109 protein-coding genes and 1 tRNA gene (2 of these 110 cut by a window edge) are annotated in these 111,988 nt (G+C 64.1%); 52 read left to right on the forward strand and 58 right to left on the reverse strand.

The window, feature by feature from the left end; translation table 11 throughout:
- Positions 1–55: the beginning of an aspartyl/asparaginyl beta-hydroxylase domain-containing protein gene (locus tag AC1DQQ_RS05775; RefSeq protein WP_478044546.1), read on the reverse strand. The gene continues 803 nt to the left of window position 1, outside the view; only the first 55 of its 858 coding nucleotides appear in the window; it begins with the start codon at positions 53–55; its stop codon lies off the left edge, out of view.
- Between the two features lie 216 nt (positions 56–271).
- On the opposite strand from AC1DQQ_RS05775, the gene AC1DQQ_RS05780 reads away from it, so the two are divergent.
- Together AC1DQQ_RS05780 and AC1DQQ_RS05785 are read left to right on the forward strand one after the other, a co-directional pair.
- On the forward strand, positions 272–3,190 hold the full coding sequence (locus AC1DQQ_RS05780) for a M16 family metallopeptidase (protein ID WP_478032657.1): 2,919 nt from the start codon (positions 272–274) through the stop codon (positions 3,188–3,190).
- Positions 3,191–3,679: 489 nt separating this feature from the next.
- Positions 3,680–4,330, forward strand: coding sequence for a DUF4893 domain-containing protein (locus AC1DQQ_RS05785; RefSeq protein ID WP_478032659.1), 651 nt, complete (start codon positions 3,680–3,682; stop codon positions 4,328–4,330).
- Positions 4,331–4,472: 142 nt separating this feature from the next.
- Here AC1DQQ_RS05785 and AC1DQQ_RS05790 read toward each other — a convergent pair whose 3' ends face one another.
- The 4 genes from AC1DQQ_RS05790 to AC1DQQ_RS05805 are packed head-to-tail and all read right to left on the reverse strand — an operon-like array spanning position 4,473 to position 9,316.
- Positions 4,473–6,254, reverse strand: coding sequence for an AMP-dependent synthetase/ligase (locus AC1DQQ_RS05790; RefSeq protein ID WP_478032660.1), 1,782 nt, complete (start codon positions 6,252–6,254; stop codon positions 4,473–4,475).
- A 52-nt stretch (positions 6,255–6,306) separates the two neighbouring features.
- Positions 6,307–8,073, reverse strand: a complete 1,767-nt coding sequence (gene ggt / locus AC1DQQ_RS05795) for a gamma-glutamyltransferase (protein ID WP_478032662.1) — start codon at positions 8,071–8,073, stop codon at positions 6,307–6,309.
- A gap of 55 nt (positions 8,074–8,128) precedes the next feature.
- The gene (locus AC1DQQ_RS05800) at positions 8,129–8,251 is read right to left on the reverse strand and encodes a hypothetical protein (RefSeq protein ID WP_478032663.1); all 123 of its coding nucleotides are present in this window, start codon (positions 8,249–8,251) and stop codon (positions 8,129–8,131) included.
- A 27-nt stretch (positions 8,252–8,278) separates the two neighbouring features.
- Positions 8,279–9,316: a quinone-dependent dihydroorotate dehydrogenase gene (locus tag AC1DQQ_RS05805; protein WP_478032664.1), complete on the reverse strand. Its 1,038-nt coding sequence runs from the start codon at positions 9,314–9,316 to the stop codon at positions 8,279–8,281.
- A 290-nt stretch (positions 9,317–9,606) separates the two neighbouring features.
- Here AC1DQQ_RS05805 and AC1DQQ_RS05810 point away from each other — a divergent pair, with 290 nt between their 5' ends.
- The 9 genes from AC1DQQ_RS05810 (at position 9,607) to AC1DQQ_RS05850 (ending at position 16,873) form a co-directional block, all read left to right on the forward strand.
- Complete coding sequence (locus AC1DQQ_RS05810) at positions 9,607–10,458, forward strand: helix-turn-helix domain-containing protein (protein WP_478032665.1); 852 nt, start codon at positions 9,607–9,609, stop codon at positions 10,456–10,458.
- Positions 10,459–10,660: 202 nt separating this feature from the next.
- Entirely contained in the window at positions 10,661–11,089 is a 429-nt protein-coding gene (locus AC1DQQ_RS05815; RefSeq protein WP_478042976.1) for an SUF system Fe-S cluster assembly regulator, read from the forward strand.
- A 124-nt stretch (positions 11,090–11,213) separates the two neighbouring features.
- Positions 11,214–12,677, forward strand: coding sequence for a Fe-S cluster assembly protein SufB (gene sufB / locus AC1DQQ_RS05820; protein WP_478032667.1), 1,464 nt, complete (start codon positions 11,214–11,216; stop codon positions 12,675–12,677).
- Positions 12,674–12,988 (forward strand): hypothetical protein, encoded by a 315-nt coding sequence (locus AC1DQQ_RS05825; protein ID WP_478044547.1) that lies wholly within the window; start codon positions 12,674–12,676, stop codon positions 12,986–12,988. The genes sufB and AC1DQQ_RS05825 overlap by 4 nt, the downstream gene beginning before the upstream one ends.
- Position 12,989: 1 nt before the next feature.
- Positions 12,990–13,733, forward strand: a complete 744-nt coding sequence (sufC, locus tag AC1DQQ_RS05830) for a Fe-S cluster assembly ATPase SufC (protein WP_478044548.1) — start codon at positions 12,990–12,992, stop codon at positions 13,731–13,733.
- A 109-nt stretch (positions 13,734–13,842) separates the two neighbouring features.
- Complete coding sequence (locus tag AC1DQQ_RS05835) at positions 13,843–14,667, forward strand: SufD family Fe-S cluster assembly protein (protein ID WP_478044549.1); 825 nt, start codon at positions 13,843–13,845, stop codon at positions 14,665–14,667.
- Between the two features lie 107 nt (positions 14,668–14,774).
- Complete coding sequence (locus tag AC1DQQ_RS05840; protein WP_478044811.1) at positions 14,775–15,932, forward strand: cysteine desulfurase; 1,158 nt, start codon at positions 14,775–14,777, stop codon at positions 15,930–15,932.
- A gap of 10 nt (positions 15,933–15,942) precedes the next feature.
- Complete coding sequence (locus AC1DQQ_RS05845) at positions 15,943–16,407, forward strand: SUF system Fe-S cluster assembly protein (RefSeq protein WP_478032674.1); 465 nt, start codon at positions 15,943–15,945, stop codon at positions 16,405–16,407.
- A gap of 112 nt (positions 16,408–16,519) precedes the next feature.
- Entirely contained in the window at positions 16,520–16,873 is a 354-nt protein-coding gene (locus AC1DQQ_RS05850) for a HesB/IscA family protein (protein WP_478044551.1), read from the forward strand.
- A gap of 10 nt (positions 16,874–16,883) precedes the next feature.
- Here AC1DQQ_RS05850 and AC1DQQ_RS05855 read toward each other — a convergent pair whose 3' ends face one another.
- The 3 genes from AC1DQQ_RS05855 to AC1DQQ_RS05865 are packed head-to-tail and all read right to left on the reverse strand — an operon-like array spanning position 16,884 to position 17,945.
- Complete coding sequence (locus AC1DQQ_RS05855) at positions 16,884–17,030, reverse strand: hypothetical protein (protein WP_478044552.1); 147 nt, start codon at positions 17,028–17,030, stop codon at positions 16,884–16,886.
- A 1-nt stretch (position 17,031) separates the two neighbouring features.
- A complete protein-coding gene (locus AC1DQQ_RS05860; RefSeq protein ID WP_478044554.1) occupies positions 17,032–17,484 on the reverse strand; it encodes a MaoC family dehydratase in 453 nt (150 codons plus the stop codon).
- Positions 17,484–17,945 (reverse strand): N-acetyltransferase family protein, encoded by a 462-nt coding sequence (locus AC1DQQ_RS05865; protein WP_478043665.1) that lies wholly within the window; start codon positions 17,943–17,945, stop codon positions 17,484–17,486. The genes AC1DQQ_RS05860 and AC1DQQ_RS05865 overlap by 1 nt, the downstream gene beginning before the upstream one ends.
- Before the next feature lie 152 nt (positions 17,946–18,097).
- Between AC1DQQ_RS05865 and AC1DQQ_RS05870 the strand changes: the two genes are divergently transcribed.
- The gene (locus tag AC1DQQ_RS05870; RefSeq protein ID WP_478041884.1) at positions 18,098–18,904 is read left to right on the forward strand and encodes a phytanoyl-CoA dioxygenase family protein; all 807 of its coding nucleotides are present in this window, start codon (positions 18,098–18,100) and stop codon (positions 18,902–18,904) included.
- On the forward strand, positions 18,901–20,457 hold the full coding sequence (locus AC1DQQ_RS05875) for an alpha-amylase family glycosyl hydrolase (protein WP_478041883.1): 1,557 nt from the start codon (positions 18,901–18,903) through the stop codon (positions 20,455–20,457). Before AC1DQQ_RS05870 ends, AC1DQQ_RS05875 begins: the two co-directional genes overlap by 4 nt.
- Before the next feature lie 22 nt (positions 20,458–20,479).
- Here the strand turns inward: AC1DQQ_RS05875 and AC1DQQ_RS05880 are convergent, their stop codons facing one another.
- From AC1DQQ_RS05880 to AC1DQQ_RS05900, 5 genes are all read right to left on the reverse strand, one after another.
- Entirely contained in the window at positions 20,480–24,052 is a 3,573-nt protein-coding gene (locus AC1DQQ_RS05880) for an error-prone DNA polymerase (RefSeq protein WP_478044555.1), read from the reverse strand.
- Positions 24,053–24,289: 237 nt separating this feature from the next.
- Positions 24,290–25,816, reverse strand: a complete 1,527-nt coding sequence (locus tag AC1DQQ_RS05885) for a Y-family DNA polymerase (protein WP_478032695.1) — start codon at positions 25,814–25,816, stop codon at positions 24,290–24,292.
- Entirely contained in the window at positions 25,770–26,525 is a 756-nt protein-coding gene (locus tag AC1DQQ_RS05890) for an ImuA family protein (protein ID WP_478044557.1), read from the reverse strand. The genes AC1DQQ_RS05885 and AC1DQQ_RS05890 overlap by 47 nt, the downstream gene beginning before the upstream one ends.
- A 121-nt stretch (positions 26,526–26,646) precedes the next feature.
- Complete coding sequence (locus AC1DQQ_RS05895; protein ID WP_478032687.1) at positions 26,647–26,985, reverse strand: hypothetical protein; 339 nt, start codon at positions 26,983–26,985, stop codon at positions 26,647–26,649.
- Positions 26,986–27,215: 230 nt separating this feature from the next.
- On the reverse strand, positions 27,216–29,300 hold the full coding sequence (locus AC1DQQ_RS05900) for a malate synthase G (protein ID WP_478044812.1): 2,085 nt from the start codon (positions 29,298–29,300) through the stop codon (positions 27,216–27,218).
- A gap of 147 nt (positions 29,301–29,447) precedes the next feature.
- On the opposite strand from AC1DQQ_RS05900, the gene AC1DQQ_RS05905 reads away from it, so the two are divergent.
- The 4 genes from AC1DQQ_RS05905 to AC1DQQ_RS05920 all read left to right on the forward strand — a co-directional run bounded on the left by AC1DQQ_RS05905 (position 29,448) and on the right by AC1DQQ_RS05920 (position 33,898).
- Complete coding sequence (locus tag AC1DQQ_RS05905) at positions 29,448–30,623, forward strand: acetyl-CoA C-acetyltransferase (protein WP_478044559.1); 1,176 nt, start codon at positions 29,448–29,450, stop codon at positions 30,621–30,623.
- 89 nt (positions 30,624–30,712) lie between these two features.
- Entirely contained in the window at positions 30,713–31,495 is a 783-nt protein-coding gene (locus tag AC1DQQ_RS05910; RefSeq protein ID WP_478041878.1) for an SDR family NAD(P)-dependent oxidoreductase, read from the forward strand.
- Between the two features lie 164 nt (positions 31,496–31,659).
- Positions 31,660–32,715, forward strand: coding sequence for a CaiB/BaiF CoA transferase family protein (locus AC1DQQ_RS05915; protein WP_478044561.1), 1,056 nt, complete (start codon positions 31,660–31,662; stop codon positions 32,713–32,715).
- Between the two features lie 22 nt (positions 32,716–32,737).
- Positions 32,738–33,898, forward strand: a complete 1,161-nt coding sequence (locus AC1DQQ_RS05920; RefSeq protein WP_478041876.1) for an alpha-hydroxy-acid oxidizing protein — start codon at positions 32,738–32,740, stop codon at positions 33,896–33,898.
- Between the two features lie 10 nt (positions 33,899–33,908).
- Here AC1DQQ_RS05920 and AC1DQQ_RS05925 read toward each other — a convergent pair whose 3' ends face one another.
- The 5 genes from AC1DQQ_RS05925 to AC1DQQ_RS05945 form a co-directional block, all read right to left on the reverse strand.
- The gene (locus AC1DQQ_RS05925) at positions 33,909–34,988 is read right to left on the reverse strand and encodes a PLP-dependent cysteine synthase family protein (protein ID WP_478029516.1); all 1,080 of its coding nucleotides are present in this window, start codon (positions 34,986–34,988) and stop codon (positions 33,909–33,911) included.
- Between the two features lie 50 nt (positions 34,989–35,038).
- A complete protein-coding gene (locus tag AC1DQQ_RS05930; RefSeq protein ID WP_478029515.1) occupies positions 35,039–35,260 on the reverse strand; it encodes a hypothetical protein in 222 nt (73 codons plus the stop codon).
- Between the two features lie 20 nt (positions 35,261–35,280).
- Complete coding sequence (locus tag AC1DQQ_RS05935; RefSeq protein ID WP_478041874.1) at positions 35,281–37,161, reverse strand: M1 family metallopeptidase; 1,881 nt, start codon at positions 37,159–37,161, stop codon at positions 35,281–35,283.
- Positions 37,162–37,240: 79 nt separating this feature from the next.
- Complete coding sequence (locus AC1DQQ_RS05940; protein ID WP_478041873.1) at positions 37,241–37,477, reverse strand: hypothetical protein; 237 nt, start codon at positions 37,475–37,477, stop codon at positions 37,241–37,243.
- 23 nt (positions 37,478–37,500) lie between these two features.
- Positions 37,501–37,577, reverse strand: a tRNA-Arg gene (locus AC1DQQ_RS05945).
- A gap of 88 nt (positions 37,578–37,665) precedes the next feature.
- Between AC1DQQ_RS05945 and AC1DQQ_RS05950 the strand changes: the two genes are divergently transcribed.
- Together AC1DQQ_RS05950 and AC1DQQ_RS05955 are read left to right on the forward strand one after the other, a co-directional pair.
- Complete coding sequence (locus AC1DQQ_RS05950; RefSeq protein WP_478041872.1) at positions 37,666–38,409, forward strand: queuosine precursor transporter; 744 nt, start codon at positions 37,666–37,668, stop codon at positions 38,407–38,409.
- A 140-nt stretch (positions 38,410–38,549) separates the two neighbouring features.
- Positions 38,550–39,314 carry a hypothetical protein gene (locus tag AC1DQQ_RS05955; protein WP_478041871.1) on the forward strand — a complete coding sequence of 255 codons (765 nt, stop codon included), beginning with the start codon at positions 38,550–38,552 and terminating at the stop codon, positions 39,312–39,314.
- 49 nt (positions 39,315–39,363) lie between these two features.
- Here the strand turns inward: AC1DQQ_RS05955 and purQ are convergent, their stop codons facing one another.
- Both purQ and purS read right to left on the reverse strand, forming a co-directional pair.
- On the reverse strand, positions 39,364–40,032 hold the full coding sequence (gene purQ, locus AC1DQQ_RS05960; protein ID WP_478029457.1) for a phosphoribosylformylglycinamidine synthase subunit PurQ: 669 nt from the start codon (positions 40,030–40,032) through the stop codon (positions 39,364–39,366).
- A complete protein-coding gene (gene purS, locus AC1DQQ_RS05965) occupies positions 40,029–40,256 on the reverse strand; it encodes a phosphoribosylformylglycinamidine synthase subunit PurS (RefSeq protein WP_478029456.1) in 228 nt (75 codons plus the stop codon). The genes purQ and purS overlap by 4 nt, the downstream gene beginning before the upstream one ends.
- Before the next feature lie 40 nt (positions 40,257–40,296).
- Here purS and AC1DQQ_RS05970 point away from each other — a divergent pair, with 40 nt between their 5' ends.
- Complete coding sequence (locus AC1DQQ_RS05970) at positions 40,297–40,563, forward strand: hypothetical protein (protein ID WP_478041870.1); 267 nt, start codon at positions 40,297–40,299, stop codon at positions 40,561–40,563.
- Between the two features lie 138 nt (positions 40,564–40,701).
- Here the strand turns inward: AC1DQQ_RS05970 and purC are convergent, their stop codons facing one another.
- From purC to AC1DQQ_RS05985, 3 genes are all read right to left on the reverse strand, one after another.
- On the reverse strand, positions 40,702–41,481 hold the full coding sequence (gene purC / locus AC1DQQ_RS05975; RefSeq protein WP_478029454.1) for a phosphoribosylaminoimidazolesuccinocarboxamide synthase: 780 nt from the start codon (positions 41,479–41,481) through the stop codon (positions 40,702–40,704).
- 99 nt (positions 41,482–41,580) lie between these two features.
- Positions 41,581–42,489, reverse strand: coding sequence for a DUF4349 domain-containing protein (locus AC1DQQ_RS05980; protein ID WP_478041869.1), 909 nt, complete (start codon positions 42,487–42,489; stop codon positions 41,581–41,583).
- Positions 42,490–42,683: 194 nt separating this feature from the next.
- Complete coding sequence (locus AC1DQQ_RS05985; protein WP_478044562.1) at positions 42,684–43,016, reverse strand: UrcA family protein; 333 nt, start codon at positions 43,014–43,016, stop codon at positions 42,684–42,686.
- 111 nt (positions 43,017–43,127) lie between these two features.
- Between AC1DQQ_RS05985 and AC1DQQ_RS05990 the strand changes: the two genes are divergently transcribed.
- Complete coding sequence (locus tag AC1DQQ_RS05990) at positions 43,128–44,051, forward strand: LysR substrate-binding domain-containing protein (RefSeq protein ID WP_478041867.1); 924 nt, start codon at positions 43,128–43,130, stop codon at positions 44,049–44,051.
- Here the strand turns inward: AC1DQQ_RS05990 and AC1DQQ_RS05995 are convergent.
- Both AC1DQQ_RS05995 and AC1DQQ_RS06000 read right to left on the reverse strand, forming a co-directional pair.
- Positions 44,048–44,893 (reverse strand): alpha/beta hydrolase, encoded by an 846-nt coding sequence (locus tag AC1DQQ_RS05995; protein WP_478044564.1) that lies wholly within the window; start codon positions 44,891–44,893, stop codon positions 44,048–44,050. The genes AC1DQQ_RS05990 and AC1DQQ_RS05995 overlap by 4 nt on opposite strands.
- A 142-nt stretch (positions 44,894–45,035) precedes the next feature.
- The gene (locus AC1DQQ_RS06000; RefSeq protein WP_478029447.1) at positions 45,036–45,221 is read right to left on the reverse strand and encodes a hypothetical protein; all 186 of its coding nucleotides are present in this window, start codon (positions 45,219–45,221) and stop codon (positions 45,036–45,038) included.
- Between the two features lie 115 nt (positions 45,222–45,336).
- Between AC1DQQ_RS06000 and gcvA the strand changes: the two genes are divergently transcribed.
- Positions 45,337–46,233, forward strand: a complete 897-nt coding sequence (gene gcvA / locus AC1DQQ_RS06005) for a transcriptional regulator GcvA (RefSeq protein WP_478029445.1) — start codon at positions 45,337–45,339, stop codon at positions 46,231–46,233.
- Positions 46,234–46,355: 122 nt separating this feature from the next.
- Positions 46,356–46,670, forward strand: coding sequence for a hypothetical protein (locus tag AC1DQQ_RS06010; protein WP_478029444.1), 315 nt, complete (start codon positions 46,356–46,358; stop codon positions 46,668–46,670).
- Positions 46,671–46,697: 27 nt separating this feature from the next.
- Here AC1DQQ_RS06010 and AC1DQQ_RS06015 read toward each other — a convergent pair whose 3' ends face one another.
- From AC1DQQ_RS06015 to AC1DQQ_RS06025, 3 genes are read right to left on the reverse strand one after another with little or no spacing between them, the layout of a single operon-like run.
- Complete coding sequence (locus tag AC1DQQ_RS06015) at positions 46,698–46,892, reverse strand: hypothetical protein (protein ID WP_478044566.1); 195 nt, start codon at positions 46,890–46,892, stop codon at positions 46,698–46,700.
- 6 nt (positions 46,893–46,898) lie between these two features.
- A complete protein-coding gene (locus tag AC1DQQ_RS06020; RefSeq protein ID WP_478029440.1) occupies positions 46,899–47,207 on the reverse strand; it encodes a hypothetical protein in 309 nt (102 codons plus the stop codon).
- A 58-nt stretch (positions 47,208–47,265) separates the two neighbouring features.
- Positions 47,266–47,676: a MarR family winged helix-turn-helix transcriptional regulator gene (locus tag AC1DQQ_RS06025; protein ID WP_478044567.1), complete on the reverse strand. Its 411-nt coding sequence runs from the start codon at positions 47,674–47,676 to the stop codon at positions 47,266–47,268.
- 74 nt (positions 47,677–47,750) lie between these two features.
- On the opposite strand from AC1DQQ_RS06025, the gene AC1DQQ_RS06030 reads away from it, so the two are divergent.
- From AC1DQQ_RS06030 to AC1DQQ_RS06040, 3 genes are all read left to right on the forward strand, one after another.
- On the forward strand, positions 47,751–49,517 hold the full coding sequence (locus AC1DQQ_RS06030) for a chloride channel protein (RefSeq protein WP_478044569.1): 1,767 nt from the start codon (positions 47,751–47,753) through the stop codon (positions 49,515–49,517).
- A 76-nt stretch (positions 49,518–49,593) separates the two neighbouring features.
- Positions 49,594–51,843 (forward strand): DNA topoisomerase IV subunit A, encoded by a 2,250-nt coding sequence (gene parC / locus AC1DQQ_RS06035; RefSeq protein WP_478044571.1) that lies wholly within the window; start codon positions 49,594–49,596, stop codon positions 51,841–51,843.
- 236 nt (positions 51,844–52,079) lie between these two features.
- Positions 52,080–53,789 (forward strand): putative bifunctional diguanylate cyclase/phosphodiesterase, encoded by a 1,710-nt coding sequence (locus AC1DQQ_RS06040; RefSeq protein WP_478029436.1) that lies wholly within the window; start codon positions 52,080–52,082, stop codon positions 53,787–53,789.
- A gap of 117 nt (positions 53,790–53,906) precedes the next feature.
- Here the strand turns inward: AC1DQQ_RS06040 and AC1DQQ_RS06045 are convergent, their stop codons facing one another.
- The 4 genes from AC1DQQ_RS06045 to AC1DQQ_RS06060 form a co-directional block, all read right to left on the reverse strand.
- Positions 53,907–55,097 carry a CCA tRNA nucleotidyltransferase gene (locus tag AC1DQQ_RS06045; RefSeq protein ID WP_478044573.1) on the reverse strand — a complete coding sequence of 397 codons (1,191 nt, stop codon included), beginning with the start codon at positions 55,095–55,097 and terminating at the stop codon, positions 53,907–53,909.
- Complete coding sequence (locus tag AC1DQQ_RS06050) at positions 55,094–55,681, reverse strand: CoA pyrophosphatase (protein ID WP_478029434.1); 588 nt, start codon at positions 55,679–55,681, stop codon at positions 55,094–55,096. The genes AC1DQQ_RS06045 and AC1DQQ_RS06050 overlap by 4 nt, the downstream gene beginning before the upstream one ends.
- On the reverse strand, positions 55,678–56,244 hold the full coding sequence (locus AC1DQQ_RS06055) for a DUF1285 domain-containing protein (protein ID WP_478044575.1): 567 nt from the start codon (positions 56,242–56,244) through the stop codon (positions 55,678–55,680). Before AC1DQQ_RS06055 ends, AC1DQQ_RS06050 begins: the two co-directional genes overlap by 4 nt.
- Before the next feature lie 218 nt (positions 56,245–56,462).
- Positions 56,463–56,975: a GNAT family N-acetyltransferase gene (locus AC1DQQ_RS06060; protein WP_478029431.1), complete on the reverse strand. Its 513-nt coding sequence runs from the start codon at positions 56,973–56,975 to the stop codon at positions 56,463–56,465.
- A 163-nt stretch (positions 56,976–57,138) separates the two neighbouring features.
- Here AC1DQQ_RS06060 and AC1DQQ_RS06065 point away from each other — a divergent pair, with 163 nt between their 5' ends.
- Positions 57,139–57,510: a dihydroneopterin aldolase gene (locus tag AC1DQQ_RS06065; protein WP_478029429.1), complete on the forward strand. Its 372-nt coding sequence runs from the start codon at positions 57,139–57,141 to the stop codon at positions 57,508–57,510.
- Positions 57,511–57,567: 57 nt separating this feature from the next.
- Here the strand turns inward: AC1DQQ_RS06065 and AC1DQQ_RS06070 are convergent, their stop codons facing one another.
- Entirely contained in the window at positions 57,568–58,401 is an 834-nt protein-coding gene (locus AC1DQQ_RS06070; RefSeq protein WP_478044577.1) for a hypothetical protein, read from the reverse strand.
- A 233-nt stretch (positions 58,402–58,634) separates the two neighbouring features.
- Between AC1DQQ_RS06070 and AC1DQQ_RS06075 the strand changes: the two genes are divergently transcribed.
- The 4 genes from AC1DQQ_RS06075 (at position 58,635) to AC1DQQ_RS06090 (ending at position 61,226) form a co-directional block, all read left to right on the forward strand.
- A complete protein-coding gene (locus AC1DQQ_RS06075; protein ID WP_478029425.1) occupies positions 58,635–59,315 on the forward strand; it encodes an energy transducer TonB in 681 nt (226 codons plus the stop codon).
- 80 nt (positions 59,316–59,395) lie between these two features.
- A complete protein-coding gene (locus AC1DQQ_RS06080) occupies positions 59,396–60,193 on the forward strand; it encodes a MotA/TolQ/ExbB proton channel family protein (protein ID WP_478029423.1) in 798 nt (265 codons plus the stop codon).
- An 89-nt stretch (positions 60,194–60,282) separates the two neighbouring features.
- Positions 60,283–60,768, forward strand: a complete 486-nt coding sequence (locus tag AC1DQQ_RS06085; protein WP_478044579.1) for an ExbD/TolR family protein — start codon at positions 60,283–60,285, stop codon at positions 60,766–60,768.
- A 29-nt stretch (positions 60,769–60,797) separates the two neighbouring features.
- Complete coding sequence (locus AC1DQQ_RS06090) at positions 60,798–61,226, forward strand: ExbD/TolR family protein (RefSeq protein ID WP_066806755.1); 429 nt, start codon at positions 60,798–60,800, stop codon at positions 61,224–61,226.
- A gap of 120 nt (positions 61,227–61,346) precedes the next feature.
- Here the strand turns inward: AC1DQQ_RS06090 and AC1DQQ_RS06095 are convergent, their stop codons facing one another.
- From AC1DQQ_RS06095 to dcd, 3 genes are all read right to left on the reverse strand, one after another.
- Positions 61,347–61,556 (reverse strand): hypothetical protein, encoded by a 210-nt coding sequence (locus AC1DQQ_RS06095; RefSeq protein WP_478044581.1) that lies wholly within the window; start codon positions 61,554–61,556, stop codon positions 61,347–61,349.
- Positions 61,557–61,627: 71 nt separating this feature from the next.
- Entirely contained in the window at positions 61,628–62,401 is a 774-nt protein-coding gene (locus AC1DQQ_RS06100; RefSeq protein WP_478044583.1) for a nuclear transport factor 2 family protein, read from the reverse strand.
- Positions 62,402–62,511: 110 nt separating this feature from the next.
- Positions 62,512–63,066, reverse strand: coding sequence for a dCTP deaminase (gene dcd / locus AC1DQQ_RS06105; protein WP_066824368.1), 555 nt, complete (start codon positions 63,064–63,066; stop codon positions 62,512–62,514).
- Positions 63,067–63,162: 96 nt separating this feature from the next.
- Here dcd and AC1DQQ_RS06110 point away from each other — a divergent pair, with 96 nt between their 5' ends.
- Positions 63,163–63,852, forward strand: a complete 690-nt coding sequence (locus tag AC1DQQ_RS06110) for a hypothetical protein (RefSeq protein WP_478044585.1) — start codon at positions 63,163–63,165, stop codon at positions 63,850–63,852.
- Between the two features lie 40 nt (positions 63,853–63,892).
- Here the strand turns inward: AC1DQQ_RS06110 and AC1DQQ_RS06115 are convergent, their stop codons facing one another.
- The 3 genes from AC1DQQ_RS06115 to AC1DQQ_RS06125 are packed head-to-tail and all read right to left on the reverse strand — an operon-like array spanning position 63,893 to position 65,486.
- Positions 63,893–64,336 carry a cytidine deaminase gene (locus AC1DQQ_RS06115; RefSeq protein WP_478041857.1) on the reverse strand — a complete coding sequence of 148 codons (444 nt, stop codon included), beginning with the start codon at positions 64,334–64,336 and terminating at the stop codon, positions 63,893–63,895.
- A complete protein-coding gene (locus tag AC1DQQ_RS06120) occupies positions 64,333–65,004 on the reverse strand; it encodes a GH25 family lysozyme (RefSeq protein WP_478041898.1) in 672 nt (223 codons plus the stop codon). The genes AC1DQQ_RS06115 and AC1DQQ_RS06120 overlap by 4 nt, the downstream gene beginning before the upstream one ends.
- Complete coding sequence (locus AC1DQQ_RS06125; protein WP_478029412.1) at positions 65,004–65,486, reverse strand: UPF0262 family protein; 483 nt, start codon at positions 65,484–65,486, stop codon at positions 65,004–65,006. The genes AC1DQQ_RS06120 and AC1DQQ_RS06125 overlap by 1 nt, the downstream gene beginning before the upstream one ends.
- An 83-nt stretch (positions 65,487–65,569) precedes the next feature.
- On the opposite strand from AC1DQQ_RS06125, the gene AC1DQQ_RS06130 reads away from it, so the two are divergent.
- The gene (locus tag AC1DQQ_RS06130; protein ID WP_478029410.1) at positions 65,570–67,078 is read left to right on the forward strand and encodes a replicative DNA helicase; all 1,509 of its coding nucleotides are present in this window, start codon (positions 65,570–65,572) and stop codon (positions 67,076–67,078) included.
- Positions 67,079–67,264: 186 nt separating this feature from the next.
- Here the strand turns inward: AC1DQQ_RS06130 and AC1DQQ_RS06135 are convergent, their stop codons facing one another.
- The 7 genes from AC1DQQ_RS06135 to AC1DQQ_RS06165 all read right to left on the reverse strand — a co-directional run bounded on the left by AC1DQQ_RS06135 (position 67,265) and on the right by AC1DQQ_RS06165 (position 72,010).
- Positions 67,265–68,023, reverse strand: coding sequence for a phosphoadenylyl-sulfate reductase (locus AC1DQQ_RS06135; RefSeq protein WP_478029409.1), 759 nt, complete (start codon positions 68,021–68,023; stop codon positions 67,265–67,267).
- Positions 68,016–68,447, reverse strand: a complete 432-nt coding sequence (locus tag AC1DQQ_RS06140) for a DUF934 domain-containing protein (RefSeq protein WP_478041856.1) — start codon at positions 68,445–68,447, stop codon at positions 68,016–68,018. Before AC1DQQ_RS06140 ends, AC1DQQ_RS06135 begins: the two co-directional genes overlap by 8 nt.
- Complete coding sequence (locus AC1DQQ_RS06145) at positions 68,440–70,071, reverse strand: nitrite/sulfite reductase (RefSeq protein ID WP_478044586.1); 1,632 nt, start codon at positions 70,069–70,071, stop codon at positions 68,440–68,442. Before AC1DQQ_RS06145 ends, AC1DQQ_RS06140 begins: the two co-directional genes overlap by 8 nt.
- Positions 70,071–70,367: a DUF2849 domain-containing protein gene (locus AC1DQQ_RS06150; protein WP_478029403.1), complete on the reverse strand. Its 297-nt coding sequence runs from the start codon at positions 70,365–70,367 to the stop codon at positions 70,071–70,073. The genes AC1DQQ_RS06145 and AC1DQQ_RS06150 overlap by 1 nt, the downstream gene beginning before the upstream one ends.
- The gene (gene cobA / locus AC1DQQ_RS06155; RefSeq protein WP_478041854.1) at positions 70,364–71,152 is read right to left on the reverse strand and encodes a uroporphyrinogen-III C-methyltransferase; all 789 of its coding nucleotides are present in this window, start codon (positions 71,150–71,152) and stop codon (positions 70,364–70,366) included. Before cobA ends, AC1DQQ_RS06150 begins: the two co-directional genes overlap by 4 nt.
- An 81-nt stretch (positions 71,153–71,233) precedes the next feature.
- Positions 71,234–71,422 carry a hypothetical protein gene (locus tag AC1DQQ_RS06160; protein ID WP_478041853.1) on the reverse strand — a complete coding sequence of 63 codons (189 nt, stop codon included), beginning with the start codon at positions 71,420–71,422 and terminating at the stop codon, positions 71,234–71,236.
- A gap of 54 nt (positions 71,423–71,476) precedes the next feature.
- On the reverse strand, positions 71,477–72,010 hold the full coding sequence (locus AC1DQQ_RS06165; protein WP_478044588.1) for an AAA family ATPase: 534 nt from the start codon (positions 72,008–72,010) through the stop codon (positions 71,477–71,479).
- 154 nt (positions 72,011–72,164) lie between these two features.
- Here AC1DQQ_RS06165 and AC1DQQ_RS06170 point away from each other — a divergent pair, with 154 nt between their 5' ends.
- The 3 genes from AC1DQQ_RS06170 (at position 72,165) to AC1DQQ_RS06180 (ending at position 77,773) form a co-directional block, all read left to right on the forward strand.
- Positions 72,165–72,392 (forward strand): hypothetical protein, encoded by a 228-nt coding sequence (locus tag AC1DQQ_RS06170; protein WP_478044589.1) that lies wholly within the window; start codon positions 72,165–72,167, stop codon positions 72,390–72,392.
- Positions 72,393–72,437: 45 nt separating this feature from the next.
- Positions 72,438–76,676, forward strand: coding sequence for an RHS repeat domain-containing protein (locus AC1DQQ_RS06175; RefSeq protein ID WP_478044590.1), 4,239 nt, complete (start codon positions 72,438–72,440; stop codon positions 76,674–76,676).
- Between the two features lie 425 nt (positions 76,677–77,101).
- On the forward strand, positions 77,102–77,773 hold the full coding sequence (locus AC1DQQ_RS06180) for an REP-associated tyrosine transposase (RefSeq protein ID WP_478044592.1): 672 nt from the start codon (positions 77,102–77,104) through the stop codon (positions 77,771–77,773).
- 91 nt (positions 77,774–77,864) lie between these two features.
- On the opposite strand, the gene AC1DQQ_RS06185 is transcribed toward AC1DQQ_RS06180, so the two are convergent.
- From AC1DQQ_RS06185 to AC1DQQ_RS06195, 3 genes are all read right to left on the reverse strand, one after another.
- Positions 77,865–78,509 (reverse strand): RHS repeat domain-containing protein, encoded by a 645-nt coding sequence (locus AC1DQQ_RS06185; protein WP_478044593.1) that lies wholly within the window; start codon positions 78,507–78,509, stop codon positions 77,865–77,867.
- Between the two features lie 143 nt (positions 78,510–78,652).
- Positions 78,653–80,065, reverse strand: a complete 1,413-nt coding sequence (astD, locus tag AC1DQQ_RS06190) for a succinylglutamate-semialdehyde dehydrogenase (RefSeq protein ID WP_478044594.1) — start codon at positions 80,063–80,065, stop codon at positions 78,653–78,655.
- 12 nt (positions 80,066–80,077) lie between these two features.
- Positions 80,078–81,475 (reverse strand): protein adenylyltransferase SelO, encoded by a 1,398-nt coding sequence (locus AC1DQQ_RS06195; RefSeq protein ID WP_478044595.1) that lies wholly within the window; start codon positions 81,473–81,475, stop codon positions 80,078–80,080.
- 8 nt (positions 81,476–81,483) lie between these two features.
- Between AC1DQQ_RS06195 and AC1DQQ_RS06200 the strand changes: the two genes are divergently transcribed.
- From AC1DQQ_RS06200 to AC1DQQ_RS06225, 6 genes are all read left to right on the forward strand, one after another.
- A complete protein-coding gene (locus AC1DQQ_RS06200) occupies positions 81,484–82,401 on the forward strand; it encodes an alpha/beta fold hydrolase (RefSeq protein ID WP_478044597.1) in 918 nt (305 codons plus the stop codon).
- 31 nt (positions 82,402–82,432) lie between these two features.
- Positions 82,433–83,224, forward strand: a complete 792-nt coding sequence (locus tag AC1DQQ_RS06205; protein WP_478029393.1) for an SDR family oxidoreductase — start codon at positions 82,433–82,435, stop codon at positions 83,222–83,224.
- Positions 83,221–84,363 carry a glycoside hydrolase family 130 protein gene (locus AC1DQQ_RS06210; protein ID WP_478044598.1) on the forward strand — a complete coding sequence of 381 codons (1,143 nt, stop codon included), beginning with the start codon at positions 83,221–83,223 and terminating at the stop codon, positions 84,361–84,363. Before AC1DQQ_RS06205 ends, AC1DQQ_RS06210 begins: the two co-directional genes overlap by 4 nt.
- Positions 84,364–84,478: 115 nt before the next feature.
- The gene (locus tag AC1DQQ_RS06215; RefSeq protein ID WP_478044600.1) at positions 84,479–85,615 is read left to right on the forward strand and encodes a glycosyltransferase family 4 protein; all 1,137 of its coding nucleotides are present in this window, start codon (positions 84,479–84,481) and stop codon (positions 85,613–85,615) included.
- Positions 85,616–85,682: 67 nt separating this feature from the next.
- Positions 85,683–87,086, forward strand: coding sequence for an NAD(P)H-dependent flavin oxidoreductase (locus AC1DQQ_RS06220; protein WP_478029390.1), 1,404 nt, complete (start codon positions 85,683–85,685; stop codon positions 87,084–87,086).
- A 75-nt stretch (positions 87,087–87,161) separates the two neighbouring features.
- Positions 87,162–87,860, forward strand: a complete 699-nt coding sequence (locus tag AC1DQQ_RS06225) for a glutamine amidotransferase (protein WP_478029389.1) — start codon at positions 87,162–87,164, stop codon at positions 87,858–87,860.
- A 212-nt stretch (positions 87,861–88,072) separates the two neighbouring features.
- On the opposite strand, the gene AC1DQQ_RS06230 is transcribed toward AC1DQQ_RS06225, so the two are convergent.
- Positions 88,073–89,065, reverse strand: a complete 993-nt coding sequence (locus AC1DQQ_RS06230) for a 2-hydroxyacid dehydrogenase (RefSeq protein ID WP_478029388.1) — start codon at positions 89,063–89,065, stop codon at positions 88,073–88,075.
- Between the two features lie 102 nt (positions 89,066–89,167).
- Between AC1DQQ_RS06230 and AC1DQQ_RS06235 the strand changes: the two genes are divergently transcribed.
- From AC1DQQ_RS06235 to AC1DQQ_RS06255, 5 genes are all read left to right on the forward strand, one after another.
- The gene (locus AC1DQQ_RS06235) at positions 89,168–89,668 is read left to right on the forward strand and encodes an SH3 domain-containing protein (protein WP_478029387.1); all 501 of its coding nucleotides are present in this window, start codon (positions 89,168–89,170) and stop codon (positions 89,666–89,668) included.
- Positions 89,668–90,123, forward strand: a complete 456-nt coding sequence (locus tag AC1DQQ_RS06240) for a GNAT family N-acetyltransferase (RefSeq protein ID WP_478044602.1) — start codon at positions 89,668–89,670, stop codon at positions 90,121–90,123. The genes AC1DQQ_RS06235 and AC1DQQ_RS06240 overlap by 1 nt, the downstream gene beginning before the upstream one ends.
- Before the next feature lie 333 nt (positions 90,124–90,456).
- The gene (locus AC1DQQ_RS06245) at positions 90,457–93,141 is read left to right on the forward strand and encodes a TonB-dependent receptor domain-containing protein (RefSeq protein ID WP_478044604.1); all 2,685 of its coding nucleotides are present in this window, start codon (positions 90,457–90,459) and stop codon (positions 93,139–93,141) included.
- A 63-nt stretch (positions 93,142–93,204) separates the two neighbouring features.
- The gene (locus AC1DQQ_RS06250; protein ID WP_478044605.1) at positions 93,205–95,247 is read left to right on the forward strand and encodes a glucosidase family protein; all 2,043 of its coding nucleotides are present in this window, start codon (positions 93,205–93,207) and stop codon (positions 95,245–95,247) included.
- Positions 95,248–95,268: 21 nt separating this feature from the next.
- The gene (locus AC1DQQ_RS06255; RefSeq protein ID WP_478044607.1) at positions 95,269–96,768 is read left to right on the forward strand and encodes a tryptophan halogenase family protein; all 1,500 of its coding nucleotides are present in this window, start codon (positions 95,269–95,271) and stop codon (positions 96,766–96,768) included.
- 42 nt (positions 96,769–96,810) lie between these two features.
- On the opposite strand, the gene AC1DQQ_RS06260 is transcribed toward AC1DQQ_RS06255, so the two are convergent.
- A complete protein-coding gene (locus tag AC1DQQ_RS06260) occupies positions 96,811–97,998 on the reverse strand; it encodes an acetyl-CoA C-acyltransferase (RefSeq protein ID WP_478044609.1) in 1,188 nt (395 codons plus the stop codon).
- A 115-nt stretch (positions 97,999–98,113) separates the two neighbouring features.
- Between AC1DQQ_RS06260 and AC1DQQ_RS06265 the strand changes: the two genes are divergently transcribed.
- The 4 genes from AC1DQQ_RS06265 (at position 98,114) to AC1DQQ_RS06280 (ending at position 101,811) form a co-directional block, all read left to right on the forward strand.
- Positions 98,114–98,368: a hypothetical protein gene (locus tag AC1DQQ_RS06265; RefSeq protein ID WP_478029382.1), complete on the forward strand. Its 255-nt coding sequence runs from the start codon at positions 98,114–98,116 to the stop codon at positions 98,366–98,368.
- Between the two features lie 50 nt (positions 98,369–98,418).
- Entirely contained in the window at positions 98,419–98,913 is a 495-nt protein-coding gene (locus tag AC1DQQ_RS06270) for a hypothetical protein (RefSeq protein WP_478029381.1), read from the forward strand.
- Between the two features lie 22 nt (positions 98,914–98,935).
- Positions 98,936–100,348, forward strand: a complete 1,413-nt coding sequence (locus tag AC1DQQ_RS06275) for a coniferyl aldehyde dehydrogenase (protein ID WP_478044611.1) — start codon at positions 98,936–98,938, stop codon at positions 100,346–100,348.
- Positions 100,349–100,782: 434 nt separating this feature from the next.
- Positions 100,783–101,811, forward strand: a complete 1,029-nt coding sequence (locus AC1DQQ_RS06280) for a hypothetical protein (protein WP_478044612.1) — start codon at positions 100,783–100,785, stop codon at positions 101,809–101,811.
- Positions 101,812–101,896: 85 nt separating this feature from the next.
- Here the strand turns inward: AC1DQQ_RS06280 and AC1DQQ_RS06285 are convergent, their stop codons facing one another.
- The 7 genes from AC1DQQ_RS06285 to AC1DQQ_RS06315 all read right to left on the reverse strand — a co-directional run bounded on the left by AC1DQQ_RS06285 (position 101,897) and on the right by AC1DQQ_RS06315 (position 111,849).
- Positions 101,897–104,416: a TonB-dependent receptor gene (locus tag AC1DQQ_RS06285; RefSeq protein WP_478044614.1), complete on the reverse strand. Its 2,520-nt coding sequence runs from the start codon at positions 104,414–104,416 to the stop codon at positions 101,897–101,899.
- Positions 104,417–104,626: 210 nt separating this feature from the next.
- Positions 104,627–106,630, reverse strand: a complete 2,004-nt coding sequence (locus AC1DQQ_RS06290) for a hybrid sensor histidine kinase/response regulator (protein ID WP_478041832.1) — start codon at positions 106,628–106,630, stop codon at positions 104,627–104,629.
- Between the two features lie 96 nt (positions 106,631–106,726).
- Positions 106,727–107,935, reverse strand: a complete 1,209-nt coding sequence (locus AC1DQQ_RS06295; RefSeq protein WP_478044615.1) for an RNA polymerase sigma factor — start codon at positions 107,933–107,935, stop codon at positions 106,727–106,729.
- Entirely contained in the window at positions 107,935–108,288 is a 354-nt protein-coding gene (locus AC1DQQ_RS06300; RefSeq protein ID WP_478029375.1) for a YciI family protein, read from the reverse strand. Before AC1DQQ_RS06300 ends, AC1DQQ_RS06295 begins: the two co-directional genes overlap by 1 nt.
- A gap of 98 nt (positions 108,289–108,386) precedes the next feature.
- Positions 108,387–110,141, reverse strand: a complete 1,755-nt coding sequence (locus tag AC1DQQ_RS06305; protein ID WP_478044617.1) for an aspartyl protease family protein — start codon at positions 110,139–110,141, stop codon at positions 108,387–108,389.
- A gap of 167 nt (positions 110,142–110,308) precedes the next feature.
- Positions 110,309–111,340 carry a hypothetical protein gene (locus tag AC1DQQ_RS06310; RefSeq protein WP_478029373.1) on the reverse strand — a complete coding sequence of 344 codons (1,032 nt, stop codon included), beginning with the start codon at positions 111,338–111,340 and terminating at the stop codon, positions 110,309–110,311.
- A 68-nt stretch (positions 111,341–111,408) separates the two neighbouring features.
- On the reverse strand, positions 111,409–111,849 hold the full coding sequence (locus AC1DQQ_RS06315; protein WP_478041828.1) for a nuclear transport factor 2 family protein: 441 nt from the start codon (positions 111,847–111,849) through the stop codon (positions 111,409–111,411).
- Between the two features lie 73 nt (positions 111,850–111,922).
- Here AC1DQQ_RS06315 and AC1DQQ_RS06320 point away from each other — a divergent pair, with 73 nt between their 5' ends.
- Positions 111,923–111,988, forward strand: partial view of a LysR family transcriptional regulator gene (locus AC1DQQ_RS06320; RefSeq protein WP_478041827.1) — the beginning only. Its footprint extends 828 nt past the window's final position; only the first 66 of its 894 coding nucleotides appear in the window; the start codon lies at positions 111,923–111,925; the stop codon falls past the right edge of the window.

The following is a 111,988-nucleotide window of genomic DNA, read 5'->3' on the forward strand; positions in this document are numbered from 1 at the left end:
CGTTGCCCGATTTCTGCCGCAATACTGGCGGCTCCAGCTGCTGATCGACGCTCACAAAGCCTCTTCATCGTCCAACGGGACCGGCACCAGATGTCGCAGAGGGCCGATCGAGCCAAAAAATGTCGAACACGCTACACCGATGCGGCAGCGCACAATTGCCGCTAGCCCCGATCTGGGTCGAAAAAGTGGCGACACAAGGGGCAGGATATGACCTTTTACTATTGAGGCGAGGGCGGTTGCCGCTCGCCGGACGACGCCCTACACAGGCGACATGGCCATTACGTTCCGCGTTCCGCGTCTCGCCGTCCTCGTCACCATTGCTCTCGGGATGTCGCTCCCGGCGATCGCCCAGCACACAGCTCCGACTGCGCCGGCGCCGCTTGCTGTCCGTCCGGAAGTCGATCGCTCGCCCTGGCTGTTCAAGGGCAGCGATATTACCCCGGATGCCGAATGGCATTTCGGGACCTTGCCCAACGGCTTGCGCTATGCGGTACGCAAGAATGGCGTGCCGCCCGGCCAGGTGTCGATCCGCGTACGCATCGATGCGGGCTCGCTGTACGAGGACGACAGCGAACAGGGCTATGCCCATTTCATGGAGCATCTGGTGTTCCGCGGCAGCCAATATGTCGCCGACAATGAGGCGAAGCGCACCTGGCAGCGGCTGGGCGCGACCTTCGGCAGCGACACCAATGCGCAGACCACGTTCACCCAGACGGTGTTCAAGCTCGATCTGCCGTCCGCCACGCCCGCCTCAGTCGACGAGAGCCTGAAGATCCTGTCGGGGATGATGGAAGCGCCGAGCTTCGACGACAAGGTGGTCAATTCGGAGCGGCCGGTAGTGATGGCAGAGCAGCGCGAGGCGCCGGGGCCGCAGGTTCGCTTCGGCGATGCCCAGCGCGCGACGATTTTCGCCGGGCAGCCGTTCGCGACGCGCTCGCCGATCGGCACCACCAAGACGCTGGAGGCGGCCACTGCCGCCAGCTTGCGGGCGTTCCACGACAAATGGTACCGGCCCGAGCGGGCCGTCGTGATCATCTCGGGCGATGTCGATCCGCTGGTGTTCGAGACTCTGGTCGACAAGAATTTCTCGAGCTGGAAGGGTAAGGGCCCGAATCCGGCCGACCCCGATTTCGGCACCCCGGCGACCAAGCAGCCGACCACCGGCACGCTGGTCGAGCCCGGCCTGCCGACCCTGGTGTCGATGGCGGTGCTGCGTCCCTGGCATTTCAACAACGACCTGATTCTGTTCAACCAGAAGCGCCTGGTCGACCTGATCGCGATTCAGATCATCAATCGCCGGCTGGAATCGCGCGCCCGCGCCGGGGGTAGCTTCCTCCAGGCGCAAGTCAGCCTCGACGACGTGTCGCGCTCGGTCAACGGCACGTTCGTCAACATCGTGCCGGTCGGCAACAACTGGGAACAGGCGCTGAAAGACGTGCGCGCGGTGATCGCCGATGCCCAGGCCAATCCACCGAGCCAGGCCGAACTCACTCGCGAACTCGCCGAATATGATGCCGCGATGAAGAATGGCGTCGATACCTCGCGGGTCGAGGCAGGGTCGGCGCAGGCCGACAATATGGTCCAGGCGCTCGACATCCGCGAGACGGTCGCGGCGCCCGACGTGTCGTACAAGATCCTGACCGACGCGCGCGCCAAGGGCATGTTCACGCCGGCATCGATCCTGGCGTCGACCAAGCGCGTGTTCCAGGGCGATGCGACCCGCGCCTTCATCACCACGCCGGCCGCCGATCCGGCAGCGGCAACCAAGCTGGCCGCCGCGCTCGACGCCGATGTGTCGAAGCTGGCGCCCAAGCGCACCGCGCTGGCCGCGATCGACTTCTCCAAGCTGCCGCCGCTGGGCGCGCCGGGCAAGGTCGTCAGCACCGAGAGCATCCCCGATCTCGAGATGCAGAAGGTCGTGTTCGCCAATGGCGTGCGCCTGCTGCTGTTCGTCAATTCGAGCGAGACCAACCGCGTCTATGTCCGCGTACGCTGGGGCGGCGGATATAACGCCATCCCGTCCGACCACCGCACGCCGGCCTGGGCAGGCGATATGGCGCTGGTGCCGAGCGGAATCGGCAAATTGGGCCAGGAACAACTCGACCAGTTGGCGACGGGCCGGCGGCTCGGCTTCGATTTCGGAATCGACGACGATGCCTTCACGCTCGCCGGCGTCACCTCGCCGCAGGATTACAAGGATCAGCTGCGGCTGTTCGCCGACAAATTGAGTACACCCGGCTGGGATCCCGCGCCGCTGGCACGCGCCAAGGCAGTGATGCTGGCGGGCTATCCGGGACTCGATTCCTCGCCCGACGGCGTGCTCAGCCGCGACCTCGAATGGTTCCTGCACGACAAGGATCCACGCTGGGGGATTCCGCCCGCGGCGACCGTATCGGCGTTGACCCCGGCGCAGTTCCGCACCTTCTGGCAGCCGATCCTGGCATCGGGCCCGATCGAGGTGGAAGTGTTCGGCGACGTCAAGGGCGACGAGGCGATCGCTGCCGTCGCGGCGACCTTCGGCGCCCTGAAGCCGCGCGCGGCACCCGCCGCCGCCGCGCCGCCGATCAAATTCCCCGAGCATAATGCGACGCCGATCGTGCGGACGCATTCGGGCCAGGAGAATCAGGCGGTCGCGCTGATCGCCTGGCCGACCGGCGGCGGTGTCGAGGGCGTTCCCGAAAGCCGCAAGCTCGACGTGCTGGCGCAGGTGTTCAGCGACCGGCTGTACGACCGGCTGCGCACCGAAGCGGGCGCGAGCTATTCGCCCAGCGTCGGGTCGAGTTGGCCCGACGGCGCCGCGAGCGGCGGGCGGATCATGGCGATAGGCCAGGTGCCGCCCGACAAGACCGACCTCTTCTTCCGCCTGTCGCGTGAGATCGCGACCGACCTGGTCAAGAACCCGATCAGCGACGACGAACTGCAGCGGGCGAAGACGCCGATGCAGCAATATGTCATGCGGGCCTCGACCGGGAATACCTTCTGGCTCAACCTGTTGTCGGGCGCGGCCTATGATCCGCGCAAGATCGCCTCGGCGCGCAGCATCCTGCTGGATTATCAGAACGTGACCGCCGCCGATCTCCAGGCAGTGGCGGCCAAGTATCTACGGCCGGACCGGGACTGGACGATGGAAGTGGTGCCCAAGGCGGTGGCGGCGAAGGCAGGGCTGAGCGTCGCGGGCGGGGCGCAATAGGAAGCTGCAAAAGGCGTTCGCGGACACCGGCCGGCCACTCACCGCCCAAGCGCGGCCGCGATCGCGGATCGGGGGCGATGAGTGCTGACGGAAGCTCGGCATACGCCTTCCTCATCGGTTGACGGCCTCATCCGGGACATTCCGCAATGACCAAGATCTCCTGTCCGGCCGAGTGCTCGCCGGACGGGAGAAGCGAATGAAGGCGCTGTCGCCACTGCTGCGCGAATAGCCAAGGGGCCCGAGTCCGGGCGCTTGCCGTCGGGCGCGCCGGCCCAAACCGTGCGTAGCGGATTAGGGTCGTTACTGGTGTCATCAAAAGTAACAAGGTGGTATGCTTGTAACAGGCATCGGCGGATCGTGCGCCGGGTGCGGTCAACCGCTTTGATGCCAGCGTTCCACCGCAGATTTTAACCTTTTGTTAACTATCTCCGGTCACCTTTAGGCAACATTCTGAAAACAAGTTATTTAGCCGAAGAGAAGGGGGCAGAGATGCGCTGGTTCTTGGTCGGAGTGGCGACGCTTGGCGTCGCCCTGGCCGGATGCACAACGGGCCCGAAGGCAGTGGTGACCGTCGCCGCCGGTGCCCCCGTCGAACAGCCGACCGGCTGGCGGGCGACCGCGACGGCCGACGATCAGGCGCGGATCGAGGGTCTGGGCGATCGCATGCAGCGCATGCTGGCGGCGGTGCCGGCGGGTGCCCGGGCGCGCGTCGCCGCGGAAAGGCCGTTGCTCGATCCAAAGTCGGCGCTCGACGCGCCCGCGCTCTCGCCAGGATCCTATCAGTGCAGGCTGGTAAGGATTGGCGGCCGGCGCGGTGTGGTCAGCTACAAGTCCGATTTCTGCTATATCGCCATGGTCGACGGAAAGCAGAGCTTCACCAAGCAGACCGGTACGCAATTACCCGGTGGCTGGTTGTTCGACGACGATAAGGACAAGCGCCTGATCTTCCTGGGCACGCTGCGTCCGCAGCAGGCGCCGTCGGCCCCGCCATATGGGCAAGTACGTCAACGCGACGTCGCCGCCGTAATCGAGCGCATCGCGCCGTTCCGCTGGCGGATGGCGCTCGTCAAGAATGACGGGCAGGGCGACCAGATGCTCGACATCTATGAGCTGATCCCGGTGGTGAACGGGTCGAGCTGAAGGCGCGTTCTGAAGAGTCGATAGACCCTTTGTCTTGACGGGACATGCCCTCCCCTAGCCCCGCGTGAGGTGAAGAGCGCCCCGCGCTCTTCAGGCCATGCCGGGGGCATGGCCGACCTCACGCGCGTAAACGGGAGGGGAATTACCCTTTGTAGAGCGCGTCCAATCGCGGGCCGTACACCTCCTTCAACACATGACGCCGGATCTTCAAGCTGGGCGTCATCTGCTGGTTCTCGATCGTGAACGGTTCGTCGGCCAGGATGAAGCGGCGGACGCGCTCGACCACCGACAAGTCCTTGTTGACCCGCTCGACCGCGGCGAGCAGCGCGGCGCGATAGTCGAGATCGTCTGCAAGCGCCTTCGAATTGCACGCGGCCCCGGTCCTGGCGCACCATTCCTGGGTCCATTCGGGATCGGGCACCAGTACCGCGACCATATAGGGCCGCCGGTCGCCGGCGATCATCGCCTGACCGATCTCGGGCTGCAGCGTCAACATGCCCTCGACCTTTTGCGGCGACACATTGTCACCCTTGTCGTTGATGATCAGGTCCTTCTTGCGGTCGGTGATCTTGATCCGGCCCTTGTCGTCGATCATCCCGATGTCGCCGGTATGCAGCCAGCCGTCCTTGAGCACGCGCGCGGTTTCTTCGGGATTGCGCCAATAACCGTGCATGACCAGTTCGCCGCGGACCAGGATCTCGCCATCCTCGGCGATCCGGACCTCGACCCCGTCGAGCGGCGGGCCGACCGTGTCCATCTTGAGGCCGGCGCGCGGGCGGTTGCACGAAATGACCGGCGCCGCCTCGGTCTGGCCATAGCCTTGCAGGAAGGTCAGGCCGAGCGATTGGAAGAAGATGCCGATTTCGGGATTGAGCGGCGCGCCGCCCGATACCATCGCCTTGATCCGCCCGCCAAAGCGCTTGGCGATCTTGGGCATCAATAGCGATTTCACGATCAGGTTCATCGGCTGGTCGTAGAACGGCACGCCGCCCGCGGCCTTCTTGCCGCCGATCGAGACCGCGCGGCTGAGCAGGTAATTGGACACGGCGCCCTGTTTCTCGACCGCCTTGGAGATGCGCGTCCGCAGCACCTCGAACAGGCGCGGCACCACAACCATGATCGTCGGACGAACTTCCTCGATATTGCTGGCGAGCTTGTCCAACCCTTCCGCATAGTAAATCTGCGCGCCGAGCCCGATCGGGAAATGCTGGCCGCCGGTATGCTCATAGGCATGGGAAAGGGGGAGGAAGGAGAGGAACACTTCGTCCTCCCAGCCGAAATCCTCGGCGATCAGCGTGCAGCACGCCTCGACATTGTGCAGGATCGCGCCGTGATGCTGCCGCACGCCGCGCGGCGCGCCGCCGGTGCCTGAGGTGTAGATGATGCAGGCGAGATCATCGCGGTTCGCGGTGATCGGCAAGTCGTCGAGTTGCGCCGGATGGTCGGCGATCAGCTTCGACCAATTATGATAGACCAGATCGGTCTGGCCGATGCGCAACTCCTCCAGCCCGATGACGATCTTGGCCTCGCTGGCGCGGGCGGCGGCGGGGAGCAGCGGGCGGGCGAGCTTGGCGGTCGAGACGATGATCGCACGCGCGCCCGAATTCTCGATGATATGGCTGTGGTCGCGTTCGGTATTGGTGATGTAGGTCGGCACCGTCACGCAGCCGGCGGCCATGATCGCCAGATCGCTGATACACCATTCGGGACGGTTCTCGCTGACCAGCATGACGCGGTCGCCGGGCTGCAGCCCGATCGCCTTCAGCGCTGTTGCCAGGCTGGCGACTTGCCGCGCCGTCTCCACCCAGCTGAGCGGGGTCCAGGAGTCGCCTTGCTTGTGCCACAGAAACGGCTGGTCGCCCCCGGCCCGGGCGCGGGTAAAGAACATCGCGACCAGGTTGGGGAATTTCTCGATCTGCCGCATCCGGTCTCTCCCTTACGACGCGCCGCTTTCGGCTGCGCCATTTAGGCCGACGTTATTCGGATGGGCGGTTGGGCGCCATCCCCATCCGCCTGATCACGGTGACCTTGCCGTCCTGTCCCATCGCGACACCTTCGCTGCGCGGATCGGCGGCACCGACCCATTTGCCGCCGACGCGCTCGATCGCATTGGCCTTGAGCCCGAGCGGAGAGACCATGATCTTCTCGCCCAGCGCGCGCAGTTGCGGCGCCATCGCCTCGGCCTGCGTGCCCGATTCGGCGACCGCCGTCTGGCCGGGTGCATAGACAAGCCCGAGGCCGATCGCGTCCTGCGCGCTCATCTTCCAGTCGACCACCGCGACGATCGCCTTCGCCACCTGGGCGATGATCGTCGATCCGCCGGCGGCGCCGATCGCCAGCCGAACCTTGCCGTCGGGGCCATAGACGATGGTCGGCGCCATCGAGCTGCGCGGGCGCTTGCCGGGGCCGACGCGGTTGGCGACGAGATAACCGTCCTTGTCGGGGACGATGTCGAAATCGGTCAGCTCGTTGTTGAGCATGATGCCGTCGACCGACAGCCCCGATCCCCACGGCCCCTCGATCGTCGTGGTGACTTCGACGACGTTGCCGGCCTTGTCGGTGACGACGAGGTCGGTGGTGCCGGGAGTCTCGCTCGGCGGCACTCGCTTGCGCGGCGGGGCGCCTGGTGGAGTGCCCGGTGCAACGTCGGCGATCGACTTGTCGGGAGAGATCAATGCCGAGCGCGAGGTGATGTAATTGCGGCTCAGCAGGCCGGCGAGCGGCACGCTGACGAAATCGGGATCGCCGACATACATGTCGCGGTCGGCGTAAGCGAGGCGCGAGCTTTCGGCGAACAGATGCCAGGCGACCGGCGAATCCTTGCCCAGCTTCGCCATGTCGAAGCGCTCGAGCTGCTTCAGGATCATCAGCACGGTGAACCCGCCCGACGACGGCGGGCCCATGCCGCAGATGCGGTAGACGCGATAGGTGCCGCACAACGGGGCGCGCGGCTTGGCGCGATAGCTGCCGATGTCGCTGACGGTCATCTTGGACGGATTGCGCTGGGCGTTATTGACCGTCGCGACCAGCCGTTGGGCGGTGCCGCCGGTATAGAAGGCGCTAGGCCCGAGGCGAGCGACGCGATCGAACAACTCGGCCTGTTTGGGGTTCTTGATGACCGTGCCCGCCGGCCACGGCTTGCCCGACGCATCCATGAAGATCGCGCGCGCGTTCGAATCCATGTGCGCGGCATATTGGGTCAGCGCGTTGGCGAGCCGCGGCGACGCCTGAAAGCCATCGCGCGCCAGTCGTATCGCTGGCTGGAACAGCCGCGCCCAGGGCAGCTTGCCCGATTGCGCATGCGCCAGTGCCATCACGCGAAGCTGGCCGGGCACGCCGACGCTGCGCCCGCCGGGGACTGCCGCGAAGTGAGACAGCGGCTTGCCGTTGGCGTCGAAGAACCACTTGCTGTCGGCGGCCATTGGCGCCGCCTCCCGCCCGTCGATCGTGTTGATCTTGCCGTTCGCCGCGTCATGGCGAACGAAGAACGTGCCGCCGCCCATCCCGGAGCTTTGCGGCTCGACGACGTTGAGCGCGAGCATGGTTGCGATCGCCGCGTCCGTCGCGCTGCCGCCAGCGTTGAGGATTTCGACTCCGGCTGCCGCAGCGCGTGGATCGGCAGCGCTGACCATGCCGGTCGCGGCGGGCTGGGCGACCTTGGCGACCCGCGCGGGCTGTCGGGCGGATCCCGATGCCGCCATGGTGGAGAGGACAATGGCGGCAGCGACGATCAGCTTCTTCATGGCGGGAGACCCTAACGGCATGGGAATGGGAGACAAGGCGTTGCGGTGGCGCGACCTATAGACGTCGGTTACGGCGCAGCGCGAAGATCAGCCCCAAGATGACTGCGATCGGCGCGAGCAGGATGACCGTGAAGATGAGCGCGAAGATGAGGAGGTGGATGATCGACAAGGTTGCCATGTGTTTCTCCGTTGTTGGCCGACGCCGTCAACTCGCTCCGATGGCTTCTGCGATCTGCACGAACCCATCGCGTCGCATCAGGGTGTCGAGATCCCGTACGATGCGTCTCGGCAGCGCCGGCCCGCCAAAGACGAGGCCGGTATAGAGCTGCACCAAGCTCGCCCCGGCGCGGATGCGCGCATAGGCTTCGGCGCCGCTGTCGATCCCGCCGACCGCGACGAGCGGCAGCGCGCCGCCGGTCGCCGCCCTAAAATCGCGCAGTCGTTGCGCGGCGAGCGTCGCGAGCGGCGCGCCCGAGAGCCCACCGCTTTCGTCCGCGGTGGGGGAGGACAATAAGGGGCGGCTGACGGTGGTGTTGCCGACGATCAGCGCGTCGATTCCGGCATGGATCGCGGCGCGGGCGATTTCGTCGATTTGCGCAGGTTCCTGATCGGGCGCGACCTTGAGGAACAGTGGCGTCGTCCCGCGCGCCGCGGCGGCGCGGGCAAGCAAGTCGGTCAGCGCGGGGCCGTGCTGCAGGTCGCGCAGGCCCGGCGTGTTGGGCGAGCTGATATTGATCGTGACATAATCGGCGATGGGCGCGGCGGCCGCCACCCCGTTCTCGTAATCGGCGATGCGATCGGCGGCGTCCTTGTTGGCGCCGACATTGATGCCGAGCATGCCGGTGCGCCTCGCGGATCGTGCACGCGGCAGCGCGGCGGCCAACCCGCCATTATTGAACCCCATTCGGTTGATCACCGCCCGATCAGGAACGAGACGAAACAGCCGCGGTTTGGGATTGCCCGCTTGCGGCAGCGGCGTCAGCGTACCAATCTCGACTGCGCCGAAGCCGAGGCCGAAAAAACCGGCGATCGCTCGCCCGTCCTTGTCGGCGCCGGCGGCTAGACCGAGCGGATTAGGAAAGGTCAGCCCAGCCACGGTGACCGGCAACGACGGCGGCCGCGCGGCGAGCGGTGTTCCGACCACTCCCCAAGCCGCGAGCATATCGATGGTCAGGCCATGCGCGCGTTCGGCATCGATCGCGAACAGCAATGGGCGAGCAAGAAAGGCCATGAGCGCGGCCATGGCAGGACACGCTGCGAGGGTCAAAGCCCCTTACGTTACGGAAACGGTCTAAATTCACCACACGGCGAATCCATCCAATACGACTCGGGAACGAAGGGCCTAGGACAAGCATGCGACCCGAAGGGCCCCTGGGAGGGGGTTCTTTCCCTTGACGGCCCGGTTTTCGAAAGAAAATCGGGCCGCTTTCTTATGTTAAGCCAAACCGACGATATACTCATTTTGGGTGGCGATTCCGTCCGGAATGATATAAAAAACGGGCTACGAAAGAAAAACACAGGGGCGCAACTTTCGTGTCGGATATCCAACTCGATTATCGGGTTCCTTCACCCGACCTCGCGGATCATGTAACATTATTCTATAATTTTCGCGCCGACATGCCGTGGTTCGAAGATATGGAGCGGGCTGACTATGCCCAATTCCGCTTTCGCCTGAGCCCTGGCTTCGCGTGTTATTATTTCCCGAGCGGGGAGAAATATGCCCATCCGATCCATGTCGTCGGCCCCACCAGCGGCGCGACCAAGTGCCGCGTAGAAGGGCCGGTGCGGCTATTCGGGTTCGGCATCACGCCGGCTGGGTGGGCTGCGATGCTCGGCGGCGACGCGTCGGACATGCTCGACGATGCAATGGAAGTCGGGCCAAACCTGCGCCCGCGTGCCGAAGCCGCGTTTCGGGCGATCGCGAATACCGAGAATATGGACGAACGCGTGCTGATCGCGGAGGCGCTGGTCCGCGAACTCACGTGCAGGGCGACACGGGAATCGGTCAGTTTCGCGCATCAGGTGGACGCATGGCTGGAAGGCAACACGTCCCCCGACATCGATGACCTGATCGCGGTCACCGGGCTGTCGCGCCGGCAGGTCGAACGCAAGTGCAATACACTTTACGGCGCGCCGCCGAAGTTGCTGGCGCGCAAATATCGTGCGCTACGCGCGGCGGTCGCAATGTGCCGCGGCGACATCAGCTTCGATGACGCGGTCGGCCGCGGTTTCTACGACCAGTCGCACTTGATCCGTGAAGTGAAGCAATTCACTGGCCTGACGCCGAAGCAAATCCGCGATCGCCCGACCGCGCTGGCGGAGATCACGGTGCAGCAGCGGCTGGCGATGTCGGGGCTGGTGAGGCCGCTGATCACGAGTACATAATCTCCCTCTCCCATCGGGAGTGGGAAGGGTGAGGGCAGGTAATGGACCTCCCAAACCTGCCCTCACCCTTCCGCGGCTTCGCCGCTCCCTCCCTCTCCCGACGGGAGAGGGATTTAGGGAATTTAGCAGGTTGACGCAGCCCCCTCTCACGCCCACATGGCAATCGGATCGATTTGGTCTGATTTGAGAGTCGTTCGCAACAATGCGTCTTTCCAGCCTGGCCGATTATGCCGTGGTGATGATGTCCGCCGCTGCGCGCCATTGCGGCGGGGTGGGGCGTCTCAACGCGACCTGCTTGGCCGAAGAAACTGGCTTGCCGCTGCCGACCGTACAGAAATTGGTGAGCAAGCTGTCGTCTGCCGGGCTTATCGAGAGCCAGCGTGGCACTGGCGGCGGGTTCCGCCTGTCGCGCCCGCCCGCGGCGATCAGTCTGGCGGACATCGTTGAGGCGATCGAGGGGCCGATCGCGATGACCGCGTGCGTCGAACATGGCGCGCACGATTGCTGTGTCGAGGAAAGCTGCCGCGTGAAGCCGCACTGGAATGCCGTCAATGGCGCCGTCCGCGGTGTGCTGGCCGGCGTGAGCCTCGCGAGCCTGTCCGCTGCTCCTGCGCTGGAGGTTCAGGCCTGATGCTGCGCGCGGCGAAAACACTCTTCCTTCGTGGCTTCGTGTCTCCGTGCGAGTCTATTTTTCTCGCACAAAGACACAAAGGCACAAAGATTCTAGATGGCCGCTGTGCGGCCGGGGATTTCTGATGGCGACGAAGAACGCAGAGGCGCTGGCCGCCGCGAACAAGAAATATGAGTGGGGCTTCGCCTCGGACGTCGAGCAGGAGTTCGCGCCCAAGGGGCTGAGCGAAGACACCGTCCGCTACATCTCGGCCAAGAAGAACGAGCCCGAATGGATGCTCGACTGGCGGCTGAAGGCGTTCCGGCTGTGGCAGACGATGGAAGCGCCCGACTGGGCCAAACTCGACATCGCGCCGATCGATTATCAGGACGCCTATTATTACGCCGAGCCCAAGGCGAAGAAGACGATCGCGAGCCTCGACGATCTCGATCCCGAGATTCGGCGGACCTATGAGAAGCTCGGCATTCCGATCGAGGAGCAGAAGGTGCTCGCCGGGGTCGAGGGCGCGCGCAAGATCGCGGTTGACGCAGTGTTCGACAGCGTCTCGGTCGCGACGACGTTCCGCGCGGAGCTGAAGGCGGCTGGTGTCATCTTCTTGTCGATCAGCGAGGCGATCCGCGAATATCCCGAGCTGGTGAAGAAGTGGCTGGGCAAGGTAGTGCCCCAACACGACAATTATTTCGCGACGCTCAATAGCGCGGTCTTTTCCGACGGCACCTTCGTCTACGTGCCCGAGGGCGTGCGCTGCCCGATGGAGCTGTCGACCTATTTTCGCATCAATGCCGAGAATACCGGCCAGTTCGAGCGCACCCTGATCGTCGCCGACAAGGGCGCGTACGTCTCGTATCTAGAGGGCTGCACCGCGCCGATGCGCGACGAGAACCAGCTCCACGCCGCGGTGGTCGAACTAGTCGCGCTCGACGATGCCGAGATCAAATATTCGACGGTCCAGAACTGGTATCCGGGCGACGAGAATGGCCTGGGCGGGATCTACAATTTCGTCACCAAGCGCGCGCTGTGCCAGGGCAAGAACAGCAAGGTGTCGTGGACCCAGGTCGAGACCGGGTCGGCGATCACCTGGAAATATCCCAGTTGCGTGCTGGCGGGCGAGAATTCGGTCGGCGAATTCTATTCGGTCGCGGTGACCAACAACCGCCAGCAGGCCGACACCGGCACCAAGATGATCCATCTCGGCAAGGGGTCGCGCTCGACCATCGTGTCGAAGGGGATCAGCGCCGGGCGGTCGAACAATACCTATCGCGGGCTGGTGCGCGTCGCTCCGACCGCGGAAGGCGTGCGCAACTTCACCCAGTGCGACAGCCTGCTGCTCGGCTCCGAATGCGGCGCTCATACCGTGCCCTATATCGAGGTGCGCAACCCCTCGGCGCAGATCGAGCATGAAGCGACGACCTCGAAGATTAGCGAGGACCAATTGTTCTACGCGATGCAACGCGGGCTCGACCAGGAAGCGGCGGTGGCGTTGATCGTCAACGGCTTCGCGCGCGAAGTGCTGCAGCAACTGCCGATGGAATTCGCGGTCGAGGCGCAGAAGCTGCTGGGGATTTCGTTGGAGGGGAGTGTCGGATGAGCGATAATCGCGAAGCTCTGACGAAACTCTGGCTGAGCATAGATGGGATTGCCGCCGATGTTGCGGAGGCGAGAGATCAGTTTCTCTCATTCCCCGGCTTAAACAAGGCTTATGGGCATCTCGACGGGACTTATCGTCATTTGAGGACTGTCGAAGACTCTCTTCATCAATATCTTGATTGGCAGCGGAATGCCGTCAGCCAACAGGAAATAAATGATCAAATTTTCTGGATGATTACTAACGCGGCAATCGAAAACGCGAAGTTGACCGTTTCTTTGGCTGTAGATCAACTCACTTCGCAGGTTGAATAAGATGCTTAGAATAAACAATCTCCATACCGAAATAGACGGCAAGCCGATCCTCAAGGGCCTTTCGCTTAGCGTGAACGCGGGCGAAGTGCATGCGATCATGGGGCCGAACGGTGCGGGCAAGTCGACGCTGGGTTATGTGCTCGGCGGGCGGCCCGGTTATGAGGTGACCGAGGGTTCGGTGACCTTCGACGGCGAGGATTTGCTCGAAATGGCGCCGCACGAGCGTGCCGCCGCCGGGCTGTTCCTCGGCTTCCAATATCCGGTCGAGATTCCCGGCGTGTCGAACGTCCAGTTCCTGCGCGAGGCACTCAACAGCCAGCGCCGCGCGCGTGGCGAGGGGCCGTTGTCGGGCGGCGATTTCCTCAAGCTGGCGCGTGCAGAGGCGGCGACGCTGTCGATGGACGCCGAGATGCTCAAGCGCCCGGTCAATGTCGGCTTTTCGGGCGGCGAGAAGAAGCGCAACGAGATGGTGCAGATGGGGATCATCGCGCCCAGGCTGGCGATCCTCGACGAAACCGACAGCGGGCTCGACATCGACGCGCTGCGCGTCGTCGGCGACGGCATCAACCGCATCATGCGCGCGCCCGATAAGGCAGTGGTGCTGATCACGCATTATCAGCGGCTGCTCGATTATGTGAAGCCCGACTTCGTCCACGTGCTTGAGGGCGGCCGGATCACGCGGACGGGCGGGGCTGAACTCGCACTTGAACTCGAGCGCGAAGGCTATGGGGCGGTGGCGGCATGACAAAGCTCCGCGGCGCAGGCGCCTCTACGTTTTTGATCGCACAAAGACACCAAGCCACGAAGAAGGTGAGTGCGCTTCGCGCCTTTGTGTCTTCGTGCGAGTCAAATTCATGACGTTGCTCGCTCTTCCCACCCGCCGCGATGAGGCATGGCGCTATAGCGACCTCGACGCGCTGGCCGAGGCATGGCCGCTCAATCCGCCCGAGGCGATCCGCGTCGCCGCCGGCGAGGAGATTGCGCGTGTCGTGGTGCAGGATTCGCCGCCCGGATCGGTGGCGATCAAGGAGATCGCGATCGTGCTCGAAAAGGGCGCGCGGGCGACCTTCCACGTGCTCAATATCGGCGGCAAGCTCGGGCGCGTATCGATCGACGTGACCTTGCACGACGGCGCACATTTCGAGCTCGGTGCGGCGATGCTCGGCGGTGGTGAGCAGACGCTGGAGATCGTCACCACACTCAACCATATCGAGCCCAACGCGACCTCGAACCAGGTCGTGCGCTCGGTACTCGGCGGCAAGGCGACCGGCAGCTATCTCGGCAAGGTCGCGGTCGCCCGCGATGCGCAGAAGACCGATGCCAGTCAGTCGGTGAAGGCGATGCTGCTCGCGCGGACCGCGACCGCCAACGCCAAGCCCGAGCTGGAGATTTTCGCCGACGACGTGAAGTGCGCGCATGGCGCGACGGTAGGCGAGTTGGACGGACAAGCGCTGTTCTATCTCGAAAGCCGCGGGATCGCGCCGGCCGATGCGAAGAAGCTGTTGTTGAGGGCATTCGTCGGCAGCGTGTTCGACGATATCGCCGACGAAGGCGAACGGATGCGGGTCGAAGCAGCGGCGCGGACTGCGCTGGAGCGGATGCTTGATAGCTCCCTCTCCCAGCGGGAGAGGGAAGGGGCCCGCTCGGCGCAGCCGAGTGGGAAGGGTGAGGGCAGGTGATGGACGCTCAGGCCTGCCCTCACCCTTCCGCGCCTTCGGCGCTCCCTCCCTCTCCCGACGGGAGAGGGAATCTAGCGCCCCTCGACGTCGTCGCGGACTTCCCTGCCATTCCGGCGGGCTGGCATTATCTCGACAGCGCCGTCTCAGCGCAGAAACCGCGCATGGTGATCGACGCGATCGAGCGCGGGTACGCCCAGGACTATGCCGCGGTGCATCGCGGCGTGTATCAGCGCTCGGCCGACATGACGCTCGCCTATGAAGCGGCGCGCAAGCGGGTCGCGGAGTTCATCAACGGCAAGCCCGAGGAAATCGTCTTCGTCCGCGGCGCGACCGAGGCGATCAATCTGGTCGCGCACAGCTGGGCGGGCGAGCAGCTCAAGGCGGGCGACCGCATCCTGTTGTCGGTGCTCGAACACCATTCCAACATCGTGCCGTGGCAGCTCGTCGCCGAGCGGATCGGGGTCGAGATCGACGCCGTGCCGCTGACCGCCGACGGCCGAATCGATCTCGAGGCGATGGCGGCGATGATCACGCCGGCGCACAAGCTGGTCGCGCTCGGGCATGTCTCGAACGTGCTGGGATCGGTGCTCGATGCCAAGCGCGCGACCGAGATTGCGCATTCGGTGGGCGCCAAGATTCTGCTCGACGGCTGCCAGGCAGTGCCGCGCATGCCGGTCGACGTTGCGGACATCGGCTGCGATTTCTACGTCTTTTCCGGCCACAAGCTCTACGGGCCGACCGGGATCGGCGTATTGTGGGGCCGCTATGATCTGCTCGACGCGATGCCGCCGTACCAAGGTGGCGGGTCGATGATCGATCGCGTCACCTTCGCCAAGACGACCTACGCCCCCGCACCAGGGCGGTTCGAGGCGGGGACGCCGCATATCGTCGGTGTGATCGGGCTGCACGCGGCGATCGATTATGTCGAGAGCGTTGGCCTCGAGCGCATCCATGCCCACGAAACAGCGCTGGTCGCGGCCGCGCGCGAGCGGTTGTCGCGGATCAATTCGGTACGGCTGTTCGGTCCGGAAGACTCCGCCGGCATCGTCAGTTTCGCGGTGGAGGGGGTGCATCCGCACGACGTCGCCACCATCTTGGACGAGAGCAAGGTGGCGATCCGTGCCGGGCATCATTGCGCGCAGCCGTTGATGGAGGCGCTGGGCGTGCCGGCGACGGCGCGGGCGAGCTTCGGCGTCTATTCGTCGGTGGCCGACGTCGAGGCGCTAGGCGAAGCAGTCGAACGTGTGACGCGGATTTTTGGGTAGGAATCTTCGGATGAACGAAGAACGGAAGATCGAAGTGGACGAAGTGACATCGGTGGAAGCGCCGCCCAAGGCGCGCGTCGAGGCGCCGGCCGAGACGTTCGAGCGGAAACGCGACTATCTCGCCGGGTTCCTGTCGCAAAAGCCCGAACCGCTGTCCGGCGGCGAGCCGGGTGGTGCGCTGTACGAGGCGGTGGTCGATGCGCTCAAGGAAATTTACGACCCGGAAATTCCGGTCAATATCTACGACCTCGGGCTGATCTATAATGTCGAAGTGACCAACGAGGGTCATGCCGCGGTCACGATGACCTTGACCACGCCGCATTGTCCGGTCGCGGAATCGATGCCGGCCGAAGTCGAACTGCGGGTCGGCAGCGTGCCGGGAGTCGCGGTCGCCGATGTCAATCTGGTCTGGGACCCGCCCTGGGATCCGCAAAAGATGTCCGACGACGCGAAATTGGAACTGGGAATGCTGTAATTATTCCCCTCCCGCTCGCGGGAGGGGCTAGGGGAGGGCATGTTGTCCTAGAGCGGTGACAAGCCCTCCCCCGACCCCTCCATGAACGGGAGGGGAGAGAAGGAGTGAAGACGTGGCGACGACCCTGAGGCAGCGCCCCGCTGCCGTGATACTGACCGAACGCGCCGAGGCGCGGGTGGCCGAGTTGATGTCGAAGGCGCCGGAGGGCGCGATCGGCGTGAAGCTGTCGACGCCGAAGCGTGGCTGTTCAGGGCTGGCCTATTCGGTCGACTATGTCACCACCGCCAACCCGATGGACGAGCGGATCGAAACGCCTGGCGGCACCTTCTTCGTCGATGGCGCGTCGGTGCTCTATCTGATCGGCTCGACGATGGACTGGGTCGAGGACGATTTCGCCGCCGGTTTCGTGTTCGAGAATCCGAATGCCAAGGGCGCTTGCGGGTGCGGGGAGAGCTTTACGGTTTGAGACCCGGCGTTTAGCGGGCCAGCAACCAAAAAGTCAGGGCGACGAGCCCGAGCAGACCAAAGATCGTCAGAAGCACGCGCAGCCAGCCCGCCTCGCGGTCATAGGGCGAGATCATCCAACTCAATAGTTCGGCTAAGCCCTCGCCGATCTCGTGCATCTCAGCTTCCCGAGCGCAACAACAACGCCGTCCGCAAGCACTCGCACACCACCTCGTCGCGCTGGTTGAGCATGCGGTGTTTCCACGTCACCAGGCCGGCGTTCGGCCGCGACTTGCTGTCGCGCAATTCGGTCACTTCGCTGGTCGCGTGCAGCGTGTCACCGATGAATACCGGCTTGGGCATGACCAATTTGTCGTAGCCCAGGTTTGCGACCAGCGTGCCCATCGTCGTCTCCGCGACGGTGATCCCGACCATCAGGCTGAACGTGAAAGTGCCGTTGACCAGGATGCGGCCGAACTCGCTCGCCTTGGCCGCCTCGGCGTCGAGATGAAGCGGCTGGGGGTTGTGGGTCATGGTCGACCACAGCAGATTGTCGGTCTCGGTCACCGTGCGGCGGAGCGGATGCTCGATCGTCTCGCCGATCTGCCATTCGTCGAAATATTTGCCCGGCATCAGTCGCCTTTCGTCAGCATGAGCTTGAACCCGCTATGGCTCTTTTTCCAGCCGAGCCGTTCGTAGAAACGATGCGCGGCGACGCGGTCGTTGTTCGACGTCAATTGCGCCATGAAGCAGCCGCGCTCGCGGAAGCGCTCGACCGCCCAGGTGATCATCGTCGCGCCGAGGCCCAGCGAGCGCTTGTCTTTAGCGATCCTCACCGCCTCGATCTGGCCGCGCCAGGCGCCGCGATTGATCAGGCCGGGAAGCCAGCTCAATTGCATCGTGCCGACAATGGCGCCGTCCAATTCGGCGACGATCAGGCGCTGGTTGGGATCGCGATCGATCGCCTCGAACGCGGCGAGATAGGCGGGATCGAGCGGCTCGGACGGGTCGTCGGCGCGGCCGCCGATCTGCTCCTCGGCAAGCATCGCGACGATCGTCGGCAGATCGGCGGGAGTTGCATCGCGAAACATCATGGCGCTCAGGCGTTACGCCATTCCAATCGACCGAGGCAGGGTGAAAATGCTGTCCGGGCGTCATGCTGCGCAGCATAGGCAAATGGTGGACGTCCTTCCGTTCGCTCGGCTAGAAAAGGATCGTTGTTCGATCCCAGGGACTTGATGAGCGTATGAGCGTGGATATCGACAGCCCCTATCCGGTCAGCGGCGACCAGGTCGCGCGGTTCGCCCGCGATGGCTTCATCCGGCTGAAGAACGTGTTCGATGCCGAGACGCTCGATCATTATGGGCGTGCGATCACCGGGCAGACCATTGCGCTCAACACCCAGACGCTGCCGCTCGAAGAACGCTCGACCTATGACAGAGCGTTCCTCCAGGTGATGAACCTGTGGGAGCAAGGCGGGCTGCCGCGCGAATTCGTGTTCGGCAGGCGGCTGGCGGGAATTGCTGCGGCATTGCTGCAGGTCGAGGGCGTCCGGCTCTATCACGACCAGTCGCTCTACAAGGAACCGGGCGGCGGCATCACGCCGGCGCATGCCGATCAATATTATTGGCCGGTGGCGAGTGATCGCACGATCACCGCTTGGGTACCGCTTCAGGCCGTGCCGCAGGACATGGGACCGCTCGCCTTCTTCTCGGGCAGCCAGCATGTCGAGTTCGGGCGCGACCTCGGCATTTCGGACGAGAGCGAGGCGAAGATCACCGCCGACATGGAGCATCACGGCTTCCCGATCGTCGACGGGCCGTTCGAGCTGGGCGAGGTCAGCTTTCATCTCGGCTGGACCTTTCACCGTGCCGGGCCGAACCGGTCACACAATCCGCGCTCGGTGATGACGGTGATCTACATGGACCGCGACATGGTGCTGAAGGCGCCCGAGAACATGCAGCAACAGGACGACTGGGATCGCTGGTGCCCGGGCGCAGCCGTGGGGCAGGTGATCGACACCCCGCTCAATCCCGTTCTGTTCGAGGCGTGATCCGCGCGATCGGCCTGGCGTTCGCGGCGCTACTGCTCGCGGCGCCGGCCAAGGCGGCACCGCCGGAAAAGACAACCTCGGCGGCGATGCGCGATGAGGTGATCTACCACATCTTCTTCCGCAGCTTTCGCGATTCGAACGGCGACCGGATCGGTGACCTCAAGGGCCTGACCGCAAGCCTCGGCGATCTCAAGGCGCTCGGCGTCACGTCGCTGCTGCTCACCCCGCTCCAGCCGTCGCCTTATTATCACAATTACTTCGCGACCGATTTCGAGGGCATCGACCCAGCTTATGGCACGATGGCCGACTATTTCGCCTTCATCCGCGCGGCGCATTCGCTCGGCCTGCGCGTCTATCTCGACGAGGAATTCCAGTACGTCGCGGAAGGACATCCGTGGCTGACCAGCTCGCGCGGTCGCCCGGGGGCGAAGTTCGGGCCTTACATCCTCTACGATCGGCCGAAGAGCAACGAAGAGCCCGAGCCGTTCCTCGGCGTGCCCGCCTGGCCAGGCTATGACGGGCGCTGGACCGGCATCTCGATGGTCAATCTGAAGTCGCCGACGGTGCGCGGCTATTTCACGCGGCTGCTGGTCCATTGGATCGATCCGCATGGCGACGGCTCGCTGCGCGATGGCGTCGACGGCTTCCGCATCGACCATATGATGGACGATCTCGACAACAAGCATCGCCTGACCAATTTGTTTGCCGATTTCTGGGAGCCGATCTTCACCGCGATCCGCGCGCGCAATCCGTCGGTGCGGATCATCGCCGAGCAGTCCGATTGGGGCGCGGGCGATGCCTGGCTGACCAAGGGCGGCACCGACATGGTGTTCGCCTTCCCGCTGCGCTTCGCGCTCGAGAAGATGGACAAGGTGGCGATCGTCAAGGCGCTGGGCGAGAGCGGGGAGGCGCCCGCGGGCAAGAGCCGCATCCTGTTTCTCGAGAATCATGACATGGACCGTTTCATGTCGGTGGTCGGCGGCGACCAGCGCAAGGCGCGGATCGGCGCGGCAATGACCTTGCTGATGCGCGGCACGCCGTCGATCTATTACGGCCAGGAACTGGGCATGCGCGGCCGGATCGATCCCAGGGTCAAGAGCGACGGCGCGCATATCGGCTTGCGCGAGGCCTATCGCTGGAGCGCCGACCTCGACGCGCCGGGGTCGGCGACCTGGTATCGCGGGAACGCTACCGCTTGGGGTAACCGCTTCAACCGCAGCAACGACGGTGTGTCGCTCGCCGAAGAGCGGGACAAGTCGGACTCGCTCTACACCTTCTACCGCACGCTGTTGGCATTGCGCGCGGCGCGGCCCGAACTGCGCCAGGGGGATCAGCGATTGCTGTGCGACGATGGTTCGGCCGCGGTGTGCGTGCTGCGCAGCATGGACGGTCGCAAGGTGCTTGTCCTGGCCAATAGCGGCGCGGCTGCGGTACGTCCGGCCTTGCCGGCGATGGGGCAGGGGTGGGTCGACTTGCTCGGCGGCAATCGTGCGGCCCATCCCGCGACGATCGAGCTGCCGCCCTACGGCTTGCGGGTGCTGGGCACGCGCTGACCGGGCAAGCCGCGGCTTCGCCTCAATGGAAATCGCGCGACTTGGGCAGGATGCGTACGTTGCGTGGATGGCGGCCATGCGCGTCGGCGGTATAGCGCGGGTCGGGGGACAGTTCGAAGTCCACGTGGGCGGTTGGCGGCGGCGCGACATGATCTTCGGACAATCGGGCGAGGTCGGCGGTACGATCGATCACGCGTGCGCCGATCAAATGGACGACGCTGCCCTCGCTTGGTGCGCTGCGCTGGACCTCGCCCTCGATCGTCATCAGCCGCGATCCCATCACTTGCAACCGCTGCGTTTCGAACACGCGCGCCCATAACAAAGCGTTGGTGATGCCGGTCTCGTCCTCCAGCGTGATGAAGATGGCATTGCCGGTCCCGGGGCGCTGGCGGACCAGCACGACGCCGGCGACGGTAGCGCGCGATCCGTTGCGTGCCTTGCTCACTTCCGCGCAGCTCAGCACGCCTTCCGACCTGAACATCGGCCGCAGGAATTGCATCGGATGGCCCTTGAGCGACAGGCGGGTGAGTTCGTAATCGGCGACGACTTCCTCGCTGAGCGGCATGGCCGGCAGCGCGGCATCCTCTTCCGTACCCAGTTCGCGTGCGCTGGCCGCGGCGAATAGCGGCAGTTCGTCCGACGGGGTGCGGCGCACTTCCCACAAGGCGTCGCGCCGACCCTGGCCGATCGATCCCCAGGCATCGGCGTCGGCCAATAGCCGCAAGGCGCGCGAGGGTAGGCGTGCGCGACGGGCGAGTTCCTCGATCGACGTGAAAGGTGCCGCGGCACGCGCCTCGACCAGCCGTTCGGCCCATTCCTCGCGGAAACCATCGACCTGGCGGAACCCCAATCGCAGCGCGAGATCCTGTCCGTCGCGCTCCAGGCTATTGTCCCAGCCGCTCGCATTGATGTCGATCGGCCGCACCGCGACACCATGCTTTTCCTGCACGTCGCGGACGATCTGCGCCGGCGCGTAAAATCCCATCGGCTGCGAGTTGAGCAGCGCGCAGGCGAATACCGCCGGGTGGAAGCATTTGAGCCAGGCCGAGACATAGACCAGGCGCGCGAACGCCAGCGCGTGGCTTTCGGGAAAGCCATAGCTGCCGAACCCCTTGATCTGATCATAGCAGCGCTGCGCGAAGTCGCGCTCGTAACCGCGCTTCACCATGCCTTCGACCATCTTGGTCTCGAAGTGATGGATCGTGCCGACATTGCGAAACGTCGCCATCGCGCGGCGCAGACGATTGGCGTCCTCCGGCGAGAATTTGGCGGCGACGATCGCCAGCTTCATCGCCTGTTCCTGGAACAGCGGCACGCCCATCGTCTTGCCGAGCACTTCTTCCAACTCGTCGGGGCGGCCGAAGCGCGGTGACGGGGCGGGGAAGTCGACTTTCTCCTTGCCCGACCGGCGGCGGAGATAGGGATGGACCATATTGCCCTGGATCGGCCCCGGTCGGACGATCGCGACCTGCACCACCAGATCGTAGAAGATGCGGGGCTTGAGACGCGGCAACATGCTCATCTGCGCGCGGCTTTCGACCTGGAACAGGCCCAGGCTATTGCCCTCGCACAGCATGTCATAGACTGCCGGCACCTCGCCCGGGATGGTATCGAGCGTGTGCCGCTCGCCGCCGGTCGCCTCGATCAGGTCGAACGCCTTCTTGATGCAGGTCAGCATGCCGAGCGCGAGCACGTCGACCTTCATCAATTGCAGCGCGTCGATATCGTCCTTGTCCCATTCGATGAAGGTGCGGTCCTCCATCGCTGCATTATGGATCGGCACCGTCTCGTCGAGCCGGTCCTGGGTCAGCACGAACCCGCCGACATGCTGCGACAGATGGCGGGGAAATTCGAGCAATTGGTCGACCAGCGACTTCAATCGCACGATATCGGGATTGGCCAGGTCGAACCCGGACTGCGACACGCGCTCTTCCTCGAAATGGCTCGAATAGCTGCCCCAGACGGTGCTCGCGAGGCGTGAGGTGACGTCCTCGGTCATGCCCAGCGCCTTGCCGACCTCGCGCACCGTGCTGCGCGATCGGTAATGGATCACCGTCGCGGCGATCGCGGCACGATGACGGCCGTAGCGACGATAGACATATTGCATCACTTCTTCGCGCCGCTCGTGCTCGAAATCGACATCGATATCGGGAGGCTCGTCGCGCTCGGCCGAGACGAAGCGCGAGAACAGCAGATCGTGCTGCATCGGATCGACCGAGGTCACGCCGAGCAGGAAGCACACCACCGAATTCGCCGCCGATCCGCGCCCCTGGCACAGGATCGGCGGGTCGCAGCTCCGCGCGAAATTGACGATGTCGTGAACGGTCAGGAAATAGGGGGCATAACCACGCTCGCGGATCAGCCAGAATTCCTCGTAGAGGAGCGCATAGAGCTTGTCGGGGACGCGATAGTCGTAGCGTTCGAGCGCGGTTTGCCAGACGAGGTGCTCGAGCCATTCCTGTGCGTCCCAGCCTGCGGGCACGGGCTCGTGGGGATAATCGTAGCTCAATTGATCGAGCGTGAAGCCGATGCGCGAGAGCAGGATGCCGGTTTCCGCCACCGCTTCGGGATAGTCGCGAAACAGCCGCGCCATTTCCTCCGGCGGCTTGAGATGACGTTCGGCATTGGCTTCGAGCAGCTTGCCCGCGGCCTTCACATGCGTGCCCTTGCGGATGCAGGTGACGACATCGTGCAGCGGGCGTTGCTTGAGGGTGGCGTAGAGCGCGTCGTTGGTTGCGAGCAGCGGGACGCGCGCGGCGCGGGCAATAGCGGCGAGCTTGGCGAGACGGCGCTTGTCGCGGCCGGCGCGAGGCATTGAGGCGCCGAGCCATAAACGGTCACCGACGACGCGTTTGAGACGGGAAAGCGTGCCCTCAAGCGACCCGTCACCCCGGCCTTGTGCCGGGGTCCACTCCACCACTTGGCCTGGGGTTTGCGGCTCTGTGGATGCCGGCACAAGGCCGGCATGACGAGGGAGGAAAGGGACGACATTGGTCGTTTCCACCTCATCCTCGCCTAGTCGCAGGAAACCACGATCCTGATCCTGGTCGATCCGCCTTTTTTCCGGCAGCGCCTCATTCTCCTCCTCGTCGAAGCTGCTCTCGGGCAGCACGATCAGCATCAGATCCTGATGATGCGCGATCAGGTCGCCGATCCCGATCAAACAGCCGCCCTTGGTCGCGCGGCGATTGCCGAGCGACAACAACCGGGTCAGCCGGCCCCAGCCATATCGCGTCGCGGGATAGGCGACGATGTCGGGCGTGCCGTCGGCAAAGACCAGCCGCGCTCCGACGATCAGGCGGAAATCGGGAGCGGGAGAGGGCAGATCGGGCAGGTCGGGAAAGTCTTCCCACGGCCGGTCGGCCTCATGCCGCGCCTTGGCTTTGGCCCAGGCGGGGTTCCATTGCTCGCGCGCTTGCCTCAGCGCAACATGCGCGCGGACCACGCCGGCGACCGTGTTGCGGTCGGCGATACCGATGGCGCGCATGCCCAGCGCAATCGCCTCGGCGACCATGTCGCTCGGGTGCGACGCGCCGCGCAGGAACGAGAAGTTGGTCGCGGCGACGAGCTCGGCGAAGTGGACAGGCTCAGCCATACCGGTCCGCCGGTCTGGAATTTTGCTCGCACGAAGACACGAAGGCGCGAAGAAGAAGGAATACGTTCGCGCAGAGGCGCAGAGGTCGCGGAGATAAAAATCGAGCCGCGGGAGCGGCTCCGTCGTCGCTAATGGCAAAGGGGAATGAAGGTCTCGCTGACGCGAGACTGGGGCAATGCTCTACGTCTCTGCACGAACAAAATTTCTTCGTGGCTTCGTGTCTTTGTGCGAGTCTCTTCATGCGAACAGCCCGTGAATGTACCAGCCGGGCTCGGCGACCTCGCCGTACAAGCCATGGCGGAAGATCCAGAAGCGGCGGCCGCGGCGGTCTTCGACGCGGTAATAATCGCGTGTCGGCGCCTGGCGGCTACCCCACCAGGGAGTCGCGATGCGCTCGGGTCCCTCGACCCGGGCGACGTCGTGCAGGACACGCCGCCAGCGGAATTGGCGCGGCGGGCCGTCGGGGACTTCGCTGGCTATCGAGTCGATCAATTGCGGTGGGTCGAACAAGTGGATTGGGCGCAACGGCGGCTCGCCGGTTTCGAGTTCGGGCCAGTCGCCCGGCGGAACCGGATCGGTGGCAGGCAGCATCAGTTCGGCCTGTTCGGGCAAATGGCGGTCGCGTGGCGCGAACCGGCGCACGCGTCCGCGCCCGACCCGGGTCGACAGCCGGTCGATCAATTGCGCCAGCTCGGCTTCGCCGACCGCACCCCCTTCGAGCCGCAACTGTGCCGCATCGAGCCGCTCCGCCACCGGCACGTCGAGCCGGATCAGATCGAAACCGAAGCCGGGATCGATCGGATCGGCCAGCGTCTCGATCCGTTCGCGGAACAGCCGCAATACCGCGGCCACGTCGCGGGTCGGCCGGCCTGTCTCGACCGCTATCCGCTGCACCAGCCCGTCGGTGCGGAAGAAGCGCGCCTCGAACCGGCGTCCGCCTTCATGCGTCTGATCGAGCCGGGCAGCCGCATCGGCGATCAATTCCCCCAATACGGTCAACGCGAATTCGGTGCGCGCGACGGGTTCGGCAAAGCGCCGCTCGACGACCAAAGGCTGAGCGACGATGCGCGGGGTCAACGGGCTATCCGCTTCGCCGATGATCCGTCGGACCTGGGTTGCGGCATCGCTGCCGAACCGCGCGGCGATCGCCGACAAGGGACGCGCCACGACGTCGCCGACGGTCTTGAGCCCGGCGCGTTTCAAAGCGGTCGTCGCTTCGTCTTCGAGCCCGAGTGCTACGACGGGCAAGCGTCGGACCGCTTCATCCTCATTGGCGCCGACGCTGCGCCATCGCGCCATCGCGCGGGCGGCGTCGGGATTGGCGGCAAAGGCGTGTTGCGCGGTGACGCCCAACCGGTCGAGTCTTGCCAGCGCATCGGTGGCGAGCGCCGTTTCGCTGCCGATGAGATGGGCGCAACCAGTCACATCGAGCACCAGCCCATCGGGCGCGTCGAGCATCACCCAGGGCGTATAGCGGGCGCAGCCATCGGCGAGCCGCTCGAGCCACAAATGATCGTCGTGCGGGACATGGTCGAACGCTTCGAGTTCGGGCAGCCGCGCGCGGGCATCCGCCAGGGTCATGCCGCGCTCGATCCCTAGCCGCGCGGCTTCCTGATCGATCGCATATACGCGCAGCGCGCCCTTGACCTTCTCGGTCAGCGCATAAGGCGCACCGGCACGACCCGCGAACAGATGCGGGCGCGTGATGCGGATGCGCTCAGCCGGCAGCCAGGGGAAGAACAGCGCCAGATAGCGCCTGCCCATCAAGGGGCTGGAAGGCACGTCGTTCACGATTCCACTCCACGCGCCAGCGACGTCCGGCGGGGCCGGCGCGACGGCGCAACAATTCGAGGTCGAAGGCGGGCGGCCCCGGCGCATCGGCGGCAAGCGCGATCGAGGGAGCAGGGGAGACCCGCCAGCGGGTATCGGCGACGCTGGGGCTTTCGCGCGCCTCGCCGCGAAGCAGCAGGACAGTCACGCCCGATGCCTCCGCCGCCAGCATCAGCCGGCGCGTCGCGGTCAAATCGAGCGGTTTGGACTCGCCCCAGCTCTCGACCACCAATGCGCCGAGCCCGGCACAGCGCGCGGCGTCGTTCGCGGCCTTGAGCAATGCCGCGTCGTTGCCGAGCAGTCCGAGGATGAGGTCACCGCCATGAAGGCCGATTTCACCCAGTCCGCTGGCGTAAAGCTTGCCCGCTCGCCGTTCCGCCGCCTCGGTCCTGAGCCATAATAAAGGTTTTCCTGCATCGATGCGCAGCGCCAGCATCGCGGCGAATCCCGACAGGCTGCCGGCATCCTCGCTGTCGTCCGCCATCACTTCGTGCAAGCGTCCGCGCGCGAGCCCGCCACCCAGCCAGGCATCGATCGCCGCATGCCCGGTGGCGAACCGCGCCGGGCCGCCCGATACACGCGCGCCTTCGATGCGTGCGACACGGCGGCGCAATCGACTCAGTGAAGCAGGCGACTCGGGCATAAGGTGTTCATGATATGTTCTCCTGATGAAATTGCAATTGAATCCGCCGAGCACGCACAAACGAAAGCGGCGGCGAACCCTGGTCCGCCGCCGCCGTCATTCCCCCTTCAATCGCGTCGCGTCAGGTCGCGTTGACGGTCTGGCCCTTGCAGACATTGATGTTGTCGAACTGCTGCGTGACCTCGTCCGAGAACTGGATCTTGATGTCGTAGAGGCAGACATCGCCCGTTCCGAGCGTGAAGTTGGACGAGCTTTTCGGCTTGATCGCATATTTCATGTCGACCTCATGCCAGGGGTCCTTCGACTCCCCGGAGCGGGCCGTCCAGACCCGCTGCACCGACACGTCGGCATTGCCATTATAAACGGTGAAATTGCGGCCCGCGTCCGCAATCGCCGGCGCCGCCACGATGCCAGCAATGAGCACGGCAATCGCCGTGCCAGCCTTGATTGCCTGTATCATCCCCGTAACCCCCAAACGTAGGTTGAACGCACCGGATGAATCCGGTGCGACCCACCTAATATAATTGGGACTATCTTGCACGTATTAAGTTATTTCCAGACAAGATCGGTCGCGGATCAAGCACTTGTCGCATTCTTGTCTGAGAAAAGCGCATCAAGTTTTGCGTAATGTCTCACGCGCAACGGTATGTATTGCAGTGTCTCTTTTGTACAATTTATAATAGTTCGATCTCACGACGCTTTTTTCTGCAATCTAAAACGATGAAGAAGGGGCTCGGTATAGCCGTTGGGCTGAACAGTTCCCTCGAACACCAGCGCGCGCGCCGCCTGGAAAGCCGCGCCGGCAGGATTGGCGACCAACGAACGATAGGCGGGATCGCCTGAGTTCTGCGTGTCGACCTTGGCCGCCATGCGCCCGAACGCCGCCTCGACCTCTTCAGGCGTGCACACGCCGTGGAGCAGCCAATTGGCCAGCGCCTGGCTCGAGATGCGCAAGGTGGCGCGGTCTTCCATCAGCCCGATATCGTGGATGTCGGGCACCTTGGAACAGCCGACGCCCTGATCGATCCAGCGCACGACATAGCCCAATATGCCCTGGGCATTGTTGTCGAGTTCGGCGCGAACTTCGTCGGGCGTCCAGTTGCGGCCGAGCGCGAGCGGCACCGAGAGCAAGTCGTTCAGGCTCGCGATCGGCTCCGCCGCGCGTTCCTTCTGGCGCGCGAACACGTCGACCTGATGGTAATGCGTCGCATGCAAGGTCGCCGCGGTGGGGGAGGGTACCCAGGCAGTGGTCGCGCCGGTCAGCGGATGGGCGATCTTCTGCTCGAGCATGTCGGCCATGCGGTCGGGCGCCGCCCACATCCCCTTGCCGATTTGCGCCTTGCCGCTGAGGCCGCAGGCGAGCCCGATCTGGACGTTGCGGTCCTCATAGGCCTTGATCCAGGCCGAGGTCTTCATCTCGCCCTTGGGCACCATCGGCCCGGCCTGCATGCTGGTGTGGATCTCGTCGCCGGTGCGATCGAGGAAGCCGGTGTTGATGAAGACGATGCGATCCTTCACCGCATGAATGCAGGCGGCGAGATTGGCCGAGGTACGGCGCTCTTCATCCATCACCCCGACTTTGATCGTGTGGCGAGGCAGGCCGAGCAGATCCTCGACCGCGTCGAACAGCCGGTTGGTGAAGGCGGCTTCGTCCGGCCCATGCATCTTGGGTTTGACGATATAGATCGACCCCGCCCGACTGTTGCGGAAGCGGCCCAGGCCTTTCACGTCATGCAGCCCGATCAGGCTGGTCATGATCGCGTCGAGAATACCTTCGGGTGCTTCGCCGCCGTCCGCCAGGATTACTGCCGGCGTGGTCATCAGATGGCCGACATTACGCACGAACAACAGACTGCGGCCGCGCAATATCAGCTCGCTGCCGTCGGGCGCGACGTAACGGCGATCGTCGTTGAGGCGGCGGGTCAGCGTCCGGCCGCCTTTTTCGAACGTATCCTCCAGGTCGCCGCGCATCAGGCCGAGCCAGTTGGTGTACGCCGCTACCTTGTCCTCGGCATCGACCGCGGCGATCGAATCCTCGAGGTCGACGATCGTCGTGATCGCGCTTTCCAGGATGACGTCGGCGATTCCGGCCGGGTCGGTCTTGCCGATCGGATGCTCGCGATCGATCACCACTTCGATGTGCAGGCCGTTGTGGCGGAACAGATAATTATCGCCGGCACGCCCGACGAGCAGCGCCGGGTCAGCCATGACCGGCTCGCCGGACAGATCAACCCAACTTCCGCTCGCCAGCGGCACCGCTTTGTCGAGGAACGCCTTCGCCCAGGCAATCACCTGACTCCCGCGTTCGGGATCATAGCCGCCCGGCCTGGCCGCGCCCGCGATCGCGTCGGTGCCGTAAAGCGCGTCGTACAAGCTGCCCCAGCGCGCATTGGCGGCGTTGAGCACGAAGCGCGCGTTGAGCACCGGCACGACCAATTGCGGGCCGGCCAGCGTCGCGACTTCGGCATCGACATTCTGCGTCGTCACCGCGAACGGCGCCGGCTCGTCGACCAGATAGCCGATCGATTTGAGGAACGGCTGATAGTCGGCTTGGTCGACCGGCTCGCCGGCGCGCTGGGCCAGCCAGCCGTCGATCTCTGCCTGGATCAGGTCGCGCTTTGTCAGCAGCGCCGCATTGACCGGGGCGAGATCCGCGAACATCGCCGCGACGCCTCTCCAGAAAGCATCGGCATCGATCCCCGTGCCCGGCAATGCGCGCGCCTCCACGAACTCGACGAGTTCGCTCGCGATCTTCAGGCCGTTGCGATCGATCATGGTGCCTCCGGGCATGTGCTGCTCCATCAAAATGATGAGGGGAGGAACGGTGCCAATACACGTAAGGGACATACCGTCCACACGAAAATGCGCTTGCCGCATGCGTAAACCAGTGGCTAACTGAAACGGATAATGAGGAGTGTGAGGATGGCGGAGGCATATATCGTGTCGGCGGCGCGGACCGCGGGCGGGCGGCGCGGCGGCAAGCTCAAGGACTGGCACCCGGCCGACCTCGCGGGCAAGGTGCTCGATGCAGTGGTCGAGCGCGCCGGTATCGATGGCGCCGCGGTCGAGGACGTCATCCTGGGCTGCGTCATGCAAGTGGGCGAGCAATCGGCGCATATCGGCCGCAGCGCGGTGATGGCCTCGTCGCTTCCCGACAGCGTTCCCGCCGTCTCGATCGACCGCCAATGTGGTTCCTCACAACAGGCGATCCAGTTCGCCGCGCAAGCGGTGATGTCGGGTACGCAGGACATCGTCCTTGCCGCCGGGGTCGAGAGCATGACGCGCGTGCCGATGGGCCTCGCCAGTTCGGCGCCTGCGCAGCTCGGCATCGGGATCGGGCCGTGGTCTCAGAAGATCAAGGACCGTTACGGCGTCCAGGGGTTCAGCCAGTTCATCGGCKCCGCGATGATCGCGCAGAAATACGGCTTCAGCCGCGACCAGCTCGACGCCTTCTCGCTCGAAAGCCACAGGCGTGCCGCTGCCGCCACGCAAGCGGGGGCGTTCGACGCCGAGATCGTGCCGATCGAGATCGTCGATGAGGAGGGGAACACCGTCCTCCACGTCCATGACGAGGGCATCCGCTACGACGCGACGGCCGAATCGATGGCGAGCGTGAAATTGCTCCAGGAAGGCGGCGTGCTGACCGCGGCCTCGGCCAGCCAGATCTGCGACGGCGCCTCGGGCGTGCTGATCGTCAGCGAGCGCGCACTCAAGGATCACGGCCTGACGCCGTTGGCGCGGATCCACAATTTGACCGTCACCGCCGGCGATCCGGTGATCATGCTCGAAGAACCGTTGCCCGCGACGCAGCGGGCGCTGGCCCGTGCTGGCATGAAGATCGAGGATATCGATCTGTACGAAGTCAATGAAGCGTTCGCGCCCGTGCCGCTCGCCTGGCTTCAGGTGATCGGCGCCGACCACCAACGGCTCAACGTCAATGGCGGCGCGATCGCGCTCGGCCATCCGTTGGGGGCGTCGGGCACCAAGCTGATGACGACGTTGCTCCATGCGCTGAAGGCGCGCGACAAGAAATGGGGGTTGCAGACGATGTGCGAGGGGGGCGGCATCGCCAATGTGACGATCGTCGAGCGATTGTAGTCCCGCGTCGCCCCGGCGAAGGCCGGGGCCGCCGGCGGCACTTTACAACATAGCGGCCCCGGCCTTCGCCGGGGCGACGGGAGAGAAGAATGAAGCTCGATAATTCGGTAGCCGCGGTCGTCACCGGCGGCGCCTCGGGGCTTGGCGCGGCGACCGCGCGGGCGCTCGCCGCAAAAGGCGTCAAGGTCGCGATCTTCGACCTGCAGGCGGAGAAAGGCGAAGCGCTCGCCAGTGAGATCGGCGGCGTGTTCTGCGAGGTCAATGTGACCAGCGACGACAGCGTCGACGCCGGCTTCGCCAAGGCACGTGCCGCCCATGGCCAGGAGCGCGTTTTGGTCTGCTGCGCGGGCACCGGCAATGCGGTCAAGACCGCCAGCCGATCGAAGGAAGACGGATCGATCAAGCATTTCCCGCTGGAAGCGTTCAACTGGCTCATCCAGATCAACCTGATCGGCACTTTCCGCTGCGTCGCCAAGTCGGCCGCGGGCATGCTGACGCTCGAGCCCGGTGTGGATGGCGAGCGCGGGGCGATGGTGATGACCGCGTCGGTGGCTGCCGAGGACGGCCAGATCGGCCAGGCGGCTTATTCGGCATCGAAGGGCGGGGTCGTCGGCATGACCCTTCCGATCGCGCGCGACCTGATGAACGAGGGCATCCGCATCAACACGATCCTGCCGGGCATTTTCGAGACGCCGCTGATGCAGGGCGCGCCGCAGAATGTGAAGGACGCGCTCGCCGCATCGGTGCCGTTCCCCAAGCGGCTGGGCAATCCGCCCGAATATGCGCAGCTCGCGCTGACGATGATCGAGAATTCGTACTTCAACGGCGAGGATGTTCGCCTCGACGGCGCCATCCGCATGGCGCCGCGGTGAGGTGATAAGGAGGACAGCCGAGCCTCACACTCAACCGTCACCCCGGCCTTGTGCCGGGGTCCAACGGGAGGCTGGGGGGAAGGGCTGGAGGCTCTTGTGCTGGACTCGCGGCACCTTGGACCCCGGCACAAGGCCGGGGTGACGTGTAAGAAGCAGGAGAACCCATGCCCGGTCCACTCGCTGGCATCCGCATCGTCGAACTCGCCGGGATCGGCCCCGGACCGTTCTGCGGCATGATGCTTGCTGACCACGGTGCGGAAGTGATCCGTATCGATCGGCCGGCGCCGGACGGCGACCCCCGCGGGCCGACCGCGCGCCATGGCGGTGATCCGCTGCTGCGGTCGCGGACAATCGAAACACTCGACCTCAAATCGCCTGACGACATCGCGACGCTCCGCGACTTGCTCAAGACCGCCGACGGGATGATCGAGGGATTCCGGCCCGGCGTGATCGAGCGGCTGGGGATCGGTCCCGATATCCTGCTCGCCGACAATCCCAAGCTGGTGATCGGCCGGATGACCGGCTGGGGCCAGGACGGACCCTATGCCGCGGCTGCCGGGCACGACATCAACTATATCGCCTTGTCAGGAGTTCTCGGCGCGCTCGGCCGCGCGGGGGAAAAGCCGACGCCGCCGATCAACCTGGTCGGTGATTTCGGCGGCGGAGCGATGATGCTCGCCTTCGGCATGGTCAGCGCGTTGCTGGCGGTGAAGAACGGCGCGCCCGGGCAAGTGATCGACTGCGCGATGACCGACGGGTCGGCGTTGCTCATGTCGATGATGTGGGGATTCCGCGCCCAGGGAATCTGGGGCGACACGCGCGGCACCAACCTGCTCGATACCGGAGCGCCGTTCTATGACACGTACGAGACCGCCGACGGCAAGTTCGTCGCGATCGGGTCGATCGAGGGGCAATTCTACGCGCTGCTCCGCGAGGCGCTCGGACTGGCCGGCGATCCGCTGTTCGATAGCCAATATGATCGCTCGCAATGGCCCGTGCAAAAGGCGCGGCTGGCCGAAATATTCCGGACGAAGACGCGTGACGAATGGTGCGCGTCGATGGAGGCGAGCGACATCTGCTTCGCACCGGTCCTCGCCTGGGACGAAGTGGCGGACCATCCCCACAACAAGGCGCGCGGAACGTTCGTCGAGGTCCACGGCGTGATGCAACCGGCGCCGGCGCCACGCTATTCGGCGACGCCATGCGATCCGCCGCGATAAGACGCTGAACGGGAGAAGGACGATGCCGCATTTCGGCGATTATCAGAACGAAATCTACGGCGCCGGCCTGCGCGGGGTGCTGCCGAAAGTGCCGGTCGATTATGCCACGCTCGTCCAGCGCGCGACCGCGGCGATGCCGCCGCACGTGCTCAATTATGTCCAGGGCGGCTGCGGCGACGAATGGACCCAGGACCAGAACGCCGCTGCGTTCCATCATTGGGGCATGGTGCCGCGGATGATGGTCGGCACGACCAGCCGCGATCTGTCGACCGAGATACTCGGCCACAATTATCACAGCCCGTTGTTTATGAGCCCGATCGGCGTGACCGGCATTTGCGGCCAGGACCAGCATGGCGATATCGCCGCCGCCAAAGCATCGGCGATGACCGGCGTGCCGATGACCGTCTCGACCTTGGGCAATGACACGCTGGAAGACGTGGCGACGCATCTCGGCGACACGCCGGGTTTCTTTCAACTCTACACGCCGCGCGACAGGGATCTGGCCGAGAGCCTGATCCGTCGGGCCGAAGCAGCGGGCTATCGCGCTTTGGTGGTGACGCTCGACACCTGGGTAACCGGTTGGCGCCCGCGCGACCTCAACGCCGGCAATTTCCCGCAACTGCGCGGCCATGTCCTAACCAACTATTTCGTCGATCCGGTCTTCCGCAAGCTGCTGGGCAAGGACCCCGCTCACGCGCTGCCTGAAGCCGTCATGCTATGGGGCTCGCTGTTCGCGCGGCCGCTCACCTGGGACGACATGGCCTGGTTCAAGTCGGTCACCAAGATGCCGATCGTGCTCAAGGGCATCTGCCATCCCGAGGATGCGCGCAAAGCCGTGGACATGGGCGCCGATGCGATCTTCTGTTCGAACCACGGCGGACGCCAGGCCAATGGCGGGATCGCCGCGATCGACATGTTGCCGGGTGTGGTCGGGGCAGCGGGGGAAGTGCCGGTGTGGTTCGATTCCGGCATCCGCTCGGGCAGTGACGTGATCAAGGCGCTGGCGATGGGGGCGCGCGCGGTCGGGGTAGGACGGCCGTTCATCTACGGCTTGGCGCTCGACGGCGCCGAAGGCGCGGCGCACGTCCTCAAATGCATCCTGGCCGAGGCCGATCTGATGATGGCGGTCAACGGCATGCCGACGCTCGACCATGTCCGCGCGGCTGGGGCGACGCGGCTGTAGACACTGCGGTTCAGCCGCCGTTCCAGCCCAGCCGGTCCGCGAGATCGCGCGCCTCGGGTTTCCAGTCGATCCCGCACTGGTCGAGCCACGCATCGTCGAAATAGGTCGACGCATAGCGATTGCCGTCGTCGCACAATATGGTGACGATCGATCCCTCGACACCCGCGGCCGCCATCTCCTCGGCCAAGGTCGCGCAGGCCCATAAATTGGTGCCCGTCGACCCGCCGCAGCGCCGTCCAAGCCGCTCGCTGAGCAACCGCGCCGCGGCGATGCTGCGCGCGTCGGACACGATCTCCATCCGATCGATCACCTCCGGCACGAACGACGGCTCGACATGCGCGCGGCCGATCCCCTCGATCCGGCTGGCGCAGCGATCGAGCTTGGCAACATTGCGGTCGGCCCAATGGCGGTGGAACACCGATCCTTCGGGATCGGCGACGCAGATCCGGGTCGCGAGCCGGCGGTAGCGGCCATAGCGGCCGATCGTCGCCGAGGTGCCGCCGGTGCCTGCGCCGCACACGATCCAGTGCGGGATCGGATGCTGTTCGAGTGCCATTTGGGCGAAGATCGATTCGGCGATATTGTTGTTGCCGCGCCAGTCGGTGGCGCGTTCGGCGAAGGTGAACTGATCCATGAACACGCCGCCCAGCTCGTTCGCGAGCCGCGCGGCCTCGCCGGCAGCCTCGACCGCCTGCTCGACGAAATGCGGCCGGCCGCCATAGAATTCGATCTCGGCGATCTTCTCCGCCGAGGTGGCGCGCGGCACCACTGCGATGAAATCGAGCCCGAGCATGCGGGCGAAATAGGCCTCCGACACCGCGGTCGATCCGCTCGACGCCTCGACGATCGTGGTGTCGGGGCCGACCCGGCCGTTGCACAAAGCATAAAGGAACAATGAGCGCGCCAGGCGATGCTTCAGGCTCCCCGTCGGATGACTCGATTCATCCTTCAGATAGAGCTGGACGCCCGGAAACCGCGGCAGCGGGATCGGGATGAGATGCGTGTCGGCCGAGCGATTATAGTCGGCCTCGATCAGCCGGACCGCTTCGTCGGCCCAGGCGCGGTCATGGGGAGCGTGATTGGACGTCATGCCCGCGCGATCGACGCATGGCGCGCCCGCGTCAACCGTTGGCGAGACGATCATACCCGCCTCACCACTTCGCTCGTGGCAATCACTTCCCAAACGCCGTCGCCCAGCGGCCGCACCGGTTCGCCGCTGGCGAGCGCCCATCGCCGCGCGCCCGGATAGCTGCGCTCGCCGCTATCGGTCTGGCGGCGTTCGACATGCTGATACTCGATCACGACCAGCGGCGACCCGTCGTCACCGACGCTGCGCGTACGGGAAATCTCTCGTTCCATCATCGGGATTCGTCGGAGAAGGGCTACGCTTTCGGGCCGAGCATCTTGTCGATCGCGGCGGCAATTGTCGGATGATATCCCTGGCGCGCGGTCGCATAGACTTTGCGCGCGATCGGCAACCCCCAGTCGCCCTGTGCCTTGAGCGCGGCATAGACCGGCAGGATCAGCAGGCCGCGCCCGACGCTGGGCAGATATTGTGCGATCGACGGGACCGCGGGCTCGTAGCGATTGCCGATCGCGAGCACGAGCCAGGCGGAGCGGATATAGGCATTGCTCGACGTCGAGAGTCCCAGCGAGCGATCGAGCTCGGCCAGTCGCTCCGCCGATTGCCGGCGCGGCAGGCCGTTCAAGAACCGCAGCCATTCCTGGGTCGACCAACGCGACGCATCGATCGAATGGATCGGCGCACCGGCCGCGACCGAGGCCAAGGTCTGGTCGATCCTGGCCAACGTCGCCGAGCGGACATGGACCGCATTGTCCGGCAGGCCGGTTCCGTACGCCCACTGGTCGAGCTGCAGCTTCGCCTCGAGCGCCTGATCGCCCTTGATCAGATTGGTGCGCAGGTCGGCGAGAAAGCCGGCGGTCGTCTGCGGCTGGAAGGCGTGGCGATCGAAATAGGACCGCAGATAGGCGTCCCAGTGCGCTCGGCCGACAGTATATTCGATCGTGCGCAGAAAGGTCGAACCCTTGGTGTAATCGAGCTCGCCGTACACGCCTTCGGGATCGCCATGCAGTCGCGTCGCCTTGGCGTCGGGCGCCGCCTTCAGGTCGCGCTGAAGGTCGTCCCATGACAAATCCGCCAAGGTCGCCGCGCGCTCCTTGCCGTATAGCGCTTCATCGATCCGGTTCTCGAAATAGGTCGTGAACCCCTCGTTGAGCCACGAATCCGACCAGGTCGCGTTGGTGACGAGATTGCCTGACCAGCTATGCGCCAGTTCGTGCGCGATGACGTCGACGTTCGACTTGTCGCCGGTGATGATCGTCGGCGTCGCGAAGGTGAGGGTGGGGTTCTCCATCCCGCCGAACGGGAAGGACGGCGGCAGCACCAGCACGTCGTAGCGGCCCCAGCGATATTTGCCGTAGAGGCTCTCGGCGGTGGTCACCATCTTGCCGGTGTCGGACAATTCGGCCGCGGCCTTCGCCAGCACACTTGGCTCGCTATAGATTCCGGAGCGCGCATCGATCGCCTGGAAGCGGAGGTCACCGACCGCCAGCGCGATCAGATAGGGCGGGACATTGTGGTCCATGCGGAAGCGATAGCTGCGCCAGCCGCGCGCGGCGGGAATGCCGGCTGGGGTCAGCCGCTCGGCGCTCATCGTCGCGACCAGGTCGGACGGGACGGTGATCTTGGCCGACCAGCTCTGGCGGATGCCGGGGCTGTCCTGGGTCGGGATCCAGCTGCGATTGTTGATGCTTTCGCCCTGGCTGAAGAGATAGGGCTTCTTTTTTCCCGCAGTCAGCGCCGGCGCCAGCCAGCCGAGCGCGCGTGCCTTGGGATCGGACCGATAGGTGATGACGATCCGCCGCGCGGTACCGATCTCGATCGTCAGCGGCGCGCCCTTGTAATCGTCGCTCGCGCCGACTGCCCATTTGAGCGGACGCCCGCGCGCGTCGGTGATCCGCGAGATGACCAGGTCCTTGTCGTCGAGGACGATCTCCCGCGCGTCGGGCCGGGCAAGGATGTCCAGCGTCGCGGTGCCGCGCATGATGTGCGTTTTGAAGTCGGCGGTCAGGTCGAGATCGACATGGGTGACGCGGGCGATCTCGGGCCGCGCATAGCTGAGCACGTCCTTCGCGTCTGGGCTGGTCAGGATCGGCGACGGCGCGTCGGGGGCGGCAGTCGCGGCGGGCGCGATCGCCGCCGAGGCGATCAACAAAGCGGAGGTGACGAAAGGGAGGCGCATCGCGGACTTTCCGGCATGGTGGATTATCCTGCGCTCTCCACCAATCAGCCTGCGGTTACAAGGCGAGCGGCGTCACCCTTCAGCCCATGATGAGCAGCAGCCGTTCGCACGCCGATTGGGGGAGCCGGGCGGACAAGGCGCGCGCACGGGAAAGGTGGCGTGCTCGGCGAGCCGGGTCGTCTTGCGTCGACGCTATATCGCGCTCATGCGCGATATAGCACCGCAAGCGGCGTTCGGGATCGAACAGAAAAGGCGCGTCGCCGCGATCGAGATCGGTCATGTCGAACACAACGCGCCGATCGCCGATCGGATGCATGTCGAGCGCCAGCGGTCGAGGAATGGCGCGCCCGGCAGGACTCGAACCTGCAACTCCAAGCTTAGAAGGCTCGTGCTCTATCCAGTTGAACTACGGGCGCCCGATTTCCGCCTAGGGCGTTTGCGCGCGAGCGGCAACGCCCTCGACGCGGATTGCGGGCGAACGCAAGCTTGATCATAACGGTCGCCATGACCGAGGGGGAATCGACCGCGCTGCGCGCCGTGACGGCCAACACTGTCCACCATTTCCGCTATTACGACTTCGTCATGGCGGCGTTCGTCGCGATCCTGTTGCTGTCCAACGTACTGGGCGCGGGCAAGGTCGCGCAGGTCTGGCTGCCGGGGGTCGGCTATTGGCCGTTCGGCGCCGGGATCCTGTTCTTCCCGATCTCCTATGTGATCGGCGACGTCCTGACCGAGGTCTATGGCTATGCGCGGGCTCGCCGCGTCATCTGGGCCGGCTTCGGCGCGGTGCTGTTCATGGCGTTCATGAGCTGGGTCGTGGTGGCGCTGCCGCCCGCGCCCGACTGGAAGAACCAGGCGGCGTACGAGACGATCTTCGGCCAGGTACCGCGCATCGTGCTGGCCAGCTGCGCCGCGTTCTGGGCGGGCGAGTTCGTCAATTCGTTCGTGCTCGCCAAGATGAAGATCATGACGCGCGGCAAGCATCTGTGGACGCGCACGATCGGCTCGACCATCGCGGGGGAGGGGATCGACAGCCTGATCTTCTACCCGCTCGCGTTCCTTGGGGCGGTGGGCTGGACGACCAACCTCGTCATCACCGTGTTGTTCACGCAATGGTTCCTGAAAGTGGCGTGGGAAGTGCTGCTGACGCCGGTCACCTATATCGTCGTCGGCGCGCTCAAACGTGCCGAGGGGGTCGATGTGTTCGACGAAGGCACCGACTTCTCGCCGTTCAAGGCGAAGGTTTAGGCGGCGGACGATCGATGGCGGATATGTTGGCGGACGTCGGACGCCTACGGATTGGTATATTCAAATTCGGCTAGAAGGCAGCGTACGCTCAGTAAACGAACCCCGTCCTCGCGATTTACCCGTCAAAACGGAGCCGTGTGGTGACGATAACCGAAGCCTACATCGACGAGAGCTACGACGACCGAGGACCGCCGATATTGTGCTTAGCGGGGTATGTCTTTCGCAAAATGCGAGCACGCCAATTCGCGAAAGAATGGAGCACCTACCTCAAGGCTAAGGGGCTGCCCTATTTCCACATGAGTGAATGCGCTCACAGAAGAGGTGTTTTCAAAGGACGAGCGGACACTATCGAGGTCGCGGCGAAGCTGATTGAGCTTACTCGTGAACTTTCCGCCTATGGCTTCGCCGTCACCATCAATGAGGAGGACTATAACCGTATCCTTCGTCCTTTGGGCATGCCTAGCGCTTACGGATTCGCGCTTCAATCATGCATCGGAATGGTTCGGGATTGGAAGGAGTCAAACCACGCGCAAGGACCAACGTCATTCTTTTTCGAGGAGGGGCATAAGCATTCAGGCGATGCACATAACTTTCTCACATGGATCTTTGGGACGCGCGAAGAGAGGAATAGATATGGCTACGCCGAGCATGCCTTCGTTCCCAAAGCGACGCCCGGGCTACATCCAGCGGATTTTTTGGCGTGGAATGAGGGACTGGAAGTAAGACGTCAGATTGATCCGAAGCGTAGGCCCCCGCGTGCGGACCTTTTGGCCATGGTGCGTCTGACCGATACCGTCCGCCATTATGTACAAGAAGATTTAGAGCAGCTTCGAAATGGTATAGAAAATATCAGCCGGTTGGAGTGGCCGGGCCACGGCGGTCGTCCCGCCCGCTATTTCGAGTAGCATATTCAAGATCGACAGTTTTACGTTTTGGTAGATGGCAATCTGACTGTCAGGCCGAGACTAGCTCCATCAGTCCTTCGAACAGCCGGCGACCGTCGTCGCCGCCATGCGCCGCTTCGATCTTGCGTTCGGGATGCGGCATCAGGCCGAGCACGTTGCCCGCGGCGTTGAGCACGCCGGCGATCTGGCGCGACGATCCGTTGACGTTACCGGTGTAGCGGAACGCGACCCGGCCTTCGCCTTCGAGCCGGTCGAGCGTCTCGGCATCGGCGGTGTAATTGCCGTCATGATGCGCGACGGGGATCAGGATCGTCTCGCCAGCGGCATAACGGCTGGTGAACGCCGATTGCGCATTCTCGACCGACAGTTCGACATCGCGGCAGACGAAATTGAGGCCGGCATTGCGCATCAGCGCACCGGGCAGCAGCCCCGCTTCGGTCAGCACCTGGAAGCCATTGCACACGCCGAGCACCGGCACGCCGCGCTCGGCGGCATCGACCACCGCGCGCATGACTGGCGACCGCGCTGCCATCGCGCCCGAGCGCAGATAATCACCGTACGAAAACCCGCCCGGCAACGCGATCAGGTCAGTCCCGGCGGGCAGGTCGGTCTCGCCATGCCACACCATGTTGGGCTTGCGCCCCATGATCGACTCGATCGCCACCGCGAGGTCGCGGTCGCAATTGGAGCCGGGAAAAACGACGACCGCGGCGGTCACCGCTCGATCCTGTAATTTTCGATCACGGTATTCGCGATCAACTTGCGGCACATCCCGTCGAGGTCTTCGTCGGTCACCGAGTCGGCGACGTCGAGCTCGATCACCTTGCCGGCGCGGATGTCGTTGATGCCACTAAAGCCTAGACCTTCGAGTGACTTGTGGATCGCCTTGCCTTGCGGGTCGAGCACTCCCGGCTTGAGGGTGACGACGATGCGAACCTTCATGGAGCGGCGCTTTCCTGGCTGAAACGGAGTCGGCGTCCCTATGGCCGCGCCGGCGGTTCGCCGCAAGTTTTACGCTTCGTTTACCCGCGAAGCGCAGCGTTTCGTCCAGCGGGCGACTCGCCAAGGGGTCGCGCTCGCCGGTTTAGGGGGTTCGGACATGGCCGGACTGGCAATGGTGATGTTCATCGCGCTGTTCACCTTTGGTGGACAGTATTTCGGCTGGACCGATGCCGGGGGCTGGATTCAGCTGTCGCTGGTGTCGTCGTTCATCTTCGGAATCATCTGCGGATTCCGGGTCAAGGACTGAGTCCTTTCCGTTTTCAGCCAAGCTGAAACGGTCGCGGCGCCGGCCCGCTCCCCCACCCGGCCTCCCAATCAGGATATTCTATGAGAGGCCGGGTGGGGGAGCGGGCTGGCGCCGTAACAGCGAAGCTGCAAAACGCGCTTATTTGCCCCGGTTCTGGCGATGCGTTTCGAGGTCGAGCACCGCACCATCGGCGCCTTCGGGCAACAGCCCCAGCCGCCGTGCGACTTCCTGATAGGCTTCGACTTCGCCGCCCAGGTCGCGGCGGAACCGGTCCTTATCGAGCTTCTCGTTGGTCACCATGTCCCACAGCCGGCAACCATCGGGGCTGATTTCGTCCGCCAGGATGATACGGCTGTAATCATTGTCCCAGATCCGCCCGAACTCCATCTTGAAGTCGACCAGGCGAATGCCGATCCCGGCGAACAGGCCGCACAGGAAATCGTTGGTGCGGATCGCCAGGTCGGCGATATCGTGCATCTCCTCCTGGCTGGCCCAGCCGAACGCCGCGATATGCTCGTCGGTGATCATCGGATCGCCGAGCGCGTCGTCCTTGTAATAATATTCGATGATCGTGCGCGGCAGCTGGACGCCTTCCTCGATCCCCAGCCGCTTCGACAGCGACCCAGCGGCGACGTTGCGCATCACTACCTCGATCGGCACGATCTCGACCTGGCGGATCAACTGTTCGCGCATGTTGAGGCGGCGGATGAAGTGCGTCGGTACTCCGATCATCCCGAGCAAAGTGAAAATGTGCTCGGAAATCCGGTTGTTGAGCACGCCCTTGCCGCTGATCGTGCCCTTTTTCTGCGCGTTGAACGCGGTCGCGTCGTCCTTGAAATACTGGATCAGCGTGCCTGGTTCGGGGCCCTCATAGAGGATCTTGGCTTTGCCTTCGTAGATCTGGCGGCGGCGTGCCATCTTCGGCGCTTACCTTTGTAAAATGAGCGCCCCGGCAACGCGGATAGCGCGCCGGGGCGGGAAGCAATGACCTATACCGGAACGACTGCTCGGGTGCAATCAGGCGGGGGGCGGGGTATCGTTGGATGGCAGCGGCTCGACGTCCGTCGCGGGGCCTCCCCAGCGCCGCCTTGCTACGCGAACGGTGAAGAAGATGCCGATCCCCACTGCCGCCCACGGCGCGAGGAAGATCGCCAAGCGCAAGATCGCATAGAGTGCGGCGCCGAAGAACCACCAGGATTGGCCGACCGTCTCGCCCAGCGGGCCTTGGTCGGCGGTGCCGACGACTGCGGCGGCATAGTCGATCTCTACATCGGACATAGCCACCCGGCCCTGCAATTGGGTCAGCCATGCCTTGGCCTGATCAAGTTCCTCTTGCGCGGCAGCCACACTGCGTTCGGCCTCGACCAATTCGCTCACCTTGCCGGTGCGCGACTGAAGAATCTGGGTCAGCCGTTGGACCAGCAGCTCACGCTGGCGGATTCGCGCGCTGGTGTCGGAAATCTCTTTCGATACGTCCTCGGCGCTGATCGACTGGTCCACCGCTCGCCCGCCGGCCCTGGCGACCGAATCGACCAGGGTCGCACTGAACCGCCGCGCGATGTCGCTGGCGACGCGGAGCTTTAACGAGGCGGCGCTGCCATTCCCGCTGCTACTTTCGGATGAGACCAGTTGGCATCGCGCCAGCCCCAGTTTGTCGCAAGCCGCGATATGCGCCTGCTGGGTCGACGCTACCCGATCGGCGGGGAGCCGAAAGCTGTACTTATAGTCATAGGCGATCTGAGGGAGCGTCACTGTCAGCGGCGTGGCCGCCGTCTCGTCACCCTTGCCTCCATTGGAGGCATCGCCCGGCGGCGCGGCTGGGGCGACATCATAGGCATTGAGCTTTTCGGCCGATTTGAGACTCGACACCTGGTTACATCCGGCGAGGACGAAACACAGAATGATCGACATCAGAACGATCCGCATAACGCTCTCTCCCGACAATCTTGATACACAATCTCATTGATCGGGTATTGCGTCAAGGCGTGTCAGAATAGCGATGAATTGGAGTGTGTGCCCAGATTGGAACGGCCACGAAGGGGTAGGGATTGCGCCTGATGGATGCCTGCCGGCGTAGGCAACCCATCAGATCGCTTAATTGGTCAAGTGCTGCGTCTGGGTCATTTGGCCATAGCAACTTCGACGCCCGCTTTGCGGGTCTTACCCGCGTCGACGGTGGCGAGCAGGACGTTGCGCTGACGCCGGGCAGAGGTCGCGGCGACCGACCGGCAGCGGTCGTTCGAGAGGATACCGGTACGCGGTGCGGCATCGGCGGCGGCGCATACCTGATCGATCGCTGCGCGCAGGCGGCGGTCGAGTGTCCGGCGGCCGTTTGCGGTCGACAGATCGAGGTCGGCGGTCGTGACTCGGGCGGTTGGCGGAACCGGCTTGTCGCCGGCAAATGCAGGGACTGCTGCGATCAGCAGAGCGGTCATCATCAAGGGCTTGAACATCTTCTTTCTCCTGTCGTCGCCGGGGGTGGCGACGACACCGATATGCCGCGGGCCGCGTCGCAGCTCCAATCGAACGTTGAGAGCAAGCCATAAATCTGCTTTATGTCTTGAATGACGTCTATTCCTCCGCTCGGCGCGGTGCGCGTGTTCGAGGCCGCGGCGCGGCTCGGCAATTTCACGCGGGCCGCCGAGGAACTCGGCACGACCCAGGCGGCGGTGAGCTATCAGATCAAGGTGATCGAGGAACGGGTCGGCGCGCCGCTATTCGCACGCAAGGGGCGCGGAGTCGAACTGACCGAACTCGGCCAATTGATCGCGCCGCAAGTGACCAGCGCGTTCGAGAAGCTCGACGAGGCGTTCCGTGCCGCGCGCAGCGATAACGAGACGATGCTGACGGTGAGCGCGCCGTCGACCTTCGCGACCAATTGGCTGTCGTCGCGCATCGGCGACTTCCAGCTTGCCCGGCCCGATCTGGCGGTGCGGCTCCGCGTGTCGGACGCGCTGACCGAGTTCGATCGCGGTGAGATCGATGTCGCGATCCGTGGGGCGCCGGCGCCATGGCCGGGGCTGGAAGCGGACTTCCTGATGCGGATGCCGTTCACGCCGCTGGCGAGCCCGGCGCTGCTCGCCGCCCATCCGCCGGTCGCAACGATCGATGATTTGCTGGCGCTGCCGCGGCTGTCGCCGGGGGATGGCTGGTGGCGGTTGTGGTTGGGGAGCGTGTCGGGAGATCAATCCGACGAGTCGCCCCCCAGTGTGCAGCTCGAATCGCAAGTGCTGCAGGGGCAGGCGGCGATTGCGGGGCACGGTGTCGCGGTGCTCAGCCCGCCAATGTGGCAACGCGCGATCGATGCCGGGCAGCTCGTCCAGCCGATCAAGCGCATCGCCTATTGGCGCAACAGCTTCTGGCTGGTCTATCCGGCGCATCGCAAGCGGCAGCGCAAGGTCGCGGCGTTTCGTAGCTGGCTGCTTGCTGAAGTGAGGGCGTCGCTGCACGACGATCCGTTCGGGGCGCTGGTGCCGGCGCCGGTCTAACAACCGGTTGCCGCGAAAGCTGCGACGATCAGATGCTTGGTGGCTGTCCAAGCAGCGGTGCCTGGCGTCACCAGCTCGACATGCCCGGTATCCGGCACGGTGTGCAGGACAGCTTCCTCGCCCGCTTTGGCGGCATAATCCGTCGCCAGCCGATAGGGCACGATGCGGTCCTCGCGGCCATTGACCAGATCGTGGCGCACGCCGATCGGCAACAGCGGCGGGATCGAGGTATCGGCATAGACATCGCGCCCATCGCTGCCCGGCGCGCCGACCAGATCGCGAATGACGTCGATGCCGCAGCCATTGTCGGGGCTCGCCGCCACCGCCTCGAGGTCGGGAAGCGCGCCGCAGGCGACGACATGCGCGATCGCCAAGGGTGTCGCGCACCACAGCGGACTGTCGAACGGCAGTCGCCGCCGTCCGGCCAGCCATAACGCCAGATGCCCGCCCGCCGAATGACCGGTGGCGATGACCCGGCGCAAGTCGAGCCCGTATTTGGGGGCATAGCCGCGCAACGCATCGGCAGCCGCCGCGGCGTCGCGAAAGGTGCCCGGATAGCCGCCGCCAGGGCGGTCGACGCCGCGATAATCTATGTTCCACACCGCAAAGCCGTCGCGGCGCAGATCCTCGGCGACCCAATTCATCAGCGTGCGATCCGCAATGCTGGTCGTCCAGCATCCGCCATGGACCATCAACACGACAGGGAAGGGGCCGGCGCCATCGGGCAGCCACAGATCGACGCGTTGCCAGGGGTCGTCGCCATAGGCGATCGCCGCTTGCGGCTCGGGACGTGGGCGCGCGGTCAGATCTGCCCAGGTCAGCGGCTCGAAATCGTCGCTCATGTGGAGGGAAAAGACCGGCGGCGCGCGGAAGGCAAGAAGGAAGCGAGTCTTGCCATCCGATCGACACCGCCGGAGAAGCGTAGGTCCAGAATGGGCCGAGCGCGCATGGGGGCACGCGCCACGGTCCCGGAGCTGCCGCGGTTCACCGCAGCCCGGAGATGCGGACCTTGCGCCAAACGCGGTGCCACGGCGCGTCGAACTGCGCCCGGTTGAGCGCTTCGAAACTGTCGCTGACCTTCTCGGCCAGATCATGGCCCAGCTTATCGACGTCCGCTGTCAGGCGGTGTTTGTTCGCGGCCCAGTCGCCGCTCAGGAAATCATCGCGCATGGCTCAATCCTCCTCATAAAATCCGGCGTTGGCGATGAGGTGGATATGCTCGTATCGGCGTCGCTTCGCCAACAAATCGTTGGACATAATCGACAAGCCATGCTTATCAAGTTTCATGCGCCGCCTGCCGCCCCTTGCCGCCGTTCGCGTGTTCGAAGCCGCCGCCCGGCACGAGAATTTCACCGCCGCCGCGAATGAGCTCGGCATGACCCAGGCAGCGGTCAGCTATCAGGTAAAATTGCTCGAAGAGCGGCTCGGCGCGCCGCTGTTCCGCCGCGAAAAGCGCCGCGTGGTGTTGACCGATGCGGGCCGCAAGGCAGCGCCCCAGATCACTCGCGCCTTCGACGCGATCGACGCCGCGTTCGGCGCGATCCGAGCGGACGATGCGGCGGTGCTGACCGTGTCGACCTCGAACACCTTCGCCAATACCTGGCTCGCCTGGCGGCTCGGCAGTTTCCAGATGAACCATCCGGAAATGGCGGTGCGCCTGCTGACCAGCGACGCGCTGGCAGACTTCGCAAGCGACGACGTCGATGTCGCGATCCGCGCCGGCTTGGGTGGATGGGACGGGCTGCACGAGGAGTTGCTCGTGCGGATCGATTTCACGCCGATGTGCTCGCCTGGATTCCTCAAACGCCACGGACCGTTCACGGTCGAGGACATGCTGCGCATCCCGCAAATCAGCCCGCACGATCCGTGGTGGCCGTTCTGGCTGCGCGAAGCCGGGGTCGAAGTGCCCGACGGCCCGCCACGCGTCGGCGTCCGCCTCGACAGCCAGGCGCATGAAGGACATGCCGCGATGGCGGGGCAGGGAATGGCGATGCTGACGCCCTTCTTCTGGCGCAACGACTTGGCCGACGGACGATTGGTGCGGCCGTTCGATCAAGTCTCGACCCGCGGCTACGCTTATTGGCTCTGCTATCCCGAAGCGCGGCGCGGCGTCGCCAAGATCCGTCGCTTCCGGGAATGGCTGCTCGACGAACTCGCCCGCGATATGCCGAGCCCGGTCTGATCGCGTCGCGTGGGGCATGTCGCATTCCGCCAATACGGTCGGAGGGCATGGGCCTATCTCTCCAAGGGTCGAGAGCCGCTCTCCGCTCCCGGAGTGCGCTCTCGCTTTGCAGGGAGGATGGCATGGCCGATCTCATGAAACCTGCGCTGGCGGCGGCGGTATCGATGCTGGGCTTGTCGCTGGGCGTAACCGACGCGGCGGCGCAAAAGCAGCCCGGCGTACCGACGGGCGAGACGCAAGGCGTCCTGATCGGACTGGACAAGCCGGACAGCACCCAGATCAAGAGCGAACAGGTCAAGGGTCAGGCGCCGGTCAGCAACCAATGGAAGTCGCCCTCGAGCAGCCAGATCAAGGGCGAGGGCCCGGTCAGTACGCAGTTGAAAGCGCCTTCGAGCAATCAATGGAAAGCGCCGTCGAGCAACCAGATCAAATGGTAGCCGCGATCCGCTGACCTCTCGTTCGCGTCAACTCTTCGGCGCGCCGATCAGCGCGGTGCGCGCCGCGCGGGTCGCCATGCGGCGATCCAGAAGCGCGCGAGGCGTGCCGACCGATCCTTCGCGCATGATCCGTTGCGCGACGTGCTCCAGTTCGCCCGGTCGTGGTGCACGATCCTGGGCGATGCAGGCGGCAAGCACTGGGTAGAGCAAGCGATATTGCACGAACGTTCACCCGTGCAGGGGATCGTCGACGCCGGGGTGTTGCCGTTCGATCCACGCCAAGCGCCAGGCGCGGCCCTCGATCCAGAAGGGAATGGCCGCCAGCAACGCGAATACCAACGTCATGCGCAGGAATTCGCTGCGCGGCAGCATGTTGGCCGCCCACAAGATGACGGGCACGACGACGATCGGGGGACCCCAAGCGGGGTGGCGGATCAGCCGGAAGGCGCGCCATAGCGACCAGCACAGCAGGATCGCGGCGGCGACGCTGCCGACGATCAGGCCTATCGATTCCACGATCACCAACAAGATTTGCATCCGGCCATCCTCCAGGTCGGAATTTATATCGTATTACGATATAAATCAAGGATGCGCGTCAGGCGATCGTATCGAGCAACTGCTTCAGCATCGGCCGCATCCGGACGATCTCGTCGCGGTGCACCGTCGATAAGCGTTCGAGGATTTCGCGGGCCTTTGGGGTCAACTCCAGCAAGGCCTGACGGCCGTCATGCGGCGATGGCCGGCGTGCGATCAGTGCCAAGGTTTCCAGCCGCACGATCAGCCCGGACGCACTATGCGGCTTCACGAACAGGCGTTCGGCGACATAGCCGATGCTGACCGGTCGCGGGGAAGCGCCGCGGATGGTGAGCAGCACCTGATGCTGTTGCGGCGTCAGCCCGAAATCGGCTGCCCGCTCTTCGCTGAACGCCTGGAACTGGCGCAACGTGCGGCGAAAATCGGCCAGCGCAGCATATTCGGCGTCGGTCAACTCGTGCCCGCTCGGCATGATTCGTCATCCTCGATTGAACTATGTCGCGCCGCGATATAGTTGCGCGGCGTCTCCCTACAAAACAGGACGCCATGTCACTCCATTTCACGTCCGCCGACAAGGCGCGTCCTTTAGGCGATCACAGCGCCGATTTGCGCATGATCATGCTGACCGCCGCTGCGATCCCGGTCGGGATCGGCGCGGCGCTGGGGGCATGGCTGTTGATCCGCCTGATCGCGATCGCGACCAACCTGTTCTGGTTCGGCCGATTGTCGGCGAGCCCGACGGATATCACCAGCGCGCATCTCGGCTTGTTGACGGTGGCGATACCGGCGATCGGTGGACTGCTGATCGGATTGATGGCGCGGTTCGGGTCGGAGAAGATCAAGGGGCATGGCATCCCCGAAGCGATCGAGGCGATCCTCTATGGCGAAAGCCGATTGTCGCTGAAGGTCGCGTTGCTCAAACCATTGTCCTCGGCGATCTCGATCGGTAGCGGCGGTCCGTTCGGCGCTGAAGGACCGATCATCATGACCGGCGGTGCGATCGGATCGCTGTTCGCGCAGCGCTTCCGGCTGAGCGCCGCCGAACGCAAGACGCTCCTGGTGGCGGGCGCCGCCGCCGGCATGACCGGCATTTTCGGCACGCCGCTGGCCGCCATACTGCTCGCGATCGAAGTGCTGCTGTTCGAATGGAAGCCGCGCAGTTTCGTGCCGGTGGTGACCGCGGTGCTGGTTTCCTTCGCCTGCCGCCCGATGCTGCTCGGTTCGGGCGCGCTCTTCCCGTTCCCGGCGGTCACGCTCGACTGGTGGCAGGCGGCGTCGGGGTCGCTCGCCACAGGAATTCTCGCCGGGATCGAAGCGGCGTTGCTCTCGGTCGCGCTCTACAAGGTTGAGGATCTGTTTCACCGCCTGCCGGTTCACTGGTTCTGGTGGCCCGCGCTTGGCGGTATCGTCGTCGGGCTGGGTGGGCTGATCGACGCGCATGTGCTCGGCGCCGGCTATTCGAATATCCAGGCCTTGCTCGACGGATCGATGACCTTGCGCGTCGTGCTCGCGCTGCTCGTGGTGAAAGCGATCGTCTGGTTGATCGCTCTGGGATCGGGAACCTCGGGCGGCGTGCTCGCGCCATTGCTGATTCTGGGTGGCGCGCTCGGGGTAGCGTTCGGCCAGCTCCTGCCCGGGCCGGCGGGGTTCTGGGCGATGGCTGGCATGGCCGGGATCATGAGCGGCGCGATGCGCGCGCCGCTGACCGGCGCCTTCTTCGCGGTCGAGGTGACCGGGCATTTTACCGATCTGCCTGCAATGACGGCTGCCTCGGTCGGCGCCTATGCGGTCAGCGTCTTGATCATGCGCCGTTCGATCCTGACCGAGAAGATCGCACGCCGCGGGCGCCATATCCTGCAGGAATATACCGTCGACCCGCTCGATTTCCTCCAGGCGGAACAAGTGATGACGCGGGATCCTGAGACCTTGCCGGGCGACATGCCGATCCGTGACGTCGTCGCCTTCTTCGCCGATCATGCGACGCACCGTTCCTATCCGGTGGTGGGGAAGGACGACAGGCTGCTCGGATTGGTGTCGCGCTCAGACGCCTTGCGCTGGCAGGTCGAGCGTAGTCAGGACGACACGCCACTCGCCGACGAATTGTCCGATGCCTCGCAACCGATGGCCTATCGCCATTCGCCAATCGGAGAGGTCGCCGATCTGATGGTCGAAACCGGAATTGGCCGCGTACCGATCGTCGATCCCGCCAGCGGCAAGGTGGTGGGCATCTTATCGCGCCACGATCTGCTAAAGGCGCGCGGCGAGCGCCGCCGCGCCGAGTTCGAACGCGCGCGGGGCGGGGCCGCCTCATAATTAGAGGCTGGACCCATCCACACCTTCTTCGTTCCCGATATTTCCTCTCGGGCAAATAGGCTCTAACCGCTTTCGGATGGCAGCCGAGACGACCGACCTTCCCGACAATCCTTCCGTGGGCGTGTTCGACGCGCCGTTCGATAGCGCGCTCAGCGAACGCTACCTCGTCTACGCACTGTCGACGATCACCGCGCGCTCGCTGCCCGACGTCCGCGACGGGCTGAAGCCGGTGCACCGCCGCCTGCTCTGGGCGATGCGAACGCTCAAGATGGATCCCAACAGCGCCTACAAGAAATCGGCGCGCGTGGTCGGCGACGTCATCGGCAAATACCATCCACATGGCGATGCCTCGGTCTATGACGCGATGGTCCGGCTCGCGCAGGATTTCTCGCTGCGCTACCCGCTGGTCGACGGTCAGGGCAATTTCGGCAATATCGATGGCGATAACGCCGCCGCCTATCGCTACACCGAAGCCCGCCTGACCCAGGTCGCTACCGACCTGATGGACGGCCTCGACGAGGATGCGGTCGGTTTCCGCCCAACCTATAACGGCGAGGACCATGAGCCCGAGCTGATGCCGGGCGCTTTCCCCAATCTGCTCGCCAATGGCGCCGCCGGCATCGCGGTTGGCATGGCGACCAGCATCCCGCCGCATAACGCCGCCGAATTGCTCGATGCGTCGATCGCGCTGATCGACAATGCCGACGCCAACGTACTCGACTATGTGAAGGGCCCCGATTTGCCGACCGGTGGCGCCATCGTCGATAGCCCGGCGGCGATCGCGGAGGCCTATGCGACCGGCCGCGGCTCGTTCCGGACGCGCGCGACGATCGAGCGGGTCAATGAAAAGGGTGGCGGCTGGCATCTCGTCGTGACCGAAATTCCGTACGGCGTGTCCAAGGGCAAGTTGATCGAGGGCATCGCCGACCTGGTCAACGACAAGCGCTTGCCGATCCTGGCCGATGTCCGCGACGAATCCGCCGAGGATTTGCGCATCGTGCTCGAACCGCGCAGCCGTACCGTCGATTCCGACACGCTGATCGAAAGTCTGTACAGGCTGTCCGATCTCGAAACGCGCATACCGCTCAATTTGAACGTCCTCGACGCAACGCGAACGCCACGCGTGATGAGCCTCAAGGAAGCGCTGCAATCCTGGGTCGATCACCAGTTCATCGTGCTGCGCCGCCGCTCGCAGCATCGGCTCGACAAGATTGCCGACCGGCTCGAACTGCTCGACGGCTATATCATCGCCTATCTCAACCTCGACCGGGTGATCGAGATCATCCGCACCGAAGACGAGCCCAAGCCGGTGATGATCGCCGAGTTCGAGCTGACCGACCGTCAGGCCGAAGCGATCCTCAACATGCGGCTGCGCAGCTTGCGCAAGCTCGAGGAAATGGAGCTGCGCAAGGAGCGCGAAGGGCTCGAGAAGGAAAAGGCCGAGCTCGACCTGCTGCTATCGTCCGACGCACGGCAGCGCACGCGGTTGAAGCGCGACCTCGGCAAGGTCCGCGACCGCTACGGACCGGAAACCGCGCTTGGCAGGCGGCGGACCAAGATCGAGGAAGCAGCGCCGGCGCGCGAAATCCCGCTAGAGGCGATGATCGAGCGCGAGCCGATCACCGTGATCCTCTCGCAGCGCGGCTGGATCCGCGCGATGAAGGGGCACGTCGAACTCGCCTCGGCCGATGCGATGAAGTTCAAGGAAGGCGACGGTCCGCGCTTCGCGTTCCATGCGCAGACCACCGACAAATTGCTGCTCGCCGCCGAGACTGGGCGGTTCTACACGCTCGCCGCCGACAGGCTGCCCGGCGGGCGCGGGTTCGGCGAACCGGTGCGGCTGATGATTGATCTCGATGGAGAGGCCGGGATTGCTGCATTGCTGCGCGCAAGCGAGGCGGAGAAATTGCTGGTCGCGGCGTCCGATGGACGCGGCTTCGTGTTGAAGGCGGCTGACGCGATTGCCGAGACGCGCAAGGGCAAGGCGGTGGTGACGCCGCGTGCCGGCGCCAAGCTCAAGATCGTCCGGCCGATCGCCGGCGAGGACGATTACGTCGCGGCGATCGGCGACAACCGCAAGATGCTGGTATTCCCGCTGTCGGAAGTCGCCGAACTAGCCAAGGGGCAAGGCGTCCAGCTGCAGCGCTATCGCGACGGCGGGCTGTCGGACGCGGTCACATTCAAGTTCGCCGAGGGGCTGAGCTGGGCGATGGGCGGCGAGAGCGGCCGCACGCGCACCGAAACCGACCTGCAGCCGTGGCGCACCGCGCGCGGCGCTGCGGGGCGAATGCCACCGACAGGGTTCCCGCGCGACAACAGGTTTTGATTTAACCCCTCTCCCGCTTGCGGGAGAGGGAGGGGCCCGCCGCGCAGCGGTGGGAGGGTGAGGGTCTTCTTTCTTTTCTTGGGACGCTAATCGCTTGGAAGAAGAAAGAAGACCCTCACCCAACCCTCTCCCGTAAACGGGAGAGGGCTAAATGTCGCTCTGCCAGCCACCCCCAAGTGGCTGAAACCGGGGCAAGCTTCAGCGCGCTTTAACCAATCCCGCCTAAGCGGGTCGCAATGGCGCTCGGATTGTCTCGCGCGAAGGCCGCTAAAGCCGTGCCCGTCGAATCGGCGGCGGTCGTGCTGCGCCCCGACGAGATCGCCGGAATCGCCGCATCGATCGAACTGATCCCGGTGCCGTTGGCTCTTGTCGGGCGCCCCGACAATGCTGTTATCGTGGCCGCCGCGAACCGCGCCTTTCGCGCCGCCGGACTGGGCAATACCGCGGGTGAAGCGCCGCTGATCGCCGCCTTGGGCGAGCGGATCGCGACGTTCCTGGCGGGGGAGGCCGTGAACGACGAGTTCACCTGGGAATTCGGCGACGCGGTCGATTGCCGCCATTTCCGCGTCACCCTGGCGCGGCGCTCGTCGGCATCGTCTTATTGCTTCGCCACCCTGGTCGACCATACCGGCGAATTGCGGACCGCGCGCAATTTGCGCCGCGAGATGATCACCGACAGCCTGACCGGTCTGCCCAATCGCAGCGGCTTCAGCGAATTGCTTGAGGAGCGGATCGCCGAGGGCGGTGGCGCGCGCTACGCGGTGTTGATCATCGACCTAGACCGATTCAGCCGGGTCAATGCCTGTATGGGGTCGATGGCAGGCGACGAATTGCTGATCACACTCGCGCGGCGCCTCAAGGGCGCGTTGCGGGCGTCGGACATGCTGGCGCGCACCGGCGGCGACGAATTCGGCATCCTGCTCGCGCTCGAAGAGAGCGAGGCGGAAGCCGAACAGGTCGTTCGTCGGATTCAGGAGACGCTGGCGACGCCGTTCCGTATGTCGGACTTCGAAATCCGCGTGTCGTGCTCGATCGGCATCGCGTTCGGGTCGGATGCGGTGGAGGATTCAGAGGATCTGATCCGCCACGCCCATTTCGCCGTCAAACGCTCCAAGACGTCGGGCCAGGCCGAATATTACCAGACCCAGGCGCTAGATATCGCGCGCGAGCAATTCGGCATCGAGACCGAGCTGCGCCGCGCGATCGAAAATGGCGCGATGCGGCTGACCTATCATCCGATTTGCGATCTCGCGACCGGCCAGGTCGTTGCGTTCGAATCGCTCGCGCGCTGGACCGACGAACACGGCCATGAACATTCGCCCGCCGACTTCATTCCGGTCGCCGAGGAATCGGGACTGATCGTTCCGCTCGGCCGCTGGGCGATCGAGGAGGCGGCGCGGACGCTCCGGTCATGGGATATCCGCGCGGGCGGCGACTGCGGCGTGCGCGTCGCGGTCAATCTGTCGGCGATCCAGCTGCAGCGCGACGATATCGCGCCGGCGGTCGAGCAGGCGCTGCTGCGCAATCAGCTGACCGGTAGCCGCTTCACGCTCGAGCTCACCGAAAGCGCGCTGATCTCCGATCCCGAGCGCGTCGCCGAGACCATGCATCAGCTCAAGAGCCTGGGCGCGACCTTGGCGATGGACGATTTCGGCACGGGCTATTCGAACCTGGCCTATCTTCAGAAACTGCCGATCGACGTGCTCAAGATGGACCGCAGTTTCGTGACCGGGATGCTCGCCGACCGCGACAAGGTGGCGATCGTCCGCGCGATCCTCAGCCTGGCCCAGGCGCTCGGCAAGGAAACCACCGCGGAAGGGATCGAGACCAACGAGCTGGCGCAGACCCTGGCGGCATTGGGCTGCACCTATGGCCAGGGATTCGTCTACGCCAAGCCGCTCGAGGCCGACGAGGCCTATGCCTATCTGGTCGCGTCGAGGGCCTGAGAGTCTGTTTGAAAACGCGTTGAGGGCGCGTTTCGCGGCACCAGCCCGCTCCCCCACCCGACCTCCCAATCAGGGTATTCTATGGGAGGTCGGGTGGGGGAGCGGGCTGGTGCGGTCTCAAAACTCGCTCTTTCGCGAGTTTTCAAACAGACTCCGAGCGACTTCTTCGTCGGTGATCGCCGCGACACGCGCGGCATCGGGGAAGTGCTCGGCGATCCAGCGATCCTCGATTGCCCGCAAGGTCTTCGCCACATCGGGTCCGGCTTTCAGCCCCTTGGCGACGAGCTGTCCGCCCGACATGGGCAGCCTCGGCCGTGCCCAGTCGCGGATCGCCGCAGCGTCGCCACCCGACAGCAATAGCCGGTCGATCGCGAACTCGGTGCCCAGCCGATAGGCCAGCGCGTGCGGATCGGCATCGACCGGCAGTGTTGCACTTTCCAGCCGCTGGCGTTGCTTGTTTGATAGCTTCAGCCGCGCGCCGACGCTCGCCGCGACGGCGGTATCGGCGGGCAGCAATGCGGCCAGCCGGCGGATCGGATCGGGAGCGATCCCGTTATCGGCTTCTTGTCTCGCCAGATCGGCAAGACGCGCGATACTTGCGATTTCTGGCAGGACGGGGACGAACACGCCGCGCTCGATCATCAGCGTGATGACCTCGACCGCGCGCGGTGCGACGAGCAAGCGCAACAATTCGTTGGCGATGCGTTCGCGGGACAGCGCCATCAGGTCGTTGGCGCGCTCAATACAGGCCTGCAAACCGTCGGGGTCGGCGATATCGCCGAACCGCGCGAGGAAGCGGAAGAAGCGCAGGATGCGCAGATGATCCTCGGCGATGCGGCGATAGGGGTCGCCGATGAAGCGGACGTGGCGCGCGTCGAGATCGGCGATCCCGTCGAAATAATCGTGGATCTCGCCAGTTGCGGGATCGGCATAGAGCGCGTTGATCGTGAAATCGCGCCGTGCTGCGTCCTCGCGCCAATCGTCGGTAAAGGCGACTGTCGCACGGCGGCCGTCGGTGGTGACATCGCGCCGCAAGGTGGTGACTTCGTACACCTCATCGCGCGACACCGCGGTGATCGTGCCATGGTCGATTCCGGTCGGAACCGCCTTGATCCCGGCGGCTTCGAGCAACTGGATCACCGTGCGTGGGTCGTGTGGGGTAGCGAGGTCGATATCGGCGGTCTCGATTCCCAATAACGTGTCGCGCACCGCGCCGCCGACGATCCGCGCATTGTCGGCGCCGAGCGCCGCGACCAACCGAGCGAGACCGGGGCGATCGCGCCACTCTGCCGGAGGAAGCAACGTCATGCCGCCCATCGCAGCCGCCGCGACAGATTGACCAGCATCGCCGCCGTCGCGCCCCAGATGCGGCGTTCGCCCCAGCGGATTTCGTAGAAATAGCGTGTCCGGCCCTGCCATTCCGCACTGGCGCGAAGTTGATTGGCGGGATCGAGCACGAACGCCAGCGGCACTTCGAACACGTCGGCGACTTCGGCCTCGTTAGGGTGATAATCGAGATCGGGCGGGACCACACCGACCACTGGGATCACCTCGAATCCGGTGACCGTGAGGTAGCGATCCGCCTCGCCGATCAAGGTGACGGCGGCGCGGGGCAAGGCGATTTCCTCCTCTGCCTCGCGCAATGCGGCATCGGCTGCGTCGAGGTCACCAGGATCGATCCGGCCACCGGGAAAGGCGACCTGTCCGGCATGGCGGCGCAGGCTTTCGGTGCGCTGGGTCAGGATCAGCCCGGGCTCGGGCCGATCGGTCACCGCGACCAGCACCGCGGCCGGCATGCGCGTGCTCCCGATCCCGGGATGATCGCCGGGGAGCAATTCGGGCTGATGGACATGGTCGAGCGCGAGGCGCAGCCGTTCGGCGAGCGTCGTCATGCGTCGGACTCCAGCGCGAAGAAGGCGCCGTTGCTCCACACGCCCGGCGGATCGTCGTCGCCCGACAGCGCCCGCTCGGCGATATCGTAATAGACCGATCGCGCGACCAGCGCCTCGAGCCCGCCACGAACGTGGAGATAGGGGCGCGGTCCGTCTTCACCCTGCTCGAATCGCAGCGCGTGACCGGCGTCGGCGGTGACCAATTCGCCAGTGTTGAGGCGAAAAGCGAGCGCCGCGTCGCGCCCTTCGCCTTCGGCCTTCATCTCGACCGCGAGGAAGGGAGCGTCCTCGACCTCGATGTCGAGCTTCTCGACTGGCGTGACCAGCACGTAACCGCCCTCGGATTCGCGCCGCAGGATGGTGGCGAACAGCCGAACCATTTCCTGCCGGCCGATCGGCGATCCCATGTGGAACCACGTCCCGTCGCGTGCGATCCGCATGTCGCTGTTACCGCAATGGCTGGGATTCCATTGCTCGACCGGCGGCAGGCGCTTCTCCGCCACGAGCCGCGCCACGTCGGCGAGCGACAGGCTGGCGAGATCGGGAGGCGGGGCCATCGGCATGGATGACCGCTAGGGCAGGGAAGATCGGGCTGCAACCGCGAGCCGGCATATGGCGGTCGGGATGACGACTCCTCCCACGTCATCCCGGCCTTGTGCCGGGATCCAAGGCGCCGCGAGCACCGGACTTTTAGTCTCTTGTCCTTCGCTCAGCCGCCCGTTGGGCCCCGGGACAAGCCCGGGGGTGACGACCGGCTGGCGACGGCTGTTTTCCCGCTACGTCAGACCGCGACGCTGACGCGCGACCCCAACTCTCCCGCGATGGCGGGCACGTTTGACCCGCGCGCGAGCAATCTATGCGCCTCCACGGGCCCCGGCAGGCGCCACCCCGCAGTCGCTGCGGCGGAAAATCCCCAGAAGCGGCCATAATATTCCGGATCGCCGATCAGCATCATCGCGCCGTCAAGATCGAGCTCGAGCGCGGCGTCGAGCGCCTGGTGGACCAGTTCCTTGCCCAGTCCACCGCGTTGGCGCGACGGCTCGACCGCGACCGGGCCGACCAGGACGAGTGGGTGAATGCTGCCGTCGTCGCCACGGAGCGCAATCGGCCAGCATTGGATGGTGCCGACGAGCATGCCGTCCTCGATCGCCGCGAAGCTGAGATCGGGAATCGATTCGACGCCGTCGCGCAGGCGATAGGCAGTGCGGCCGTGACGGTCTCGGCCGAACGCACGGTCCAGCAACGCCTCGACGGCGGCGGGATCGATGGCGTTGATCGGCACGAAATCGGTCACTTGGCGGAGTCTCCTCGAACGCTCGGGCAATACGCCCGGGGGCGGGCGCTTTATCGGCATCCCGGCTGAATACAAGGCGAATGCGCAGGCCGCGGCGCGACAAGGGGTTGATCGCGGGCCCCGGGACGGGCAGGGGCGCGCTCCTTAGATGGGATCACGCGACTTGGAAGACCGGCTGCAACTCGAAGTGCACGATATCGAGGTAATGGTGCTGACCGGCATCTATTCCGAGGAAACGCATCTTCCCCAGCCGTTGCGCATCTCGATCACGGTCGATCTCGACCTGCCGGGTCGATTCGGTCCCGAATCGCCGCTTTCCATGTCGAAAAATTATCTCGATTTGAAACACGCTGCGACCAGATCGCTGCCGGAGGGCGTGCATTTCACGCTGATCGAGGGCGTCGCCGATCACATTTGCGAGACATTGTTCCTGCAGGACAAGCGCGTCGCCCGCGTCGAGGTGAAGATCGTCAAGCTGGCGATCTCCGAAGGCGGCGAATCGATCGGGATTACCCTGGTCCGCCATCGCCGCTAGGAGCGATTTCAAGTCGATCGGAACAATCGGCGGCTCGGAAATCGCGGAGCGAATCCGTCAGGACGGATTCGCTCCGGCTCGGCAGGGACCGAGCCCTTGCTTGACCAGCGCATAGTCCTGCTGGATCGCCGCGGCGTCGGCCGGGTCGAGTCCGGTCAACGTGTCGGCTGGTATTTCGACCGGCAGGCCGCAGGCCAGACGGTACCACAGGAATGTGTTACGCTGTGGTGGCGGCAAGGCATCCTCCACTACTTCGCTCAGCGATACCGTCCATACCGGCGCCTGATTCTGTTTGCGCTGGATGCCGAGCGAGATCGGATGTCCGGTGGTCTTGAGGAAGATCTGCGTCTCTCCTTCGCCGGGAAGAGTGCCTGCCGCATGGAAGGCGTTGGAGATGCCGACGATCGCGGGCGGCGCCTTTGGCGAAACCAGATCGGCGGACAGTCTGCGTACCGTTGCATCGGTCTGCGGCGACCATTGCAACTGCGCGCCGGGGGTCACCAATTGAAGCTGGTCGGGGCTGTTAGCGACCGCGCGCGCGAAGATAATCACGCGCATTTTCTTCAACTTGGGTGGCCGGCCGGCGGCGTCGAGCGGGGCGTCGTATAGATAGCCGATCTGTGGCGGCAACGCCCCCGGCGCGCGGATCAGCGCGTTGATCGTGACCGTGAGATAATAGCGTATTTGCCCCGGCGTGAGCCCGGTAGCCTCCGCCGGCTTGATCTTCGCGGCATCGGTGATAGTGGCGTCCACGACCACCGGCGCCTTCGTCGCCAGATCAGCCATATCGGCATAACGATAAACAGGCGGCGGCGGGAGCACTTTGGTTGCTGACACCGGTATCATCGGAGCGGCGCCCGCGATGAACAGGACAGAGAGGAATCGAGCCATGGGAACGCGTGACATATCGAATGAGTTAGGCGATCAGAACGTTCCTTTACAGAAATAATTCTGCCATGCTGCGATTGTACGTTTGTTGCGCCCGACAAAGCGTTTGCGTCGTCGCAGGGGTAACGATAGAGACTCGCGCTCTGCCCGATCTGGCGCTAGCCGAAGGGTTCGTTGCCGAACGATTAACGTCTGGCGACATTCGCGGGTCGGACACGAAGGAGTTGAGTTTCTGAATGTCATACGCTGATCGTGATACAACCGGCAGCCGTATCGTAGCGATTATCATTGTTTCGCTGATCGTTGCGGGATTCGGTTATGCTTTCGTGACCGGCTTGGCGGTAGATTTCGCCAAGAAGGCCGCTGAAAAACTGAACGCGTTCGACGTGGCACCGCCGCCACCGCCGCCGCCGCCAGACAAGCCGCCGCCCCCGCCGCCGGACCAGCCGAATCTGCCGCCGCCGCCGACTCAGGTCGTGATCCCGCCGATCACGCCGCCGGTGCAGTCGCCGGTCAACATCGCGACGACCAACGTGCCGCAGCCGCCGCCCCCGGTGACGCCGCCGGCCCCGGTCGTGCCGCCGCAGCCACCCGCGCCGCCTGCACCCAAACCCGTAGCCGTAAAAGGCGGGCCGAGGGGCAATCCCGGTAGCTGGTTTACCGACGACGATTATCCTGCCGACGCCAAGCGCGCTGGCGCCTCGGGCCGTGTTTCGGTGCTGCTCAGCATCGATACGTCGGGCAAGGTTGCCGGATGTCGCGTCACCGCATCGAGCGGCAACTCGTCGCTCGACGACGCGACCTGCCGTCTCGCGCAGCGTCGTGGCCGCTTCACCGTGCAGAAGGATACGGAAGGTAACGCTCAGCCTTACAGCTATACGTTGCCCGGCATCCGCTGGACGCTGAAGGACGAATGACTTTTTTCACGCCGGCGCCCGGAAACCCGGGCGCCGGCCGGGTTGTATCTTGAGACGATATTTTTAGAGGAAGCATCCGAATGAGCATCTCCATCCTTAACGCTGGTGCGGCCGGTGCCGCCCAGGAACAGTTCGGCTTCTGGAACGCGCTGCACGAAGGCGGCGCCATTTCCTATGCCACCGCGGGCATTCTGCTGATCATGCTGTTCTTCACGCTCTACATTTTCTTCACCAAGGTGTTCGAGCAGCAGAAGATCATCAACCAGGGCCGCCGCGTGCGCGCCACGTTCTGGAACTCGAACTCGCTGCGCGAAGGCGCCGCCAAGCTCGAGAAGAACTCGGCTTACAAGCAGCTGGTCGATGACGGCCTGGCCGCGCAGGAACAGCATGCAAGGCTGACCGATCCGGTCGAGGCGCACGACTGGCTGCACGGCTCGCTGCAGCGCTCGGAGGATGCGATCAACTCGGCGCTCGGCGGCGGTCTCGCCTTCCTCGCGACGGTCGGCGCGACGGCACCGTTCATCGGTCTGTTCGGTACCGTGGTCGGCATCTACAAGGCGCTGCTCGGCATCGCCGCTGCTGGTCAGGCCTCGATCGACAAGGTTGCCGGCCCGGTCGGTGAGGCGCTGATCATGACTGCCTTCGGTCTGGTCGTCGCGGTTCCCGCGGTGCTCGGCTACAACTTCCTGCAGCGCCGCAACAAGGCGATCCAGGAAGCGCTCAGCGCGTTCGCGAACGACGTCCTCGGCTACCTCGCGTCGAACGGCGCGGTGAAGCCCAGCGCCGCGGTTCGCAAGCCGGCCGCCGCCGCGACGACACCGGCCAAGCCGGTGACGACCACCGCCGGTCAGGCGGGTGGCGTTACCACCAAGCCGTAAGCACGTGATGGCGGAACGGGCGCGGTGCCCTGTTCCGCCAGACGTCCGGGCCATGGCCTGGACGCACGAAGTAAGGATAGGAATGCTTAATGGCTATTAGCACCGGAGGCTCCTCCGAAACGCCGATGTCGGACATCAACACGACGCCGCTCGTCGACGTCATGTTGGTGCTTCTGATCATCTTCATCATCACGGTTCCGGTCGTGGTGCAAAATGTGAAGCTGAAGCTGCCAGAAGTTAAGTACGACGTGACGCAGACGAAGCCGGAAAATGTCAATCTGTCGATCGTGTCCGACGACGCGGGTCAGTGCGGCATCTATTGGGGCATGACCCGGATGACGCACAAAGAGCTGCTCGACAGGGCGACGAAGAAGATGAAGGCCGATATCGAACGTCTCAGGGCGGCCGGTCCGATCGACCCCGAGAAGATCCCCGAAGTGCACATCCGCGGCGACGTCAACGTCCCGTACAAGTGTATCGGCGCGGCGATCTACACGATGCAGTCCTCGGGCTTCATCAAGGTCGGCTTCATCTCGCAGCCTCCCCCCAAGGACGGGTCCGCCGCGGCGTCCTAACCGTCTCGCTAGCTCAGGAGTTTTGAATCATGGCAATGAGTGGCGGCAGGGATGATGGCGCCCCGATGATGGATATGAACATGACGCCGTTGATCGACGTCTTGCTCGTGCTCCTCATCATGTTCATCATCACCATCCCGGTCCAGACGCACGCGGTGAAGGTCGACCTTCCCGTCAACCAGGCGAACAACCCGCCGCCGGTTGACGCGCAGAAGAACAAGATCATCATCGACGCGAACGACAATGTGACGTGGAACGGCACGCCGGTGACGAGCGACGAACAGCTCGACCAATATCTGCAGGCGACCCTGCAGATCCAGCCCGAACCGGAGCTGCACTTCCAGCCGCTTCCGGACGCGCGCTACGAGAAGGTCGACAAGGTCCTGGCGGTCATCAAGCGCTCCGGGATCAGCAAGCTCGGCTTCATCGGCAACGAGCAATACGCGAACGAATTCTGACGCTTCAGGGCATCGATTTCGTCGAAAGGGGCGGTCGCGCAAGCGGTCGCCCCTTTTCGTTGGCCGGTGAACTGTGCTGGCCTGTTCGATTTAGGATGCGGGCTGATAATCCGATCGGGCCTAATGCCGCGCAGCATGGAGATAGTCGACCAACTCGCGGTTGATTGCGACGCCCGCCAGTTCGGCTCCGATGCCGATATRGCCTTCGCGCCGCAACCGTTGGCGCACGTCGTTCACGGAGCTGCAGTCACCTGACTGCGCCAATTGGATGGCGCGTTCGATCGTCGTTAGTGGTTCGGACATGAACTCGCTTAGGCGCGAATCGATCATGATCCCATCGCATTCGGCGCTTGATGCCGGACACGCGGAGTTCGGTGCGATAATCGGCGCCGGTTCCTTGGTCAGGGGTAGCGCGGGCCCTCTGCGACGACGGCGCCGTTCTCCTCGATCTTGATCGCAGGCGCGTCCGTGTCCGCAAAAACGATACGTAGATCGCGCTCCAGCGCGAAGAATCGGTTGGGCGCACTGGCGGCAAGCGTAACCCGAAGACCGCCGGACCGGAGCACGAGCCGATCATTCTCGACGGCGACGGCCACATCGCCAGCCCCGGTGCGGTAGCGACCGACATAGCGTTTCAACATATCGGGCGGTATCGAGATCGCCGTTGCCGGTGGGCGATAGGGCACAGGGCGGTGGTCGTAGCTGACGATTCGCGTCATCAGCCAATGGCCGGACTGAAGCTTCCAGATCACCAGAAACCGCGCATTGGTCGCGGCCTTCTCGGGCGCATCTCCCTGCTTTGCATAGAAGAGATGCTCGCCAGCCAGCATGGCGCCATAGCCCGGTATCGCCTGATAAAGCAGGCTTGGTACGACCAGCTCCCGACGCATACGCAGGTGGGGAGTACCGCACGGTCCCTTCATCAAGGAGGCGGCAACCGCTTCGCGCGAGCGGGTCAGACCGGTCATGTCATGATAGAATTCAACATCGTCCGCGAGAAATGGGATCATGGCTGCCGCGTCGCAGGCGTTGAAGGCGCGCCAGAAGGCATCATCGGCCTCGCGTACGGCTCGCTCGTCCGGCGACATTGGGGATGACGTCGATTGTGCAGCAACAGGGGCGATCGCGACCGTTGCGCCGGCAACGGCGATCGACAAGCTCAGGCGCCGCAACATCGTCGCGCTCTCCTTTGTGTATTGCTATAGCAATACACGCACACAGCAGGCTTTGCCACGGGCTTCAACACTTTACGCCCGCTAAGGGTTGGCGGATGTCTTATCCGCGCTCAGAGTCGCGGCAAAGTCACCCCGCGTTGCCCCATATATTTGCCCGCGCGGTCGGCATAGCTCGTCTCGCAGGGCTCGTTGCCCTGCAGGAACAGGAACTGGCACGCGCCCTCATTGGCGTATATCTTGGCCGGCAGCGGGGTGGTGTTGGAGAATTCGAGCGTCACATGGCCCTCCCATTCGGGCTCTAGCGGGGTGACGTTCACGATGATGCCGCAGCGCGCATAGGTCGACTTGCCCAGGCAGATCACCAGCACGTCGCGCGGTACGCGGAAATATTCGACGGTTCGCGCCAGGGCGAAACTGTTGGGCGGGATGATGCAGCAATCGGTCTTGCGGTCGACGAAGCTGTTCGCGGCGAAATCCTTGGGATCGACCGTCGCTGAATCGACGTTGGTGAAGATCTTGAATTCGTCGGCGACGCGCGCGTCATAGCCATAAGACGACAGGCCGTAGCTGATGCATCCCTCGCGCCGCTGTGCTTCGACGAACGGCTCGATCATACCGTGCTGCGTTGCCTGCTCGCGAATCCAACGGTCGGAAAGGATCGCCATTCTCTACTCCCTGTTCGCCAGCAGCTTTCGCGGCAATAAAGCGATCGGGCAAGAGGCGCGGTACCGCGCGCTGGCGAAATCCACGGAGACGACAGAATGCGGATCGATCCCTCGCGCGCGATTGGCGGCTATGCCGCGGTGATGACCCTGGCGACGGCGTGGCTGGCATTGGCGGCGGGGGCACCTGCGGCAGCCAAGTTCGACACGATCGACGTCCAGCGAATCAATGTGCGCGAGCCCGACGGGACCCTGCGGCTCGCCATCTCCAACCACGCGCTGATCCCCGGCCTCATCTATGGTGGCAAGGAATATCCGCATCCCAATCGGCCCGAAGCCGGGATGATCTTCTACAACGACCAGGGCGACGAGAATGGCGGGCTGGTGTTCGACGGCGGGTTGAAGGACGGAAAACCGACCAATGGCGGCAGCTTCACCTTCGATCGCTATCATCAGGATCAGACGCTGCAATTGATCAGTATAGAGGACGGCAAGGACCGTCATGTCGGACTCGCGATCAACGACCGTCCCGATGCGCCGATGGATGTTGCGGCGGGGCTCAAGGCCCGGACCATGGTGGCGGGGCCGGATCGCGACGCACTGCTCGCCAAAGCGGGGTTCAGCAACGCACGGCGGGCATGGCTCGGCCGATCGACGGACGGCACGGTCGCGCTTGTGCTGAGCGATCCGCAGGGCAGGCCGCGCCTGACGCTCGGGGTCGGGAAAGACGGCACGCCGAGCGTCGAGTTGCGCGACGCCGCCGGCAAGGTCACGCGGACGGTACGGTAGGACGCAGATGTCCCCTCCCTGGCAGGGAGGGGTGTCCTGCTCAGGCAATGCCGAGATTGGCGGGCCCGAATGCGTGCGGCAGCAATTCTGCCAGCGTGTAGCTGGCAATCGGACCGCCGGTCAGCCCCGAGCACCAGATTGCGAGATCGCGGCGGCCCGCCTGCGCGGCTTCGTTGAGCACCTGGCGGCAGCGGCCGCAGGGCAGGATCGGCTCGACCCCCTCCTGGCCGGTCATGCCGCCGACGATGCCGACCGCGACGACGTCGCGCATCCGTCCGTCGGCACTGGCCTTCGCCACCGCCACCGTCTCGGCGCAGAGCGACAGGCCGTAGCTCGAATTCTCGACATTGGCGCCGGTGACGATGCTGCCGTCGACCATCAGTAGCGCGGCGCCGACCGAGAAGCGCGAATAGGGTGCCCAGGCATTCGCCGCCGCGCCGCGCGCCGCCTCGATCAGGCGTTCGGCCATATCCGTATCGTTCATTTCGTCACCACGTCCCAACTGACCGGCCCTTCGACCCCATCGATGCGCCGCATATCGCTCGCCCGCCACATCCGCCATGGCCGCGCGGCATAATCCGGCGGAAAGAAGTTCTGTGCACTCCAGATGGGGCGGTCGAGCGCCGACGTCACGTCGTAATTCGCTTCGAACCGCTTCGATACGAGTAGCAGCACGGGGCGCTCGGTATGCGCTTCGACCATGATGATGAAGCGTTTGAGTTCTTCCAGCACGACATCGCGCGACGGCCGGTCGTTGCACCCGTCGATGAAATCCACCTCGAGCGCCGGCGGCAAGGCGTCGTCCGCTTTGGGCACGGTGGTGTTGAAGTTATTCGCCTGGTCGGCGGCGAGCCGGCACAGCGACCAGGCGTGGATCGCGCCGCGGCGCATGCCGGCGTCCGCGATGCCGCGCCAATTGTCCTCGAACCGCGCGTCGCGGTCGCCGCCCTGGGTCGCGCGGGCATAGCCGAAATCGGCGCCGGCCGCCTTGACCGCGTTCCAGTCGACCGCGCCATTGGCGTCCGACACGTCGACGCCCTGAAACTGATAGTCGCTGGCCGATGGACGCCAGTCGCGCGCGACCAGATACAGCGCGCCGGCCAGCGCGAGCATCGCGACCGCCAGGCCGACCGGCAATGCCAGGCGCCGCATCACGCGCGGATGTGCAGCACGCAGATCAGCGTGAACAGCCGCCGCGCGGTGTTGAAATCGACGTCGATCTTGCCCCCCAGCCGCTCCTTCAAGAGCTCGGCGGCATCATTGTGGATGCCGCGTCGGGCCATGTCTACCGTCTCGATCTGCTGCGGCGTGGCGTTGCGGATCGCTTCGTAATAACTGTCGCAGATCGCGAAATAATCCTTGATCGGCCGTCTGAGCGTGCCGAGCGAGAGGATCAATGTTTCGAGCGGCGAGCCGTCCTTGCGTGACAGCGCGAGCACGAGTCGGCCTTCCTCGACCCCGAGATGGAGGACATAGGGACCGGCATAGCCGTCGGGATAGTCGCGCAACGGGCGGAAGGCATTGTCCTCGAGCAGGTCGAAGATCGCGATGCGGCGTTCCTGTTCGACGTCCGCGCTGCGCCACACGATCGTGCGGTCGTCGAGCGTGATGTCCTTGATGCGATGATCCGCCACGGACCGCGCTTATCCCCATCCAATGCGATTATCCACAGCGCTGCTGGCTTTGTCCCGGCGGGGGAGTGGCGTAGAAGGGCGCCATGGCGACAGCGATTCATTCCTTGCCGGGGGCGGAGACGCCCTCGCTTCCGCAGAACGTCGAGGCGGAGGCCGCCTTGCTCGGCGCGATGATGATCGACAACCGCATTGCCGAGGAAATCGACAAGCTGACGCCCGATCATTTCTTCGAGCCGCTGCACGGGCGGATTTTCGGCGCGATCAAGAAGATGGTCGATGCCCAGATGCCGGCGACGCCGGTCAGCCTGCGGCCGATGTTCGAAGCCGATCCGGCGATGAAGGAATTGGGTGGGCCGGGCTATCTGGCGCGGCTGACTGGGTCGGGTGCGGGGTTGATCGGCGCGCGGCAATTCGCCCAGCAAATCTATGACTTGGCGCTGCTGCGCACCTTGGTCGGGGTCGGTCGCGAGCTGGTCGACAAGGCGATGGACACGTCGCAAGAGGTCAATCCGCGCGCGCAGATCGAAGCAGCCGAAGAGGAATTGTTCAAGGTCGCCGGCGACGGCGGCAGCGAAGCATCGGTCAAGACCTTTGCCCAGGCCTCCACATTGGCGGTGGCGATGGCCGACCGCGCGCTCAATTCGGGCGGCGGCGTGTCGGGGGTCACCACCGGCCTAAGCTCGGTCAACGGCAAGATGGGTGGCTTCCATCGCTCCGACTTGATCATTCTGGCGGGGCGACCGGGCATGGGCAAAACGTCGCTAGCCACTAATATCGCGTTCAACGCGGCGCAGCGCTACATGCAGGACGAGCAGGACGGGATCGATCCCAAGCAACGGATCGGTGCCAAGGTAGCGTTCTTCAGCCTCGAAATGTCGGCCGATCAGCTCGCGACGCGCGTGCTGGCTGAACAGTCGCGCATCTCGAGCCAGGAACTGCGCATGGGCAAGATCAGCCAGGCGGACATGGATCGGTTGGTAGTGACCGCCGGCGAATTGCAGAACCTGCCATTCGTGATCGACGACACCGCCGGCCTGACGATCGGGCAACTTCATACGCGGATGCGACGATTGCAGCGGCGCCACGGCGAAAATGGCATCGGGATGGTGGTAGTCGACTATCTCCAGCTGCTGTCGGGCAGCGGTTCGCGCGCGAGCGACAATCGCGTGCAGGAGATTTCGGAGATCAGCCGCGGGTTGAAGACCTTGGCGAAGGATCTTAACGTGCCTGTACTGGCGCTGTCGCAGCTCAGTCGTCAGGTCGAAAGCCGCGAGGACAAGCGCCCGCAGCTCTCCGACCTTCGCGAGTCGGGGTCGATCGAGCAGGACGCCGACGTCGTGCTGTTCGTTTATCGCGAGGATTATTACGTCGCCGCGCGGGAGCCCAAGAGACCGGTCGATGGCGACGACGCCAAGGTGTTCGAGGACTATACGAAATGGGGCCAGGAAATGGAGCGCGTCCATGGACTGGCCGAACTGATCGTCGCGAAGCAGCGTCACGGATCGACCGGCAAGGTCATCCTGCGGTTCGAACCTCAATATACGTTGTTCAGCGACTACGCCGGGGACTATGCCAGCCCGGATTATGAATAGTCCGTAAGCCCAGCGAAAGCCAGCTCGTCACCCCAGCGAAAGCTGCGGTCTCGGGCAATATTGCGCTTTCGCCCCATAACCGTCATCCCAGCGAAAGCTGGGATCTCAAACGGTATCGCGATACGGCTGGAGACCCCAGCTTTCGCTGGGGTGACGATATTTAGAAAACCGGCTCGGTGATGAGCTTTAGAAAACCGGCTCTTCGCCTGGCTTTTCGGGCACGTGGATCCCGCATTCGGTCTTTTCCCAGCCGCGCCAGCGGCCCGCGCGCGGATCCTCGCCCGGCAGCACTTTCGACGTGCAGGGCTGGCAGCCGATCGACGGATAGCCGTCCGCCTCGAGCGGGTGGCGGGGCAGATCGTATTCGGCGAAATAGGCGTCGAGATCGGCCTTCACCCAATCGCCGAGCGGATTGACCTTGAGCCGGCCGTCCTCGATCTCGAACCGCGCGATGTTCTGGCGGGTTTGCGACTGGAACGCCTTGCGGCCTGAAATCCAGCTGTCGAGCCCGGCCTTGGCGCGCTTCAGCGGCTCGACCTTGCGGATCTCGCAGCAGCCGTCGGGATCGTAGGACCAGCGCAATTCCTGCGCGTCCCTGGCGGCGAGCACGACCGGGTCGGGCTTGACCGTGCGGCTGTCGGACAGCCCGAACGTCTCCATCAGGAGATCGCGATAGTCGAGGGTTTCCGGGAACATCTTGAGCGTGTCGACGAACACTACCGGCGTCGCCGGATTAGCCCGCGCGATGAGGTGGAGCAGCACCGCGCTTTCGGTGCCGAACGACGACACCACGGCCGTGTTGCCAAGGATCCCCTCGGCAAACAACACTTTCAGCATGTCGAGCGTGTCGACCCCGGCGAACCGCGCGTTGAGCGCGTCCGCATCGGCCTGGGTAAAGGCCGGGGAAGTGTCGATCACGTCGATCTTGCGCAATGCTTCACCCATGCCGGAGTTTCCACACGGGTGCCGCGCCGTCGGCGGCGGCCTGATAATGGTATTCGTAGCGATCGAGCGACGCCTTGAGAACCGCAGGATCGATCGGCGCTTCGGGTGCGAAGCTGTCGAAGCCGCAGCGACGCATGAACGGCACCTGGTCGACCAGCACGTCGCCGGCGGCGCGCAACTCGCCGACATAGCCAGCCTCGCGCAGGACTCGTGCCGACGAATAGCCGCGACCGTCGCGATAGACGGGAAAGGATACCTCGATCAGCGACAGGCGATCGAGAAAGGGAATCAGCGCGCGCGCGTCATCGCCCGATTCGAGCCGCACCGCGGTCGCGTTGGTCTGATCGGCAAGGAACGAATCGAGCGTCACCGCCGGCTCGTCATGTGCTTCGTCGTCGCGGAAGCGCAGCAGGTCGTCAGCCATAGATCGCTTCCTTGAATGGGTCGATGCCGACGCGACGGTAGGTATCGAGGAAGCGCTCCCCGTCCTCGCGCACTTGCAGATATTTGTCGGTCACGCGCTCGACCGCATCGACGATGCCGTCCTCGCTGAAGCCAGGACCGGTGATCTTACCCAGGCTTGCGTCTTCGGCGCCCGATCCGCCCAGCAAAAGCTGATAATTCTCGGTGCCTTTCTTATCGACGCCCAATATGCCGATGTGTCCGGCATGATGGTGCCCGCAGGCATTGATGCAGCCAGAGATCTTGAGCTTCAATTCGCCCAGTTCGCGCTGGCGACCGAGATCGGCGAAACGCGTCGCGATCTTCTGAGCGACCGGGATCGACCGCGCATTGGCCAGGCTGCAATAATCGAGGCCGGGGCAGGCAATGATGTCGCTGATCAAATCGAGATTGGCGTCGGCAAGCTTGGCGTCGGACAGACGCTGCCACACCGTATAGAGGTCGGCCTTGCGGACGTGCGGCAGAACGATGTTCTGCGCGTGGGTGACGCGTAGCTCGTCGAACGAATAACGCTCGGCGAGATCGGCCATGACGTCGATCTGGTCGGCCGAGGCGTCGCCGGGAATGCCGCCGACCGGCTTCAGGCTGATATTGACGATTGCATAGCCCGGCTGCTTGTGCGGCTTGACGTTCTGGTCGAGCCAGACCGCGAAATCGGGGTCGCTGCGGTCGATGGCGTCGCTGGCGCCAGCTTCGAACGCCGGCGGCGCGAAAAAAGCGGTGATGCGCTCGAGTTCGGCCGCAGGCGGATCGATGCCCAGCGCCTTGACCAATGCGAACTCCTGCTCGACCTGGCGTCGATACTCGTCCGCGCCGAGTTCGTGGATCAGGATCTTGATACGCGCCTTGTAGATATTGTCGCGCCGGCCGTAGCGATTGTAGACGCGCAGGCACGCCTCGAGATAGCTCATCAGATCGTCGGCGGCGACGAAGTCATTGATTTCGGGAGCGATCATCGGGGTGCGGCCCATGCCGCCACCGACGAAGATGCGGGCGCCGAGCGCACCGTCGCGCTTGACCAGCTCGATGCCGATATCGTGCAGCCGCATCGCCGCCCGATCTTCCGGCGCCGCGATCACAGCGATCTTGAACTTGCGCGGCAAATAGCTGAATTCGGGGTGGAAACTGCTCCACTGGCGGAGCAATTCGGCCCAGGGGCGTGGGTCGGCGATCTCGTCCGCGGCGGCCCCGGCGAACTGGTCCGACGAGATATTGCGGATACAATTGCCGCTGGTCTGGATCGCGTGCATCTCGACCGTCGCGAGGTCGGCGAGGATATCCGGCGCGTCCTCCAGCTTGATCCAATTGTACTGGATGTTCTGACGCGTGGTGAAATGGCCGTAACCGCGATCGTATTTGCGCGCGATATGCCCGAGCATTCGCATCTGACGGCCGTCGAGCGTGCCATAGGGCACCGCTACGCGCAGCATATAGGCGTGGAGCTGGAGATAGAGGCCGTTCATCAACCGCAGCGGCTTGAACTGGTCCTCGGTGATCTGCCCGGCGAGACGGCGGCGCACCTGATCGCGGAATTCGTCGACCCGCGCATCGACGATCGCCTGGTCAAATTGGTCGTATTTGTACATCAGATAACCCAGTTACCGGCGTTGGGATCGCTTGGCTTAAGCGTCAGATCGGGCCGCACGGTCGGGCCCAGGGCGCGAATGCGGTCCTTGATATGCGCGGGGCGGGGTCCTTCCGATGTTGGAGTGGCGTCGATGATATAGCCGCCGTTGACGCGGCGTGCGCCGTCCTCGGCCTGCAGGATCGCGTCGCCCTGATCGCCAACATCGGCGGCATCCTCGATATGGCGCGACCAGCCGCTGCCGGTCCACCAGATCACGTCGCCGGTCGGCAGATCGTTGCCCGTCAAGATCTTCACGCCGCTGCCTCCGCCATCTTCGCCCAGCGTGCGAGCTTGTCCTCCGCATCGGACAGCTCGACGACTTCACCGACGACAATGATCGCCGGGCTCTGCACCTTCTCGCGCTCGACCATCGGGCCAAGGTCGGCGAGCAATGTCTTGATCGCGCGATGCCCGACCAGCGTCCCGCGCTCCAGCACCGCGACCGGCATATCGGGCGCGACGCCATCGGCCATCAACTTGTCGGCGATATCCGGGCAGGTCGCGACGCCCATATAGATGACGAGCGTACGGCCTTTGCCAGCTAGCCCCGACCAATTCTGATCGGCCAGGCCCTTGCACTGGCCGGCGACGAAGCTGACCGCGGACGAATGATCGCGATGGGTGAGGGGTAGCATCGCTTCCGCCGCGCAACCGAGCGCAGCCGACACGCCGGGAATGACCTCGACCGGCAGGCCGGCGGCGCGCACCGCTTCCACCTCTTCGCCGCCGCGGCCGAAGATGAACGGATCGCCGCCCTTCAGCCGCACGACGATCGAGCCGGCCTTCACATGCGCGACGATCAGCGCGTTGATCGCGTCTTGCGACAAAGTGTGCTTGCTACGCCGCTTGGCGACCGAGATGCGGTGCGCGTCGGCCGGCGCGATGTCGAGCACCGCCGGGTCGATCAGCCCGTCATGCACGACGACGTCGGCGCTCTTGAGCGCCTCAACCGCGCGCACGGTGAGCAGGCCGGGGTCGCCGGGGCCGGCACCGACCAGGATGACGCGTCCACGCGCGTGCGGATCGAGAAGTGTCGCCATGATGCAGGGCAGATGGGCCGCGGACGCGGCACGGGCAACCGACGCTTGCTACTGGCTGGAATAGCGAAACTTTGCGGCGCGTCAGTCCTTACCGCCCGATGCGCGGCTAGCGAGCTCCTGCGCGCGACGCATCAGGCGCATGGCTTCGTCGATCAACTCGCCGGCGAACACCGGATCGGACTTGCCCACCGCAATGGTCAGGCAATTGCCGGCTTCGGTTTTGAGACGGAGCGCGCGGGCGGGAATGGACAGGTCGTTGGCAGGCTTCACATCCCGGCTAATTCACGAATCGCGGACGGGTTCCACATCTCATCGCAACTTGATTCAGTTCGTCCCGACCCGTTCGAGGATGAAGGCAAGACGTTCGGCGACGCTGACCTTCGGCAGCAGGATCACGTCGTATCCGAGCGCCGGATAGGCGATCGCAAGCCGATCATATTCGGCGACCGCCGAGGCGAAATCGTGCCGCCGCTCGGCGTCGGAGACGAACAATTCGGGCCAGGGCGGGGCAAGGAAGACCTGGCTGGAATAACGGTAGCGCGCGGCAAGATCGGCCAGCACCACTTCACCCGTCAAGTGCTCAAGCGCGACCGCGGCGTCTATGAGCCCGCGGTCGAAGAAGACGGGGCCGGGCAGGGCTCGCGCCGCTTCATGATCCTGCCTGGCCAGTGCACTGATCCGGCGCGCAAAGGCGATGCCGTCGATCCACGGCACGGCTTCGCCGCCCGACGCGAGCTCTTCGCGAACCACACGTCGGCCCGGCTCCTCGATCGTGGCGAAGCCGCGCCGGGCGAGTTCGGCGAGCACGCTTGACTTCCCACCGCCTGAGCAACCCGAAATGACGAAGAAGTCGCTCATGCGCTCACGCCAAAGTGGAGCGATGAAGAAGTCGCGGCGCGACTCACCTTCTTGTCCAGAACGGACACGATTTGTTGGTTTATCAAATAGTTTCCATTGCCAAGTTGGAGATTGTGAAACAGCCTCTGCCGTGTTCCGAATCAGGGGGCAAATAATGGCTCGATTAGCTACGGCGCTGACTGTCTGCGCCGGTTCGATAATGCTCGCCGCAATGGCGACCGGCATGGCCGGGGCATCCGAGACGGTCAATTACACTTATGATGCCAAGGGGCGACTGGTGAAGGTCGCTCATACGGGCACCGTCAACAACAACGTCGTGTCGAACTACAGCTTCGACAAGGCGGACAACCGCGTCAACGTGAACGTGACCGGCGCGCCGTAGGGCAGTCATTTTTCTCGCTTTTCCATTTCCTGCAGGGGTTTCACCATGACGAACTCGACCCATGTCGAACGTGCGCGGTTGCGCGCGCGTCGCGCGTTGCTGGCGGTGTCGACGATACTTTGTTCGGGGCTGGCGGTTCCGGCCTATGCCCAGGTCGCCGCCCCATCTCCCGTCCGTAGCGACATCGATGCCAATGGCGTCGATCTGTTCTTGGGTACGGCAAATGTCGATGGTCCGACGCTGTCGGTCGGCGATGGCCAGAAACATGGGATCACCTGGCGGAAGTTCGTTCGCGGCGCAAAGGGATGGGGTGACTCGCTCACGGCGACGCTGACTGTCAGCGGCACAACGGTCTATGTATCATTCGGAAGCGTCACCGACAGATTCACGAACTCGGGCGGTGTCTATACATCGACCGAAGGCGACGGCGCCACGCTGACGTCAAGCGGGTCCAATTACACCTATACGGCCGCTGATGGGACAGTAACGCTGTTTTCGACTGTGTATGTCGGCTTCTACCCTTACGGGAATATTCAGGGGAATGTCGTTAGCGTCACCAAGCCGGATGGGACGGTATTTTCTTATTCATACGATAATTATTCGTTTTGTTCGAAGACAAAAATCGTCGGCGATGGTGAAGTGTGTGTTCAACACACCACCGCCTATCGAATAAGCACGGTTGCTAACTCCCAATATCGGCTGACGTTTCAATACGGTAATTGGGATCCCGACGCGATCGACCCCAATGTGGCTTATAGCGAGCCACCGGGCTGGGGAGATGCCACCGGCGTGTCGGTTACCAATTTGGCGGTAACGGGAGCTTCGGTCCGCACCCAGAGTTTCACTCCTTCGAGTTCCGGATCCAACAGCTACCTCACCATAGCGGATGCGATGGGTCGCTCGACCACCTATCGCGAGAATTACAATTCGACCGCTGGTGGGCTGATCGTCGCCGGGATCAAGCGGCCTGGCAAAGCGGCCGAGGATATCACGATCGGCTATGACGGGTCGGGTCGGGTATCGAGCGTGACCAATCCGGTCGGAACGACGACTTATGGCTATGCGGACGCTGCTGGTGTTCGCACCACGACCGTGACCGATCCCGGCGGCCATGCGACCGTCTACACGTTCGACATCGCGTCCAACCGCAGGCTCAGCATGACCAATCCGCTGAGCAAGACGACGAGCTGGCAATATGACGCGAACGGCCGCGTCACACGCGCGACGGCGCCCGAGGGCAATTACACCCAATACACCTATGATGCGCGCGGCAACGTCTCCGAGACGCGTAACGTCGCGAAGAGCGGGTCGGGTCTGTCAGACATCGTCACGACCGCGAACTATGACGCGACCTGCAGCAATGCCGCCACCTGCAATCAGCCCAATTGGACCAAGGACGCCAAGGGCAACCAGACCGACTACACCTATGATCCGACCACCGGCAATCTGCTGACCGTGACATCGCCCGCAGCGACTGCCGGCGGGACGCGGCCGAAGGCGACCTACAGTTATACCGCGACCAGCGGCGTCCAGTTGCTGACGGGCACCTCGACCTGCCAGACGACCGCATCTTGCGTCGGCACGGCCGACGAGGTGAAGACGACGATCGGCTATAACAGCAATCTGTTGCCCAACACGGTGACCAAGGCTGCCGGCGACGGCAGCGTGACGGCGACCACCACGATCGGCTATGACGATGTCGGCAACGTCCAGACCGTCGACGGCCCGCTTGCCGGGACGGCGGACACGACGACCTATCGCTACGATGCCGATCGCGAACAGGTGGGCGTCGTCAGCGCCGATCCCGATGGTGCGGGCGCGCTCAAGCGCCGCGCGGTACGGACGACGTATAACGACCGCGGCATCGCGACTCTCGTCGAGGCGGGAACGGTCAACGGCACTGCCGATACGGACTGGTCGGCCTTCAGTTCACTGCAACAGGTCGCCACCACGCTCGATGCCGCTGACCGCAAGGCGCAGGTTGCAGTGACCGCTGGCGGCACGACCTATGCGCTGACTCAGTATAGTTACGACACCGACGGCCGGCTCGATTGCAGCGCCGTGCGGATGAAGCCGAGCACTTACGGCTCGCTGCCCTCAGCCTGCACGCCGACGACGGGTACTGGTGATGCCGATCGCATCACCAAGATGACCTATGACAATGCCGACCGCGTCACCAAGACGACCTCGGCCTATGGGACTGCGGACGCGTCGGACGAGGCGGCGGCAACCTATAGCGACAACGGGCAGGTCGCGACGGCGACCGACGCCAATGGCAACAAGACCAGCTATACCTATGACGGCTTCGACCGGCTGTGGAAGACGAACTATCCGTCGACCACGAAGGGGTCGGGCACGAGTTCCACGACCGATTACGAGCAGTTGACGTACGACGCCAACGGCAACGTCACCACGCGCTTGCTGCGCGGCGGAACGCCGATCAACTTTGCCTACGACAATCTCAACCGGGTGACCTACAAGGACCTGCCGCCCGGCGATCCGGATGCCGCCTATACCTATGACTTGCTGGGGCGCCTGCTGACGGTAATCAAATATACGCAGACACTGACCTTTTCCTATGACGCGCTCGGCCGCAATCTCACCCAGGGCGGACCGCTGGGGACGGTCGGTTATCAATATGACGCTGCCGGCAGGCGGACACGACTGACTTGGCCGGACGCTTATTATGTGACCTACGATTACCAGGTCACTGGTGAGATGGCGACGATAAAGGAAAACGGCACCACCACGCTTGGGACCTATGCATATGACGATCTTGGACGCAGAAAAACGCTGACCCGCGGCAATGGCGTGGTCACTACCTATTCGTTCGATCCTGTCTCGCGGCTGTCGTCGCTAGCCTCGGACCTCACGGGCACGACCAACGACCTTACGCTAGGCTTCAACTACAATCCGGCCTCGCAGATCACATCGACGACGCGATCCAACAACGCCTACGCGTGGACCGGCGCCGCCAATGTCGCGCGCAACTACACGTCGAACGGGCTCAACCAGTATAACGCCACTACCAGCACGACCTTCGGCTATGACGCGCGGGGCAACCTGACCGCCTCGGGTAGCAACATCTATACCTACAGCACGGAAAATCTGTTGCTGACAGGGCCAAATTCGGCGAGCCTGACCTACGATCCGTTGATGCGCCTCTATCAGTCGGGCAGTGCTACGGTCGCCGCGAGCAACTATCTCTATGACGGTGACCAACTGATCGCTTCGTACCTCGCCTCGTCCGGCGCCTTGACGCAACGCTATATCCTGGGCCCGGGAGCGGATGAGGAGTTGCTCGAGATTACCGCGGCGGGTGCCAAGACCTGGGCGGTGGCCGACGAACGCGGTTCGGTGATCGGCGGAACCGATGCGTCGGGCAATAGCGTCGGCATCAACGCCTATGACGAATATGGCATTCCGGGCGTCAGCAACACGCTTCGGCGTCAGTATACCGGGCAAGTCTGGCTGCCCGAGCTTGGCATGTATTACTACAAAGCGCGGATATACTCGCCGACGCTCGGACGGTTCATGCAGACCGATCCGATCGGCTATGGCGATGGGATGAATTGGTATAATTATGTGGGTGGGGATCCGGTGAATGCGTCTGATCCATCGGGGATGCTCACTGATACTGCTGTTATTCACGGCGACGCTGGTGGTGGTTGGGTAAGCTTCAACAGCTGGGACGCTTTCGTTAATGGCGTGCCGGGGGCGATCTTTACACCGGAAGCGGGTGAACAACCCGATGAGCCCGATATCATCGTTACAGGACATCAAACCAAACCAAAGCCTCAACCCAAAGCAGGTGGGCGAACGGCGAAGCCATTTTATTGCAAGCTTTTTAGAAACGGATCTGGAGTGGCTGGAATTGGTGCATCAGCATCTGGAAGTACTCCATCAATTCCGGGTACTCGGAGAGGCTTTTCTGGAAGCGTGTCGGGCGGCCTTCTTATTGATGGCAAGTGGAACATTGCCGCATACTTCACCGCCGGGGGGTACAGTTCCATCGGCACGGGGAGTGCGAACGGTGGCCTGACAGCGTTAGGTTCAAACAACGCGCGATCAGTCGCCGACATGCGCGGCCTCTTCTCGTCACAGACTGGGAATTTAGGGCCAGCTAATGTCGAAACTTTTCAAGGCACGGGTGCAGATGGGAAGCCCGTCAGTGGTATGTCTACAACGCTAGGCGGCGGAACGGGAGCATCTGGCGGCGTCGGAGCGACAGACACGTTTTTGTCGAGAAGTATTAATCTCATGTCCTTGATAGGATGCCAATAATATGTCGCTCGTAATTTCACGGATTGCCAAGTTTTTACTGCCAGTGTCTTTCATTATATTTTTTGGATGCGCTATTCTTTTCAATAGGACCTTACAGAAGGTGCCGAGATATGATTTGACGCTATGTAAAAAGCGTCATGATAATCTTTCTGTACTGGAGATAAAAGGAGAGAAAATCTGTCTTAGTCGAACGGATGCCCAGCGCATAAATATTTTATCTTACGGAGGAGATGGTGGGGCTGGGGTATTCGGTATATCTCTTCTATTTTTAATATATGCTCGTAAAAGATTGGGAATAAGAGGTTAAAAAGCCACCATTTAAGATGCTGGGAATTACGGTTCGAATTACGGTTCCAGTTTACTAAAAGCACCAAATTGGAGCCAGTTCGCCGCCGTGCGTGGCCGGCATGGGCTATCGCCGCGCCATGCCTCGTCTCCCTCGCCTCGTGCTGCCCGGCTATCCATATCACGTGACGCAGCGCGGCAATCGCCGGCAGCAGGTGTTCCTCGGGGATGCCGACTACGTGCTTTACCGCGACTTCCTGGCTGAGGCTGCGCGACGCGGGGGCGCTCAAATATGGGCTTATTGCCTGATGCCCAATCACGTCCATGTCATCGTGGTACCATCAGACGAGGACGGCCTGCGTCGTACGTTCGCCGATGCGCATCGCCGCTATACCGGCTTCATCAATGCGCGCCAACGCTGGACCGGGCATTTGTGGCAAGGTCGGTTCGGGGCGGTGGTGATGGATGAGGAGCATCTTGGCCACGCGATGCGCTATGTCGCGCTCAACCCGGTGCGGGCACGATTGGTCGATCGCGCGGAAGATTGGCCGTGGTCGAGCGTCCGCGCACATTTCGCGGGCGTGGACGACGCATTGGTCACCGTCCGACCGGCGCTGGACCGATATGACGATTTCGCCGCCTTTCTGGGTACGCCCGCAGACTATACAGAGGCTTGGCAAGCGCTGCGAAAGTCGGAGACAAGCGGCCGGCCGATCGGCGCGTGCGATTGGATCGAGGAGATCGAGAAACGAACCGGTCGGACACTCGCGCCGCAGAAGCGCGGCCCGAAGCCAAAAGCTTCGTGCATTTAATAAAGTGGAACCGTAATTCCCGTAATGCCCGTTCGTTTGGGCAACCGATCGATCGCGAGAGAGAAGCGCGCGCCGATCGAAACTTCCGGGCTTAGATGCGCGCTACCCAGTCGACGTTGATATACGCCTTGCGCTCATACCAAACTCGGAATTCCAGATGATGGCCCACACGCGTAGAATCTACCGTGAAGGGTAGCTCGAAGACTTGATAGGCCATGGGCGCTGCGAACGAGGTCCATGTTAGTGCGCGGCTAGCGAGGACCTGGTCCGCATCCGCATCGTTAACGTCCAGCACCACCACAGCATCGGGACTGGGATTGGAATTGTTGTCGATCATTATCCGCCAGACGGCGGTGTGACCTCCCGCCGGGACGCCGTTCGTGTAGGGGCCATAGACCATCGCGGTGACGGGTTGGCTAGTATTCGCAGCCCAGCCGGAATATTCGGCATAGCCGGTCGCGTGAGGGAGGGCTTCCGCTTCCCATTTTTCCTGAGAAGAATTGGTGTCGGTCTGGCGCTGTACGGTAACGTTGGCACGATTGTCGGCAGGGTCGAACGAATAGGTCGACTTTACTCCATCGCCGGTTTGGACAGTCGTTAGCCGGCCTAGCGCATCATATTGATATGTGGTCGCAGACGATTGGCCGTAGGCTGGCGGCGCAGCGATGCTCGCGGCAAGGCTCAGCGCCAGGAAACCAGCTACCGCGCTGACTGGAGACGCCTTCATCTGTGCCATGAATCCCCCCGACCGTTGACTCCGCAATAGCAGCAACAGGCCAGGAAAAATCGATCAATGCAAGTGACTTATCGGTCAGTATTGGTGCTAATTTATTGTAGGTAGGCATCCTCGGGAGTACAGGCCGAAACCAACCGGCCGGCTTACCCCTCGCGCAACCCCACCGCGATCGAAGCCCGCGCCTGATCCGCCTCGTTCGACACCACCGGATAGGCGCAATAATCCGCCGCGTAATAAGCGCTGGGCCGGTGGTTGCCGCTCCAGCCGACACCGCCGAATGGCGCCGCCGAACTCGCGCCGTTGGTCGGGCGGTTCCAGTTGACGATGCCCGCGCGGGCATTCGCCCAGAAGCGGTTGTAGAGGTCCGGGGTCTGGCTGATCAGGCTGGCCGACAGGCCGTAACGGGTGTTGTTGGCTTCAGCGATCGCCTCGTCGAAGTCCGTGGCGCGGATCACCTGGAGGATCGGGCCGAACAATTCGATGTCGGGGCGGTCGGCCATGTCGGTCGCGTCGAGAATGCCGGGGGTCAGGAACGGCTTGTCGTCGAACGGCCGCTCCATGTGGCGCAAGGGGCGCCCGCCGCGCATCATCAGTTCGAGGAAGCTTTCGGTCAGCAAATCGGCGACCTCATTGTCGATCACCGGGCCCATGAAGGGCTGCGGATCGGCGTGCGGATCGCCGACGATCAACCGGCTGGTGAGCTTGAGCAGCTCGGCCATCAGCGGTTCGTACAAAGCCTCGTCGACGATCAACCGGCGCGCGGCGGTGCAGCGTTGCCCGGCGGTGGTAAAGGCCGACTGGATGATCACGATCGCCGCGGCGTGGAGATCGGGCGTGTCCCACACGATGATCGGGTTGTTGCCGCCCATTTCGAGCGCCAGGATCTTTTCGGGGCGATCGGCGAATTGGCGGTTGAGCGCGATGCCGGTGCGCGCCGACCCGGTGAACAACAGCCCGTCGATGCCGTCATGCCCGGCTAGCGCCTTGCCCTCTGCCGGCCCGCCGATCAGCAACCGCGCGCAGCCTTGGGGCACGCCTGCCTCATGCAGGCAGTCGACCATGAACGCGCCGGTCGCGGGGGTCTTTTCTGACGGCTTGAACACCACCGCGTTGCCCGCGATCAGTGCCGGGACGATGTGGCCGTTGGGCAGATGCGCGGGGAAATTATACGGGCCCAGCACCGCGAGCACGCCGTGCGGTTTGTGGCGCAGTGCCATACGGCTGCCCATCGGGGAATCGAGCTGGCGCTGGCCGGTGCGCTCGGCAAAGGCGCCGGCCGAAATGTCGACCTTGGCGATAACCGAATCGACCTCGGTCTTGGCTTCCCATAACGGCTTGCCGGTCTCGCGCGCGATCAGGTCGGTGAAGGCATCGGTGCGGGCGCGGACAACATTGGCATAGCGGCGCAGCGTCTCGATACGAAAGGTGACCGGCTTGGCCGCCCATTCGGCCCAGCTCTCTCGCGCGGCCGCGACTTCGCTGTCGGCATCGCCGATCGCGTGGCGCCACAGCAAGGCGCCGGTCGCCGGTTCGTAGGAAAGAAGTTCATCCGACATCGATCACGGTCCCTAGCCGTTCGCCGCCGCCGCCGCCAGCGGCTCGCCGGCCAGCGCCTGACCCATTTCGCGTATCGCCGCGACCTTGGCGTGGAGCGGCGCCCAGTCGTCGCGTTCGTCGACCGCCGACCAGATCGCCTCGACCTCGTCGATCAGCATCGAACAGGGCTCGCCCGACCAATAAGGATGGGAGCGGTCGGCGCGGGGTGCGTAGGCGGCGAGTGCCTTGCGGACTTCATGCCATGCCTCGCCATAAGCGTCGGGCAATTGGCCACCGAAGGCGTCGAAGAAGAAGCGGTCGATCCCGGTCGCGGTGCCGCGCAATATCGGCTCGATCGTCTGGACCAGCGCGCGGTCGCTATCGGGATCGCGCGGGGTCAGGCCCAGCCGCCACAGGATCGCGTCGCTGACCGCGCGCTGATAGCGGTCTCCGAACGTGTCGAGAATCGCGATCAGTGGCTCGGCCTCGCAGATCGGGCGGAGCGCGACCGCGAGTTGCATCGCGTCCCAATGGATCGCCTCTGGCTGGCGACCGAAGGCGTAGAGCCCGGCATGGTCGAAATAGGCTGCGGTGAAGGCCGGGTCCCAGGTTGGGGTGAAGCGCCATGGGCCGTAATCGAAGCTTTCGCCGGTGACGTTGATATTGTCCGAATTGAGCACGCCATGGACGAAGCCGGCGGCCATATATTTGCCGGCGAGGATCGCGGTGCGGCCGACCACCAGGTCGAGCAAGCGCGCCGGGGCATCGTCCCCCGGCTCTTCGCCATAGAGCCGGCGCAGTGCATAGCCGGTCAGTGCGCGCAATGCCCCCTCATCGCGGAAATAAGCCAGCCGCTGGAAGGTGCCGATGCGGACATGGCTGTGGCTGAGCCGCACCAACACCGCCGACCGCGTCGGGGAAGGCTCGTCGTTGCGTTCGAGCGCTTCGCCTGTCTCGATCAGCGAGAACGTGCGCGAGGTTGGCACGCCCAAGGCCTCGAGCATCTCGGTTGCCAGGATTTCGCGAATCCCGCCCTTGAGCGTCAGGCGTCCGTCGCCGAACCGGCTATACGGCGTCTGGCCCGATCCCTTGGTGCCCAGGTCCATCAACCGGCCGTCCGTGGCCAGCATCTGCGCGAACAGGAAGCCGCGGCCGTCGCCGATATCCGGATTGTAGGTGCGGAACTGGTGGCCGTGATAGCGCAGTGCCAGCGGCTCGGGCAGCGAGCCCGACAAGGGCGCGAACCGCCCGAAATGCGCGATCCACTCCTCATCGCTCAGCGTGTCCAGCCCGACCTCGGCAGCGGCGCGATCGTTGCGATAGCGCAGGATCGTCTGGGGAAAATCGGCCGCGGCGACGCGATCGTAAAAGGCGTCCCCGAGATCGAGCATTGCTGTTTCGGGGCGATAAGCTTGCGGTCGCGCGGTCATGCGGCAATATGGGTGGACCGGCCGCGGGGACGCAACCATTGTCAGCTTATGAAAATCGCTACTGGTGGTCCAACGACGAGGTGCGGCTGCATTGCCGCGACTATCCCGGCCCCGACACCGGCCGTGACGGACGTCCGCCGATCGTCTGCATCCCCGGCCTGACTCGCAACGCGCGCGATTTCGAGGATCTCGCTGAGCGGCTGTCGCCCGACTGGCGGGTGATCCTGGTCAACCTGAGGGGACGCGGCGAGAGCGGTTACGCCAAGGACCCAATGTCCTACGCGCCGCTGACCTATGTCCAGGACGTCGAGGCGCTGCTCGCCGAGCTGGGGATCGATCGCTATGTCGCGTTCGGGACGTCGCTGGGCGGGATCGTCACCATGTTACTGGCGGGCACCGGACGCGAAAAGCTGGCCGGCGTGCTGCTCAACGATGTCGGGCCGGAGATCGAGCCGGCTGGGCTGGGCCGGATCCGGTCCTATGTCGGCCGCGCCAATACCTGGCCGACCTGGATGCATGCGGCGCGTGGGGTTCAGGAAGCCAATGCCGACGTCTATCCGCATTATGGCATCGAGGAATGGCTGGCGATGGCCAAGCGGCTGTACCGCCTGAATAGTTCGGGGCGGATCGTGCTCGATTACGACATGAAGATCGCCGAACCGTTCCGCGTGCCGGGAAATGAGGCTGGCCCCGATATGTGGCGTGCGCTCGACGCGCTGAAAGACGTGCCGGCGCTGATCCTGCGCGGCGCCCGCTCGGACGTCCTGTCGGCGGCAACCGCCGAGAAGATGGCGGCTCGGCTCGATCGCGCGGAGCTGGTGATGGTGCCCGATGTCGGCCACACGCCGACCCTGATGGAACCAGAAGCGGTGGCGGCGATCGACCGTCTGCTCGATCGCGTCGCCAAGGAACCGGTCACGGCGTGACGCGTCTTCCCGCTCAACAGGGAGAGCGATCATGTCCGACACCACCGACAGCCTGGTCGATCGGCCCGGCGCCGTTTCCGATACCCATACCGATAGGCCGAGCCTGAACGGCAAGCGCGCGATCGTCACCGGCGGCACCACCGGGATCGGCCGCGCGATCGCCGTGCTGCTGGCGAGCGAGGGGGCGATCGTCGATATCTGCGGCCGCACCGAGCAACATCTGAACGACGCGCTGGAGGCGATCGGGCAGGTCGGCACGGCCCAGGGCAGTGCCATCGACTTGGCGGATCAGAACAATGTCGAACGCTATTTCGCCGACGCGACGGCGCGGCTGGGCGGCCTCGACATCGCGGTGATCAACGCCGCGGTCCCGGCCGGCGGCTTGAGCGGGATGAGCGGGCGCGAACTGCGCTATGCGATCGCGACCGATTTCACCGCCTATCTGATGAGCGCGCACGAGGCGGTCGAGGCGATGGGGAAGGGCGGCGATATCGTGCTGATCGGGTCGATGTCGGCGCACATCCTTGGTCCGAGCTCGACGGTTTATGCGGGGATGAAAGCCGGCATCGCGGCGTTTGCCGAGGCGTTGCGCAAGGAATTGGGCAGCCGCGACATCAAGGTCAGCCTGATCGAGCCCGGCTTTACCCAGGCCGACTTCCATTATCCCGATATCGACGCCGAACAGCAGAAGCAGTTGGTCAAGGCAGAGAAGATGCTGAGATCTGAGGATATCGCCGTCGCCGTCCATTATGCGCTGACCCAGCCGCGCCGCGCGGTCGTGCAGCAGATCACCATCGCACCCCTGCGTAAGGATGACGAATGAGCTATCCGTTCGACCAGCTTGTTTTCAGCCCGCTCGATGTCGACCTGTCGAAAGGGCCCCTGGCCGGGCGGATCGATGCCGAAACCTATTGCCTGGGCGCGTTCAACCCCGGGATGACGCGACTGCCCAACGGCAACCTGCTGATGATGGTGCGGATCGCCGAGGCACTGAAGACGCCGATCGTCGACCAAAAGATCCACTCGCTCCGCTGGGTACCGAGCGACCGCACGGCGCCCGATGCCGGCAGATATTGCCTCGATCCCTGGCCATTGGAGATGGTCGATACCGCCGATCCACGAAAATTCATGATGCGCGGCGGCGGGTGGAAAGTCATGGCGCTGACCAGCCTGTCGTGGTTGCTGCCGGTCGAGCTCGATGCCGAGGGACGGTCGGTGGTGGATGTCCATTACCGCGACGCGATCGCGCCGCGCGCCTCCTACCAATGCTATGGCGTCGAGGATGCCCGGATCAGCCGGATCGGCAATCGCTGGCTGATGACGACCTGCTCGGTCAGCCCGGAGCGGCATTCGACCACGCTCTATTCGTCGAACGACGCGCGCGACTGGCTGCTCGAAGGGATCGTGCTCGATCATCAGAACAAGGACATGCTGATCTTCGAGGACCGGATCGGCGCCAATTACTGGGCGCAGACACGTCCGCTGGGCGACCTCTATTTCGCCTATCCGCCGGGCAGCGAGTGGCGCGCCGGGCCGTCGATCAACCTCGCTACCTCGCCCGACGCGCTCCATTGGAAGCCGCACGACAAACCCGGCATTCGGCCGCATGCGGCGACGCTGGCGACCGCGCGGATGGGCGGGGGGGCGCCGCCGGTGCTGACCGATCGCGGCTGGCTTTCGTTATGGCATGGGGTCGAGCCTTATGGCGTGGTCGGCATCTATCGTACCTATTGGTCGCTGCTCGACGCGCGCGATCCGTCGGTCACGATCGCGACCAGCGATACGCCGCTGCTCGAGCCCGCGCCGCATCTGACCGATCCGATCAAGGACTTGATGTATCTGGACAACGTCGTCTTCACGACCGGCATTGCCGACGCCGGCGATCATTTCATCATCGCCAGCGGTGAGGCTGATCTGGCCTGCCGCATCACACACGTGCCCAAGAGTGTGTTCGGCCTCTAGTCCGCCTCCCGCTTGCGGGAGGGGCTAGGGGAGGGCATGTGCGAATCCCCACGCCGGGTCCAACAGACCCTCCCCCAACCCCTCCCGCAAGCGGGAGGGGAGTCCAAGGTTCGCCATGCCTACCCCCCTCAACATCCTGCACATGCATTCCTCGTTCAACCTGGGCGGCAAGGAAGCGCGCTCGGTTCAGTTGATCAATGCGTTCGGCGACCGCGCGCGGCACACGATCGTATCGGGAATGCCCGACCAATATTCGGCGCGCGACGCGATCGCGTCGGGAATCAGCTATGAAATCGCGCAAAACCCGCCGCCGCTGACCGGGCGTCCGTCGGTCGGCCGGTACGAGGCGATCGCCAAATATATGCGCCGGTTTGATCTGGTGCTGAGCTATAATTGGGGCGCGATCGACGCCGTGATGGCCAAGCGCGTCTTTCCCAAGACCATGCCGCCGATCGTCCATCACGAAGACGGCTTCAACGCCGACGAAGCGATGAAGCTCAAGCCGCAGCGGGCGGTCTATCGCCGGATGGCGTTTCCCGCCGCTTATGCCGTGGTCGTGCCGTCGATGACGCTCGAATGGGTGGCGACCAATGTCTGGAGGCAAACGGCGCCGCGGTTGCGCCGGATTTCCAACGGGATCGACACTGCGCTCTACGCGAAAAAGCCGAATCCCAAGGCGATACCGGGCTTGATCCGCAAGCCTGGAGAAGTGATCGTCGGCGCGCTGGCCGGGTTGCGTGAGGTCAAGAACCTGCCGGCATTGGTGCGCGCGACCGCCGGCTGCTCGGCGCGCGTGCGGCTGGTGATCGTCGGCGAGGGGCCCGAGCGCGCGAAGATCGAGATGGCGGCGCGCGCGCTCGAAATGCAGGACAAGGTGCTGCTGCCCGGCTTCCTGCCCGATCCGCACACCTATGTCGGGCTGTTCGACATCATGGCGCTATCATCGCTGAGCGAGCAATTCCCGATCTCGGTGGTCGAAGCAATGGCTGCCGGGTTGCCGATTGCCTCCGTCCCAGCCGGGGACATCCCGCACATGGTGAGCGAAGAGAACCGCCCCTACATCACGCCGCATTCGGGCGAGGTCGATTTGCGCGACGCGATCCAGACGCTGGCGGCCGATGCCAAGCTGCGCGCGACCGTGGGCAAGGCGAACCGCGCCAAGGCGATCGCCGAGTATGATGACAAGGCGATGATCGCCGCCTATGCGGATTTATACGAGCAGGCATTGGGCAGGGCAGGCGCCCTGTCCTGACGAGTATTTTGCTCGCCTCCAGGCAGCGAAACGCTATAGGCTGCGTTATTGGTCGCAGGAGAGTTACGTGTTCAAGGGCTTGACGCCTATCGTCTATAATGGCCGCGAGGTATGGCCGCTGGTGGAAGGCGGCAAGGGCGTCGCCGCGACCAACCATGCCAGCGCTGGCGCCTGGGCGGCTGCTGGCGGTATCGGTACGGTCTCCGCGGTCAATGCCGACAGCTACGATCCCGAGGGCAAGATCATTCCTCAGGTGTATAAGGCGCTGACTCGCCGCGAGCGCCATGAGGAACTGGTCGAATATGCGATCGAAGGCGCGGTCCAGCAGGTCAAGCGCGCATTCGAAATCGCCGGCGGCAAGGGCGCGATCAACATCAACGTGCTGTGGGAAATGGGCGGCGCGCAGCGGGTGCTGCACGGGGTGCTCGAACGCACGCGCGGCCTGGTCGCGGGTGTCACCTGCGGCGCTGGCATGCCCTACAAGCTCAGCGAGATCGCGGCGTCGTACAACGTCAATTACCTGCCGATCGTCAGCTCCGGACGCGCATTTCGCGCCTTGTGGAAGCGGGCTTATTCGAAGGCGGCGGAATGGCTCGCCGCGGTGGTCTATGAGGATCCCTGGTTGGCGGGCGGTCATAACGGCCTGTCCAACGCCGAAAATCCGCTCGAGCCGCAGGACCCCTATCCGCGCGTCAAGGAATTGCGCGAGACGATGCGCGAGGGTGGCATTTCCGACGACGTGCCGATCGTCATGGCGGGCGGCGTGTGGTTCCTGCGCGACTGGAACGATTGGATCGACAATCCCGAACTCGGCAAGATCGCATTCCAGTTCGGGACGCGGCCGCTGCTGACCCAGGAAAGCCCGATCCCCGAGGCCTGGAAGGCCAGGCTGACGCAGATCGAGGAAGGCGCCGTGTTGCTGCACCGTTTCTCGCCGACCGGCTTTTATTCCTCAGCCGTCCGCAATCCGTTCCTGCGCGCGCTTGAGGCACGGTCGGAGCGCCAGATCGCCTTTTCCACCCAGGAAGCCGGCGATCACACTTTCCAGCTCGACGTCGGAGTGAAGGGCAAGAATTTCTGGGTGACCAGGAACGATCTGCTCCGCGCGCGCGAATGGTTCGGGCATGGGTTCACCGAAGCACTCAAGACCCCCGACAACACGTTGGTGTTCGTGTCGCCGACCGAGAAGGCGGAAATCCGCAAGGATCAGGCGGACTGCATGGGCTGCCTGTCGCAATGCCTGTTTTCGAGTTGGGCCGACAGCGAGACCAATTCGACCGGGCGGCTGGCCGATCCGCGTAGCTTCTGCATCCAGAAGACCCTGCAGGACATCGCGCATGGCGGCGATGTCGACCAGAATCTGATGTTCGCCGGGCACGGCGCGTATAATTTCAAGAGGGATCCGTTCTATTCGAACGGCTTCGTGCCGACGGTTAAGCAATTGGTCGATCGTATCCTGACCGGCGACTGACGGCGCAGCCCGGCTTTGGAACGGCCAAAAGAAGGTTCATTGCCGGGCAATTCTGATCCGCTACCTGTGGCGGCGATGAAGAGTGCACTTGTTCTCCGTCATGTCGAGCATGAAGGCATCGCCGGGTATCGCGAGCCGATCGAGGCCGCGGGCTATGCGATCGAACGCGTCGCCGCGCACCACGCGGGGTGCGCGCGGCTCGACACCATGTCGCCCGATCTGCTGGTGGTGATGGGCGGCCCGATGGGCGTCTACGACACCGACCGCTATCCCTGGCTGAGCGAGGAGATCGCAGTGATCCGCCGGCGCCTGGCGGCAGACCTGCCGACGCTTGGCGTGTGTTTGGGCAGCCAGTTGATCGCTGCTGCCCTTGGTGCGGAAGTGCGCAAAGGGCCGGTGCGAGAGATCGGATTCGCGCCTGTCGCGCTCACCGATGCGGGCAAAGCGGGCCCATTGCGTCACCTCGACGGCATCGATCTGCTGCATTGGCATGGCGACACGTTCGACCTACCAGATGGTACAGAATTGCTTGCGACGACGACACCTTACGCCCAAGCCTTCGCACGCGGTCGTAACCTGCTCGCGCTCCAATTCCATGCCGAGATGGGCGAGGATGAACGGTTCGAGCATTGGCTCGCCAATGACGGCGCCGATATCGCCGAAGTCGGTTCGACGCCGGAGGTTTTGCGGGCGGCGCACGACCGGCTGGGTCCGCCTGCGGTCGTGGCGGGGCGGGCGATGATCGCCGAATGGCTGGCGGGACTCGGTAGCTGATCGAGGCTCGGCAGGGGAACCTCCAAAACTCGTCATCCCAGCGAAAGCTGGGATCTCAAGCGGCATCGCGCCACCGCCAGAGACCAACATCGGGTCGGATCGTCCCCTGGACGATCCTTGAGCATGCGGGGCATGCTCAACCCGATGTTCTTTCGCTGGGGTGACGGGAGGTGCGCTGGGATGAGGACAGGAATATGAGTCCCCAGCCTAGGTCAGATCCACCCCTCGAGCACCTGATCGGGCGGGCGATGGCCGTCTGCCCAGTGCTGGATGTTGCTGATGACGCGCTCACCCGTCGCGGCGCGCGCCTCGAACGTCGCCGATCCCATATGTGGCAGCAGCACGACGTTTGGCAGCGCGAGCAGGCGTAGGTCGATCGCCGGCTCATGCGCGAACACATCGAGTCCGGCACCAGCGATCTTGCCGCGTTCGAGCGCGTCGATCAGAGCGGTTTCGTCGATCGCCGAGCCACGCGAGGTGTTGACGATATAAGCCTGGGGCTTGAGCAGCGACAGCCGGCGCGCGTCGATCAATTGCTCGGTCTGGTCGGTGTGCGGCGTGTGGATCGAGATGAAGTCAGACCCGGCCAGCATCTCGTCGAGATCGGCGTGCCAGGTCGCGGCGAGTTCATGCTCGACGCTCTCGGGCAGGCGATGGCGATTGTGGTAATGGACGGTGAGACCAAAGCCGCGCGCACGCACCGCGACTGCCTGACCGATCCGGCCCATGCCGACAATGCCCAATGTCTTGCCGCCGATCCGGTGGCCGAGCATCGCGCCGGGGCTCCAGCCGCTCCACTGGCCCGACCGCGCGAGCTTTTCGCCTTCGGCCAGGCGGCGAGGCACCGACAGGATCAGCGCCATCGTCATGTCGGCGGTGTCCTCGGTCAGCACGCCGGGCGTATTGGTCACCAGGATGCCGCGCGCACGCGCCGCCTTCAGGTCGATATGGTCGACGCCATTACCGAAATTGGCGATCAGTTTGAGCCGTTCGCCGGCGGCTTCGATCAGGTCGGCGTCGATCGTGTCGGTGACGGTCGGGACCAGCACGTCGGCATCCTGGACCGCGGCGACGAGTTCGTCGCGGGTCATCGCGATGTCCTGGCGATTGAGGCGCGTGTCGAACAATTGCGCCATGCGGTCCATCACCGCATCGCTCAGCTCGCGCGTCACGATCACCCGAGGTTTGCGCTTGGACCCGGCCATGCGCTCGGCTTGGCGGCTTCACGGGTTTTGGTCAATGCGGTTGATGCACCGCGGCGCCTGCGCAATAGGTACGAATCGATTGTGGCGTAAAAGGGGATGGCCATGCGTATCGGCTGGGGGTTGTCGGGAATCGCGGCGGCTGCGATTGCGGTGCCGGCGATTGCCGCGCTGGTGGAAAAGAAACCGCCTTATTTCGCATCGATCAACGCCAAATCGGCGTTCATGCGCACCGGCCCGAGCCGGATCTATCCGGTCAGCTGGAAATATCAGCGCCAGGGCCTGCCGGTGAAAGTGATCGAGAATTACAAGGAAAAGGGCGGCGGCGCCTATTGGCGCAAGGTCGAGGATCCGGGTGGGACGCAGGGCTGGATGCAGGCCAATTTGATCAGCGACCAGCGCACCGCAATGGTGATGGGCGATATCGCCGAATTGCGCGATTCGCCGCGCTTCGCGGGCAAGATCAATTGGCGGGCGGAGCCGGGCGTGATCGGCCGCGTCAGCAAGTGCGGCGACGGCTGGTGCTATTTCGACGTCACCGGCCGCGGCGGTTTCGTCGAGGTCAGCCACCTATGGGGCGTCGATTCGGCCGAAACGATCGAGTGATGCGGATCGAGCTGGACGATGTCTCGCGGCCGGAGGTGGTCGCGCTGGTCGAATATCATCTTCGCTCGATGCACGAGATTTCGCCGCCCGACAGCGTGTTCGCGCTCGATTTGTCGGGGCTGAAGCATCCGAGCGTGACGTTCTGGACCGCGTGGGACGGCGACGATCTGCTCGGCATGGGCGGATTGAAGCAACTCGACCGCGAGCATGGCGAGATCAAATCGATGCGCACCGTGCCGAACGCGGCCCGGCGTGGCGTGGCGCGCGCGATGCTCGACCATATTCTGCGCGAGGCGCGGGCGAGGGGCTATCGTCGTCTCAGCCTGGAAACGGGCAGCAATGCACCGTTCGCGCCAGCCTGGGCGTTGTACGAACGTGCCGGGTTCGTGCCGTGTGGGCCGTTTGGACCTTATACAGATATCCGTTTCAGCCGGTATTTCAGCATCGATCTTTGATCCGAACGATCGGCGCTTGTTGACGGGCGCTGCTAAGCCGACGTTCCGCGGGCGCGCCGGCGTACGCGAATTTGGTTCCACTCGTCTCAAATCGGGGAACTTTTTCAAAGGGGCAGATTTTACCCGTGGGATTTGGTGCGCAGCCGTCCGTCTGGCCTGACGCCGGCGCCGCCGCCCTCGCGGTTCGTTCCTGCCGGCAATCGTTGCAGTGCGATTGCCGCTGCCATCGGCTGATTCCGTAGCGTCAAATCACTAGAATATCTGCTATTGAAATGAATTTCAGAAACGGATAGCGCCGCCGCCTTAACAGCGTAATGCGTAAGGGAGGATGTCATGTCTGGAGTTTTCAATCGCCTCGTGCCGGCGCCCGTAACGGCTGAGCCGCGCGAAACGACGGGCAGCGGGCGCCTCCGACTCGGGTTCAAGGCCGCGCTGCTGGTCGGTTCGGCCGTCCTCCCAGCGACCGGCGCGATGGCGCAGCAGACGCCGCCGCAAACGCCGGACACCACGCAGCCGGCGCCGCAAACGGCCGCGCCGACCACGGCCCCTAACACCGACGCGCAGTCGGACGGCCAGACGCTCAACGACATCGTCGTGGTCGGCAACACGTCGGGCAAGCGCACCTTGTTCAACTCGTCGTCGGACGTCACCTTGGCCAATGCCGCCGACATCCAACGCAAGGCGCCGCGCTCGACCGCCGAAGCGCTCGAACTCGTGCCGGGCATCTTCGTCGAGGGAACCGCCGGTGCGGTCTCCAACAATTATTCGGTGCGCGGTCTGCGTGGCGGTGCCCAGACCTTCATCCAGCTCGAAGAAGACGGCATGCCGATCATCTACGGCGGTGGCGGCGCCGACGAATATTTCCAGAACGACATCACGATCGATCGGCTCGAGGCGGTCGAAGGCGGCACGTCGGGCGTGCTGGCGGTCAATGGCGCCGCGGCGACGATCAACTTCATCTCGCTCAAGCCGAGCTATGATCGCGCCACTGCGATGGCGCGCTTCACCGGCACGAGCTATGGCGAATTGCGCACCGACGGATATTTTTCGGCACCGCTTGCCGACAATGTCGCTTTTTCGGTCGGCGGTTATGTGACGTCGAACCCCGGGTTCCGCCGCTCCGACTTCGATTATACGACCTACCATTTCAAGGCGATGCTGGAGACCAAGTTCGCCGGCGGCGGCTTCCTGCGTTTCACCTTCAAGAAGGGCGACCAGCACGACGCTTATTACGCCGACATGCCGTTCACCTCGAATGGCGGCAAGATCGGCGACGTTCCGGGGCTCAACGGGCTGCGCGACAATATCGCGGGCCGCGCGTTCGGCCAGATACTGGTGCCCGATTCGTGCGCGACCGGCACGTGCCTCCGCCCGTTCAGCCTGAGCGACGGTATCCACACCCAGACGACTCAATATCGCATCGATCTCGAGAAGCCGATCACCGACAAGATCAGCGTCTTCGCCCGCGCGCGCTATCTGAAGTCGTCGTTCGACTTTAACGGCATCTTCCCCGGATCGAACGGGCAGCCGCCGGCCTCGGCGGTCACGTATCTGACGCAGGGCATCTCTCCGCTCGACCAGCCGGTGCGCGACGCCCAAGGCAATATTATTCAGCCGGGCTTTCTGACTCGTGGCGCGATGGCCTTCCCCGGAACGACGAGCTTCGGCATCCGCAACGTGGTGACGGGGCAGGTTATCCCGGTCAGCGATACCGCGACGCTCAACGCGCTCAACGGTAACGGTTTGCTGCAGCAGACGGTGCTCAACCACCAACGGCTCGACAGCAAGGATTTCGGCAGCGACTTCGGCGTGAAGTTCGACTTTGGCAGCGGCGCGATCGACAATTCGCTGACGATCGGCGGCATGTATTACAACGTCACCAAATATAACGATCAGTCCGCGACCGCGTCGCTGATCAACGACGTGACCAACGGCTCGAACATCTACGACGTGGTTGCGCTCAACGCCCAGAACAATGTCATCGGTCAGCTGACCAACAACGGCATGGTCAGCTATGGCGACTGGGGCCAGGGCATCTTCAAGGACAAGCTCGAATCGATTTCAGGCTATTTCAACGATGAGCTGAAGATCGGCGACAATCTCCATATCGACTTTGGCGCGCGCTACGAGCACGTCCACGACCGCGTCGATATGGGCAATTCCTACGCGGTCAATCCGCCGGTGCCCGCGGGCACGCCGGGGATCATTCCTACACTTGGGCAGTCGTTCAACGGCACCTATACGCGCCAGGAAGGCAGCTACGATCACCTCGCGGCGACGGCGGGCATCAACTACACGCTGACGCGCAATTTCTCGGTCTATGCCCGCTATGCCCGCGGATTTCAGACCAGTGCCGGCGACAATGGCGGTATCCATCAGCCTGCCAACCTGACCCTGTACGAGGCCGGAGTTCGCTTCCAGTCACGCATGCTGGTCGGCTCGCTGGTCGCGTTCAAGACCGAGTTCCGCAACCAGGGCTATACGTTCCTCGACCCCAGCGACCCGACCAAGGTGTCCAACGCGACCGCCGACGACAATATCAAGGGTATCCAGCTCGATTTCGACCTCAAGCCGGTCGACTTCTTCAAGCTGTCGCTGTCGGGCGTGTATCAGGATCCCAAGCTGCAGAATTTGCGCTTCGACGGCACCGCGCAGCCGCAATATGAAGGGAATACGCCCGAGCGCACGCCCAAGAAATTGCTGACCGTCACGCCGCAATTCATCCTGCCGGGCGGGCTGGGCGAGATTTACGGCCGATACAAATATATCGGCAAGATCTACGCCGATGCCGGCAACGGCGTCGCGCTGCCCGCTTATGGCGTGTTCAGCGTTGGCGGCTCGATCAACCTGTCGTCCAAGATCAACCTGAACGTCAGCGTCGACAATCTGACCAATGTACGCGGCTATACCGAGGGCAATCCGCGCCAGGGCCAGACGCAGTCGATCGTCAACGGCTATTTCTATGGCCGCGGCATCGTCGGGCGCAACGTTCTCGCCAGCATCACGGCGAAGTTCTGATAGGAAAAGGGAGCGCGCCGGCCCCGCTCCCGGGCTGGCGTGATCTTGCATGAAGGACAGGCGATGCGGCTCCGATCGATTCTGCTCCTGGCGCTGGCCTGTGGCACCGCGCTGGGCGCCCGCACGACGCCCCGTGCGGATCCCGCTTTCATCCAGAAGGAAGGGCTGAACCTCAACAGCTTCGTGCGCAAAGGACCGGTCGCCGCGCATATCGTGTTGCGCTCGGGAAGCGATCCGCGCCTGATCGTTGCCTTTCCCGCCGGGAATAGCGGTGTCGGCCTGTGGTTCGACCACATCCCGGGCGCGGCGCAATGGACGATGATGGCGCCGGCCACGCCACTGACAATGCCGGATGCTAAGGGACGGCCGCTCCACGGCGTTTCCTTCACGGCCCGGATCGCGACGCCGCGCCTCACAGCCAAGCAGGCGGTATTGTCGAGCGTGCGAGTGCTGCGCGACTATCAGGCGCTGGGCACTGCGCCGGCCGAAATACTTACGCGCGTGACGGTAAGCGGCGACACGTTGACCTGGGCCCGCGATCGGCTCGACGGCGCGCCCGGCTATCGCTTGAGCGTCCGTGTCGTGAGTGGCCGATTGGACGGACAGAGCATCGTCGCCGGAGCGGATGGCCGGATAACGCTCGCGATCACCGCTTTGTCCGGCGAGACGCCGCTGACGCCGGTGCCGATCGCCGGCCTGCTCACCCCGCAGGCCAATCCCGACGCCGGGGCGCGTCGCGCGCTGGAATTCCTGAGCTATCGCGAGAAGTTCCTCGCCGGGTCGTGGCGCTTCAACACCTATTTCGGGCGCGATACCCTGATGTCGGTGCGGCTGCTGATGCCCGTATTGCAACCCGCCGCGGTCGAGGCGGGCCTGGGTTCGGTGCTCGAACGGTTGTCCGACAAGGGGCAAGTCGCGCACGAGGAGGATATCGGCGAGTTCGCGATCCTCGATCATCTAAAGGTCGACGGCAGCAAGTCCGACGCGCCAACCTATAATTACAACATGATCGACGGCGACTTCATGCTCGCGCCGGTCGCGCGCGCCTGGCTGATCGACGATCCACGCGGGCGGGCCCGGGCAGCCGCCTTCCTGGGGCAGCGGCACGGCAGAGAGCGTGCGGGCGACGCGCTGATGCGCAACCTGCGCTATGTCCTGCGCCGCGCGCGGCCCTTTGCGGAAAACCCGGTGCCGACCAGTCTGATATCGCTCAATCCGGGCATGGACGCCGGCGAGTGGCGCGACAGCAATGACGGGCTGGGCGGCGGTCGCTTTCCCTATGACGTCAACGCGATCTTCGTGCCCGCGGCGCTGGACGCGGCGGCGGCGATGAATCGCGCCGGCCTGCTCGCACCCTATATGACGTCCGATGACCGCGCGGCGTTCGCCAGGCTGCCGGAGATCGAGGCGACCTGGCGAGCTCGCGCGCCGGGGCTGTTCGCGATGACGATCCCGGCTGCGCGTGCCCGCGCCGCGATCGTGGCCTATGCTGCCCAGGCCGGTGTACCCGCGACGACGGCGTTGCAGGCGGTTGGACAGGCCGGTTTGCGCTTCAACGCGATCGCGCTCGACGCGCAAGGCGCGCCCGTACCGATCGAGAATTCGGACGAGGGTTTTGCCTTGTTGTTCGGCAGCCCCGACGATGCTGCGCTGACGACAGCCGCGGACGTGATCGGCAAGCCGTTCCCGGCGGGGTTGATGACCGGGGCCGGCATGCTGGTCGCCAACCCAGCCTTCGCGCCAGGCTCGCTCGCCGCCAAATTCGGCCCCAATGCCTATCACGGCACCGTGATCTGGTCGTGGCAACAGGCGCTCGCCGCCGCCGGGCTCGAGCGTCAATTGGCGCGGAGCGACGTGTCGCCGGCGGTCCGCGCGAAGCTCAGAGCGACGCAGCAATGCTTGTGGCGCGCCATCGCCGCCACCCGCCAAGTCCAGAGCTCCGAACTATGGTCGTGGCGCTTTGGCGGCGGCCGGTACGAGGTCGCCGCGTTCGGCGCGAGCGGGCGCGACGTCGACGAATCCAACGCGGCGCAATTGTGGAGCACGGTCTATCTAGCGCTCAAGCGCCCCGAGCCTGATGGCCGCGCGGCCTGTCCAGGCAATTGAGGCTTGGCTAGAGACGCTGACATGGACGAGGCCGGCATCAAGCATATCGTCATCCTGGGCGGCGGCACCGCCGGCTGGATGACCGCCGCGGCATTGAGCCGCGCGCTACAGGGGTCGGGCCGCACCATCACTCTGATCGAATCCGAAGAGATCGGGACGATCGGCGTGGGCGAGGCGACGATCCCGACGATCCACTGGTTCAACCAGATCGTCGGGCTCGACGAAGCCGAGTTCATTCGCGAGACCAAGGCGACCTATAAGCTCGGCATCGAGTTCACCGGCTGGAGCGGCGACAGCAGCACCTATCTCCATCCGTTCGGCACCTTCGGCCCACCCGGCGACGGAGTGATGTTCCTTCACCGACTGATCCGCGCACGGCTGGGTGGGATGGCGGCGGCGACCGAGGATTTCTCGCTGACGGCGCAAGCTGCGCGCGCAGGCAGGTTCGCGACGCCGGTCGGCGATCCGCGATCGCTGCGCTCGACCCTGGGCTATGCCTACCATTTCGACGCCGGACTCTATGCGCGCTATCTGCGCCGCCATGCCGAGGCACGCGGCGTCGCGCGGGTCGAAGGTAAGGTCGCACGGGTCGACCAGGATCCAGAAAGCGGCTGCATCACCCGCCTTGTCACCGAGCGTGGAGACGAAGTGGTCGGCGAACTCTTCATCGACTGTTCGGGGCTGCGCGGGCTGCTGATCGAGCAGACATTAAGCGCGGGGTTCGAGGATTGGACTCAATGGCTGCCCTGCGACCGCGCCTGGGCGGCACCGAGTCCGGCCGAGGCAGAGGTCATCCCCTATACCCGTGCAACCGCCGCGGAGGCGGGGTGGCGCTGGCGCATCCCGCTCCAGCACCGCACCGGTAACGGCTATGTCTATTCGAGCCGGTTCCAGGACGATGACGCTGCCCGCCAGTCGCTACTCGACGCACTGGGCGAAGAGCCGATCGCCGAGCCGCGGCTGATCCGCTTCCTGCCCGGCAAGCGCAAGCGCGCCTGGGTCAGGAACGTCGTCGCGATCGGCCTCTCGAGCGGATTCCTCGAACCGCTCGAATCGACCAGCATCCACCTGATCCAGAGCGGGATCGCCAAACTGCTGGCTCTGTTTCCGCGCCGCGGTGACGACCCGCTGGTCGCTGAACAATTCGACCGCGTGTTCGGGCAGGAAATGCTCGACGTCCGCGACTTCCTGGTGCTGCATTACAAGATGACCGCAGGCCGCGCCGAGCCGCTGTGGCGCTATTGCCAGGACATGCCGATCCCCGACACGCTTGCGTATCGCATCGATCAGTTCCGGGCGTCGGGCCGGCTTGTTCTGTCGAGCGACGAGCTGTTCCGCGACGCCAGCTGGTTCGCGGTGATGGACGGGCAGGGGATCCGGCCGGCCGATTATAACCCGATGATCGAAACGATGAGCGAGGCCGACAATCGGCGCCATGTCGAGGCGGTGCGCGCCGCAATCGCCCAGGCTGTGGCGCAATTGCCGATGCTGCCGCTGCCGTCGGATATGAGTAAGGCCTGACGCAGTCATGCGCGGCGGCCATTATGACCGCCGCGTGGCCGATCAGTCGATCAGTTCGACCGCCACCGCCGTGGCCTCGCCACCGCCGATACACAAAGATGCCATCCCGCGCTTGAGACCGCGCGTCTGAAGTGCGGACACCAATGTGGTCAGGATGCGCGCACCGCTGGCGCCAATCGGGTGGCCGAGCGCGCAGGCGCCGCCATTGACGTTGATCTTGTCATGCGGGATGCCGAGATCGTGCATCGCGATCATCGCGACGATCGCGAACGCCTCGTTGACCTCGAACAGGTCGACATCGGCGACGGTCCAACCGGCCTTGTCGAGCGCCTTCTGCATCGCCGCCACTGGCGCAGTGGTGAATTTGGCCGGGGCATGCGCATGCGCGGCCTGGGCGACGATCCGCGCGACCGGCTTCTTGCCGAGCTTGTCGGCGACCGAGGCGCGGGTCAGCACCAACGCGGCGGCGCCGTCGGAGATCGACGAGGCATTGGCGGCGGTGATCGTGCCGTCCTTGGCGAAGGCTGGCTTGAGCGTCGGGATTTTCGACGCATCGCCCTTGGCCGGCTGTTCGTCGAGCGACACGGTATCGGTGCCCTTACGCCCGACGACGTCGACCGACACGATCTCACGCTCGAACGCGCCCGATTTCTGCGCAGCCTGCGCGCGTTCGAGGCTGGCGATCGCGTAATCGTCCTGCGCGGCGCGGGTGAATTGATATTCCTGCGCGGTCTCCTCGGCAAAGGCGCCCATCAGCTTGCCGGGCTCATACGCGTCCTCGAGCCCGTCGAGATACATGTGGTCCTTGAGCACGTCGTGCCCGATCCGCGCGCCGCCACGATGGCGCATCGACAGGTACGGCGCGTTGGTCATGCTCTCCATGCCACCCACGACGATGAGGTCGACCGAGCCGGCGGCAAGCGCCTCGCTACCCATGATCGTCGCCTGCATGCCCGACCCGCACATCTTGTTGACCGTTGTCGCCTCGACATGATCGCCCAGACCGGCGTTAATCGCTGCCTGGCGCGCGGGTGCCTGGCCGAGCCCGGCAGGCAGTACGCAGCCCATATAGATGCGCTCGATCTGCTTGGGGTCGACGCCGGCGCGGTCGACCGCGCCCTTGACCGCGGTCGCACCGAGTTGCGTCGCGCTGGCGCCGGTCAGCGTCCCCTGGAAGCTGCCCATCGGGGTGCGGGCATAGGACAGGATGACGATGGGATCGGCGGTCATGAGAAACTCCGGAAAGGATGCTGGGCGCGATCTAGGCTCGGGCGGCGGCGAATTCAAATTGCGCGGCTTGCTTTGCGGCAATTCGGCGATGCCGTTCGTTCGCTAAGAGATGATGATGGAAACGCTGACCACGGTGCTCAAATGGACTGCTTCGGGCAGCGGGATCATCGCAGCCTTGATGGTATCGCTCGATTCGGGGCGACGCGTGACCGGCTGGGGGTTCGTGATCTTCGTCGGATCGGCCCTCTGCTGGATCGCCGGCGCGGTGCTGGCGCGCGACGGGGCGCTGGGCACGCAGAATGGCGTGCTGCTCGGGATCAACGCGTTCGGCGTCTATCGCTATCTGATCCGCAAGAAGGCGCCCAGCTGATCCCCGCTTACCCTTAACGTCAACGCGTGATAGCAAGCACGGCGATGAGGATGTTGCCGCTCGCTCTGTTGTTGATTGCCGCGCCCGCGCCTGGACAGGACGCGCCGCCGATCAAAACACTTCCAGTAGCGCCGCCCGCACCGCAGGTTATCGATCCGCTGGTGTCTTCGGTCGATGGACTGCCGATCAGCGCGCTACCCGCGCAGCGATTGCCGGCCAAAGGCTGTGCGGCATTTCTGTGGACGCGGACGCCGAGCATGGCGCTGGTGGCGATGGCAACCACCGATCCCGCGGCGTTGCGGGTAACGATCGACGGCAAGGTGGCGGATCTTGCGATCAGCGCGCAGAACGGAATCGGCGGCCTCGGTTACTCGCAGATCACCGAATATAAAGGCGGCGGCGCGACGGCGACCTTGCAAGTCGCTGTGAAGACCGACGCCAGTGCGCCGAAAAGCGGGTCGATTTCCGATGCGACGCTCCGCATCGACCGCACGGGCCAAGCCAGCGTCATCATACCGGTCGCCGGGGCGATCGGCTGCGCCTGAACAATCGGAGAGGAACGAAGCGATGACGATGCACGACATCCTGGCGGCGCAGCGCGCGGCGTTCATGGCCGAATTGCCGGTCAGCCTCAGTGTGCGCAAGGATCGCTTGAAGTGCGCCGCCGCGATGATCGCCGACAATGCCGACCGTTTGTGCGACGCGCTGAGCGAGGATTTCGGGCATCGCAGCCGCGAACAGTCGATGTTGACAGACATCGCCGCCTCGGTCGCGCCGCTCAAGCACGCGCTCAAGCATGTCGACCGCTGGTCGCGCCCAGAGCGCCGGCCGGTGACCGCACCGCTCGGGCTGCTCGGCGCCAAGGGCTGGATCGAATTCCAGCCCAAGGGCGTGGTCGGCGTGATCTCGCCGTGGAATTTTCCGGTCAACCTGATCATGGCGCCGCTGGCCGGCGTCTTCGCGGCGGGCAATCGCGCGATGGTCAAGACCAGCGAGTTCACGCCGCGCGTCGCCGCCTTGTTCGAGGAAATCTGCCCCAGCTATTTCGCCGCGGACGAGCTCGCCTTCGTGTCGGGTGGGCCGGAGGTCGGCAAGGAGTTTTCGGGCCTGACGTTCGATCACCTGATCTTCACCGGCGCCACCGGGATCGGCCGGCACATCCTCCACGCCGCGGCAGACAATCTGACGCCGGTGACGCTCGAACTCGGCGGCAAGTCGCCGGTGATCTTCGGGCGCTCGGCCGACGTCAAACGGGGCACCGAACGCGTCGCGATCGGCAAGATGCTCAACGCCGGTCAGATCTGCCTGGCGCCCGATTACATGCTGGTGCCCGCGGATCAGGAACAAGCGGTGGTCGATGGCCTGAAGCAATCGGTGTCGGCGATGTACCCGACCTTGCTCGCCAATCCCGACTACACCTCGATCATCAACGATCGCCATCACCAGCGGCTGCAGGACTGGCTGGAGGATGCCCGCGCGAAGGGCGCGACGATCGAGACGGTCAATCCGGCGAACGAGGATTTCGCCGCGTCGAACAGCCGCAAGATGCCGCTCCACATCGTCCGCGACGCCACCGACGACATGACGGTGATGCAGGAAGAGATTTTCGGGCCGATCCTGCCGGTGCGGCGCTATGACGATATCGATGCCGCGATCGCCGAGGTGAACCGGCGCGACAGGCCGCTCGGCCTCTATTATTTCGGCAGCGACGACAAGGAGCGCCGCCGCGTGCTCGATCGCACGATCTCGGGCGGGGTGACCTTGGACGACGTGATCTTCCACATCTCGAACGAGGAGTTGCCGTTTGGCGGCATCGGCCCGTCGGGGATGGGTGCGTATCACGGGCATGACGGGTTCAGGACGTTCAGCCACGCCAAGGCGGTGTACCGCCAGTCGCGCTTCGATATCGCCAAGCTCGCTGGCCTCAAGCCGCCATATGGCAAGGCGACGATGGCCTCGGCCAGGCGGCAGATGAAATAGGCCGGACAAAACAGGGGCCGCCCGAAGGCGGCCCCAAGTGATGCTGCTGTTTGCCAAAGCAGTGCGGCCGACATGCTCGGAAACGTAACGATTCGCAATGCGCCGAAGCGCTTGCGCATACCCATTTCGAGCTTAGGTCATAGCTTATGCCGCTCTCAAGAGTGGTGCATTCGACACACGGTGATGTCCGGAAGGCAAGAAAGAAATGACAATATTCAAGAGAGAAAGAGCTAACTTGGATTATATAACCAAAGTTATACTTGAATAACATCTTATATCTTCGGTGTCGAATTAGGCCATATTTTTACCATAAAGTCGTAAACATCCTATTTACTATGAGCTCTACTACCTACAAAATTCCACATTGCTTCCGATCGAATTGCGAGTCGTCGACGGGAAATAATGAATTCGCGGAAAAAATTTGGGAGTAGACCATGATTTCGACCTTTCGAGCCTCTGCCAGTGCGATTGTCGCACTCGCAGTCGCCGCCGCCCCGATCCCGGCATTTGCCGCGGTTACCCTTGTCGATCCGACGCCAGCGGCCGATCCCGGGCAGGTTGTTCTTCCCGGAATGCAGGCGACCTGTGACGCAGCGGCATTAGCCCATGACACCGACGGTGCGGGCGGGGACATCTGGACCGGCCAAGTGGTCCTCGGCGCAGTGACGCTGGCTGCTGGACCTGTCGAAACCGGCACCCATTCGATTACCGACGCGATCCCCGGCACGCTTGTCGGCGCCGGCACCTTTACCCCGGCGCATGTCGAAATTCTTGGCGACCCGTATCGCAACGGCGGCAGCGTCAACATGTTCGGGATCAAGCAGGCGGTTGGCGGCCATTACAGCGCCAGCGCCTATGATTTCATGGGAACGTTCAAGACGACGTACGCCCATGCGTTCAGCTGCGACATCCTCAAGGCGGTCTATCATCCCGCCGTGGACATTTACCATCCGGCGGTCGGCATCTACGTCATCAACGGTGACTTCGGCGATTCCGAGGATGCGGTTCGGGGCAATTGCGCCGCCTTCACCGCACAAGGCTCGGATCCGCTGAACCTCCCGAGCTGGTGGGGCGACCCGTTCCATGGCGGCAGCGACGCCAATCCGCACTGCAAGTTCCAGGGCACCGCCGCTTACACCGAACACCATGATGCCTATAACGATCCGGCGACGTTGCAGGGCAACGAAGCGCAGACTGCGGTCAACGTCGACCAGACCAATGCGCTCCGCGCCCATGAGGATGCTGGCGAAGGCTTCGACACCAGTGCGACGCTGATCATCGGTCAGGTCGTGGTCTGCATCTCGCCGAGCAAGACCGGGACGAAGCTGCCGGGCGCCTGGGCCAAGCAGAACGGCTATACCGGCGATAAGTGCACGACTGTCTGGTACAATGGTGGTGCGACTGTCGGCGTCCCGAACCTCAATGACGGCAGCCACAATTGGGTCACGGTTCCGGTGATCTGATTTGCCAGCTAGCTGAACTTCAAAAAGCCTCGCCAGCTGACACTGGCGGGGCTTTTGATTCCCGGCGGCGGTGAGCTGCGCCGGCTCAAAATGCCTTGCGAAGGCCGATCGTGATCGCGCGCCCGAGCGGGTTCAGCAGATAGGGCTGATATCGTGTCGGCGTCAGTCCGTTGCCGTCACGAACCCGTTGCTTGGAATCCAGCAGATTGGTGACCGACAACGACAAGCGCGCTCCTTTCAACACGCTGCTGCCCCGTGCCAGGGTGCCAAGATCAGCGAAAAGCCGCATATCGACGCTGGTCTGCGCCGAAAAAAAGAGGTCGCTTGGCGAGGGCGTATCGGCGGATTTGATCAGCGTTGCGCTGCGCCAGATGCCGGAAAGCTGCATCCCCACACCCCGAGCCGCGAGGTTGGCCGAAACCCGGACGGTGTGCCGAGCCAAGCCCCCGCCATATCCAGTCGCGCCCCCGGCCAGCAGGTCGACCTCGGGCAGGCCAAGCTGGGCCCGACGCACGCTGCGGAGGATCCAATTGTGCTCGATACTGAAATTGAAGCGTGGTCGGCCGTCGAACGAAAAAGCTCCGTCGGGATCGCTCCCCGGGCCAGCCGCGCGTTTCCGGCTCGGCTTTCCGAGCGAACCGTGAAAGTCGATCCGCGAGTGCAACTGGTCGCTATTGTCGTACGCAAAGGCGACCGGCCGGCTGTCGACCAGCGTCAGAACGCCGTTGGCGTCGCGCACGAAGCGATCGGGAAATGCCGCCTGGACCTGCGCGTTGACAGGGGGGAGTGTCGACTGAAGATTGGTGGTTCGCCGCCTGGAATATTCGGTGGACAGGATGAGATTCGCGTTACTGAACGGCAGATAAGTGGCCCCGACCGACCAGATTCTCCGCCTGGCGACGGGCAGGTTGGGATTACCCCCGGTAATATAGCGGACCTGGACCGTCTGTCCGGTGACAAAGTCGAAAATACGATAATTATCGTAGACGATCTGCGGGTCGCTGAGCGTCTGGGCCGAAGGCGCTTGCCGCTGCAGGTCGAACGAGCCGCGGACATTCAGTGACCTGGCCGGTTGCCACGCCAGGCCGGCGCCGAAATCCTCGACCGTCCCGATCCGGTTGAGCCTGCGGATCGCTCCATTGAGGTCGAGCTCCAAATTGCCGATCGGCGACTTGTCGCCGAGGAGGGGAACCTGAAGGTTGCCCGAAAGTGCCGCTTCGTTTTGCGTAAACTTCGTCACGTTCGGCACCGACAGGAATTCCCACCGTCCATTGAGTCGGTCGGTTCGCACCGTCGCTGTCACTGCGGCTCGCATCGCGCCCGCCGGCAGTTTCAACACCCGACCGGAAAGCGTCGCCCGCAACGACGCATTGTCGCTGCGCGAACGCGAAAAATTGTAGCGGAGCGCCGTCAGGTCGGCGGGTAGCGCTCCGAACGGGTTCACCGTGCCGGCGCTGATCGCGGCCTGGAGCAGGGTCGGATCGAAGGCTGCCTGGCTGTCGGTCCTGGCGGCCAGGTGTTGCCAATTCCCGGCAACGCGCAGGTTCCAGTTCCCGACCGGCGTCGTGAAATCGCCGCCAAGCTCGAGATTGGCGTTGTGCCCCTGCTGGCGCAGCGCATCGCCGACGTATCGAGCGATCCTGACATCGCGCGTGAACGGCGAAAATGGGGTACCGGCCGGCAGCAATAGCGACACGCCGGCAAGGCCCGACTGCGAGTCCGTGCTCACCCATTCCGCGCGCGCATTGAGCGAGAGCGCTGTCTTGCCCCATTGCCGCGCAATGTTGCCGTTCACCGAGAAGGTGCGCTTGCCAGCAGTAAGCGTGCGAAAATCACGAACATCGGTAAAATTGGGTTTGTTGGCATTGGCTGCCAACGCACCCAATGTCGGCGCCGCATTGCCTGCTGGAACCGGTGCGACAGCGACCATTTGTCCCGCGAGCGCGCTCAACGCCGGGTCGATCTCCGCGCCAAAGATCGTAGAGGCGAAAATATTGCCGCGTGTATCATAGGGTGCCGTCAGCGGCTCGCTGACGATGTTGCGGTCGCTTTCGAACAGCGGGTCGACCCGCTCGGCGCGTAGGACCAGGCTGTCGCGATTGCCGTCCTTCAGCCGCAACAAGTTGATCTCGCCCTTGTAATTTCGTCCCGCACCAGCGGTTGCGAACGTGCCTTCGGCGTTTCCGGTGAGTTGTCGGTGGTTATTCTTGAGCACCACATTGATCACCCGCCGGGTTGGGCGTTCACCCAGCCGACCGGCAACACGTTGCGGTAATACCTGGATCTTGCGGATCGCTTCGGTCGGAAGGTCGTTCACCGTGTTCAGCCCGGTGGTTTCCCGACCATTGATCAGGATCACCGGGCCTTCACCTGACGAATCGGCCGCGCCGCCCACGTCATCGAGTAGGTCGCCGACGCTGTTGGCGCCGTATGCGGCAATATCTTCTTCGTTGAGCTCGTTTTCCGGTGCGACACCCGGCAACACGCCCTGTCGGGATGCGTAAATGATGATGTCATCCGCAGTTCCAGGCTGCTGATCCTGAGGACCAGCGGTCTGGTCCGCCTTTTCCGGCTGAAGGGCCGCGAACAGGAATGGCTCGTCCATGGCACGCGCACCTGTCGCACCGGCACAAGCGAAACACAGCACGCAGCTACTATAAAATATGCTCGAAGTTCTCCCCATGAATATTGGTAACATCGAGATTTAGAAAATAACAGGCCAGGGTTTACTACGTAAATCCAAATTCGGGTCTGTTATAACTATCGATATATATTGTCGGATAGTTGCGTCTATTGAGGAAATTGGCTGGCGCTGTCATGCATGGCCAACGACCTCGGCTTTCAAGGCGGGCGCTGGCGCATGATCGGCGCCTGTTCGAGCCTGTCGTTCGACTGCTACCTTGCGGATCGCGGCGGCGAGTTGCGCCTGACCGAACGGCTTGCCGAGTTTGACGATGCTCTGAAATGCCATTTCGGGCAGTTCGCCATAGCCCGATGCCAGGATGATCGGCAGGTCGCCGACCAATTCGTGCGCCTGCTCGATCAATTGCGCGCCGGTCATGCCCGGCATTGCCTGATCGGTGATCAGCAGATCGATCGCCGCTCCCCCGCGGAGCACCGCCAGTGCCTCCGCCGCCGAGCTGGCTTCGATCGCGACATGCCCCATATCCTCGAGCAAGGCGGCGGTGTTCATCAGCACGAGGCTGTCATCGTCCACCACCAGGATGCGGAGGTTGCGCTGTTGGTCGACGATCGCGGCCGGTGCCGTCGGCTCAGGCACGGCTTTATCGCATTCATTCGTAACCGGCAGCCACAGTTCGGCGGTGGTGCCGCGTCCGACGACGCTGTGCAGGGCCAGTCCGCCTTTCATTTGCTCGGCAAGGCCATGGATCATCGACAGGCCCAGCCCGGTGCCCTTGCCGACTCCCTTGGTCGTGAAGAACGGCTCGGTCGCGCGCGCCAGCGTCTCGGCGTCCATGCCGGACCCTGTATCGACGACGGCGAGCTTGACGTAACCCCCGGGATCGAGGCCATCGACCTCCCTGTCGCGCACCGTGACTTCGCTTGCGGCAACCGTGATCGCGCCACCGTCGGGCATTGCATCGCGCGCGTTGACCGCGAGGTTCATCAGCGCCATTTCGAGCTGATTGGCATCGGCGAGCACCGGCGGGAGCGACAGCGGAAATTTCAGCCCGATCGGGTGCGAAGGGCCGAGCGTGCGCTGGAGCAGATCGCTCATGCCGCGGACGAGTCCGGGCACGTCGACCGGCTCCGGATTGAGTTCCTGGCGGCGCGCGAAGGCGAGCATGCGCTGCGTGAGCGCGGCGCCGCGTTCGGCGCCTTGCCGGGCATTGTCGATCAGCCGTTGCGCGGAAGCGTCGCCCGAGACGCGCCGTTCGAGGAGCGTCAGGCTGCTGAGGATGGCCATCAGCAAATTGTTGAAATCATGCGCCACACCGCCGGTCAGTTGACCGATCGCTTCCATCTTCTGCGACTGGAACAGCGCCTCGCGCGCGAGGTCGAGCTTGCGCTGCGCATCGTCGCGTTCGGTCACGTCGCGCGTCACCTTCGCGTAACCGATGAGCTCGCCTTTGTCGCCTAGGATAGGGTCGAGCACCACGCTGGCGCGAAACCGGCTGCCGTCCTTGCGAACGCGCCAACCCTCCGCGGCGAAGCGGCCCTGCTCGCGCGCGATCGACAGAGCGCGTTGGGGCTCGCCGGCCAGGCGATCCTCTTCCGTATAGAAGCGCGAGAAATGGGCGCCAATGGCCTCGGCGGGCGTATAGCCCTTGATTCGTTCGGCACCCGAATTCCAGCTGACGATATGGCCTTCGGGATCGAGGCGATAGATCGCATAATCGGTCACGCTCTGGACCAGCAGCCGGAATTGCTCCTCGCTCTGGCGCAAGGATTCCGCGGCGGCCTGGCGTTCGGTCAAGTCTCGGGTGATCTTGGCGAAACCGATCAGCGCGCCGTCCTTCGCCCAGATCGGGTCGATGACGACATGCGCCCAGAAACGTTCGCCATCCTTGCGGATCCGCCAGCCTTCCTGTTCGAACTTGCCTTCGGTGCGGGCTATGGCCAGCGCCCGCGCCGGCAATCCGTCGCTGCGATCTTCTGGCGAATAGAAACGCGAAAAATGCTGGCCGATGATTTCATCGGCGGTGTAGCCTTTGAAGCGTTGCGCGCCCGCATTCCAGTTGGTGACGATCCCGTCTGGGTCGAGCATGTAGATCGCATAGTCGGTGATCGCATCGACCAGCAGGCGGTATCGATCGTTTTCCGACTTCGTGTCGGTGTGACGTAGTTCGCGATCCACTCGGTCCCCTTCGTCGTGCCGTGCCGCTGACACGTTAGCCAGATTCAACCGCGTGGCACGCCAAAGGTTCCGGGTCCCTTCATCGCGAAAGCCGCCTCAATCCAGGCATTCGGACCGGCCGCGCTCGAGCCAGCGGCGCTCCGCGCCTGCCGGTGCGAGGGCGAGAGCGGCGTCATAGGCCCGGCGCGCGGCATCGGCGAGTCCGAGCCACGCCAACAGGTCGGCGCGCAACGCGTGATAGGGAAGGTAATCAGCCAGGCCGGCGTGGCTGAGCGCGTCGACCTCCTCGAACGCAATCGCCGGTCCACGCACTTCGGCCAATGCTACTGCGCGGTTGAGGCGCGTAACGGGATCGTCTCGGCAAGCGAGCAGCGCGTCATAAAGGGTCAGAATCGCGGGCCAGGGCGGCGCATCGGCGAGCGACCCTCTTGCACACCATTCAGCATGGATCAGCGCCTGCACGCCGCGCGCTGGAAGTGGATGCGTCAGGATGCGGGCGAGATAGCGGCGACCTTCGGTGATTAGCGAGGTATCCCACAACATCGGATCCTGTTCGGCGAGTGGCACCATCATGCCATCGGCATCGACCCGTGCCGGCCGGCGCGCTTCGGCGAAGCGGACGGTCGCGGCGAGCGCCTGCACTTCCGGTTCGCTCGGGAGCATCGCCGCGAGTGCCGCCGTGATCCCCAGCATCTCTTCGGCATAACCGGCATGGCGTCCGGTTCCGGCGCCGTCGGCGTGCGCATGGGCATAGGCGACTTCCAGTGTCGACAGCACGGCATCGAGCCGCTCGCTCCAGTGATCGGGGTCGGGCACCTCGAACGGAACGCCAGCATCGGCGATCTTGCGCTTGGCGCGAGTCAGCCGCTGCAGCAACGCGGGTTCGGCGATCAGGAAAGCGCGCGCGATCTCCTGCGCCGACAGGCCGCACACCAGCCTGAGCGTGAGCGCGGCGCGCGCGTCGGGATGGATGGCGGGGTGGCAGCAGACGAAGATCAGCCGCAACCGTTCGTCAGGGATCAGCGGTGCGGCGGTCATCAACTCCTCCACGGTCGGTTCGGGCTCCGGCTCTGGCAGGGCGGTCGCATGGCGTACCGCGCTGCGCCGCAAGCTATCGAGCGCGACACGGGTCGCGACACGATAGAGCCAGCCCGCCGGATTGGCCGGCGGGGCGTCGGCCCAGGCGGAAAGCGCCCGGGCGCACGCCTCCGCCAGCGCTTCCTCGGCAAGGTCGAGGTCGCGGAAGCGGGCGGCGAGCGCGGCAGTGATCCGCCCGCCGTCCGCCCGCAGCACCGCCTCGATCATCACTTGCCCGGCGGGTGGAGCAACGGCCGGATTTCGATCGAGCCGTCGAAGCGGACGGGCACGCGGCGCGCGACCGCGATCGCGTCGTCCAGATTGTCCGCCTCGATCACGTAATAGCCGCCGAGCTGTTCGCGCGTTTCGGCGAAGGGGCCGTCATGGATCGTCTGCTTGCCGTTAACGGTGCGGACCGTGGTCGCAGAGGAGGTCATCGCCAACCCGGCGCCGGTCTTATACTGGTCGCCCAGGTCGCTGACGAGGTCCCAGTGCTTGGCGACGATCGCCTGCATCTCTGGCGTATCGTTCTTGTCGCCATAGACGCTCTCGTCCTCGTAGATCAGGATCATGTAATGCATCTTATATCTCCCGCGACCGCCGGAATGCGATCGTACCGCGGAGACGCGCAAGGGGGAGCGGATTCGACAGGCGCCGGAAAATTTTTCGATTGGCGCCGCTATCCCTCGAGGCCGTATTTCTTTGCGCGGTCGGCTACTTTGGGATCGATGGCGATCGCCGCGGCGCGATCGGCCTTGGCCTGGCCGTCCTGACCCGATTTCGCTTCGACCAGCCCACGCATATAGAGCGACCAGGCGCTGCGCGGGTTGATCGTCAGCGCTGCGTTATAATCCGCCAGCGCTTGTTTCCATTCGCCGCGACGCACCCGGATCAGCGCGCGGCTGTCAAGGATGGAGGCGTCGCGCGGCAGCGCCCGGAGCGCGGCATTGCAATCGTCCATCGCCTTGTCGAGGTCGCGATTGAGCAGACCGCGTACCCAGCAACGGCCGTTGAGCGCGATTCCCCGGCTGCTGTCTTCAGGGTGGCTCTTGAGCCACGAGTCGAAACTGGGCAGCGCGGCGTCGGGCGCGCCGAGGCGATCGTATAACGACGCAACGGCCAGACGCTTATCGGATGAGGGGGCGAGGGCGCTGTCGGCTGCCTTCACGTCCTCCAGCGCGCCGGCCTCGTTGCCACCGCGCAGCCGGAATTGCGCGCGCTGCAGCCTGGCATCGGCATAATCGGGAGACAGGCTGATCGTGCGGTCGAGATCGGCGAGCGAGCCGGCGCGGTCGCCATTGGCGAAGCGGGCCTCGGCGCGCTGATAGAAATAGCGGCTCTCCTTGGGGCTAAGTGCGATCGCCTTGTCGAAATCGGCCAGCGCTTCGGTCAGCTTGTGATTGGAAGCATAGGTCGCGCCGCGCCGCGAATATTCCTCCGCCGTCGTCGGGTCGGCGGCCTTGTCGGTAAGGTCGAGCGGCTTGCCGTCGACCGACCGCGCGCCTTTGGGCGACAGGCCGAACACCGGGCCGCCTTCATAGGTGACGAACATCCTGTGGGTCGCGTTCGACACGAACATCCGGTGGGTCAGGAAGAAGTCGACCCCGATCAGCATGTCCGCATTGCCGAGATCGAGTTGCGATATGCGAATCCTGGGCTTGTTGATCGCCTCGCCGCCGATATCGATCTTGTCGAACGTGGCGAGCCAGGTCGGCACCTTGCGCGTGCCAAGTCCGCCGCCATTGCCGACGAATTCCACGCCCGGCGTGTCCGGCGTGACGCCCAGTCGCTTGGCAGTCGCCAACGACAGGAGCGAGCTCTGTGCTCCGGAATCGAACAGGGCTTTGATCTTGACGCCGTTGAGCATGACGGTGGCGATCGTGTGGGGGCGGAACATACCGTCCGGATTTCCCTCGAGATCCAGCATCGTATACGGCTTATCACCGGCCCAATAGGCGAGACCCGTGCGACCGCAGCCATTGGTCTTCATCAGCCGCACCGCGCCGTGCGGCAGATCATATTCGACATCGGCGAGGCCGAGGATGTTCTGCCCGATCAGGCCGGTCGATCCCATATCGCTGCCGCCCACGACGAATTCGACTTTCGGAAGCTTGATCCCAGCCAGCGAGAAAGTGTCGGTTTCCGCGATGCCTGCCGACGTGTCCCCGCCAATTCCTCTCAGCCTGAACCAGGGTGGTGCCGCCGACACTTTCAGCCCGAATTCGGCAGCACTTGCTCGCGAGATGGTGCTGTAGAACGCGCCGCTGTCGAGGATGAAGCGCGCGGTCTTGTCACCGAAGCGGGCATCGACGATCGGCGAGCGCCCCGTCATCGTGATCGGGAATTCGGCGATCTTTGCCGCTTGGCACTTGCTGGCGGGCGGGATTGGGGCGGCCAGCGCGCCCAACAATGCAATCAGACTCGTCGCGCCCATCAGAACCCCCCAGCACGTTGCGTGCAAGCTATGCCAAATTTCCAATTCGCTTAGCAAGATAGGGGCCCGCGGATCGATCGATATGCCGGACAAGAAAAAGCCCGGCGGCCGGGTGGGCCGCCGGGTAGGTTCGCGCCTGATGACAAGGGGCGCGCAAGCGTTGAGCGTCAGGCCGCGACGGGCATCTGCACCGGCGGCAGGCGGTTGCCGAGATTGCCCAGCGTGCCGATCACCGCACGCCGCATCGGGTGCCAGAAGGCGGAGAGCGTGAGCAGCGCCGATCCGATCACGAACGCGGTAAAGGCCATCGACAGTTCGACCGCACCCGCCTGCTGGAACAGCATCGACAGGGCGTAGAGAACATAGGCCAGGCTCGATACCAGCAGGGCGCGGCGATCGATCGCTAGCGCGATGAAGGCGAATACAAGGTATAGCGCCATCACGATCAGCGCCTGGGCAACCCCGATCTGGCCCTGGAACACGCCGAGCATGTGGAACACCGAATGCGCGATCATCGGCGCGGCGGCGAGGTGCAACCAGAAGGCGACGTCGCTGCGCCGCGTCGTGCGGGTCAGGTCCGATCCGTCCCACCACATCGCCAGCGCGAAAGTGCCGATGCCGCCGACCAGCACCAGCGGGAAAATGCCATCCTCGTTGACATGCGTTACCGCGACATACAGCGCGACCAGGGCAGCGACTCCGCTTGCCGCGCCCACGGCAACGGTAATCGGCACCATGAACCGCTTCCAGTGCAGCCAGGTCGCACCACCGGTCACCAACGCGATACCGGTCGCGATGAGCGCGTTCGTCTGATCGCTCCAGTCGGGATTAATGTCGACCAGCGTGCCGACCATCGTCGCCGCGACGCCGCCGGCGAACGCCAGCAGCAGAATGATGCTGGGAAGCGCCATGCGCCGGACGCGGGTGAAATATTCGGCCAACGCCCAGGCCGCGATGGCGACCCCAAGCCCGCCCAAGCCTGTCTTTACCCAACCGCCGAGCCAGCCGATCGACGTCAGCAACAGCGCGATGGCGATGGCGACGAATATATCGTTGAACCCGGTCAACAACCGGAAGCTTTCCTCGTCGACCGCAGGCGACGCGCGCATTGCGGCGGTATGCTGGCGGAAAGCGTCAGCGGTCGATTGCGGGATCACACCCGCCGCCACCGCGCCCTCCAGATCGCTTTCACTATACATGGCACTCCTCCTCTGAGGAGATCATGTACCATAGGTGATTTAGTGTAGCAATACACCAAAGGGGCGGTTCAATGCGGTCCGCTGGCCCGGTACGCGGCCAACACAATATCGTAATTGCCGAGCACTCGCTCCTCGAGGTCGGTGTCGCAATATTCGACCACTTCGGCGATCTTGCCGTCGCGGAAGTGGAAGATGAAGCAATAATGGTTGTCGTACCGCTCGCCGGATTTGAGCATCACGTCGCCGCGCACTTCCGCAACCACCATCTCGCCTTCGGCCACCAGATTGATCGCATGTGCGGTATAGTCGGTCGCGAACAAGCCGAAGAGGGGGCGCAGCAAGTCGCGATGGATCGCCTCCTGGCCATCGAACCGTCGCGACCAGCTGCAATGACCGGGAAAACGCCAGACATAATCCGGATGGACCGATGCCGCGAAGACACTGCGGTCGCCCTGCGCCATGGCGGCATAGATGCGTTCGATCACTTGCTTGTTCCGCTCGGCGCTCATGACTTTCTCCTTATCCCGCAACGTCATGGGCTTGGGTTGACTATCCTGAAAATGAATAGTTCTGATATTGCGCATGTCGGAATTGGATATCGGTCGCTACGACCTGAACTTGTTGCGTGCCCTGTTGGCGATGATCGAA

This window comes from Sphingomonas sp. P4_G3 (genome assembly GCF_056401105.1).

Excerpts from the sequence above, each read along its gene's own strand:
- AC1DQQ_RS06000 (WP_478029447.1), bottom strand. The coding sequence starts at position 45,221 with ATGCGCGATGATTTCCTGAGCGGCGACTGGGCCGCGAACAAACACCGC.
- AC1DQQ_RS06175 (WP_478044590.1), top strand. The coding sequence starts at position 72,438 with ATGACGAACTCGACCCATGTCGAACGTGCGCGGTTGCGCGCGCGTCGC.
- AC1DQQ_RS05860 (WP_478044554.1), bottom strand. The coding sequence starts at position 17,484 with ATGCCGGGCAAATATTTCGACGAATGGCAGATCGGCGAGACGATCGAG.
- AC1DQQ_RS06115 (WP_478041857.1), bottom strand. The coding sequence starts at position 64,336 with ATGAACGATACGGATATGGCCGAACGCCTGATCGAGGCGGCGCGCGGC.
- AC1DQQ_RS05940 (WP_478041873.1), bottom strand. The coding sequence starts at position 37,477 with ATGCATCCGATCGGCGATCGGCGCGTTGTGTTCGACATGACCGATCTC.
- AC1DQQ_RS06195 (WP_478044595.1), bottom strand. The coding sequence starts at position 81,475 with ATGACCGCGCGACCGCAAGCTTATCGCCCCGAAACAGCAATGCTCGAT.
- AC1DQQ_RS06215 (WP_478044600.1), top strand. The coding sequence starts at position 84,479 with ATGCCTACCCCCCTCAACATCCTGCACATGCATTCCTCGTTCAACCTG.
- AC1DQQ_RS06295 (WP_478044615.1), bottom strand. The coding sequence starts at position 107,935 with ATGATCGAGGCGGTGCTGCGGGCGGACGGCGGGCGGATCACTGCCGCG.
- AC1DQQ_RS06050 (WP_478029434.1), bottom strand. The coding sequence starts at position 55,681 with ATGACGACGCTCGCCGAACGGCTGCGCCTCGCGCTCGACCATGTCCAT.
- AC1DQQ_RS06180 (WP_478044592.1), top strand. The coding sequence starts at position 77,102 with ATGCCTCGTCTCCCTCGCCTCGTGCTGCCCGGCTATCCATATCACGTG.
- AC1DQQ_RS05805 (WP_478032664.1), bottom strand. The coding sequence starts at position 9,316 with ATGGCCGCGCTCATGGCCTTTCTTGCTCGCCCATTGCTGTTCGCGATC.
- AC1DQQ_RS06260 (WP_478044609.1), bottom strand. The coding sequence starts at position 97,998 with ATGACCGCCGATCCCATCGTCATCCTGTCCTATGCCCGCACCCCGATG.
- astD (WP_478044594.1), bottom strand. The coding sequence starts at position 80,065 with ATGTCGGATGAACTTCTTTCCTACGAACCGGCGACCGGCGCCTTGCTG.
- AC1DQQ_RS05870 (WP_478041884.1), top strand. The coding sequence starts at position 18,098 with ATGAGCGTGGATATCGACAGCCCCTATCCGGTCAGCGGCGACCAGGTC.
- AC1DQQ_RS05900 (WP_478044812.1), bottom strand. The coding sequence starts at position 29,300 with ATGATCGATCGCAACGGCCTGAAGATCGCGAGCGAACTCGTCGAGTTC.
- AC1DQQ_RS06135 (WP_478029409.1), bottom strand. The coding sequence starts at position 68,023 with ATGGGTGAAGCATTGCGCAAGATCGACGTGATCGACACTTCCCCGGCC.
- AC1DQQ_RS05980 (WP_478041869.1), bottom strand. The coding sequence starts at position 42,489 with ATGCGGATCGTTCTGATGTCGATCATTCTGTGTTTCGTCCTCGCCGGA.
- AC1DQQ_RS06280 (WP_478044612.1), top strand. The coding sequence starts at position 100,783 with ATGATTTCGACCTTTCGAGCCTCTGCCAGTGCGATTGTCGCACTCGCA.
- AC1DQQ_RS06130 (WP_478029410.1), top strand. The coding sequence starts at position 65,570 with ATGGCGACAGCGATTCATTCCTTGCCGGGGGCGGAGACGCCCTCGCTT.
- AC1DQQ_RS05970 (WP_478041870.1), top strand. The coding sequence starts at position 40,297 with ATGGCCGCGCCGGCGGTTCGCCGCAAGTTTTACGCTTCGTTTACCCGC.
- AC1DQQ_RS05895 (WP_478032687.1), bottom strand. The coding sequence starts at position 26,985 with ATGATACAGGCAATCAAGGCTGGCACGGCGATTGCCGTGCTCATTGCT.
- AC1DQQ_RS06090 (WP_066806755.1), top strand. The coding sequence starts at position 60,798 with ATGGCAATGAGTGGCGGCAGGGATGATGGCGCCCCGATGATGGATATG.
- AC1DQQ_RS06140 (WP_478041856.1), bottom strand. The coding sequence starts at position 68,447 with ATGGCTGACGACCTGCTGCGCTTCCGCGACGACGAAGCACATGACGAG.
- AC1DQQ_RS06025 (WP_478044567.1), bottom strand. The coding sequence starts at position 47,676 with ATGCCGAGCGGGCACGAGTTGACCGACGCCGAATATGCTGCGCTGGCC.
- AC1DQQ_RS05915 (WP_478044561.1), top strand. The coding sequence starts at position 31,660 with ATGCCCGGTCCACTCGCTGGCATCCGCATCGTCGAACTCGCCGGGATC.
- AC1DQQ_RS06275 (WP_478044611.1), top strand. The coding sequence starts at position 98,936 with ATGACGATGCACGACATCCTGGCGGCGCAGCGCGCGGCGTTCATGGCC.
- AC1DQQ_RS06200 (WP_478044597.1), top strand. The coding sequence starts at position 81,484 with ATGGGTGGACCGGCCGCGGGGACGCAACCATTGTCAGCTTATGAAAAT.
- AC1DQQ_RS05835 (WP_478044549.1), top strand. The coding sequence starts at position 13,843 with ATGACGTTGCTCGCTCTTCCCACCCGCCGCGATGAGGCATGGCGCTAT.
- sufC (WP_478044548.1), top strand. The coding sequence starts at position 12,990 with ATGCTTAGAATAAACAATCTCCATACCGAAATAGACGGCAAGCCGATC.
- AC1DQQ_RS05800 (WP_478032663.1), bottom strand. The coding sequence starts at position 8,251 with ATGGCAACCTTGTCGATCATCCACCTCCTCATCTTCGCGCTCATCTTC.
- AC1DQQ_RS06055 (WP_478044575.1), bottom strand. The coding sequence starts at position 56,244 with ATGCCGATGGCCCCGCCTCCCGATCTCGCCAGCCTGTCGCTCGCCGAC.
- AC1DQQ_RS06020 (WP_478029440.1), bottom strand. The coding sequence starts at position 47,207 with ATGCAAATCTTGTTGGTGATCGTGGAATCGATAGGCCTGATCGTCGGC.
- AC1DQQ_RS06205 (WP_478029393.1), top strand. The coding sequence starts at position 82,433 with ATGTCCGACACCACCGACAGCCTGGTCGATCGGCCCGGCGCCGTTTCC.
- AC1DQQ_RS06225 (WP_478029389.1), top strand. The coding sequence starts at position 87,162 with ATGAAGAGTGCACTTGTTCTCCGTCATGTCGAGCATGAAGGCATCGCC.
- AC1DQQ_RS06285 (WP_478044614.1), bottom strand. The coding sequence starts at position 104,416 with ATGGACGAGCCATTCCTGTTCGCGGCCCTTCAGCCGGAAAAGGCGGAC.
- AC1DQQ_RS06270 (WP_478029381.1), top strand. The coding sequence starts at position 98,419 with ATGTTGCCGCTCGCTCTGTTGTTGATTGCCGCGCCCGCGCCTGGACAG.
- AC1DQQ_RS06110 (WP_478044585.1), top strand. The coding sequence starts at position 63,163 with ATGCGGATCGATCCCTCGCGCGCGATTGGCGGCTATGCCGCGGTGATG.
- AC1DQQ_RS06170 (WP_478044589.1), top strand. The coding sequence starts at position 72,165 with ATGGCTCGATTAGCTACGGCGCTGACTGTCTGCGCCGGTTCGATAATG.
- AC1DQQ_RS05985 (WP_478044562.1), bottom strand. The coding sequence starts at position 43,016 with ATGTTCAAGCCCTTGATGATGACCGCTCTGCTGATCGCAGCAGTCCCT.
- AC1DQQ_RS06230 (WP_478029388.1), bottom strand. The coding sequence starts at position 89,065 with ATGGCCGGGTCCAAGCGCAAACCTCGGGTGATCGTGACGCGCGAGCTG.
- AC1DQQ_RS05930 (WP_478029515.1), bottom strand. The coding sequence starts at position 35,260 with ATGATGGAACGAGAGATTTCCCGTACGCGCAGCGTCGGTGACGACGGG.
- AC1DQQ_RS05780 (WP_478032657.1), top strand. The coding sequence starts at position 272 with ATGGCCATTACGTTCCGCGTTCCGCGTCTCGCCGTCCTCGTCACCATT.
- ggt (WP_478032662.1), bottom strand. The coding sequence starts at position 8,073 with ATGAAGAAGCTGATCGTCGCTGCCGCCATTGTCCTCTCCACCATGGCG.
- AC1DQQ_RS06255 (WP_478044607.1), top strand. The coding sequence starts at position 95,269 with ATGGACGAGGCCGGCATCAAGCATATCGTCATCCTGGGCGGCGGCACC.
- AC1DQQ_RS06145 (WP_478044586.1), bottom strand. The coding sequence starts at position 70,071 with ATGTACAAATACGACCAATTTGACCAGGCGATCGTCGATGCGCGGGTC.
- AC1DQQ_RS05815 (WP_478042976.1), top strand. The coding sequence starts at position 10,661 with ATGCGTCTTTCCAGCCTGGCCGATTATGCCGTGGTGATGATGTCCGCC.
- AC1DQQ_RS05890 (WP_478044557.1), bottom strand. The coding sequence starts at position 26,525 with ATGCCCGAGTCGCCTGCTTCACTGAGTCGATTGCGCCGCCGTGTCGCA.
- gcvA (WP_478029445.1), top strand. The coding sequence starts at position 45,337 with ATGCGCCGCCTGCCGCCCCTTGCCGCCGTTCGCGTGTTCGAAGCCGCC.
- AC1DQQ_RS06030 (WP_478044569.1), top strand. The coding sequence starts at position 47,751 with ATGTCACTCCATTTCACGTCCGCCGACAAGGCGCGTCCTTTAGGCGAT.
- AC1DQQ_RS06210 (WP_478044598.1), top strand. The coding sequence starts at position 83,221 with ATGAGCTATCCGTTCGACCAGCTTGTTTTCAGCCCGCTCGATGTCGAC.
- AC1DQQ_RS06300 (WP_478029375.1), bottom strand. The coding sequence starts at position 108,288 with ATGCATTACATGATCCTGATCTACGAGGACGAGAGCGTCTATGGCGAC.
- AC1DQQ_RS05885 (WP_478032695.1), bottom strand. The coding sequence starts at position 25,816 with ATGGGCAGGCGCTATCTGGCGCTGTTCTTCCCCTGGCTGCCGGCTGAG.
- AC1DQQ_RS06315 (WP_478041828.1), bottom strand. The coding sequence starts at position 111,849 with ATGAGCGCCGAGCGGAACAAGCAAGTGATCGAACGCATCTATGCCGCC.
- AC1DQQ_RS06010 (WP_478029444.1), top strand. The coding sequence starts at position 46,356 with ATGGCCGATCTCATGAAACCTGCGCTGGCGGCGGCGGTATCGATGCTG.
- parC (WP_478044571.1), top strand. The coding sequence starts at position 49,594 with ATGGCAGCCGAGACGACCGACCTTCCCGACAATCCTTCCGTGGGCGTG.
- AC1DQQ_RS06075 (WP_478029425.1), top strand. The coding sequence starts at position 58,635 with ATGTCATACGCTGATCGTGATACAACCGGCAGCCGTATCGTAGCGATT.
- AC1DQQ_RS06250 (WP_478044605.1), top strand. The coding sequence starts at position 93,205 with ATGCGGCTCCGATCGATTCTGCTCCTGGCGCTGGCCTGTGGCACCGCG.
- AC1DQQ_RS06310 (WP_478029373.1), bottom strand. The coding sequence starts at position 111,340 with ATGTATAGTGAAAGCGATCTGGAGGGCGCGGTGGCGGCGGGTGTGATC.
- AC1DQQ_RS06165 (WP_478044588.1), bottom strand. The coding sequence starts at position 72,010 with ATGAGCGACTTCTTCGTCATTTCGGGTTGCTCAGGCGGTGGGAAGTCA.
- AC1DQQ_RS05825 (WP_478044547.1), top strand. The coding sequence starts at position 12,674 with ATGAGCGATAATCGCGAAGCTCTGACGAAACTCTGGCTGAGCATAGAT.
- AC1DQQ_RS06040 (WP_478029436.1), top strand. The coding sequence starts at position 52,080 with ATGGCGCTCGGATTGTCTCGCGCGAAGGCCGCTAAAGCCGTGCCCGTC.
- AC1DQQ_RS05995 (WP_478044564.1), bottom strand. The coding sequence starts at position 44,893 with ATGAGCGACGATTTCGAGCCGCTGACCTGGGCAGATCTGACCGCGCGC.
- AC1DQQ_RS05910 (WP_478041878.1), top strand. The coding sequence starts at position 30,713 with ATGAAGCTCGATAATTCGGTAGCCGCGGTCGTCACCGGCGGCGCCTCG.
- AC1DQQ_RS06240 (WP_478044602.1), top strand. The coding sequence starts at position 89,668 with ATGCGGATCGAGCTGGACGATGTCTCGCGGCCGGAGGTGGTCGCGCTG.
- dcd (WP_066824368.1), bottom strand. The coding sequence starts at position 63,066 with ATGGCGATCCTTTCCGACCGTTGGATTCGCGAGCAGGCAACGCAGCAC.
- AC1DQQ_RS06265 (WP_478029382.1), top strand. The coding sequence starts at position 98,114 with ATGGAAACGCTGACCACGGTGCTCAAATGGACTGCTTCGGGCAGCGGG.
- AC1DQQ_RS06070 (WP_478044577.1), bottom strand. The coding sequence starts at position 58,401 with ATGGCTCGATTCCTCTCTGTCCTGTTCATCGCGGGCGCCGCTCCGATG.
- AC1DQQ_RS06185 (WP_478044593.1), bottom strand. The coding sequence starts at position 78,509 with ATGGCACAGATGAAGGCGTCTCCAGTCAGCGCGGTAGCTGGTTTCCTG.
- AC1DQQ_RS06235 (WP_478029387.1), top strand. The coding sequence starts at position 89,168 with ATGCGTATCGGCTGGGGGTTGTCGGGAATCGCGGCGGCTGCGATTGCG.
- AC1DQQ_RS05990 (WP_478041867.1), top strand. The coding sequence starts at position 43,128 with ATGACGTCTATTCCTCCGCTCGGCGCGGTGCGCGTGTTCGAGGCCGCG.
- purS (WP_478029456.1), bottom strand. The coding sequence starts at position 40,256 with ATGAAGGTTCGCATCGTCGTCACCCTCAAGCCGGGAGTGCTCGACCCG.
- AC1DQQ_RS05865 (WP_478043665.1), bottom strand. The coding sequence starts at position 17,945 with ATGATGTTTCGCGATGCAACTCCCGCCGATCTGCCGACGATCGTCGCG.
- sufB (WP_478032667.1), top strand. The coding sequence starts at position 11,214 with ATGGCGACGAAGAACGCAGAGGCGCTGGCCGCCGCGAACAAGAAATAT.
- AC1DQQ_RS06305 (WP_478044617.1), bottom strand. The coding sequence starts at position 110,141 with ATGGGCGCGACGAGTCTGATTGCATTGTTGGGCGCGCTGGCCGCCCCA.
- AC1DQQ_RS06100 (WP_478044583.1), bottom strand. The coding sequence starts at position 62,401 with ATGTTGCGGCGCCTGAGCTTGTCGATCGCCGTTGCCGGCGCAACGGTC.
- AC1DQQ_RS05855 (WP_478044552.1), bottom strand. The coding sequence starts at position 17,030 with ATGCACGAGATCGGCGAGGGCTTAGCCGAACTATTGAGTTGGATGATC.
- AC1DQQ_RS05845 (WP_478032674.1), top strand. The coding sequence starts at position 15,943 with ATGAACGAAGAACGGAAGATCGAAGTGGACGAAGTGACATCGGTGGAA.
- AC1DQQ_RS05920 (WP_478041876.1), top strand. The coding sequence starts at position 32,738 with ATGCCGCATTTCGGCGATTATCAGAACGAAATCTACGGCGCCGGCCTG.
- AC1DQQ_RS06045 (WP_478044573.1), bottom strand. The coding sequence starts at position 55,097 with ATGACGTTGCTTCCTCCGGCAGAGTGGCGCGATCGCCCCGGTCTCGCT.
- AC1DQQ_RS06085 (WP_478044579.1), top strand. The coding sequence starts at position 60,283 with ATGGCTATTAGCACCGGAGGCTCCTCCGAAACGCCGATGTCGGACATC.
- cobA (WP_478041854.1), bottom strand. The coding sequence starts at position 71,152 with ATGGCGACACTTCTCGATCCGCACGCGCGTGGACGCGTCATCCTGGTC.
- AC1DQQ_RS06080 (WP_478029423.1), top strand. The coding sequence starts at position 59,396 with ATGAGCATCTCCATCCTTAACGCTGGTGCGGCCGGTGCCGCCCAGGAA.
- AC1DQQ_RS05950 (WP_478041872.1), top strand. The coding sequence starts at position 37,666 with ATGACCGAGGGGGAATCGACCGCGCTGCGCGCCGTGACGGCCAACACT.
- AC1DQQ_RS05935 (WP_478041874.1), bottom strand. The coding sequence starts at position 37,161 with ATGCGCCTCCCTTTCGTCACCTCCGCTTTGTTGATCGCCTCGGCGGCG.
- AC1DQQ_RS06245 (WP_478044604.1), top strand. The coding sequence starts at position 90,457 with ATGTCTGGAGTTTTCAATCGCCTCGTGCCGGCGCCCGTAACGGCTGAG.
- purC (WP_478029454.1), bottom strand. The coding sequence starts at position 41,481 with ATGGCACGCCGCCGCCAGATCTACGAAGGCAAAGCCAAGATCCTCTAT.
- AC1DQQ_RS05785 (WP_478032659.1), top strand. The coding sequence starts at position 3,680 with ATGCGCTGGTTCTTGGTCGGAGTGGCGACGCTTGGCGTCGCCCTGGCC.
- AC1DQQ_RS05925 (WP_478029516.1), bottom strand. The coding sequence starts at position 34,988 with ATGACGTCCAATCACGCTCCCCATGACCGCGCCTGGGCCGACGAAGCG.
- AC1DQQ_RS05790 (WP_478032660.1), bottom strand. The coding sequence starts at position 6,254 with ATGCGGCAGATCGAGAAATTCCCCAACCTGGTCGCGATGTTCTTTACC.
- AC1DQQ_RS05880 (WP_478044555.1), bottom strand. The coding sequence starts at position 24,052 with ATGGCTGAGCCTGTCCACTTCGCCGAGCTCGTCGCCGCGACCAACTTC.
- AC1DQQ_RS06120 (WP_478041898.1), bottom strand. The coding sequence starts at position 65,004 with ATGCGGCGCCTGGCATTGCCGGTCGGCCTGGCGGTCGCGATGCTCGCG.